94 protein-coding genes, 1 tRNA gene, 4 pseudogenes and 1 riboswitch (2 of these 100 running past the window's edge) are annotated in these 115,343 nt (G+C 63.4%); of the genes and pseudogenes, 45 read left to right on the forward strand and 54 right to left on the reverse strand.

Translation table 11 applies throughout. The features are described 5' to 3' along the window. The 3 genes from AC3ANW_RS05080 to AC3ANW_RS05090 all read right to left on the reverse strand — a co-directional run. Positions 1-238, reverse strand: the 5' end (the start) of a protein-coding gene (locus AC3ANW_RS05080; protein WP_488344118.1) for an SMP-30/gluconolactonase/LRE family protein. The gene continues 908 nt to the left of window position 1, outside the view; only the first 238 of its 1,146 coding nucleotides appear in the window; it begins with the start codon at positions 236-238; the stop codon falls past the left edge of the window. Positions 239-361: 123 nt separating this feature from the next. Further along, positions 362-1,948, reverse strand: a complete 1,587-nt coding sequence (locus tag AC3ANW_RS05085) for a DUF4394 domain-containing protein (protein WP_488344119.1) — start codon at positions 1,946-1,948, stop codon at positions 362-364. A gap of 142 nt (positions 1,949-2,090) precedes the next feature. Further along, positions 2,091-2,885: an IclR family transcriptional regulator gene (locus AC3ANW_RS05090; RefSeq protein WP_488344120.1), complete on the reverse strand. Its 795-nt coding sequence runs from the start codon at positions 2,883-2,885 to the stop codon at positions 2,091-2,093. A gap of 131 nt (positions 2,886-3,016) precedes the next feature. Between AC3ANW_RS05090 and AC3ANW_RS05095 the strand changes: the two genes are divergently transcribed. Genes AC3ANW_RS05095 through AC3ANW_RS05110 form a run of 4 tightly spaced genes read left to right on the forward strand, consistent with a single transcriptional unit; the run spans position 3,017 to position 6,364 of the window. Continuing rightward, entirely contained in the window at positions 3,017-4,036 is a 1,020-nt protein-coding gene (locus AC3ANW_RS05095; RefSeq protein ID WP_488344121.1) for a TRAP transporter substrate-binding protein, read from the forward strand. A gap of 29 nt (positions 4,037-4,065) precedes the next feature. Beyond that, positions 4,066-4,518: a type II 3-dehydroquinate dehydratase gene (locus AC3ANW_RS05100; protein ID WP_488344122.1), complete on the forward strand. Its 453-nt coding sequence runs from the start codon at positions 4,066-4,068 to the stop codon at positions 4,516-4,518. Between the two features lie 5 nt (positions 4,519-4,523). Then, positions 4,524-5,087, forward strand: coding sequence for a TRAP transporter small permease (locus tag AC3ANW_RS05105; RefSeq protein ID WP_488344123.1), 564 nt, complete (start codon positions 4,524-4,526; stop codon positions 5,085-5,087). Next, a complete protein-coding gene (locus tag AC3ANW_RS05110; protein ID WP_488344124.1) occupies positions 5,084-6,364 on the forward strand; it encodes a TRAP transporter large permease in 1,281 nt (426 codons plus the stop codon). Before AC3ANW_RS05105 ends, AC3ANW_RS05110 begins: the two co-directional genes overlap by 4 nt. 19 nt (positions 6,365-6,383) lie before the next feature. Here AC3ANW_RS05110 and AC3ANW_RS05115 read toward each other — a convergent pair whose 3' ends face one another. The 3 genes from AC3ANW_RS05115 to AC3ANW_RS05125 form a co-directional block, all read right to left on the reverse strand. Next, positions 6,384-7,625: an NAD(P)/FAD-dependent oxidoreductase gene (locus tag AC3ANW_RS05115; RefSeq protein ID WP_488344125.1), complete on the reverse strand. Its 1,242-nt coding sequence runs from the start codon at positions 7,623-7,625 to the stop codon at positions 6,384-6,386. Between the two features lie 97 nt (positions 7,626-7,722). Next, positions 7,723-8,691, reverse strand: coding sequence for a LysR family transcriptional regulator (locus AC3ANW_RS05120; protein WP_488344126.1), 969 nt, complete (start codon positions 8,689-8,691; stop codon positions 7,723-7,725). Positions 8,692-8,769: 78 nt separating this feature from the next. Then, positions 8,770-9,486, reverse strand: a complete 717-nt coding sequence (locus AC3ANW_RS05125) for an alpha/beta hydrolase family protein (protein ID WP_488344127.1) — start codon at positions 9,484-9,486, stop codon at positions 8,770-8,772. A gap of 86 nt (positions 9,487-9,572) precedes the next feature. On the opposite strand from AC3ANW_RS05125, the gene AC3ANW_RS05130 reads away from it, so the two are divergent. The 4 genes from AC3ANW_RS05130 (at position 9,573) to AC3ANW_RS05145 (ending at position 12,959) form a co-directional block, all read left to right on the forward strand. After that, positions 9,573-10,124, forward strand: coding sequence for a P-loop NTPase family protein (locus AC3ANW_RS05130; protein WP_488344128.1), 552 nt, complete (start codon positions 9,573-9,575; stop codon positions 10,122-10,124). A 400-nt stretch (positions 10,125-10,524) separates the two neighbouring features. Then, positions 10,525-11,106 (forward strand): hypothetical protein, encoded by a 582-nt coding sequence (locus AC3ANW_RS05135; protein WP_488344129.1) that lies wholly within the window; start codon positions 10,525-10,527, stop codon positions 11,104-11,106. Positions 11,107-11,497: 391 nt separating this feature from the next. Then, positions 11,498-11,773 carry a hypothetical protein gene (locus AC3ANW_RS05140; protein ID WP_488344130.1) on the forward strand — a complete coding sequence of 92 codons (276 nt, stop codon included), beginning with the start codon at positions 11,498-11,500 and terminating at the stop codon, positions 11,771-11,773. A 595-nt stretch (positions 11,774-12,368) separates the two neighbouring features. Beyond that, complete coding sequence (locus tag AC3ANW_RS05145) at positions 12,369-12,959, forward strand: hypothetical protein (protein WP_488344131.1); 591 nt, start codon at positions 12,369-12,371, stop codon at positions 12,957-12,959. A 420-nt stretch (positions 12,960-13,379) separates the two neighbouring features. Here the strand turns inward: AC3ANW_RS05145 and AC3ANW_RS05150 are convergent, their stop codons facing one another. Continuing rightward, the gene (locus AC3ANW_RS05150) at positions 13,380-13,928 is read right to left on the reverse strand and encodes a hypothetical protein (RefSeq protein WP_488344132.1); all 549 of its coding nucleotides are present in this window, start codon (positions 13,926-13,928) and stop codon (positions 13,380-13,382) included. Between AC3ANW_RS05150 and AC3ANW_RS05155 the strand changes: the two genes are divergently transcribed. The 5 genes from AC3ANW_RS05155 (at position 13,902) to AC3ANW_RS05175 (ending at position 25,662) form a co-directional block, all read left to right on the forward strand. Next, positions 13,902-20,069, forward strand: a complete 6,168-nt coding sequence (locus AC3ANW_RS05155; protein ID WP_488344133.1) for a cadherin-like domain-containing protein — start codon at positions 13,902-13,904, stop codon at positions 20,067-20,069. The two genes, AC3ANW_RS05150 and AC3ANW_RS05155, sit on opposite strands and share 27 nt — an antisense overlap. Further along, positions 20,066-22,273, forward strand: coding sequence for a peptidase domain-containing ABC transporter (locus AC3ANW_RS05160; RefSeq protein ID WP_488344134.1), 2,208 nt, complete (start codon positions 20,066-20,068; stop codon positions 22,271-22,273). The genes AC3ANW_RS05155 and AC3ANW_RS05160 overlap by 4 nt, the downstream gene beginning before the upstream one ends. A 62-nt stretch (positions 22,274-22,335) precedes the next feature. After that, positions 22,336-23,640 carry an HlyD family type I secretion periplasmic adaptor subunit gene (locus tag AC3ANW_RS05165; RefSeq protein WP_488344135.1) on the forward strand — a complete coding sequence of 435 codons (1,305 nt, stop codon included), beginning with the start codon at positions 22,336-22,338 and terminating at the stop codon, positions 23,638-23,640. After that, positions 23,630-24,967 (forward strand): TolC family outer membrane protein, encoded by a 1,338-nt coding sequence (locus AC3ANW_RS05170; RefSeq protein ID WP_488344136.1) that lies wholly within the window; start codon positions 23,630-23,632, stop codon positions 24,965-24,967. The genes AC3ANW_RS05165 and AC3ANW_RS05170 overlap by 11 nt, the downstream gene beginning before the upstream one ends. A 257-nt stretch (positions 24,968-25,224) precedes the next feature. Further along, the gene (locus AC3ANW_RS05175; protein ID WP_488344137.1) at positions 25,225-25,662 is read left to right on the forward strand and encodes a hypothetical protein; all 438 of its coding nucleotides are present in this window, start codon (positions 25,225-25,227) and stop codon (positions 25,660-25,662) included. A 34-nt stretch (positions 25,663-25,696) separates the two neighbouring features. Here the strand turns inward: AC3ANW_RS05175 and AC3ANW_RS05180 are convergent, their stop codons facing one another. Then, the gene (locus AC3ANW_RS05180; protein ID WP_488344138.1) at positions 25,697-26,029 is read right to left on the reverse strand and encodes a DMT family transporter; all 333 of its coding nucleotides are present in this window, start codon (positions 26,027-26,029) and stop codon (positions 25,697-25,699) included. Then, on the reverse strand, positions 26,026-26,700 hold the full coding sequence (gene maiA / locus AC3ANW_RS05185) for a maleylacetoacetate isomerase (RefSeq protein ID WP_488344139.1): 675 nt from the start codon (positions 26,698-26,700) through the stop codon (positions 26,026-26,028). Before maiA ends, AC3ANW_RS05180 begins: the two co-directional genes overlap by 4 nt. Before the next feature lie 101 nt (positions 26,701-26,801). Here maiA and AC3ANW_RS05190 point away from each other — a divergent pair, with 101 nt between their 5' ends. From AC3ANW_RS05190 to AC3ANW_RS05205, 4 genes are read left to right on the forward strand one after another with little or no spacing between them, the layout of a single operon-like run. Next, positions 26,802-27,314 (forward strand): sigma-70 family RNA polymerase sigma factor, encoded by a 513-nt coding sequence (locus tag AC3ANW_RS05190; protein WP_488344140.1) that lies wholly within the window; start codon positions 26,802-26,804, stop codon positions 27,312-27,314. Then, positions 27,311-28,333, forward strand: coding sequence for a FecR domain-containing protein (locus AC3ANW_RS05195; RefSeq protein ID WP_488344141.1), 1,023 nt, complete (start codon positions 27,311-27,313; stop codon positions 28,331-28,333). Before AC3ANW_RS05190 ends, AC3ANW_RS05195 begins: the two co-directional genes overlap by 4 nt. Before the next feature lie 4 nt (positions 28,334-28,337). After that, positions 28,338-30,743 (forward strand): TonB-dependent siderophore receptor, encoded by a 2,406-nt coding sequence (locus tag AC3ANW_RS05200; RefSeq protein WP_488344142.1) that lies wholly within the window; start codon positions 28,338-28,340, stop codon positions 30,741-30,743. A gap of 14 nt (positions 30,744-30,757) precedes the next feature. Next, positions 30,758-33,199, forward strand: a complete 2,442-nt coding sequence (locus tag AC3ANW_RS05205) for a PepSY domain-containing protein (RefSeq protein ID WP_488344143.1) — start codon at positions 30,758-30,760, stop codon at positions 33,197-33,199. A 3-nt stretch (positions 33,200-33,202) separates the two neighbouring features. On the opposite strand, the gene AC3ANW_RS05210 is transcribed toward AC3ANW_RS05205, so the two are convergent. From AC3ANW_RS05210 to AC3ANW_RS05240, 7 genes are all read right to left on the reverse strand, one after another. Further along, on the reverse strand, positions 33,203-33,775 hold the full coding sequence (locus AC3ANW_RS05210) for a hypothetical protein (protein ID WP_488344144.1): 573 nt from the start codon (positions 33,773-33,775) through the stop codon (positions 33,203-33,205). A gap of 7 nt (positions 33,776-33,782) precedes the next feature. After that, complete coding sequence (locus AC3ANW_RS05215; RefSeq protein ID WP_488344145.1) at positions 33,783-36,242, reverse strand: fimbria/pilus outer membrane usher protein; 2,460 nt, start codon at positions 36,240-36,242, stop codon at positions 33,783-33,785. 42 nt (positions 36,243-36,284) lie between these two features. Beyond that, a complete protein-coding gene (locus AC3ANW_RS05220; protein ID WP_488344146.1) occupies positions 36,285-37,016 on the reverse strand; it encodes a fimbria/pilus periplasmic chaperone in 732 nt (243 codons plus the stop codon). Next, the gene (locus tag AC3ANW_RS05225; RefSeq protein ID WP_488344147.1) at positions 37,016-37,711 is read right to left on the reverse strand and encodes a DUF1120 domain-containing protein; all 696 of its coding nucleotides are present in this window, start codon (positions 37,709-37,711) and stop codon (positions 37,016-37,018) included. The genes AC3ANW_RS05220 and AC3ANW_RS05225 overlap by 1 nt, the downstream gene beginning before the upstream one ends. A 102-nt stretch (positions 37,712-37,813) precedes the next feature. Then, the gene (locus AC3ANW_RS05230) at positions 37,814-38,524 is read right to left on the reverse strand and encodes a response regulator transcription factor (protein WP_488344148.1); all 711 of its coding nucleotides are present in this window, start codon (positions 38,522-38,524) and stop codon (positions 37,814-37,816) included. A gap of 153 nt (positions 38,525-38,677) precedes the next feature. Continuing rightward, complete coding sequence (locus tag AC3ANW_RS05235; protein WP_488344149.1) at positions 38,678-40,747, reverse strand: molybdopterin-containing oxidoreductase family protein; 2,070 nt, start codon at positions 40,745-40,747, stop codon at positions 38,678-38,680. Between the two features lie 41 nt (positions 40,748-40,788). Continuing rightward, entirely contained in the window at positions 40,789-41,616 is an 828-nt protein-coding gene (locus AC3ANW_RS05240; RefSeq protein ID WP_488344150.1) for an IclR family transcriptional regulator, read from the reverse strand. 106 nt (positions 41,617-41,722) lie between these two features. On the opposite strand from AC3ANW_RS05240, the gene AC3ANW_RS05245 reads away from it, so the two are divergent. From AC3ANW_RS05245 to AC3ANW_RS05260, 4 genes are read left to right on the forward strand one after another with little or no spacing between them, the layout of a single operon-like run. Continuing rightward, positions 41,723-42,724, forward strand: a complete 1,002-nt coding sequence (locus AC3ANW_RS05245) for a Bug family tripartite tricarboxylate transporter substrate binding protein (protein ID WP_488344151.1) — start codon at positions 41,723-41,725, stop codon at positions 42,722-42,724. Between the two features lie 28 nt (positions 42,725-42,752). After that, on the forward strand, positions 42,753-44,270 hold the full coding sequence (locus tag AC3ANW_RS05250; protein ID WP_488344152.1) for a class I adenylate-forming enzyme family protein: 1,518 nt from the start codon (positions 42,753-42,755) through the stop codon (positions 44,268-44,270). A 28-nt stretch (positions 44,271-44,298) separates the two neighbouring features. Then, positions 44,299-45,108 (forward strand): citryl-CoA lyase, encoded by an 810-nt coding sequence (locus AC3ANW_RS05255; RefSeq protein ID WP_488344153.1) that lies wholly within the window; start codon positions 44,299-44,301, stop codon positions 45,106-45,108. Next, on the forward strand, positions 45,108-45,926 hold the full coding sequence (locus AC3ANW_RS05260; RefSeq protein ID WP_488344154.1) for an SDR family NAD(P)-dependent oxidoreductase: 819 nt from the start codon (positions 45,108-45,110) through the stop codon (positions 45,924-45,926). The genes AC3ANW_RS05255 and AC3ANW_RS05260 overlap by 1 nt, the downstream gene beginning before the upstream one ends. Before the next feature lie 22 nt (positions 45,927-45,948). On the opposite strand, the gene AC3ANW_RS05265 is transcribed toward AC3ANW_RS05260, so the two are convergent. Then, positions 45,949-47,121, reverse strand: a complete 1,173-nt coding sequence (locus AC3ANW_RS05265; RefSeq protein WP_488344155.1) for an acyl-CoA dehydrogenase family protein — start codon at positions 47,119-47,121, stop codon at positions 45,949-45,951. 102 nt (positions 47,122-47,223) lie between these two features. Between AC3ANW_RS05265 and AC3ANW_RS05270 the strand changes: the two genes are divergently transcribed. Then, positions 47,224-47,979, forward strand: coding sequence for an IclR family transcriptional regulator (locus AC3ANW_RS05270; protein WP_488344156.1), 756 nt, complete (start codon positions 47,224-47,226; stop codon positions 47,977-47,979). Between the two features lie 7 nt (positions 47,980-47,986). Here AC3ANW_RS05270 and AC3ANW_RS05275 read toward each other — a convergent pair whose 3' ends face one another. Together AC3ANW_RS05275 and AC3ANW_RS05280 are read right to left on the reverse strand one after the other, a co-directional pair. Beyond that, complete coding sequence (locus AC3ANW_RS05275; protein WP_488344157.1) at positions 47,987-48,679, reverse strand: type 1 glutamine amidotransferase domain-containing protein; 693 nt, start codon at positions 48,677-48,679, stop codon at positions 47,987-47,989. A gap of 87 nt (positions 48,680-48,766) precedes the next feature. After that, the gene (locus AC3ANW_RS05280) at positions 48,767-49,375 is read right to left on the reverse strand and encodes a TetR/AcrR family transcriptional regulator (RefSeq protein WP_488344158.1); all 609 of its coding nucleotides are present in this window, start codon (positions 49,373-49,375) and stop codon (positions 48,767-48,769) included. Positions 49,376-49,803: 428 nt separating this feature from the next. Here AC3ANW_RS05280 and AC3ANW_RS05285 point away from each other — a divergent pair, with 428 nt between their 5' ends. Beyond that, positions 49,804-51,192 carry a tyrosine-type recombinase/integrase gene (locus AC3ANW_RS05285; protein ID WP_488344159.1) on the forward strand — a complete coding sequence of 463 codons (1,389 nt, stop codon included), beginning with the start codon at positions 49,804-49,806 and terminating at the stop codon, positions 51,190-51,192. Positions 51,193-51,198: 6 nt separating this feature from the next. Here AC3ANW_RS05285 and AC3ANW_RS05290 read toward each other — a convergent pair whose 3' ends face one another. Both AC3ANW_RS05290 and AC3ANW_RS05295 read right to left on the reverse strand, forming a co-directional pair. After that, on the reverse strand, positions 51,199-51,552 hold the full coding sequence (locus AC3ANW_RS05290; protein ID WP_488344160.1) for a hypothetical protein: 354 nt from the start codon (positions 51,550-51,552) through the stop codon (positions 51,199-51,201). After that, the gene (locus tag AC3ANW_RS05295; protein ID WP_488344161.1) at positions 51,542-51,841 is read right to left on the reverse strand and encodes a hypothetical protein; all 300 of its coding nucleotides are present in this window, start codon (positions 51,839-51,841) and stop codon (positions 51,542-51,544) included. The genes AC3ANW_RS05290 and AC3ANW_RS05295 overlap by 11 nt, the downstream gene beginning before the upstream one ends. A 1,091-nt stretch (positions 51,842-52,932) precedes the next feature. Between AC3ANW_RS05295 and AC3ANW_RS05300 the strand changes: the two genes are divergently transcribed. Together AC3ANW_RS05300 and AC3ANW_RS05305 are read left to right on the forward strand one after the other, a co-directional pair. Then, positions 52,933-53,286: a hypothetical protein gene (locus tag AC3ANW_RS05300; RefSeq protein WP_488344162.1), complete on the forward strand. Its 354-nt coding sequence runs from the start codon at positions 52,933-52,935 to the stop codon at positions 53,284-53,286. A 73-nt stretch (positions 53,287-53,359) separates the two neighbouring features. Continuing rightward, positions 53,360-53,905: a hypothetical protein gene (locus AC3ANW_RS05305; protein ID WP_488344163.1), complete on the forward strand. Its 546-nt coding sequence runs from the start codon at positions 53,360-53,362 to the stop codon at positions 53,903-53,905. A 355-nt stretch (positions 53,906-54,260) separates the two neighbouring features. On the opposite strand, the pseudogene AC3ANW_RS05310 reads toward AC3ANW_RS05305, so the two are convergent. Both AC3ANW_RS05310 and AC3ANW_RS05315 read right to left on the reverse strand, forming a co-directional pair. Then, positions 54,261-54,461: pseudogene (locus AC3ANW_RS05310) on the reverse strand (ATP-binding protein); the annotation flags it as partial. 315 nt (positions 54,462-54,776) lie between these two features. Next, complete coding sequence (locus tag AC3ANW_RS05315; protein WP_488344164.1) at positions 54,777-55,097, reverse strand: putative sulfate exporter family transporter; 321 nt, start codon at positions 55,095-55,097, stop codon at positions 54,777-54,779. A 95-nt stretch (positions 55,098-55,192) separates the two neighbouring features. Between AC3ANW_RS05315 and AC3ANW_RS05320 the strand changes: the two genes are divergently transcribed. Further along, the gene (locus tag AC3ANW_RS05320; RefSeq protein ID WP_488344165.1) at positions 55,193-56,365 is read left to right on the forward strand and encodes a molybdopterin-dependent oxidoreductase; all 1,173 of its coding nucleotides are present in this window, start codon (positions 55,193-55,195) and stop codon (positions 56,363-56,365) included. Between the two features lie 13 nt (positions 56,366-56,378). Then, positions 56,379-56,894 (forward strand): DUF4142 domain-containing protein, encoded by a 516-nt coding sequence (locus tag AC3ANW_RS05325; RefSeq protein ID WP_488344166.1) that lies wholly within the window; start codon positions 56,379-56,381, stop codon positions 56,892-56,894. 220 nt (positions 56,895-57,114) lie between these two features. Here AC3ANW_RS05325 and AC3ANW_RS05330 read toward each other — a convergent pair. The 5 genes and pseudogenes from AC3ANW_RS05330 to AC3ANW_RS05350 form a co-directional block, all read right to left on the reverse strand. Next, a pseudogene (locus AC3ANW_RS05330) lies at positions 57,115-57,504 on the reverse strand (ATP-binding protein); the annotation flags it as partial. Positions 57,505-57,506: 2 nt separating this feature from the next. Further along, positions 57,507-57,854 (reverse strand): annotated as a pseudogene (locus tag AC3ANW_RS05335) (IS21 family transposase); the annotation flags it as partial. Between the two features lie 411 nt (positions 57,855-58,265). Further along, entirely contained in the window at positions 58,266-58,703 is a 438-nt protein-coding gene (arsC, locus tag AC3ANW_RS05340) for an arsenate reductase (glutaredoxin) (protein WP_488344167.1), read from the reverse strand. A gap of 13 nt (positions 58,704-58,716) precedes the next feature. Beyond that, entirely contained in the window at positions 58,717-59,997 is a 1,281-nt protein-coding gene (locus AC3ANW_RS05345) for an arsenic transporter (RefSeq protein ID WP_488344168.1), read from the reverse strand. Continuing rightward, a complete protein-coding gene (locus AC3ANW_RS05350) occupies positions 59,991-60,302 on the reverse strand; it encodes an ArsR/SmtB family transcription factor (protein ID WP_488344169.1) in 312 nt (103 codons plus the stop codon). Before AC3ANW_RS05350 ends, AC3ANW_RS05345 begins: the two co-directional genes overlap by 7 nt. Before the next feature lie 228 nt (positions 60,303-60,530). On the opposite strand from AC3ANW_RS05350, the gene AC3ANW_RS05355 reads away from it, so the two are divergent. The 9 genes from AC3ANW_RS05355 to AC3ANW_RS05395 all read left to right on the forward strand — a co-directional run bounded on the left by AC3ANW_RS05355 (position 60,531) and on the right by AC3ANW_RS05395 (position 67,443). Further along, the gene (locus tag AC3ANW_RS05355; protein ID WP_488345357.1) at positions 60,531-60,779 is read left to right on the forward strand and encodes a DUF6691 family protein; all 249 of its coding nucleotides are present in this window, start codon (positions 60,531-60,533) and stop codon (positions 60,777-60,779) included. 147 nt (positions 60,780-60,926) lie between these two features. Further along, positions 60,927-61,949, forward strand: a complete 1,023-nt coding sequence (locus AC3ANW_RS05360; protein WP_488344170.1) for a YeiH family protein — start codon at positions 60,927-60,929, stop codon at positions 61,947-61,949. 73 nt (positions 61,950-62,022) lie between these two features. Continuing rightward, positions 62,023-63,054 carry a YncE family protein gene (locus AC3ANW_RS05365; protein ID WP_488344171.1) on the forward strand — a complete coding sequence of 344 codons (1,032 nt, stop codon included), beginning with the start codon at positions 62,023-62,025 and terminating at the stop codon, positions 63,052-63,054. 5 nt (positions 63,055-63,059) lie between these two features. After that, a complete protein-coding gene (locus tag AC3ANW_RS05370; RefSeq protein ID WP_488344172.1) occupies positions 63,060-63,839 on the forward strand; it encodes a substrate-binding domain-containing protein in 780 nt (259 codons plus the stop codon). Between the two features lie 38 nt (positions 63,840-63,877). After that, a complete protein-coding gene (gene sorA / locus AC3ANW_RS05375; RefSeq protein WP_488344173.1) occupies positions 63,878-65,122 on the forward strand; it encodes a SorA family sulfite dehydrogenase catalytic subunit in 1,245 nt (414 codons plus the stop codon). Between the two features lie 10 nt (positions 65,123-65,132). Further along, complete coding sequence (locus AC3ANW_RS05380; protein ID WP_488344174.1) at positions 65,133-65,798, forward strand: c-type cytochrome; 666 nt, start codon at positions 65,133-65,135, stop codon at positions 65,796-65,798. A 42-nt stretch (positions 65,799-65,840) separates the two neighbouring features. Then, entirely contained in the window at positions 65,841-66,161 is a 321-nt protein-coding gene (locus tag AC3ANW_RS05385; protein ID WP_488344175.1) for a high-potential iron-sulfur protein, read from the forward strand. Positions 66,162-66,165: 4 nt separating this feature from the next. Continuing rightward, complete coding sequence (locus tag AC3ANW_RS05390) at positions 66,166-66,771, forward strand: Nmad2 family putative nucleotide modification protein (RefSeq protein WP_488344176.1); 606 nt, start codon at positions 66,166-66,168, stop codon at positions 66,769-66,771. Between the two features lie 30 nt (positions 66,772-66,801). Next, a complete protein-coding gene (locus tag AC3ANW_RS05395) occupies positions 66,802-67,443 on the forward strand; it encodes a hypothetical protein (RefSeq protein ID WP_488344177.1) in 642 nt (213 codons plus the stop codon). 18 nt (positions 67,444-67,461) lie between these two features. Here the strand turns inward: AC3ANW_RS05395 and AC3ANW_RS05400 are convergent, their stop codons facing one another. The 9 genes from AC3ANW_RS05400 to AC3ANW_RS05440 all read right to left on the reverse strand — a co-directional run bounded on the left by AC3ANW_RS05400 (position 67,462) and on the right by AC3ANW_RS05440 (position 73,232). Next, on the reverse strand, positions 67,462-68,076 hold the full coding sequence (locus tag AC3ANW_RS05400; protein WP_488344178.1) for a class I SAM-dependent methyltransferase: 615 nt from the start codon (positions 68,074-68,076) through the stop codon (positions 67,462-67,464). Positions 68,077-68,157: 81 nt separating this feature from the next. Then, on the reverse strand, positions 68,158-68,994 hold the full coding sequence (locus AC3ANW_RS05405; protein ID WP_488344179.1) for an anti-sigma factor family protein: 837 nt from the start codon (positions 68,992-68,994) through the stop codon (positions 68,158-68,160). Position 68,995: 1 nt separating this feature from the next. Continuing rightward, complete coding sequence (locus AC3ANW_RS05410) at positions 68,996-69,520, reverse strand: RNA polymerase sigma factor (RefSeq protein ID WP_488344180.1); 525 nt, start codon at positions 69,518-69,520, stop codon at positions 68,996-68,998. 46 nt (positions 69,521-69,566) lie between these two features. Beyond that, the gene (locus AC3ANW_RS05415; RefSeq protein ID WP_488344181.1) at positions 69,567-69,944 is read right to left on the reverse strand and encodes a COG4315 family predicted lipoprotein; all 378 of its coding nucleotides are present in this window, start codon (positions 69,942-69,944) and stop codon (positions 69,567-69,569) included. Between the two features lie 80 nt (positions 69,945-70,024). Next, entirely contained in the window at positions 70,025-70,759 is a 735-nt protein-coding gene (locus AC3ANW_RS05420) for a 2,3-bisphosphoglycerate-dependent phosphoglycerate mutase (RefSeq protein WP_488344182.1), read from the reverse strand. Positions 70,760-70,761: 2 nt separating this feature from the next. Then, positions 70,762-71,115 (reverse strand): DUF190 domain-containing protein, encoded by a 354-nt coding sequence (locus AC3ANW_RS05425; RefSeq protein WP_488344183.1) that lies wholly within the window; start codon positions 71,113-71,115, stop codon positions 70,762-70,764. 13 nt (positions 71,116-71,128) lie between these two features. Further along, entirely contained in the window at positions 71,129-71,512 is a 384-nt protein-coding gene (gene crcB, locus AC3ANW_RS05430) for a fluoride efflux transporter CrcB (protein ID WP_488344184.1), read from the reverse strand. Beyond that, positions 71,506-71,910, reverse strand: coding sequence for a hypothetical protein (locus AC3ANW_RS05435; RefSeq protein ID WP_488344185.1), 405 nt, complete (start codon positions 71,908-71,910; stop codon positions 71,506-71,508). Before AC3ANW_RS05435 ends, crcB begins: the two co-directional genes overlap by 7 nt. Beyond that, positions 71,907-73,232, reverse strand: coding sequence for a voltage-gated chloride channel family protein (locus tag AC3ANW_RS05440; protein ID WP_488344186.1), 1,326 nt, complete (start codon positions 73,230-73,232; stop codon positions 71,907-71,909). Before AC3ANW_RS05440 ends, AC3ANW_RS05435 begins: the two co-directional genes overlap by 4 nt. An 86-nt stretch (positions 73,233-73,318) precedes the next feature. Further along, a riboswitch (Fluoride riboswitch) is annotated at positions 73,319-73,390 on the reverse strand. A gap of 218 nt (positions 73,391-73,608) precedes the next feature. Here AC3ANW_RS05440 and AC3ANW_RS05445 point away from each other — a divergent pair. The 3 genes and pseudogenes from AC3ANW_RS05445 to AC3ANW_RS05455 all read left to right on the forward strand — a co-directional run bounded on the left by AC3ANW_RS05445 (position 73,609) and on the right by AC3ANW_RS05455 (position 76,634). Continuing rightward, positions 73,609-74,237, forward strand: a pseudogene (locus tag AC3ANW_RS05445) (tyrosine-type recombinase/integrase). 484 nt (positions 74,238-74,721) lie between these two features. Continuing rightward, positions 74,722-75,339, forward strand: a complete 618-nt coding sequence (locus AC3ANW_RS05450) for an SLATT domain-containing protein (RefSeq protein WP_488344187.1) — start codon at positions 74,722-74,724, stop codon at positions 75,337-75,339. Beyond that, on the forward strand, positions 75,336-76,634 hold the full coding sequence (locus AC3ANW_RS05455; RefSeq protein ID WP_488344188.1) for an SMODS domain-containing nucleotidyltransferase: 1,299 nt from the start codon (positions 75,336-75,338) through the stop codon (positions 76,632-76,634). The genes AC3ANW_RS05450 and AC3ANW_RS05455 overlap by 4 nt, the downstream gene beginning before the upstream one ends. Positions 76,635-77,163: 529 nt before the next feature. Here AC3ANW_RS05455 and AC3ANW_RS05460 read toward each other — a convergent pair. Beyond that, a complete protein-coding gene (locus AC3ANW_RS05460) occupies positions 77,164-78,231 on the reverse strand; it encodes an AbiJ-NTD4 domain-containing protein (protein ID WP_488344189.1) in 1,068 nt (355 codons plus the stop codon). A 764-nt stretch (positions 78,232-78,995) separates the two neighbouring features. On the opposite strand from AC3ANW_RS05460, the gene AC3ANW_RS05465 reads away from it, so the two are divergent. The 3 genes from AC3ANW_RS05465 to AC3ANW_RS05475 all read left to right on the forward strand — a co-directional run bounded on the left by AC3ANW_RS05465 (position 78,996) and on the right by AC3ANW_RS05475 (position 81,542). Next, entirely contained in the window at positions 78,996-79,253 is a 258-nt protein-coding gene (locus AC3ANW_RS05465) for a hypothetical protein (protein WP_488344190.1), read from the forward strand. Positions 79,254-79,806: 553 nt separating this feature from the next. Beyond that, entirely contained in the window at positions 79,807-80,229 is a 423-nt protein-coding gene (locus AC3ANW_RS05470) for a hypothetical protein (RefSeq protein ID WP_488344191.1), read from the forward strand. Further along, positions 80,223-81,542 carry a relaxase family protein gene (locus AC3ANW_RS05475; protein WP_488344192.1) on the forward strand — a complete coding sequence of 440 codons (1,320 nt, stop codon included), beginning with the start codon at positions 80,223-80,225 and terminating at the stop codon, positions 81,540-81,542. The genes AC3ANW_RS05470 and AC3ANW_RS05475 overlap by 7 nt, the downstream gene beginning before the upstream one ends. A gap of 388 nt (positions 81,543-81,930) precedes the next feature. Here AC3ANW_RS05475 and AC3ANW_RS05480 read toward each other — a convergent pair whose 3' ends face one another. Next, the gene (locus tag AC3ANW_RS05480) at positions 81,931-82,245 is read right to left on the reverse strand and encodes a hypothetical protein (RefSeq protein WP_488344193.1); all 315 of its coding nucleotides are present in this window, start codon (positions 82,243-82,245) and stop codon (positions 81,931-81,933) included. 90 nt (positions 82,246-82,335) lie between these two features. Between AC3ANW_RS05480 and AC3ANW_RS05485 the strand changes: the two genes are divergently transcribed. Beyond that, positions 82,336-82,581, forward strand: a complete 246-nt coding sequence (locus AC3ANW_RS05485) for a helix-turn-helix domain-containing protein (protein WP_488344194.1) — start codon at positions 82,336-82,338, stop codon at positions 82,579-82,581. A gap of 680 nt (positions 82,582-83,261) precedes the next feature. On the opposite strand, the gene AC3ANW_RS05490 is transcribed toward AC3ANW_RS05485, so the two are convergent. The 10 genes from AC3ANW_RS05490 to AC3ANW_RS05535 form a co-directional block, all read right to left on the reverse strand. Further along, on the reverse strand, positions 83,262-83,624 hold the full coding sequence (locus AC3ANW_RS05490; RefSeq protein WP_488344195.1) for a hypothetical protein: 363 nt from the start codon (positions 83,622-83,624) through the stop codon (positions 83,262-83,264). 211 nt (positions 83,625-83,835) lie between these two features. After that, positions 83,836-84,006: a hypothetical protein gene (locus AC3ANW_RS05495; RefSeq protein ID WP_488344196.1), complete on the reverse strand. Its 171-nt coding sequence runs from the start codon at positions 84,004-84,006 to the stop codon at positions 83,836-83,838. After that, positions 84,003-84,347 (reverse strand): hypothetical protein, encoded by a 345-nt coding sequence (locus AC3ANW_RS05500; RefSeq protein ID WP_488344197.1) that lies wholly within the window; start codon positions 84,345-84,347, stop codon positions 84,003-84,005. The genes AC3ANW_RS05495 and AC3ANW_RS05500 overlap by 4 nt, the downstream gene beginning before the upstream one ends. Positions 84,348-84,374: 27 nt before the next feature. Continuing rightward, on the reverse strand, positions 84,375-84,680 hold the full coding sequence (locus tag AC3ANW_RS05505) for a hypothetical protein (RefSeq protein WP_488344198.1): 306 nt from the start codon (positions 84,678-84,680) through the stop codon (positions 84,375-84,377). A gap of 162 nt (positions 84,681-84,842) precedes the next feature. Continuing rightward, positions 84,843-84,918 (reverse strand) — tRNA-Thr (locus AC3ANW_RS05510). 180 nt (positions 84,919-85,098) lie between these two features. Further along, entirely contained in the window at positions 85,099-86,109 is a 1,011-nt protein-coding gene (locus tag AC3ANW_RS05515) for a class 1 fructose-bisphosphatase (protein ID WP_488344199.1), read from the reverse strand. Between the two features lie 29 nt (positions 86,110-86,138). After that, positions 86,139-88,838 (reverse strand): aminopeptidase N, encoded by a 2,700-nt coding sequence (pepN, locus tag AC3ANW_RS05520; protein ID WP_488344200.1) that lies wholly within the window; start codon positions 88,836-88,838, stop codon positions 86,139-86,141. A 119-nt stretch (positions 88,839-88,957) separates the two neighbouring features. Beyond that, positions 88,958-90,062, reverse strand: a protein-coding gene (prfB, locus tag AC3ANW_RS05525) for a peptide chain release factor 2 (RefSeq protein ID WP_488344201.1) whose coding sequence is annotated in 2 segments (ribosomal slippage) — positions 88,958-89,980 and positions 89,982-90,062 — 1,104 coding nt in all. Because the reading frame shifts where the segments join, the coding sequence is not laid out codon by codon here. 72 nt (positions 90,063-90,134) lie between these two features. After that, positions 90,135-91,070, reverse strand: coding sequence for an ornithine carbamoyltransferase (gene argF, locus AC3ANW_RS05530; RefSeq protein ID WP_488344202.1), 936 nt, complete (start codon positions 91,068-91,070; stop codon positions 90,135-90,137). A gap of 94 nt (positions 91,071-91,164) precedes the next feature. After that, a complete protein-coding gene (locus tag AC3ANW_RS05535; protein WP_488344203.1) occupies positions 91,165-92,367 on the reverse strand; it encodes an acetylornithine/succinylornithine family transaminase in 1,203 nt (400 codons plus the stop codon). 217 nt (positions 92,368-92,584) lie between these two features. On the opposite strand from AC3ANW_RS05535, the gene AC3ANW_RS05540 reads away from it, so the two are divergent. Beyond that, on the forward strand, positions 92,585-92,911 hold the full coding sequence (locus tag AC3ANW_RS05540; protein ID WP_488344204.1) for a DUF3579 domain-containing protein: 327 nt from the start codon (positions 92,585-92,587) through the stop codon (positions 92,909-92,911). Further along, positions 92,908-94,896 carry a 3'-5' exonuclease gene (locus AC3ANW_RS05545; protein WP_488344205.1) on the forward strand — a complete coding sequence of 663 codons (1,989 nt, stop codon included), beginning with the start codon at positions 92,908-92,910 and terminating at the stop codon, positions 94,894-94,896. The genes AC3ANW_RS05540 and AC3ANW_RS05545 overlap by 4 nt, the downstream gene beginning before the upstream one ends. Before the next feature lie 6 nt (positions 94,897-94,902). On the opposite strand, the gene AC3ANW_RS05550 is transcribed toward AC3ANW_RS05545, so the two are convergent. The 5 genes from AC3ANW_RS05550 to AC3ANW_RS05570 all read right to left on the reverse strand — a co-directional run. Further along, complete coding sequence (locus AC3ANW_RS05550) at positions 94,903-96,819, reverse strand: O-linked N-acetylglucosamine transferase, SPINDLY family protein (protein ID WP_488344206.1); 1,917 nt, start codon at positions 96,817-96,819, stop codon at positions 94,903-94,905. A 40-nt stretch (positions 96,820-96,859) separates the two neighbouring features. Further along, the gene (locus tag AC3ANW_RS05555; protein WP_488344207.1) at positions 96,860-111,025 is read right to left on the reverse strand and encodes an Ig-like domain-containing protein; all 14,166 of its coding nucleotides are present in this window, start codon (positions 111,023-111,025) and stop codon (positions 96,860-96,862) included. A 63-nt stretch (positions 111,026-111,088) separates the two neighbouring features. Continuing rightward, positions 111,089-112,243 carry an OmpA family protein gene (locus AC3ANW_RS05560; protein ID WP_488345358.1) on the reverse strand — a complete coding sequence of 385 codons (1,155 nt, stop codon included), beginning with the start codon at positions 112,241-112,243 and terminating at the stop codon, positions 111,089-111,091. Positions 112,244-112,577: 334 nt separating this feature from the next. After that, entirely contained in the window at positions 112,578-113,777 is a 1,200-nt protein-coding gene (locus AC3ANW_RS05565; protein WP_488344208.1) for a beta-barrel domain-containing protein, read from the reverse strand. A 1-nt stretch (position 113,778) separates the two neighbouring features. After that, positions 113,779-115,343 carry the 3' portion of an ATP-binding cassette domain-containing protein gene (locus tag AC3ANW_RS05570; RefSeq protein WP_488344209.1) on the reverse strand. Its footprint extends 610 nt past the window's final position, so 1,565 of the gene's 2,175 nt are visible here — the last part of the coding sequence; its start codon lies beyond the right edge, outside the window; its stop codon occupies positions 113,779-113,781.

A 115,343-nucleotide genomic window follows, 5' to 3' on the forward strand; every position in this document is an offset into this window, starting at 1 on the left:
ACACCGGAGCGTCTTCCGACCAGCGCGGGAAGTTCACGAAGATGCGGCCGTTGGGCGACACCGTGACGCCGGTGACCTGGCTGGGGAATGTCGCCACGGTCTGCAGCACCGGCGCGCCGGGGGGCGCAACGGTGGTCGGGCCGGGCTGCGCACAGGCGGCGAGCAGCATGGCGGCGGCGGCCGACACGGCCAGGGGGAGAGTGGAGAAACGGCGCTGGCGCCCGGTCTGCTGGTGCATGGAAAGCCTCTGATGGATGTGAGGCGCCACGCTATGCAACCGGGCGTATTGCCACTGTCGGCCCGTGCCGACAGCGTAGGTCGGCGTGCAGCCGACGCCGCATTCCGACCGGCGGCCCGCGGGTCAGAAACGGATCGCGACGTCCTTCACGGCCGGCCCGCCCGCACCGCCGATGAACGACAGGCTGGCCGCACCGGTGTTGCGGTACAGCGTGGCCGCGCCGGTGGTCAGCGACACGGTGTACAGGCTGAACGGACCGGTGCTGCCGTTGCGCAGCGCTGCCAGCACCAGACCGTTGGCGCCGCCGGCGATGTCCACCGCCGCCCGGCCGCCCAGGGCGAATCCGATGGGGCCGACATCGACCAGGGTGCCGTCGTTCGGCGGGTTCTGCTGGGCCAGCACATTGCTGTTGCCTTCGATGTCGTACAGCACGGTGGCGGTGCTGGCCGCGAAGCTGTTGGTATAGGCACCGGCCAGCACGGTGGGGGCCACGCCGCGGTTGATGACACCGTCGGTGGTGGTGGCGCCGGTGTCGACGTTGATGCGCAGGTTCTGGCCGGTGTTGCCGATCACCCGCAGGCGGTCGGCCACCGGATTGAAGTCGACACTGAAGCTCGCGCCCGTGAGGCCGGCATAAGGCAGGGTGGTGTCGGTGGCGTCCGCTGCCAGCGTGACGGGTGCGGTGGCGGCGCCGGTGTCCGGGTCCACCGTCAGCAACCGGCCGGCCGAGGTCAGCGCATACAGGCGCGCGTTGGCCGGGCGGAAGTCGATGCCCAGCACGGTTTCGCCGGCAGCCAGGCCGGTGATGGCGACGTTGGCGGTGAGGGTGTTGGGCGCCGACGGCGAGAAGGCCGCCAGGCGGCCGTCGTCCGTCAGCGCATAGGCGCGCGGCGTGGCGGGCTGCACCAGGGCCAGGCCGCTGACGGTGTCGGCGATGCCGATGGCGCCGACCAGCGTCGCGCCGCCGGTGCCGGTCAGCGGCACGGTGTACAGGCGGTTGGCGCCGCCGACGGTGACGGCTGCATAACCGCGGTTGTTGCGGGCGTCGATGTCGAAGCCGTTGGCGGCGTCGAAGGTCACGCCCAGCGGCACCGGGCTGGCCTGGGTGCCGTTGTTGGGCGGGTCCTGCAAAAACAGCGTGCCGGCTGCGGCGTCCAGGTTGTAGAGCTGGGTGCTGGTAGTGCCGTCGAAGCTGTTGGTATAGGCCGATGCCGAGATGCTGGCCGGCGCGCCGTTCACCGTGCCGTCGACGGTGGCGACGCCGGTGGTCACGTCCACCCGCAGGTTCTGGCCGGTGTTGCTGACGATGCGCAGGCGGTCTGCCATGGGGTTGAAGTCGACGCCGAAGGATGTGCCCTGCAGGGCGACCGACAGGATGGCGGCAGGCGTCAGCGTGCCGGTGGCAGCGTCCAGTGTGAAGATGCTGCCCAGATTGGTGACGGCGTAGAGCGTGTTGGTGGCAGGCCGGACATCAATGCCGATCAGGCGTTCGCCGCTGGCGAGGCCGCGCACCGGCAGGTTGCTGACCAGCGTGCCCGGCGTGGCGCGGTTGAACGAAATCACGCGGCCGCTGGTGGTGATGGCGACGGCATCACCCACGGCTACCGCGGCCGGAGCGCCGCCGTCACCGCCGCCGCCGCCGCCGCAGGCGATCAGCGATGCGGTCGCGACCGCGGCCAAAAGGGAAAGGGAGAAACGCTTGTTCTGCATGTTCGTGTCCAGTTGGAATTGACGAGGTGCGCAGCGTTTCTTCAAGCGTTGTTTTTGGCCGCGCCCGGACACTACCCGCCAGCTCTCGCGCTGGATGCAGTCGCTTACAAGCGCTTGCAATCCAGGTACGCCGGAGGCCGGTTCAAGCGGCGCGCCGGGCCTTGCCGAACAGCGGCGAACCCGCGCTGGCCAGCGCCAGTTCGTCTGCCACCTTCACCAGTTCCGGACCGAGTTCGGCCATGCGTTGTTCGGTCAGTCGCAGCAGCGGGCCGGCCAGGGTGATGACACCGCAGGCCGGCTCGCCTGGCCGCTGCACCGGCGCGGCCATGGCCGACATGCCGGGCGCGAACACATCGACGATGACACTGAATCCGCGCTGGCGGCCGTCGGCCAGGTATTTCTTCACGGCCCGAAGCGAGGTGGGCGCCCTGGGTCCGAAGTCCTCGGGCCGGCCCAGTCCCTGGCGTTCGACGATGTCCAGCGCCTGAGCTTCGGGCAGCGTCATCAGCCAGGCGTGGCCGGCCGCGCTGCACGACAGTCGCACGTCCAGGCCCATGTCGGGGTCGTAGCGCAGGCCGCCGCGCGCGCCCTGGGCCTTGGCCACGAAAGTGAGGCGTTCGCCGTCGACGATGGCCAGCCGCGCCAGTTCGCCCGACAGCTGCGCGGCACGGTCGATCAGCGGCTGGGCGATGTCCACGATGCCGGCGTTGGACAGGTGCGAAAGCCCGATGGCGGCGAGTTTGGTAGTGAGCGCGTATTCGCCGTAGTCGCGCTGCTGCTTGACGTAACCGCAGCGCACCAGTTCGGTCAGCAGGCGGTGGCTGGCGCTGGCCGGCAATGCCAGTGCGGTGGCGACGGTCGCCAGCGACTGGCCCTCGGGAAACCGCGACAGGTATTCGAGGATGGCGAGCGAACGCTCGAGGGTGGAGGTACTCATGGGGGAAGGGCTCGTTGCCTGCAAGTGTCTCTTCGGATGGATTCCAGTTTAACGCGGGTAAACCACGAAAAATGGAATGTGGAATTACTTTCCAGTTTTGACTACAGTCGCTCATCCCATCTGGAGACAACATGAAAAAAACTTTGCGCATCGCTCTTCGTCCGCTGCTGGCCGCCCTGTGCCTGGGCGCCTGCGCCAGTGCCACGCTGGCCCAGGACATCCATGAACGCACCATCCGTTTCGGGCACCTGAACAACGCCGACCATCCGGTGAGTTTCGGCGTGAAGCGTTTCGGCGAACTGGTCGCGGCCAAGAGCGGCGGCAAGATGAAGGTGCTCGAATTCCCGGCCTCGCAGCTGGGCAACGAGATGCAGCAGCAGTCGGCGCTGCAGGGCGGCGTGCAGGAGATGTCGGCGCCGGCCACCACCTCGCTGGCCGGCATCGTGAAGGAATTCGGCCTGGTCGACTTTCCGTTCGCCGTGAGCAATTTCGCGCAGGCCGACGCCTTGCTGGACGGCCCCTTCGGCCAGGCGCTGCTGGCCAGGTTGCCCGAAAAAGGCCTGGTCGCACTGGGCTACTGGGACCTCGGTTTCCGCAACGTCACCAACAGCAAGCGGCCCATTACCAAACCGGAAGACTTCGACGGCCTGAAGATCCGCGTGATCCCCAATCCGGTGTTCCTGGAGACCTTCAAGGCCTTCAAGTCGAACCCGGTGCCGATGCCCTTCGCCGAGCTGTACGGTGCGCTCGAATCCAGGGCGGTGGACGGCCAGGAGAACCCCTTCGCGGTGATCCTGTCGAACAAGTTCTTCGAGGTGCAGAAATACGTCAGCGCCACCAACCACGTGTATGCCGCCAACATCGTGCTGGTCGGCAAGAAGTTCTGGGACAAGCTGACGCCGACCGAGCAGAAGATCATGAACGACGCCGCCAACGAGGCGCGCGGCTACCAGCGCCAGGTGAGCCGCGCCGCTGCGCAAAAAGCGGTGGGCGACCTGCAGGCCAAGGGCATGCAATACAACGAAGTTTCCCCCGCCGAGCAGGCCCGCATGCGTGACATCTCCAGGCCGGTGACCGACAGGTTCGCCGCCACCTACGACCCCGCCATCGTCAAGCTGTACACCAGCGAACTGGCCCGGATCCGCAAGTGAACGAATCCTTCAAACCCGAGCCTCACGCCATGAAAATCCTCGTCCTGCACGGCCCCAACCTCAACCTGTTCGGCCGCCGCGAACCGCATATCTACGGCACCACCACGCTGCCGCAGATCAACGACATGCTGCTGGCGCTGGCCGCCGAACTGGGGGTCGAGCTCGACATCATCCAGTCCAACCACGAAGGCGCGCTGCTGGACTTCCTGCATGCCAACATCGACATCGCGCAGGGCGCGCTGGTCAACCCTGCGGGCCTGACCCAGCACGGCGTGCCGCTGCACGACGCCATCAAGGCCATGCCTTTCCCGGTGCTGGAAGTGCACATGTCCAACCTGGCCCACCGCGAGACCTGGCGCCACCATTCCATCATCTCGCCGGCGGTCAAGGGCACGGTGATGGGCCTGGGCGTGCAGTCCTACCTGTGTGCGCTGCGGGGCGTGGTGGCGCTGGTCAACGATGCCCGGGCCAAGGCGGCCTGAACGACATGGAACGCTGGCTGGACCGTTTCTGCCGAGTCATCGAGAACACCATCGCGCTGTGCCTGGCGGTGATGGTGGTGCTGGTCTTCGGCAACGTGGTGCTGCGTTACGGCTTCAACTCGGGCATCACCTTGTCCGAAGAAGTGTCGCGCTGGCTCTTCATCTGGATGACCTTCCTGGGTGCCGTCGTCGCCTTGCGTGAACACGGCCACCTGGGGGTCGACATGGTGGTGCAGAAGCTGCCGCCGCTGGGCAAGAAGGCCTGCCTGGTGGCGGGCCACCTGCTGATGCTGTTCATCGTCTGGCTGCTGTTCACCGGCAGCCTGGCGCAGGCTCGCATCAACTGGGACGTGAGCGCGCCGGTGACCGGCGCACCCATGGCCATCGTGTATTTCTCCGGCATCTTCTTTTCGGTGTGTGCCGCCGGCCTGCTGGCGCTCGACCTGTTCAAGGTGCTCACCGGCCGGCTTGCCGATGACCAGTTGGTGCTGGTGCAGGAGTCGGAAGAAGCAGTGCAGCTGCAGCAGATCCTGGGCGAGCCGCAGGCCGCCGGCAAGGGCAAGACATGACCATCCTGATCTTCGTGGGTTCGCTGCTGGCCGCCATGGCCATCGGCATCCCGATCGCCTTCGCGCTGCTGGCCAGCGGCGTGGCGCTGATGTGGCACCTCGACCTGTTCGATTCGCAGATATTGGCGCAGAACCTCATCGGCGGTGCCGACAGCTTTCCGCTGCTGGCCGTGCCGTTTTTCATGCTGGCCGGCGAGATCATGAACGTCGGCGGCCTGTCGCGCCGTATCGTCGACCTGGCGCTGGCGCTGGTCGGCCACGTCAAGGGCGGGCTGGGTTACGTGACCATCATGGCGGGCTGCCTGCTGTCGGCGCTGTCGGGTTCTGCGGTGGCCGATGCCGCGGCGCTGACGGCGCTGCTGCTGCCGATGATGGTCAGCGCCGGCCACGACAAGGCACGGGCCGGCGGGCTGATCGCGGCGGTGGGTGTCATCGGCCCGGTAATCCCGCCCAGCATCGGGCTGGTGATCTTCGGCGTGGCGGCCAACGTGTCGATCAGCAAGCTTTTCCTGGCGGCCATCGTGCCGGGTCTGCTGATCGGCGGTGCGTTGTGGTTCACCTGGGCCTGGCTGGTGCGGCGCGAGAAGATCGCGCCGCCGCCGCGCAAGTCATGGAAGGAAATCGGCACCGCCGCACGCCATGCCTTCTGGGCGCTGCTGCTGCCGCTGATCATCCTGGTGGGCCTGCGCATGGGTGTCTTCACGCCTACCGAGGCGGCAGTGGTGGCGGCGGCCTATGCTTTGTTCGTGGCCACGGTCATCTACCGCGAACTCAAGCTGAGCCAGCTGCGCGACGTGTTCGTCGGCGCCGCCAAGACCAGTGCCATCGTGATGTTCCTCATCGCCGCGGCCATGGTCAGCGCCTGGCTCATCACCGTGGCCGACCTGCCGGGCAAGGTGGTGTCGCTGCTGCAGCCCTTCATGGGCAGCCCGATCCTGCTGATGGTGGCCATCATGGTGCTGGTGATGGTGGTGGGCACGGCGATGGACATGACGCCGACCATCCTCATCCTGACGCCGGTGCTGATGCCGGTGGTCAAGGCGGCGGGCATCGACCCGGTGTATTTCGGCGTGCTGTTCATCATCAACAACTCCATCGGACTGGTGACCCCGCCGGTGGGCACGGTGCTGAACGTGGTGGCCGGCGTCGGCAAGATGAAGATGGACGATGTCACCCGGGGTGTCGTGCCCTTCATGGTGGCCGAGTTCGCAGTGATGTTCCTGATGGTGATCTTTCCGCAGACGGTGACCTGGCCTGCGAAATTCCTGCACGGCTGAGCGCGCAGGGAGGGTGATCCTAGAACCTGGCGGGCGAGAAGGGCGCGGCGTCGATATACGGCGCCTGTCCCTCCATCAGGTCGGCCAGCAGCCGGCCGCCCGCCGGGCCGAGGGTGAAACCCTGGTGGCCGTGGCCGAAGTTGAACCACAGGCCCTTGTGGCGCGGCGCGGCACCGATCACCGGTTTCATGTCGGCGGTGCAGGGCCGGCTGCCCATCCAGGGTGACGGCTCGACCGCCTGTCCCAGGTCGAGTGTGTCACGGGCCGTACGTTCGCAGGCGGCCAGTTGCACCGGGGTGCGGCGGGCGTCGATGCCGGCGATCTCGGCGCCGGTGGTGATGCGCAGGCCTCGCTCCATCGGTGCCAGCACATAACCCCGTTCGGCGTCCAGCAGCGGCAGGTCGACGCGGGCGCCGCCGCGGTAATGCTGGTGGTATCCGCGCTTGACGAACAGCGGCAGGCGGTAGCCCATCGAACGGGTGAAACCGCCGGCCCAGGGGCCGAGCGACACCACCGCCTGCGCGGCGGTGACGGTGCCGGCATCGGTGTTCATCTGCCAGCCCGCACCGGCGGCCTTCAGGCTGCGGGCATCGCCCCGCAACAGGCGTCCGCCACGTTGCTCGAACAGCCGGGCATAACGTTCGACCAAAGCGCCGGGGTCGCGTACCGACCAGGGCTGGAGCCAGTGCAGGGCGCCGGCCATCGGGACACGCAGGGCGGGTTCCGCTGCGGCGATGCCGCGGGTGTCGAGGGCGGTGTAGATAACCCCGTGACGCTGTGCCACGGCTTCGGCGTGGACGCGTGCTGCATGCAGCACGGCCTCGCTGCGGTAGATGAACCGGAAACCTTCGCGCCGCACCAGGTCGTCCGCGCCGGCCAGCGCCATCAGGCGGGCGTGTTCGCTGGTCGAATGGGCGACGAGCCGCGCGTATTCCTGGGCGATGCGGCGATAGTTTCCAGGCTCCGATGCGCGCCAGTAGCGCAGCAATGCAGGGGCGGCCGACAGCAGGCCGGACCATTGGTAGTGCACGTCCGGGCCCCAGCCGAAAGCGGCCGAAGCCAGCGAACGCCAGTCACGCGGGAATGCATAGGGCTCGACCGCCTCGCGCTGGATGATGCCGGCGTTGCCGTAGGACGTCTCGCGGCCGGGCGTGCCCCGGTCGACCAGGGTGACGGCGTGCCCGCGCAAGGTGAGTTCCAGCGCGGCGCAGGTGCCGGCCATCCCGGCACCCAGCACCAGGATGTCTTGTGCAACGGACATTCTGAAATGGAAAAGTGACCATTATCGAAAGCCGTCGCAGCGCGTGGATGACAATAAAACGAAGGATCCGTTGCGCCTGGCGCAAGGCTTGCAAGGGTCAGCCGGGGTCCTTTTCGAGCGCCAGCCGCAGGTGCTCCAGAAAAGCCCGCGAAGCCTGCGACAGGGTGCGGCCGGCCATGGTCTGCACCTCGAAATACCGCTCGTTCATTTCCCGGTCGCGCAGCGGGATCGCCACCAGGTCGCCGGCGCGCAGGCGTGAGCGCAAGGCCGCCTCGCCGCACAGGGTGACACCGCCGCCGGCCGCCACGAAGGCGATCATCGATTCCATGGTGCGCGCCAGGAAGGCCGGTTCGGCCACCAGCGCCTGCCGCGCGCAGCTGATGTCGAACAGCTGGCGCAGGATGGAGTCCGGCCCCGGCAGGGCCAGCGGCCAGTCCAGCAACTGCGCCAGCGACAGCTGCCGATGGCCGGCCAGCGCATGGCCGCGCCCGACGATGGCCAGCACCGGCGCGGGCTGGCGGATCTCCACCTTGATACCGCGCTCGGGGGACGTGGTGAGGGTGACGCCGATGTCCATCTCGCCTTCGCGCACCATGCGCGGAATCTCGGCCTGGGGCCGCACTTCCAGCTCGAAACGGATGTCCTGGTATTGCTGGCGGAAGGCCACCATCTGGGTCGGCAGGAGGTCGGCCGCGAAACCCTCGGTACTGACCACCCGCACCAGGCCGCTGCGCAGGCCGCGCAGGGCCTGGATGTCTTCGGCCACCCTCTCGATGTCCTGCAGCGCACGCTGGGCATGCACCGCGAGCAGTTCGCCGGCCTCGGTGGCGACCATGCCGCGGGCCCGGCGTTCGAACAGCGGTGTGTTGAGGTCTTCTTCCAGACGGGTGATCTGCCGGCTGACCGCCGACGGCGCCACGTTCAGCCGCTCGGCCGCGCTGGTCACCGAGCCGGTGCGCACCACCTCCAGGAAAAAACGCACCGCCTGCTCCTGCAGCACCCGCGCGGCATGCTGTTTGGCGACGGTGGGGTACTGGCTGCGTTTGCTGGTGGTGTCGGGCGGCATGGCGGGCTGGTTGCTGAGGTGTGGATTGCCATTCTGGCAAATGAACATCGCAAGCCTTGCGCCAGGCGTGGGTCTCGGTCAGGGAGACGGATGGAGGGTGGCGATCATCCGGTCGATGGCATGTTGCCGGGCGGCCGCCTGGGCTTCGTCGCCGAGCCAGCCGTGCAGCCGGTGCGGTGCGCCGGGCAGGCGGATGACTTCCACGCTGCGGGCCTTATGGGCGCGTTCGGCATATTGCTGCTGCACCGCTGCCGGGATGACCGCGTCTTCTTCGCCGAACACCACCAGCAGCCGGCCTTCGAAGGTTTCCAGGGTGTCGAAAGCGGGCGAGGCATCGAAGTCCTTCGTGCCGCGCAGCACCTGCTGGAAGGCCGGGCCGAAGGGCACGGTTTCAGCCTCGGCCGAATAGGCGGCGGGGCAGAAAAGCACCAGCGCGGGCGGCTGGAAATGTTCGATCAGCCGGCAGGCGATGTGGCCGCCCATGCTGGTACCGATGAGTGCCAGCGGAGGCTTCAGTGCGAGGTGGTCGGCGACTGCGCGGGCCTGGGCGACGCGGTGGCCCAGCCCCGAGCCTTCCACCGAACCGCTGCTGCCGCCGTGGCCGGAGAAGTCGAAGGTCATGCCCGGGAATCCGGCTTCGGCCAACGGCTGCATCAGGTAATGCACACCGGTGTGGCGGGCCGTGCCGCCGCCGTGCAGGGACATGACGACGGGCGGATGGGCGGCGTCGGCACCTATCGTGGCGCCGTTCAGCAGCAGGTCTTCGAAGGGGAGGGTGAAGGATTGGAGGGTCATGGAGCGGGGATAATTTTCAGCGCATGAACGTTACCAGCACCCCTCGCCTTACGGCTGTCCCCGCGGCTCGGCCCGTGCCTCGCCCCATGCTCCGACGTATCTACGTTTTCGGAGCCTCCGGCAGCGGCACGACCACTCTCGGCGCGGCGCTGGGCCAGGCCCTGCAGCTGACCCACCTGGAGCTGGACGACTTCTACTGGCAGGACACCCCGCTGGCCTACACGGTGAAGAACCCGCCGCGGGTGCGGGTGGAGCTGATCCGCCAGCGGTTGCAGGGCGTGGACGAATGGGTGCTGAGCGGCGGTTCGCTGCATGCCTGGGGCCAGGTCTTCGTGCCGGAACTGACGCTGGCGGTCTTCCTGCAACTGCCGTCCGAAGACCGGATGGCCCGGCTGCACGAACGTGAACGGCAGCGTTACGGCGACACCCTGCGCACCGATGCCGCGCTGCGTGAGCGGCACGATGCTTTTCTGCTGTGGGCGGAGGGTTACGAGACCGTGGGCAAGGGTGATCGTTCGCGGCTGCGGCACGAGGCGTGGATGGCGGAGATGGCTGGGTTGGGCCTGCCGCTGCTGAAGCTGGACAGCCGTGCGCCGGTGGATGAGCTGGTTGCGGCGGTGCGGCAGCAGTTGGCTTAGCTGACGCCGAACTGGTGGCCTGACGTAGGCCATCCACAGGGCGGATCTGTCCGAGCCGAAGCCTTGCTCGATGAGCTTTCTCCACAGTGATCTGTTTGCCAGCGCATTGGCTGGCGTCGTTGAGCATGGCCTTGGCAGCCTCCCGCCATCGGAATTCGAGAGTAAGGCTGGTATTTGCTTCGCCGGAAACGCGCCAATGGGGGAGGTATTTCAGCAGCCTGCCAGGACATCTGTTAATGAGATGTTGACTGCACGTATTGATATGGAAAGTTTGCGGTTCCACCAGTGCTAAAGGCGTAAGATAATTAAGTGATTGTCTGCTAACTTCTAGGCAATTGCAATATGGATTCCGGCTGACGCGTGGCTTCCGGTCTTTATCTCAATCTCATTCAGGCGTTCGATGAACAGAATTTTTTATATGGTTTCTGGCTTCATGGTTTGCCTCATGATGACCGGCTGCTCGAATTACGCCATTCCGCGTTACACGAGTTCTGCAGATAATCTTGCCGTGTTGCGAAAGACCGAGAGTCCGGCGGTTGCGCTAGGTGCCTTCAAAACCTCGGATCCGGATATCAAGGATAACGTCATGTGTCGTGCGGCCGGACCGGTCAAAACGCCCGATGGCGAAACGTTTGCCGATTACATTCGCAAGGCCCTTACTGCCGAGTTGACAGTCGCGGAAAAATACGACGAACGGTCTCAGGTGGTCATCACAGGCACTCTGACGACTATTCATTTCAATTCCCAGATCGGCGAATGGAATCTGGGTCTGGCATTGAAATCATCGAATGGTCAGCAATTGACTGCGGATGAAAAATACAGTTATGGATTCAGTTGGCTGGCAGACACCGCCTGCACCCAAACCGCGCAAGCCGCCATGGGCGCCATACAAGACCTGATTCATAAAGCTGTCAGAGATCCGGCTTTCGCATCCTTGATGAGGCCATTGCCGAATCCAGTGGTATATGACCGTCTTCACTGAAGTGATCAAGTAGGGGTTTATCTCCGGTCATCGACCAAGTGGTTAAAAAATAAAGTTCATGAACATGAGAATTTCGATAAAGCCGTTTATCAGGTGTTTAGGACAGTTGGCAGCGACGGTCGGCATCGCCATCTTATTAGCGGGATGTGAGGGAAGAATGACAAACGAGCACTTGTATGAAGCTCCCGCGCGCCCATTTAAAAATATCGCGTTTTTTATGTTCAGGACATGAATATTTTCGGCAGCTTTTCCGCACGCGTCAGCGGCCTTAGGCGAATCTCGTCGCTGTCTTGGGATATGCAAAGAGATAAAAAGAATGCAGAGGTTCCCGTTTTGTTACGGGCGGCAGCGACGGCTACTGACAATTACCTGTTTTCAGAGTTGCAAAAACGTGAGCATCCAGGTTTCTATGAGTCAAACCCCGGAAAATGAAGCTGTTCTCCAAATAAAGCCGAGCCATTTTCATGTTGGGTATTACGCGCTGAGTGGGTTCTGCACCACACAAATTTACTTTGAAGTACGTTTGACCGATGTTATGGCGTTCAGATCTGTCTGGTACGCAAAGTTCTATGCAGAAAATCTTTTAGGGTCGCCGCCCGATGAGGCTACTGCAAGGAATTTTCTGCAGGAAGTTCTGGCTCGCATGACAGCGATTGGTGCGATATGAAAAACTGGGATTTTAAAGTTCGATGTCGTCGTGCGAGGCGTGAAGCATTCGATGAACCGATTAATTTGCGTGGAATTTATCCTGCGTGCGTTGAGTCACCTTCCGTAAATTCGTGCGCAAAGCCAGAACGCCCTGAGCACTTAGGCAAGGCTTGGTTGCGCGTTAACACGAATTTAAAAGTTCATTGAAATGAGCAAGTCGTTTAGTGGAATGGGTCGACGATTTTTTTGTTTTTTCGTGCCGCCAACGAATACCGCAGCGATTTTTCCGCTGCCGGATATCGCTGCGCGGCATGGTCGAGGGCCTGCCGATACACCTGGCCGGCAGCGGCAGTCCAATGGCGCGCCGGATTTGTCTACCTCGAATGGATTGACGCGCAAATCATCCGCAGACCCGATACTACGACGGACCGGCAAAGCGCGACGATGGCTCGGGCGGGACGCTTGCGGGCGGGCGGTGCGCACTCCGGCAGATTGGCGATGCGGCGCGAAATAGGCCAGTGGCCCACCAAATTTTCGCGAGCGGTAGCTGGGAGGCGACGAACGGTATTTGCGACCTGCTTTTCCCTCGGATGCTCGTGGGTCGGTTGCATGACTTGAGCGCCTTCCGGGCTCTTGAGGCGGATACCGCCGAAAACTGCCTCGACGATGGACCGGGTGTCAAAACGAATTTAATCATGACTAAATACTGCGTTGCGGCTGCCCGCAGATTTCTGATCGTCGGCTTTATCTTTGTGCTAAGTGCGTGTGCCATACCGCCACCAAAGCCATGGCATGCTTTTTCTTTCGATGGCTGGTTTGATAAATGGGCTGACCAAGCGGAGTTGCTTGAATTTAGCTACGGGGATAGTTATCCCATGGTAAGAGGTGTAGTTCGGCCGGGTTTTAGGACTATTGGATATCGTTGGAATGTGAATGGTCCAATGCCTGTTGGGGCGTTTCTATATATCAAATGGCGGGAAAAATCGACTGGTGAGGTGATGGAAGATCGTGTCGATCTTCGTGATCGCTTGCCTTCCAGTATGGCGGGTTACCGTGTGACTTTTGTCATAGATAAACGCCAGCTTTATGTTTATTTGGTTACTCCAACACCTAAACATGAAACGGATTCGCCGCTTTTAAGGACAACAGAGTCACGCTATTACGTGACCTACGAAATCTACCCGAACAATACTTACAAGAAATAAAGAGGAGCTATCATGGGAACTTCGAGAGTTGGAACACTTAATAGTCAGCAGTTGGCGGAACTCAAGGCCGCTAGTACAGAGCTTTCAATGTCAAGTAGTGATGGTATTAAAGCCGGATTTAAGTTTCTGGCTGGATTTGATGGGACTTATAACGATAGTTCAAATCTGCCTGCCGGGGAGTATCAAACTAATATTGCGAATTTAATACTCCAAGCTCAATCTGAAAATAATCCAAGTCTTGGATATGGTTATTATCCGGGAGTCGGTACCGGTGGGAAAAATGGAGGGGTTTATGCTGCGGCGGTCTCGCCGACAGTGGCCATTCACTATGCTGCTGAAACTGCATTGGTTGATTTTTCTAGGCAGGCGCGTAATTATTTGATTGCCAACCCCGGTGCGACCTATAAAGACCTATCGGCATCAGTCATCGGTTTTAGCCGCGGCTGCGCAACCGGTGTCGTATTCGCTCAGCTTCTGAATGAACGCGGCCTCGTGACATCGGACGGTACCGTAATCGCCCCGCCGGGCGCAGTGAAGATACACGGAATGGCCTTGCTCGAGCCGGTACACACCTTTGTTACCGGTGAAATGAGTATCTCCAGTAACGTAGTTGGTAATATTTTGGTTGTTCGTGCAGCCAACGAATACCGCACCGATTTCCACGCTGCCGGATACGACGAAGATCCTCGTGTCACGACTATCACCGCGCCCGGCAATCACGCGGGTATTGGCGGCGGTTACGATTTGCACGGCACCAGTGCGGCTGTGCTGGAGGGGGTGACCGCTTATCTTCAGAACAGCGGTACGCCGATTGCTCCAGTCCCGGACGAACTCAAATTCCACCCAGCCGAGCCGGTGGCGCTTTATACCGAGGCTTTTCAAACCGCCCGCAATGGCGATGTAGTGGTCGGTGAGAATGGCTTGCCACTGATGTCCTGGCGGATGGATGACACCAACGGCCCGCGTCATATCGTGCCGGTTCATTCTCCAGGTGCCGTTGATCCGGCCAATACTCCGTCTGCCGGTTATTGCTACGTCACCCCCCAAGGTGAAATCTACGAACTCACCGCTGACGGCAAGTTGCGCCGAGAAATCCCGGGCACTGAGAAACTCATCGAACTGCGCGACGAAACCGGCGCGGCTTTGATCTACGACAGTCAAGGCAAGCTACTCACCAAACTCGACGCCGATGAACGATTGACCACCGATGTCGAAGGCATGCCTCGGATCGTGCAAATGGATGGCAGTTCGCAGTCCTTAAGCGACTTCCAGGAAACCCCGCTGGACGCCTTCGGCAATCCACCCGCCTTGCCGCATTTGCCGGGAACCCAATTGGCCGATAACGGCGGCGCGATGACGGACGGTGGCAAGCAGCAAGCAGGCTTGCAGGAAGAACCCAACCAACAGCCGCTTCCAAATTTCAACGATTACCTCGCAGGCAACTCCCTCACTCCGGCACAAGAGGCCGGCCTGGCCGCAGCACTCGACCGCCAGCACCTCGGCGGCACGTCCGACATCGCTTTCATCCGCCTGCCCGACGGCAGCACCATGCTTCAAAACGCAGACGGCGACATCGTCGGCCAGCTCAACCTGCAGCCTGACGGCGTCCTGCGCTGGTCTGGCGTCGGCAGCGAGCGCACCTACATCCTGCCGAGCGGCGATGTGCAGGACCCGAAAACCTTCGACCAGGCCGCCGCCGCCGCATCGGACGCCCACAACGCCTCGCAAACCGCCGCCGCCGTCGGCCTGCTCAATGCTGTCGTAGGCCTGCAGCACTGGGACTCGATGACCGATGTGCAGCGGGCTGCGTCCGTCGTGGCCATCTACAACATCGTCGACAGGCTCAACGGAGGTGAGTTGCCGGGAGAACTCGGTAGCGCCGCTGCGGCATGGGGCCTGTTCAACGCGCTGGAGCGTGGCGATATCGGCGGCGCGGCGTACAGCGGGCTGAGCCTGGTAGAAACCGCCACCTCCACCGCCCAGACCGCAGGCCTGGTCAGCCAGACATTCGGCGGCAGCTTTCTGCCGGCCCTGGGCATGGTGCTGGCGATCCAGTCCGGTGACCCGGTCGCCATGGCCTCGAGCGGCCTGGCGCTGATGAGCAGCATGAGCATGATCGGCCCCTGGGGGGCAGTGGCCGGCGCGGCGCTGACCTTGGCGAACATGCTGTTCAGCAACACCGACATCCCCAACCGCGAAGGCCTGGCCCACGCGCAGTGGGATGCCGACGGGCATCTGCAGATCGTCACCGATCTGAACACCGAAGGCGGCGGTGCATCTGCCGCGAGCTGGATGCGCGGCATGGCCGAAGGCCTGCAGACACGCCTGGCCGGCAGCGGCAGCAGCCTGGTGCCGGGTCTGTTGCCCGCCATCGGCTACAGCCTGGACCCGGACGGCCCGGCGGCAGCCCATGGCGCGCCCGGGTTCGTCTACCTCAAATGGGTCGATGCGCAAGGCCAGACCCAGACCCGGTACTACGACGGCCAGGGCAATCGCAACGACGGCTCGGGCGAGACATTGGCGGGTGACTTCATGCGCCATGCCGCAGATGCCATCGCGCCCGATTGGGCCGTGGCCACCGCGCTGGCCCACTGGCAGCAGGACCCGTCGCAGGCTACGCAGCGGCCCCAACTGCCGCACGCCGCCATGCCCGACATCGACACCGACGGCCTGCACCAGACCCTGCACGCACTGGTCCTCGGGGGTCTGGCGGAGGCCCGTGCGGCTCAGCTCGACACCGACGGCGACGGTTTCCTCGAACGCAGCCAGTGGCTGGGCAAACAGCAGTGCGCCTTGGCGCTGGATGCCAACGGAGACGGCGTGATCGACGCCGGTGAACTGGTCGATACCCGTGGCGGCAGCCGCACCGACCTGGACTGGCTGGACGCCAACCGCGACGGCATCCTGGACAGCCGCGACCCGGCCTTCGCCGCCTTGCGGCTGTGGGTGGATGCGGATGCCGACGGCCGCAGCAAGGCGGATGGCGCGAACGGCACCGAGACCCGCACCCTGGCGCAGGCCGGCATCGTGGCCATCGACTTCCGCACCGATCCTCCGACCGCCCTGCATGCCGACGGCAGCCGCGAGGTCTTCGGTGTCCAGAGCTATGTGGGCGATGTGCTGGGCAACCGTTACGACCCCGTGGAAGGCGGTGTGCTGCAGCGCATGGAACAGACCGACGGCAGCGTGTTGTCGCAGCTGCTGGCGGTCAATACCCATGCCTTCGACGGTCAGGCCGAACACATGCACCAGGGCCAGAACGTGGAGGGAGGGGAGTCCGTCGTCGGGGCGGGGGACTCGCGTCTTGTGAGTACCGGCGCCAACACCACGGCCAGCACCAACCGCCGGACCACGGCCACGCTGGTGTCGGGTGATGTCCGTATCGAGGCTGGTCTGGCCGGCACGGCGCGCACCGGGCAGGTGGTCGGTTCACAGCCTTCGAATGGTCCGACGCCGGTGGTTCGCAACAGCGGCGAACGCGGCATCGCGGTGATGTTCGCGGATGCCGCCACGGGCACGGCTGCGACGATGCGCCAAGCCACCGCAGCCATGGTGCGCAGCGCAGAAAGCGGCACGCTGGCGGGTAGTTCGGGTGCGGGTCTGCTGGGGGTAGTGGCGGCCGGCATGGCGGCCTGGCCGGCGTTGGCGGATGCCGAGCCGACCGGGCCGCTAGCCGGCGTCGATGCCGCCGTCATTGCCATGTCCGCCGAGGCAGCACCGCACGGCCTGCCGATGCGTGGCACGCCGCCGTCATTCGATGGACAAGCGACAGGCCTGTCGTTTGCATCGATACCGGAAGCCGGAGATCGCTCACCGTTTCGAATCGGCACGGGTTTTGGTAGCGATGTATTTGCATCGTCATCGAGTGGTTCCGTCATGGAAACCGGCGCAAATGCAGGCGAACGGCCCGTTCGGCCAAACCCGGGTTCCCAGCCCTTTACCACCCAGCGGCCTGCATCGCAAACCTCCGGCGACGTTTCCCCGGACCATCACGCCGAAATTGCATCGCCCACCACGGCAGCTTCCGCAGCGACTGTTCAATTCGTCCGTCCGACGGTCGTCGGCGAAGAGTCCACCAGCACGGAGGACACGGCTCTGCGATGGTCCGCCGCCTCGTTGCTGGCCAACGACCAGAGCCGCAACACGGTTGCGACCGACGCCAGCGGCCTGCACATCAGCGCCGTCTTCGCGCCCCGGCACGGCAGCGTGTCCCTGCAGGCCGACGCATCCGGCGCAATGCAGGTCCTGTTCGTGCCCGATGCCGACTACCACGGCGAAGCCGGTTTTTCGTACAGCGTGGCCGACGCCTTCGGCCTGCAATCGCGGGGCGAGATGGTCCTGCACATCACACCGGTCAACGACGCCCCCGTCACCCGCGACGAGACGGCATCCGCCGATGAAGACCAGGCGCTGTTCTTCCGCGCCGCCGACCTGCTGTCCAACGACCGCGATGTGGACGCTGGAGTGGACGGCGACACCCTGCGCATCAGCCGGGTCGGCGAGGCCACCCACGGCCAGGTGTTTTTGCAGCCCGACGGCGTGATCCGTTTTGTGCCGGATGTCGATTACCACGGCCCGGCATCCTTCACCTACTGGGTTGCCGACCGCGACGCTGCGGCGATGGCGCAAGGGCTGGGCCTGGAAACACCCGCCACCGCATACCTCACCATCCTGCCAGTCAACGACCTGCCGGTGGCGACCGGCGAGACCCTGGACTCCGACGAGGACGTGGTGCTGCGCATCGCCCCGGGCCTGCTGCTGGCCAACGACCGCGATGTGGATACCGCCACCGACGGCCAGCGCCTGTCCATCGTGGCGGTCGGCGATGCCCGCCACGGCGCCGTGTCGCTCGCAGCCGATGGTTCGATCGTCTTCGTGCCCGAGGCCGATTACTTCGGGCCGGCCAGCTTTCGATACACGGTCGATGACGGCGCGGGCGGCCGTGCCGAGGCGACGGCGGTGGTCAACCTGGCCCCGGTCAACGACGCACCCACCGTGCTGGGCGAAACCGTCGCCTTCGACGAAGACCAGGTGTTGACGATCACCCCGGCATCGCTGCTGGCCAACGACTCGGATGTGGACAACCTGGCGTCCGACCTGCGCATCGTCGCGGTGGAGCATGCCGAACACGGATCGGTGCGGCTGGAGGCCTCGGGCAATATCGTGTTCGTCCCCGATGCGGACTACTTTGGGCCCACCGCTTTCAGCTACACCGTTGCCGACGGCGTGGGCGGCCTCACCATCGGCCGTGTGGCGCTGGACATCGCCCCGGTCAACGATGCGCCCCGGCTTCTCGGCGAGCAGGTGGACCTCGACGAGGACGAAGTGGCGCGGTTCAGCCCGGCCGCGTTGCTGGCCAACGATGTGGATGTGGACAACCCGCATGGCGCGTTGACCGTCGTGTCGGTGGGCCGGGCCGAACACGGCTCGGTACTGCTGACGGGCGGCGAGGTGGTCTTCACGCCTGACAGGGACTACCACGGTGCGGCGCGTTTCAGCTACACCGTGTCCGACGGCGCGGGCGGCTCCAGCGATGCCTGGGTCGAGCTGGACCTGCGCTCGGTCAACGACGCACCGACGGTAAACGGCGAACAGCTCACCGCCAAGGCCGGCGTGGCCTACACCCTCAGCCAGGCCGCATTGCTGGCCAACGACAGCGACGCCGACGGCGATGCGCTGCGGATCGTGGCGGTGCGGGGTGCGCAACACGGCACGGTGGTGATGCTGGCCGACGGCAGCATCCGTTTTGCACCCGAGCCAGGGTCGGGTTCCGGCAGCAGTGGCTCGTTCGAATACGTGGTCGAGGATTCGGCCGGCGCACAAAGCATTGCCACCGCGCGCATCGATTTCTCGCGGGCCAACGTCGCGCCAGTGGCCACCGACGACAGCTTCGTCGGTTATGAAGACATTCCGCTGGTCATCAGTGCAGCGCAACTGCTGTCCAACGACAGCGATACCGACAACACCGCGGCACAACTGCGGCTGGGGGGGGTCGACAACGCCAGCCACGGCAGCGTCAGGCTGGACGCCGAGGGCAATGTGCGTTTCGTGGCCGATGCCGATTACAGCGGGGCCGCGTCTTTCCGCTACCGGGTCGTCGACGGTGACGGGGGTGAAAGCTACGCCACCGCCTACCTGCAACTGGCCGCCGTCAACGATGCCCCGGTGATCGAGGACATCTGGTTCGGTCGGCCCATCTACGGCTATGCCTATCAAAACGTGCAGCGCTACAACGAACTCGGCCAGATGGTGAGCGACGACACCGGCAGGCTGGTCACCGACTACCTGCCGGTGAAAGTGGAAGACGAATCCCAGGCGCGCAGCCTGCTGGCCCAGGGCGCGCTCTACGCCTCGGATGGCCCCTTGTATGGGCAAACCGCGCTCGACCACATCGACAGTTACCGCAACGGCCATCTGCGGCCGCTTGGGTTCGACAACGACGATGCGCTGGACGGCAGTCCAGTGCCACAGGCCTTCAACGACGCCTTCCGGCAAAACGGCGCCATCGTGGCCTACGACCCGGACGGCGATTCGGACCGGCTGAGTTTTGCCATCGCCACCACGCCCCAGCACGGTCATGCCTGGACCAATTGGTATGTGCCGACCGGCCCGGGCGAGGCGCTGGACTTCACCAGCCTGCCCGAGCGGGGCGTGGCGGAGAAAGGCGCCTGGCAGTACTCGACCGTGATCGGCGACCTCTACACCGGTGCCGACCCCTTCAGCGTGCGTGTCACCGATGCGGGCGGTGCCAGCACGCTGGTCGTGGTGGACACCTCGCACCTGGGGGCCATCCGCACGAACGAGTTCAGCCGGAATTCGCACTACGTGCCGCCGGGCCTGGAGATGGTGAAGGCCAAGGCAGAGACCGAGACCGAGGTCAGCGCCGAATTACCCGGGATCGTCGACGACCCGGCCTTGCTCCTGCAGGCCGATGCCATGCGCACGGCGCTGCTCTTCAACCAGTACCTGAACACCGCGGCGCCGGCTGAAATGCTCGGCTCATTCACTGCGTCCGACATCCATTTTGGGGATGCATCGGCGCTGGTGGTACAGGGCTTGATCGAGTCTGCCAAGCACGGTTCGGCAATTTATACCCACGAGACCGCATGACGAACTCCCACAAAAACACGGCGCCCGGCATGCAGGCCGTGGACAGCTTCGAGTCCGCCAACCCGTCGGGTGCGCCATGCAGCGACGACACCTGGAACCTTCTGGCCACGTTCGCGCAACTGCACGGGCGGCCGCTGGATATTTCGGTGCTGTCGCAAACCTTCGCGGTGGACGGAGAGCTTCCGGGTCTGGACCGGATGGCGGCAATTCTGGGCGACCTGGGTCTGGAGGTTCGCGCCCGTCGGGGGCGCTTGCGCAGCCTGCTTGCGACCCCTGGCGCGGTCATGACCGCAGACCGCAACGGACGCCTGCTTGTCGTCGCCGCCTTGCCGGACGGGCGGGTGCAGGTACAGCCCGTCGGGCAGGCCGCGCCTGACACTCTTTCGGCCGGCGCCTTCGCAAAGCTGTGGTCCGGCAGATGGCTGGCGGTGGAGCCCGCAGCGGCACGGTCGGCCGTCGGCGATGCCGGCCTGCCGTTCGGTTTCAGCTGGTTCTGGTTGTCCCTCCGCAAGCATCGCAGCCTGCTCGGCGAGGTGCTGCTGGCATCACTCTTCGTGCAGGTGTTCGCGCTGGTCACACCGCTGATTTTTCAGGTGGTGATCGACAAGGTGCTGACGCATCGCTCGATGACGACGCTGGATGTGATGGTCGTCGCCCTGCTGGGTATCGCTGTTTTCGAGGTGGTGCTGGGTGCGATGCGCCACTATCTTTTCAGCTACACCACCAACCGCATCGACCTTGAACTGGGGCAGCGGCTGTTCCGTCATCTGATGCGGCTGCCGCTGGCCTACTTCGAATCGCGCCGAGGCGGCGATACGGTTGCCAGGGTGCGCGAGCTGGAAAACGCCCGTGCCTTCATGACCGGCCAGGCGCTGACCAGCTGGCTCGACCTGTTGTTCGCCACCGTTTTCCTGGTGGTCATGTTCCAGTACAGCGCCTTGCTGACCGGGGTGGTGATCGCTGCGCTACCCATCTTCTTTGCTGCTTCGTGGCTTCTGACCCCCATGCTGCGCAGCAAACTCGAGGACCGTTTTGCCCTCGGTGCCGAGAACCAGACTTTCCTGGTGGAGACCGTGACCGCCATGGAAACCCTCAAGAGCCATGCGGTGGAGACCCGCTGGCAGCGTGAATGGGAAAAACGCTTGTCTGGCTATGTGCGGGCGGCATTCGAGGCCGGCCACCTGGGCCAGGCCACCAGCCAGTTCACGCTGCTGGCCAGCAAGGTGCTGACCGGGCTGCTGTTGTACGTCGGTGCCCGCCAGGTGATCGACGGAGAACTGTCGGTCGGCGGGCTCATTGCCTTCAACATGCTGGCGGGACGGGTCAACGCACCCATCCTCAAGCTGGCGTCGCTCTGGCAGGAGTTCACTGCGATGAAGGTCAGCGTGAAGCGGCTGGCGGACATCATGGATTCGGTCGCCGAACCGGCATTCCGTCCCGGCCGCAGCGTGCCGACGGCGATCGAGGGGCGCATCACCTTCGATCATGTGGTTTTCAGGTATGCGCCGGGCGCACGTGAGGTGCTGGCCGACCTTTGCGTGGACATCAAACCCGGTGAAGTCGTCGGCATTACCGGACTTTCCGGCGCCGGCAAGACCACCCTGATGCGCCTGGTGCAGCGGCTCTACACGCCGGAGCGCGGACGGGTGCTGATCGACGGCATGGACCTGAACCTGCTGGACACCGGCTGGCTGCGCCGGCAACTCGGTGTGGTGGGCCAGGACACGGTCCTGTTCAATCGCTCGGTGCGCGAAAACATCGCCTTGGGCCGACCCGATTTGTCGATGGCGGCAGTGATAAACGCCGCCCGGCTTGCGGGCGCTCACGAATTCATTGTCGAAATGCCGGATGGCTACGACTCGCTGGCGGGCGAGCGTGGCAGCAAGCTTTCTGGCGGGCAGCGTGCCCGTATCGCCATCGCCCGTGCCCTGGCGGGCGACCCCCGAATCCTGCTGCTGGATGAGGCCACCGCCTCGCTCGACTACGAAAGCGAGCGCCTGGTGCATGACAACCTGGCGTCGATCCGCCAGGGCCGGACGGTGTTGATCGTGGCGCACCGGTTGTCCACGTTGCGCATGGCCGACCGGGTGCTGGTGATGGGCGCCGGCCGCCTGATAGAGGCGGGCAGTCACGACGACCTGATGCGTCTGCAGGGTACCTACCGGTCCTTGTACGACGCACACCGTGTGCTGGAGGCCGCATGAGCGCGGATACCTTGCGACGAGAAGACGTCCACACGGCGTCCGATGGATTTTCCAGCGAATCCATGCATCTGCAAACCGGCCCGCCGGCCTTGCTGGCCCGGATGGTTTCCATCGGCCTGTGCCTGATGGCGACGGCAGCCATCGTCTTCGCCTGTTTCGCGCCGGTCGATATCGTGGTCAGCGCACAGGGCCGTGTCATCTCTTCCGGCAAAAGCAAGGTGATCCAGCCGCTGGAGGCCAGCGTGGTGAAAACCATCGCGGTCCACGACGGCCAGGCGGTGCATGCCGGCGACCTGCTGGTGGAACTCGACAGCACCGCGACCCATGCCGACCTGGAGCGTTTGCAGCGCGAATGGTGGGAGGCCCAGGCCGATGTGGGAAGGGCGCAGGCCCTGTTGGCCGGTACGCCGCTCTTGCCTGTCATGTCCACAGGCGATCTGCCACCCGGCGCGGGCGACATGCCGGCCGAAATACGCCGCAGCGAGCAGGCCTTGCTGGACAGCCGGTCCGCTGAACAACGCTCCAGGCTGGGTTCGGCGAATGCCGACATTGCCCGAAGGCAGGCCGACCAGGATGCAATCGGCGCGAGCATCGCCCAGGCCGAAATCAGCCTGCCAATGGTGCGCAAGAAGAACGACATGCGGGAAACCCTGGCACGCACCGGCCATATCGCCGAGACCGGTGTCATCGACAGCCGGCTGGAGTTGATCAGCGCCGAGAAAGAAATCGCGGTGCAACGCAAGCGCCTGGAAGAATCCCGTGCGGGGCACGACGCGGCCTTGCAGCAGCGTGGGCAGGCGCAGGCGGAATTCCGGGCGCGCGTGGGGGCCGAAATGGCCGAAGCCACACGTCGCAGGGAAACGGCCCGGCAGGAACTGGTCAAGGCCACCCGGCGCGACGGACTTCAGCGCCTGACCAGTCCCATCGACGGCACCGTGCAGCAACTGGCGGTGACCACCGTCGGCGGCATCGTCACGCCGGCGCAGGCCTTGCTGACCGTGGTGCCAGCCCATGTTCCGATGGAGGTCGAGGCGCAGGTCCTCAACCGCGACATCGGCCACGTGCATGTCGGGCAGCGTGCGGTGACCAAGGTCGAGACCTTCGATTTCACGCGCTACGGCTATATCGAGGGAACCGTCGCCTGGGTCGGCTCCGATGCGGTCGCCGACCAGAAGCTGGGTCCGGTGTATCCGGTGCGGATCCGGCTGGAGCGGCTGCAGACATCGTCGATGGTCGACGGTGTGCCCGGGGCTGTCAGCGCCGGCATGACCGTGACGGTAGACGTGCGGATCGGCGAGCGGCGAATGATCGAATATTTTCTCGCGCCCATGCTGCGTTATCAGCGGGAGGCACTGCGTGAACGTTGATCTTTTCAGGGGGTGTGCTGTTGCCGCATGCCTCTGCCTTGCCACGGCAGTCCAGGCCGAAGACCTGCTCGGCGCCTATCGGCTCGCCTTGCTGCAGGACCCGGTCCTGTTGTCGGCCCAACATGCCTACGATGCCGCGCAGGAACGCCTGCCGCAGGCGCGTGCGGGGCTCCTGCCTACCGTGGGCCTGACCGGGAACTCGGGAGGGCAGTCGGGCCGCAGTTCTTTCGAGCAGTCACCCTTCTTGGACCGCACCGTGCGTTCGCGCGCCTGGAGCCTGCAGCTGAGCCAGCCCCTCTGGCGGCCGGCCAATCGCATCGCCTACGAACAGGCGGAATTCCAGGAACAACTGGCCGGTGAACAGCTTCGCCAGGTGCGGCAGGAAACCATCCTTCGCCTGGCGCAAGCGTATTTCGATGCGTTGCTGGCGCAGGAGTCGCTGCGTGTTTCCGAGGGCCAGTTCCTGGCGGTGCAGACCCAGCTGGACCTTGCCAGCCGCAACCATGCGGTGGGGACGTCGACAGTGACCGATGTCCATGAAGCCCAGGCTCGGCGAGACCTGGCGCAGGCGCAGGTGGAGGCCGCGAAGAACGATGTCCAGACGCGCTTTGCCGAAGTCGAACGCAGCATCGGAAAGCTGCCCGCCGCCTTGGCGACGCTGGCATACGGAAGCGACCTGCCTCCGCCTGACGAGGACGCAGGCACCTGGGCTGAAAGAGCGCGGCTGCAGCATCCGGCGGTGCGGATCCAGGAGGCCGCACTGGCCGTCGCGGATGCAGAGGTCTCGCGCAGCCAGGCGGCACACGGACCTACGCTGGATCTGGTCGCGAGTTACGGGCGCAATTTCGCATCCGGCAGCATGGGCTCGCCAGCCGATGTTTCCAGCCGGGTCAATGCAGCGCAGGTGGGCGTGAATCTCAACATTCCCCTGTTTGCGGGCGGAGCGGTGTCGGCCCGGGTTCGTGAGGCGGTCGCCCTGCGCTTCAAGGCCGAAGACGACGTCGAGACCGCGCGCCGCCAGGCGGCTTCGCAGGCGCGCCAGGCCTGGAGCGGCGTCCGCCAGGGGCGCCTGCAGCTGTCCGCGCTGGCGTCGGCCGTGGTTTCCAGCCAGAGCGCGGTCGAGGACAACAAGATCGGCTATCGCATCGGCACCCGTATCAACATCGACGTGTTGAACGCCGAACAGCAGTTGTACGCGGCCCAGCGGGACCTGTTCAAGGCGCGGGTGGAAACCTTGATGCAGGCGCTGCGGCTCAAGGCTTCGGGCGGGCTGCTGGATGAAAACGATCTGGCGGCGGTCAATCGTTTGCTGGTCGTGCCGGGTTGATCATTCGCAGGCGATCGGGTTACCAGGCGCCCGTCTCCACCCGGATCGCCACTTCCCAATGCGCGGCGCATACGTCCGTTCGGTGACGCCTGATACTTGCTAATCCACCGCCGCCAGCAACTCCAGCTCGACCCACGCACCATCCGGCAGGCTGGGCACACTGATGGCGGCGGCTGTAGCCGTCGGGCTTCCGTTTCAGCTCGGCGGCGAGGCCCTTGACGCCCCGTGGCCGACAGCGGCGGTGTGGTGGCCAGCACATGGGGCAACGTTCCGATGAAACCGGCGTATTCGAAGTCCTTCAGCGGGTCGAAGGTCAGCTTCGGATACACGCTCACGCTGACCGCATGGGTGCCGGTGGTGGCGATGCCGGCGTGGCGATACTGGATGGCCAGGGCGTCGATCAGCGCGGCCAGGGCGCGCGGGTCTACTGCGGGGGCCAGCAGGGCGTCGAGCAGGGACACGGCGGCACTGTCGAGCCGGATCGCGCCGCCGGGGCTGTCGAGGAAACGGCGGCCCACCAGTTCCCGCGCCAGGTACGGCTCGCCGTGTTCCCGGCGCCGGGTGTCCGAAAGGGTGCGATGGGCTGTGCCAGCGAATTCGTAATGCGCCTGCCGGCTGTGGCGCAGCTAATAGCCGTTGGTGGCGACCAGCGCGAGTTTGGGCGAAAGCAAGGCGGTGGCGTTCATGTCGGTTGAGGCAAGCACGGAGGGTGCCAGGCTGCGGTGGCGCTCAGTGCGAAACGCTCTTCGAAAACAGGTTGATGACCACCACGCCCGCCACGATCAGCGCCATGCCGGCCAGCGCCGGCGCGTCCAGTTTCTGACGGTACACCGCCCACGACACCAGCGAGATCAGCACCACACCCACACCGGACCAGATGGCGTAGGCCACGCCGGTCGGCATGCTGCGCAGGGTGACCGACAGGCAATAGAACGAGCCGATGTAGCCGATGGCGGTGACAGCCGTCGGCAGCGGCCTGCTGAAGCCGTCGGATGCCTTCAGGAAGCTCGTGGCGATCACCTCCAGCACGATGGCCGCCGCCAGATAGAGGTAGGCCTTCAAGCAGGGGCTCCGGCCTGGCGGCGCGGGTCGGCCCGGGTGAAGGCCTCCAGTTTTTCGCAGTTGGCCATGATGCGGCGCACCGTGGGAATACCGTCGACCTCGATCTTGAACACCCGGGTGACCACCACGATGCTGGCCAGGCAGATGTCGGCCATGCCGGGGGTGTCGCCGTGGCAGAAGTCGCCGGTCTGGGGTTCGTCGGTCAGGCGTTTTTCGAGCGCCAGCAGGCCGGTCGTGAACCAGTGGATCTGCCAGGTGCGCCAGGCCGCATCGTCGAACTGGCCGGTGGCGACGAGGTATTTTTTGACACGCGGCGTGATCAGCGGATGGGTGTCCGCGCACAGCAGCTGGGCCAGCGAGCGCACGCGGGCGCGGGCATGGGCACCGGCCGGCAACAGCGGCGGGCTGGGGTAGGACTCGTCCAGGAACTCGAGGATGGCCAGCGACTGGGTGAGGGCCGCAGACGGAGCGCCTTCGGCATGGTCCATCAGCGCGGGAATGGCGCCCATCGGGTTGATGCGCAGGAAATCGGCGCCGCGCTGTTCGCCGGCCTCCAGGTCGATGTCGTGTTCCTGGGCGCTCACCCCCTTGAGGTTCAGCGCCACCCGCACACGGTAGGTGGCCGATGTACGCCAGAAGGAATAAAGCTCGAAACGGGGATGTTGATCCATGTGCGGTTTCCTTGAAAACGGGTGGGCAGGGCTTTCACGCCGGGAAAACCCTTCGATACAATGCAAACAATTCCGATTAACATTTGAAGGATACGGCCGCTGTGCTCGACGTTCCTGCCCCATCGCTGTCGAGCGACGTCCATCGTCTCTATCGTGACCATCATGGCTGGTTGCTGGGATGGTTGCGGGGCCGGCTCGGTTGTTCGCACCACGCGGCGGACCTGGCGCAGGACACCTTCGTGCGTATTCTCGGCCGGGGCGAACCGGCCGTCCAGCCGCGGGAACCCCGGGCCTACCTGTCGACCATCGCCCGCGGCCTGGTGATCGATTTCCACCGCCGGCATGCGCTTGAACAAGCCTGGCTCGCCGTGTTGGCGACCATGCCCGAGGCTCAGCATCCATCGCCCGAGCAACGCGCCCTGTTGCTCGAAGCCCTGACCGCCATCGACCGGATGCTCGACGGACTGCGTCCGGTGGTGCGGGAAGCCTTCCTGCTGTCGCAACTCGAGGGCCTCACCTACAAGGTGATCGCCGAACGCCTGGGCATCACGGTGCGTTCGGTCAACAACCACATGTCCACCGCCCTGGAACACTGCTGGCGCCTGGCGCCGTGAAACCCAGTCAACCCAATCCCGTGCCGGTCGACGCGCCCCTCGCGTCGGCCCTCATTTCAGCGGTGAGCAGCCACGACATCCGCAAGGCGGCCATCGCCTGGTACGTGCTGCTGTGTTCGGGCGAAGCCACGCCCGCCGACCGTGCCCACTGGCAGGCCTGGATGGACCGCCATCCGGACCACCCGGTCGCCTGGGCGCGAATCGAATCCATGCGTTCGGCCTTTCAGACGGTGCCGGGCGCGGTGGCCGCTCCGGTGTTGCGGCATGCGGGCCAGCGCCGGCGCGGGGTGCTGCGGGCTGCGGTGGGCGGCCTGGTCGGCGCCAGTGCGCTCGGCCTTTCGTGGCGTCATGTGGACGAGCGCGCGGACGAGAACACCGCGGTCGGCGAACGCCGGGTGCTGCAGCTGGCCGATGGTTCGCGGCTGGTGATGAACACCGCCACCTCGCTCGACCTGCGTTTCGATGCGGTGCAGCGGCTGGTCGTCCTGCGGGCCGGCGAGGTTTGGATCGAGACTGCCGGCCCGCTGCCAGGCCACTCAGCCGACACGCGCCCGTTCCGCGTGGTCACACCCGAGGGTTCGGTGCGCGCCCTGGGCACCCGGTTCACCGTGCGCAGCGAGAACGGCCGGTCTTCGGTGACGGTGCTGCGCGATGCGGTGGAAGTCCGCGCCGGTCCTGACGCGCAGCGCCGGCTGGCTTCGGGCTCCCGTGTGGTTTTCGAGGAAAGCCATATCGGCCGCACGACGGACGCCGACGAACATGCCGGCGCCTGGGAGCAGGGCAGCCTGGTGGTGGTCGATGCACGCCTGGGCGACCTCGTCGCCGAACTGGCGCGTTACCGGCCCGGCCACCTGGCATGCGATGCGTCGGTGGCCGGCCTGCGGGTGTCGGGTGCTTTCCCGGTGGCTGACACCGACAGGGCGCTGGCCGTGCTGGCGCGTTCCCTGCCGGTGCGTGTCGAGCGGCTGACCGGCTACTGGGTGACGGTCGTTGCCGCTGCTTCGCCGCCCCGCGCCTGACGCCGTGGCCGCGCCGCGTCTTGTCCCATGGCTGATCGCGGCCCTGGCCGCCTTCGCCGCGACGCCGTCGATGGCGGCCGGGCCGGCGCGCAGTTATGCGGTCGAGCCCGGTTCGCTGGCCTCGGTGCTGGGACGGTTCGCCGCCGCCGCCGGTGTGGCTCTGTCGTTCGATGCCGCTGCCACCCTGGGCCTGAAGTCCGGCGGCCTGGCGGGCAGCTACACGGTCGAGGCCGGTTTCGCGCGGCTGCTGGACGGCTCGGGCCTGCAAGCGGTGGACAGCGGCAATGGCGAATTCATCCTGCGTGCGGCCGTCCGTCCGATGGCGGCGGCCACCCTGCAGACCGTGCAGGTGACCGGTGAGGCCGCCGGCCTGCCTGCACCGGTCGAGGCCGGCGACAGCTACCGGCCCATGCCCGGTGCCAGCACCCTGCGTTCGACCCTGCCCATGCTCGAAGTGCCGCAGGTCGTCAACGTGGTACCCGCCCAGGTGATCCGGGACCAGCGGCCGCGCTACATCGACGAAGCGCTGGTCAACGTCAGCGGCATCACCCAGGGCAACACCCTGGCCGGAACGCAGGACACGCTGATGAAACGCGGGTTCGGCGGCAACCGCGACGGGTCGATCATGCACAACGGCATGCCGCTGGTGCAGGGCCGCGGCCTCAATGCGGCAGCCGAAAGCCTGGAGGTGGTCAAGGGGCCGGCGTCGGTGCTGTACGGGATCATGGATCCGGGCGGTGTCGTCAACGTCATCAGCAAACGGCCGCAAATGGTCCGGCGGACCCAGGTGTCGCTGCTGGGATCCGGTTACGCGCATGGCCGCAATGGCGGCGGGCTGACGCTGGACACCACCGGCCCCATCGCTGAAGGCGGCATGGCCTGGCGCCTGGTGCTGGACCATGTGGACGAGGATTCCTGGCGCAACTTCGGCAAGCGCCGCGAGACCCTTTTCGCACCCTCGCTGGCCTGGTATGGCGACGACACCCAGGCGGTGCTGTCGTATGAATTCCGGCGCTTCGTGAGCCCCTTCGACCGCGGCACCGCCATCGACCCGCGAACCGGCAGGCCGCTGGCCATCTCGCCCCGCACCCGGCTCGACGACCCCTTCAACGAGATGCGCGGCGAGAGCCACTTGGCACAGCTGGCCATCGACCACCGCCTGGCCGACGGCTGGAAGGCGCATGTCGGCATGAGCCACAACCGCGAGACCTACGACGCCGAGCAACTGCGCATCACCGCCATCGACAGCGGCACCGGCGTGGTGAGCCGCAGCAACGACGCCACCCACGGCTCGCTCAGCACCGACAGCTACGGCATCGCCTGGCTGGCGGGCAGGCTGCAACTCGCCGGCCTGCGCCACGACCTGCAGCTGGGGGCCGATGCCGAATACCGCGAGTTCTACCGGGCCGACCTGCTGCGCCAGGCCACCACCGCCGGCTTCAATTACCTGGACCCGAGCTACGGCCGAGAGCGGTTGTCGACCACCGTGTCGGCTGCCGACAGCGACCAGAACGACCAGTTGCACGACCGGTCGCTGTTCGCCCAGGACGCCGTACACCTCGGCGACCGATGGACCGCGGTGTGGGGACTGCGTTACCAGCGCTGGCGCCAGGTGGCGGGCCGGGGCCGTCCTTTCGTCACCAACACCGACACCGAAGGCTCGAAGCTGCTGCCGCGCCTCGGCCTGGTCTGGCAGTGGACGCCCGTCGCCTCGCTTTACGCCAGCTACAGCCGGTCGGTGAAACCCACATCCACCATCGCGCCGCTTTCCAGCGGCGTGGTCATCGATTCGGGCATCGCGCCGGAGCAGGCGAGGGGGTGGGAGTTCGGGGCCAGATACGACCGGCCGGACCAGCTCAGCGCCACGCTGGCGCTGTTCGACATCGACAAGAAGAACGTGCTTGTGTCGCAGTTCAACGATGTGACCAAACTCACCGACTACCGAACCGCCGGCGCCGCCCGGTCGCGCGGAATGGAGCTGGACGTCACGGGCCGGATCGATGCCCGCTGGAGCGCCATCGGCAGCCTGGCCTGGATCGACGCCAGGACCACCGTCGACCCGATGTACGCCGGCAACCGCCTGGCCAACGTGGCCCGCCGGACCGCATCCGCATACCTCGTCTACGCCGTGCCGGAAGGCTTGGCGGGCGGAAGGCTGCGACTGGGCGGCGGCGCGCATCACGTGGGTCGGCGCGCCGGTGATTCGGCCAACAGTTTCGGGCTGCCCGGCTATACCGTGGCCGATGTTTTCGCCGCGTACGACACCCGCATCGGCGGGCGGGGGGTGAAGTTCCAGCTCAACCTCAGGAACCTGTTCGACAAGGTGTACTACCCGTCGGCAGTCAACACCTACGGCATTGCGCTGGGCGACGCGCGGCAGCTTTCCTTATTGACCACACTCGAGTTCTGAATGTCGGCTTCCGAATGAAAAATCTTCCCTCTTTCCGCCAGGTGTGGTTTCAGTTGCACTGGTTCTTCGGCATCACCGCCGGCACCGTGCTGATCCTCATCGGCCTGAGCGGCGCGGTACTGACGTTTCGTGAAGAGATCGCCGACGCCGTCACGCCCGGGGGCCGACACGTGCCGGTGGCGGGCGCGCCGCTGAGCGCGCCGGCATTGGCCGAAGCGGTCGGAGAGCGGTTCGGGCATCGACCGGTCGGCACCATCACCCTGTTCGCCGAGCCCGGCCACGGCGCGCGGGTGATCTTCGCGCCGCCGCCCGGCCAACGTCGCGGCGAAACCGTCTGGGTGAATCCCTACACCGCCGAAGCATTGCCGCATCTGCGCGCCGAGCCCTTCATGGAATGGGTCGAGAGCCTGCACCGCTGGCTGCTGCTGCCGCGTGAGGACGGCCGGGTGGTGAGCGGCATGCTGGCGGCATCGTTGCTGCTGTTGTCGCTCTCGGGCCTGTACCTGCGCTGGCCGCGCCGGCCGCTCAGCTGGCGCGCCTGGTTCACCTTCGACACCGGTTCGAAGGGCCGTTCATTCCTGTGGGGCTTGCATTCGGTGGCGGGCACCCTTGCACTGGTGGTGTATGTGATGTTCACGACCACCGGCCTTTACTGGGCCTACGACTGGATCCGCGACCCCGTCGACCGCGCCGCCGGCGACCCGCGGCCGCCGCGCCAGCCGGCCAGGCCGAAGTCGGCCGAAGACAAACCGAAACCCGCCAGCCCGGCTCCGGCCATCGCGCCGGCCTGGTCGGCTTTCGACCGCATCGCCCAGGCGGATGGCGGCTGGCAGGACGTCGTCGTGCGCATGCCCACACCGGGCGCGAAAAGCGTCCTGTTCACCTGGCGCGGCCACGATCCGGCGCACGAACGTGCCCGCAACCGCCTGACGGTGTCACTCGACGGCGCCACGGTTTCGGAAGACGACCGCTACGAGGCGCGGCCGGCCGGCAAACGGGCGCTGACGGTGATCTACCCGCTGCACCTGGGCACCTATTTCGGGCTGCCCGGCCGCATCGTGAACCTGCTGGCGGCGCTGATGCTGCCGCTGTTCGCCGTCACCGGCTGGATGCTGTACCTGGACCGACGCCGCAAGAAACGCGAGATCGCGCGCCAGCAGGCCGCGCTGGCGGACGCTGCCCCGGGCAAACGGCCTGCCTCGGGCGACAGCGTGCTGGTGTCTTTCGCCAGCCAGTCGGGCACCGCCCAGGGGATCGCCTTGCGCACCGCCGCGTTGCTGCAATCGGCCGGCGTGCCGGTTACCTTGCTGCCCTTCGCCGAACTCGACGCCGACCGGCTGCGCCATTTCCATCGCCTGCTGCTGGTGGCCGCCACCTTCGGCGAAGGCGAGGCGCCCGACAACGCCCGCAGCGCGGCGCGGCGCCTGATCTGCCAGCCCGCGCCGTTGCTCAACCACCTGCAGTACGGACTGCTGGCGCTGGGAGACCGCCATTACGAGAAGTTCTGCGGTTTCGGCCATGCGCTGGACCACGCCCTGGAATCGGCCGGCGCCCAGCGCCTGTTCCCGATGATCGAGGTGGACGACAACGACGCCGCCGCCATCGAACACTGGCGGCTGGCGGTGGGTTCGCTGGCCGGCGGTGCCGCGCTGGCCGATGCAGCGGCCTTCCTGGGTGGCGCGGCCGAACCGCTGGTGGCGTGGCGTCTCCATGAGCGTGAACTGCTCAACCCGGGCAGCCAGGGCGACCCGCTCTACCGCATCGACCTGCTGCCGCCGGCAGGCCTCGAACCGCACTGGCTGGCCGGCGCGCTGGTCGAGATACTGCCCGGCCAGGCGAACCAGGCGGCCGACTTGCCCGCCACCCGCCGTTATTCCGTCGCATCGTTGCCGGCGGACGGGCTGTTGCGCCTGTTTGTCCGGCAGGTCCGCCACGACGGCGGGCTGGGCCTGGCGTCGGGCTGGCTGACCGCCCATGCGCCGCCGGGCGCCGACATCGATCTGCGGCTGCTGGATAACCCGGCCTTCGAGCCCTGCCATGACGACTGCCCGGCCATCTTCATCGGCAATGGCTCGGGCTGGGCCGGCCTGCGCAGCCATCTGCTGGCGCGCATCGCCGCAGGCCGGCACCGCAACTGGCTGCTGTTCGGCGAACGGCAGCGCGCGTACGACGCCTTCTGTGCCGATGAACTGGCCGGCTGGCAATCGGCCGGAAAACTGGAAGCGGTGGATCTGGTGTTTTCTCGTGACCAGGCCGAGCGCCGTTATGTGCAGGACCGTCTGCGCGAGTGCGCCGCACGACTGCACGAATGGCTCGAGGCCGGCGCCTGCCTGTATGTGTGCGGCAGCCTGCAGGGGATGGCGGCCGGTGTGGATTCGGCGCTGGCCGACATCCTCGGCCAACAGGCGCTGGACGACCTGATCGCCGCCGGGCGTTATCGCCGCGACGTGTATTGAGCATCAGGGCGGCAGCCACGAAAAGCGCGGCGAGAACATGAAACGTGTGGCAGTGGATGCGGCGAACCCCTGCCGCACCACGCCGCTGACTTGCAGGGTGACCGAAAAATGCCGGCGGTCGAACTGAGGCGGCAGGTTTTTCAGGTCGAGTTCGACCACGCTGTCCTGTACCAGCGGCAGGGGGCCTGGAACCGGTGCTTCCGGTCTTCCGGCCAGGCTGACGGCGACTGGCTGGCCACCGACCGATGCCGCCAGCACCACCAGGCGCACCCGCCCCGAGCCGGTGGGCGTCGCGTCCCACGACAGCATGCCCGTACCGTCGGGCCGCAGGCCATCGACAGCCAGCCGCAGGCGGCCGGGCGCGCGGTCGCACAGGCCCGACACCTGGGTCGTCGCCTGGCCCAGCAGGCGCCAGCCGTCGAGCCCATCGGCCGGCAGCGCAGCGGTATGACGGTCGCCCAGGGAGAGACTGGCGGGCGCCAGCACCAGGTCGCAAGCCGCATGGCCGGACAGGGGCCAGGCCAGATACAGCGCCAGCAGGGTGGCGCGCACGGCCGTGTCGCCGGTCTTCGGCATCCGCCTCTCAGGGCAGGTCATCGGTCTCCCCGGTCAGGTTCCGGCACACCGCCGTGGCTTCCTCGAAGAAGTCGCCTGCGCGTCGCGGCTGCAGGCTGATTTCCTGCCAGCTGCAATCGGTTCGCGGCGCGCGGGCCAGCCGGAAACGCTGCGGCGGCTCCTGCACCACCAGCAGGGCCCGGCCCTGCTGGTCGAGCGTGGTGACGAATCGCTCGCCGTCATACACCGCCGGCCGTCCGGTGGGCGCGCGGCCCTGTTCGTCGGTCACCGTCAGCAGCAGCCGGCGCACGCGGCGCACCTCCATGTCGAAGTCGAGCACTGCGCCACGCGCCACGCGAGCCACGATCAGGCCGCGGCCGATGTCCACGCCGGGCGGTACAGAACGGGCCGCGATTTCCAGCCGCGAATCGGAAAAGGCCATCAGCGCCGGCGCGGCGGCCAGCCCGCCGGGGCCGGACCACACCGGCCCGGACGGTGTATCGATCCGCAGGCCGGCGACATCGCCCAGGCGGATCAGGCCGTAGCTGTCCTGGGTGTCGAAGGGCGACGCGGCCACTCCGGCTGCAGTGGCGACCAGGCTTCCGCGCATCTCGCCGTAACGCGATTCGTCGTGTTCGCCCTGGGTGACGGCCAGCGTCAGGGCGGTGTAGCGCGGCAACACGCTGGCGGTCAGAGACCGGCTGGTTTCCACCGGCCCGGCGCGGTTGGAAATGCGGTCCACCGAAGCCCGGTAGCCGATGTTTTCGTTGATCGCCTGCGCGAATGCGGTGCCTTGCTGGAGGCTCCCGGCGGTGCTGCGCCGATAGGCTTCGGCCACCATGCCCGGACCCAGCGCCACCGACAGGGTGACATAGGCCGAAGTGCCCGTCTGGCGAGCCGGCCCCTGCGCCAGGGCCGCGGCGGAATCCACGACCCGTGTGGCGTTGCGGCTCAGTCCCGCCTGCAGCGAAACAGGCCCCCAGCGCCCGCCCCAGCCGATCGAATGGAAACGCTGGGGTGCGGCCGTGAAGTAGTCCTCGTGCGTGAAGGAGAGCGCCAGGCCCCGGACCCAGCCATCGGAAAAAGTGAACTGCAGGCTGGCCTGGGACCGCACTCCGTCACTGGAAACCGGGGCGGCGACCGGTGTGGCGGTTTGCTGCACCACCCGGAATGCGGCGTTGCGGCGCTGGGTCGAAATGCCGGCGTCCAGCCAGTGGGTCAGCACGATAGAGGCGCCTATCGCCATTTGTTCGCCCTGCTGCGCGGCCCGGCCGTCATGCGACAGGGTCAGCTGACCGAACAGACGGGCGGTGTCGTTCGCACGCCAGCGCAGGGCAAGCGCCGACGACCGGTATCCGCCGGCCCACAGCGCACCGGATTCCAGGTCCAGGTCGGGCCGCAATTGCAGGCCGAACGAAACCATGGCCACCGCAGTTTGCTCGACCGGCCGGATTTCGGGCGGCGCCCACAGGCGGCCCAGGGCGAGGCTGTAGCCTTCGGTGACCGCCGGGTCGCCGTTCAGCATCAGCGAAGACGCGGGCACCACCGTCAGGCGTTCGATGCCGGAAGCGTCGACCACCTTCATCTCCAGGTCGGAACGGATGTCGGGCTGGGGATAGTCGTCCAGCACGAAAGGCCCGCCCGGCACATAGGTGGTGTGGATCAGCAGGCCCCGCTGGCGCAGTTCGACCCGTGAACGGCCGATGGCCACACCGTCGATCGCCGGGCGTTTGCGTGACAGCAGGCCGCGCTCCGGAAACCACTGCAGGCCGGTCAGCGGAATGCCGGCATACAGCGGCACCGCACTGCCGATACGGCCGATCTGCAAGGTGCCGGCCACCGCCGGAAAGGTTTTCTGCAGATAGGCGCCCTGCCACTGGCTGCGGTCCTGTCCGTCGACGACGCTGTGGGCCAGGCGGCTGCGCAACAGCCATTCGTCCAGGTTCAGGCCGAACTGGGTGTCGAGGTAACGGCTGCTGCTGCGCGGCTGGCCGTCGCCGGAGCGTTCGAGCGCATAGGCGCGGTAGTTGACGAAACCGCCGGCGCCGCCGCGAACCAGCGGAGGCGCGGGCCGACCGCTGCGAACCCACTGTGCCGGGCCGGAGATTTCGATCGTCGCCAGCGAAGGGCGAAGGTCTGTCTGGAATCCTTGTTGGAGCAGCCGGCGGTCCTGGCAGGGCTCGGGCGCAGCTTCGACGTCGAGCGGCAGGTCGATGCCGGCCCATTGCAGGAAATCGGTGGATATACAGCTTTCGCCATTGCCGTCGAACAGCAGCAATCTTTTACCTCGATCCATTCCATTCACCCGGACTTCGACCAGTTGTTCGCCCGGCTGGAAATGCGGCGCGCGTGCAAAATAAATGGCGATATCTGCTGCCAGTCCGCGTTGCCGGAGAATATCGGGGTCGAACCAGGTGCCCGTGGGCGGTGCTTCCGCGGCCAGCGCCGTCAAACCTGAAAGACAGCCCCAACCCAGGGTCGTCACCATTCGGCCTGCCGGCCACCGCAATATCATTGAAGGCCATCCGGATCAGGGTCGGCGGGCCGAAACGGGAATATCGTAGGGCGTTGCCATATAACCCCAGGGCGAAGCCGGATGGATGGTGAGGCTTGTCAAGGCTCGCTGCGGGTCATGGTTCTGGTAGCTCACTTCGATCTTTTGCAGGGGCATGATGTAATTCTGCTGCAAGTCGTTTATCTGGATATGGTTGCCCGGTCCGCCACTCAGGCCGGATTGCAGCCGGACCACGAATGCGCTGGGGTTCCACAATTCGAGCAGATGCGGGCCGGTGATGGTGGCCTTCAATTTCTTCCAGGGTTCGATATCCTGTTCCAGACCGGCCGGTGAAATAATGACCGGAATGATCTGTCGAACGTTGATACGCACCTGCGAACTGTCGAACGATCCATGCCCCGTATCGCGTCCCGGAATACCTTCGAAGGAAATGCGTTTCATATGCTGGACCGAAAGCGGCGTCGCCGGCTTCTGCATCAAAAATCGCACCACCTGGTTTCCACCGGCCTCGATCCGCGCGACACTGGGCATCGCAAAAATGCCGATGTTCGAATCTCCGCTCAATTCGATGATCTCGACATTCAGCAGCATCGGAATATCTTCGGTGTTACGCACCGCCATTTGTGCGATGCCGTCGGATTCCGATATGAACAAGACCGTCGATTCCGGCTGTACACCGGTGCCGGCGGCCGGGCCGGCACACACCGCAAGCAGCAGAAACGCAGCGGTACCAACCTGCAGCGGCATCAGAGATAAAGAATGTTCAGGGTGGCTGCGCCGTCGAGTTTGATTTCGGTGGTGGCGGCATCGATGACCGCCTTGAGCAGGTAGGGCTGAATGACCAGATTACCCAGCACGGCGGTGATGGGCGGTGGGGTGGTTTCGCCGCCGCCCACCTTGAAAGCCAATGTGTAAGACGGATTGAACAGTACCGTATCGGGTGAACCCGAGACCGATGTCCAGCTGCCGGTGGAACCGACCGTGCGTTTCAGGAAACCGAGCGGCACGCCGGGCACCGCACCACCCGGGCTGGTGGAAATCTTCAGCTGCGAGAAGTCGATGGAGTAGGCGCCGATTTTCGCGTTGCTGGTCGCCGCCAGGCCGAGGCCGAAATAGAAGGAGTCGTTGGAGCCGATGAGACCCCTGGTGGCCGCCTTGGCATCGGTCCACTGCAGGGCGATGGGCAGGGCCGCATCGCACAGGATGTTCAGTGGAACCGATTTGGTGGGCGGCAAGTACGAATTGACCTCCGTGGGATACGCCATCACCGTGCTTTTGGCCAGCGTGCCGAAATCGGCCACGGCGGTGGCTGCACCGCCCAGCGTGAGTGCGCAGGCCGAAGGCAACACGCTGCCGATGACGGTCAGGCCCGCACTGGAAGCCGCATGGGCTGCAAAACCGGAACAGGCGGCAAGCAGCGCGAGGGTATTGCGGAAGTACATGTATTTCTCCAGTTGGTCCCGCGGGGTGCACCGCAGGAATCTATATTCTGCTTTTCAAAAGACCATCCGGTACTGGAGTGCGAGATTTGTTCAGGCCTGGGTTTACTGGACGGCTTCCAGCCGGTAGCCATATCCATAGATGGTAATCAGGCGCATGCTGTGGCTGCCTTCCAGCATGAGTTTTCCGCGCAGGCGGTAGATATGGCTGTCGAGCGCACGGGAATTCGATTCCTGTGAGCTGACACCGCTGTATTCGAGAAGATGTGCCCGTGACAGTGCCGAACCCAGGTGTTCGAACAATGCCATGGCGAGCCGGAATTCGCGGCCGGTGAGTATGACCAGATGCTCCGCCGTATCGGTCTTGATGCTCACGCTGGTCTTGGCGCGGTCGAATGTCCAATTGCCGAAGACGACCCGGGTGCGATAGGTGTTGCGGCCCGCCCGGCGCAGCAGGCGCGATACCCGGGCGCAGAATTCGGAAGGGCGCACCGGAGTGATGGCATAGTCGTCGGCACCGCTGCCCAGGGCGACGACCACGTCGCCCTCGCTCAGCAAGGACGACAGCATCATCACCGGCGTTTCACTTTTCTGGAAGTTGCGCAGCCACAGCAATAAATCGATGCCGGGCAGGTCCGGCATATTCCAGGAGAGTATCAAAAGGTCATAGGTGTCGCGCCGCAACGCGGTGCGCAGCCTTTCGCCGGAGGTGAATGATTCGAATACCAGGGTATGTTCGTACAGCTGGATGGACTTCAGCATTCGCACCATGTCGGCCGATTGTTGGACATCGTCGTCGAGTAACGCAACTTTCACGGATGTCCTTGGCCGATGGCCGAATAATGAAGTCTGCCGAGAATCCCCTGAAAATGAATTGTCGTTTGAAAAACGGTCGAATCGAGGCTATTTCACCTGTCGAATAAACCATCACCTCTGATTACGGCTGCCTGGAATCCAGGTGGCATTTCACTAAATTGCCGCGACCTGTACCGCGCAATCGTAGAAGGTGGGGCCGCGGCCCATGTCGGTGAGGCGCTGGCTGGTGAGCTGGTTGACGTTGGTGCCGTCCGGACTGAACTTGCGCCACCAGATGCCCAGGCCGTGGACCACGCCGGGCCGGGCGCGGCGCGAGACTTCCGCGCGGCAGCGGTGTTCGCCGCGTTCGTTGAACACCCGCACCATGCATCCGTGGGTGATGCCGCGGCTCGCGGCGTCGTCGGCATGGATCTCCAGCAGGGGTTCGCCTTCCATCGCCCGAAGCGTCTTCACGTTGACAAAGGTCGAGTTCAGGAAATTGCGTGCCGGCGGAGAGATCATGGCGAGCGGGTAGTCGGCCGATGCACCGGCCGGCTCGTGGTTGGGCAGGTAGTCGGGCAGGCCGTCCATGCCTTGCCGCGCCAGCCTTTCACTGTAGAACTCGCACTTGCCGGACGGCGTCGGGAAACCGCCTTCGGCAAACGGCGCATCGGCGAAACGCATCGAGGCGAATCCGCGCGACTGCAGCTGCCGATGGTCGATGGCGTCGGGCTTGAAGGCTGCCTGCGTGAGGGCCTCGTCCGAGTCGCTGAAACAGGGTTCGGTGAAACCCATGCGCCGCGCCAGTTCACGGAATACCCAGGTGTTGCTGCGGGCCTGGCCGCGCGGCGCCACCGCCGGCCGGTTGAGCATCACGTCGGTATGGCCGTAGCTGGTGTGGATGTCCCAGTGTTCGATCTGCGTGGTGGCGGGCAGCAGGTAGTCGGCGTAGTCGGCGGTATCGGTCTGGAACTGTTCCAGCACCACGGTGAACAGGTCTTCGCGGGCAAAACCGGCGGCCACGCTGGCCGAATCGGGTGCCACCGCCACCGGGTTGCTGTTGTAGACCACGATGGCCCGGATCGGCGGGCCGCCGGCCAGCGCGGTGGCGTCGCCGGCCAGGGCGTCGCCGATGACACTCATGTTGACGACGCGCGGCCGGCGGCCGGCCAGCAGGTCGGCGCGCTGCAAGGCTGCGCGGTCGGCGGTGAAGTGGTTCGACGCGCTCATCAGCAGGCCACCGGCGCGATGCCGCCAGGCGCCGGTCAGGGCCGGCAGGCAGCAGATGGCGCGCACCGCATTGCCGCCGCCGCGGGCACGCTGCACGCCGTAGTTGAGGCGGATGGCGGATACCGCGGTGGTGCCGTAGTCGCGCGCCAGCGCCACGACCTGTGCTTCCGGCAGGCCGCACACTGCTGCCGCGCGGGCCGGCGGCCATTGCAGCGCACGTTCGCGCAGGGCGTCCCAGCCGAGCGTGTGGCGTTCGATGTAGTCGTGGTCGAGCCAGTCGTTGACGATCAGCTGGTGCATCAGCGCCAGGGCCAGGGCGGCGTCGGTGCCGGGCAGCAGGGCCAGGTGTTCGTCGCATTTGTCGGCGGTCTCGGTGCGGCGCGGGTCGATGCAGACGACCCGCGCGCCGGCCCGCTTGGCGGTCTGCACATGGCGCCAGAAATGCAGGTTGCTGCCGATCGAATTGCTGCCCCAGATGACGATCAGTTTCGACTCCGCGAAGTTTTCGACGCGGGTGCCCAGCTTGCCGCCGAGCGTGTAGGCCAGGCCTTCACCGCCCGCCGACGAACAGATGGTGCGGTCCAGCAGCGATGCGCCCAGCTTGTGGAAGAAACGCCGGTCCATCGACTCGCCCTGCACCAGGCCCATGGTGCCGGCGTAGCTGTACGGCTGGATGGATTCCGTGTCTTCGATGGCTTGGAGCCGGGCGGCGATGTCGTCCAGCGCCTCGTCCCAGCTCACTTCCTCGAACCGGCCTTCACCCTTGGCTCCGACCCGGCGCAGCGGCACGGTGAGGCGTTCGGGGTGGTTGCAGCGTTCGAGGTAACGCGACACCTTGGTGCACAGCACGCCGCCGGTGTGGGGATGGTCGGGGTTGCCCTGCAGCCTGACGGCCACGCCGTCCTGCACGGTGGTGACGAATCCGCAGGTGTCGGGGCAGTCGTGCGGGCAGGCGCCGAGGACTTGGTGGGCGGGGGACGAAGTCGCGGGCGCTTGCACGGTGCTGGTCGACATGGCTTGGTTTCTGGCGGGGCGGTGGGGATGGGTATTTTCCCTCAGGGCTTGGAGCGTCCGGTGCGGAATTCGGCTTCGAGCGCCGAACGCATCTGCCGCACGATGAGCTGTTGCCGCTGGCGCGGCATGCGGTCTTCGGGTGCTGCCACGCTGATGCCGGCGACCGGGGTGCCGTCGGCCGCACGCACTGCCAGGCCCACGCCCAGCGTGCCGGCGATGACATGGTTGCCGACCACCGACCAGCCACGTTCACGGGTCGCGGCCACCAGGATGTCCATCCGCCCGGGTGTCATGCCGCCATAACGGGGCAGGGCCCGGGCGTTGCCGGCCACCACCGCCGCCGATTCGTCTGCGGGCAGGGCGGCCAGCAGCGCCAGGCCAGCGGCACCGACACCCAGCGGCTGGCGCCGGCCGACCTCGACCACCAGCATCTGCATCGGATGGGTGCCGATCTGCCGGGCGATGCAATGCGACTGGCCGGCCTCGCGCACCACCGCGAAGGCAGGTTCGCCGCAGGCCGCGGCCACCCGCGCCAGCACCGCCTGCAGGCGGGCCGCCATGTCGTCGGCCACCGGCTGCTGCAACCAGGCGCTGCCGACCCGCGGGCCGGGACCGTAGAACCAGCGGCCGCGCTGCGCGACATAACCGCTGTCGACCAGCGTGGCCAGCAGCCGGTAGACGGTCGCCCGTTGCAGCCCGCATGCGCGACAGATTTCAGCCACCCGAACGCCGTCCAGGCGGTGCTGGATCACGGTGTCCAGCACCGCCAGGCCGCGCTGCAGGCTGCGGTTGCCGGCATCGGCGCTGCCGGCACATTCGGTTAGATCGTCCGGCAGGCGGACGTTCGGGCTGGCGGGCGACGAGGGCATGGCGAAGAATCGTTTTCGGGTCGACGGATGGTCGCGATTTTTCGCCGTCGGCGCTTTTTGCGCCACCCGGTCGGGCCCTGATAACAAAACGACGGAGACAGACGACATGAAGACATCCCGCTTCTCGCTGCGCCGGGGCCTGCTCGCCCTGGTCGCCTGCACCGCAGTGGCACCCCTGGCCGGCCACGCCCAGCCCGGCGGAGGCTGGCCGACCAAGCCGGTAAAACTGGTCGTCGGTTATGCGGCCGGCGGCGCCACCGACGTGATCGCCCGGCTGCTGGCCATCAAGCTCGGCGAGCAGATGGGCCAGCCTTTCCTGGTCGACAACCGGGCCGGCGCCAACAGCAACGTCGGCGCCGACATCGTGGCCCACTCGCCGCCGGACGGCACCACGTTCTACCTGTTCACCATCGCCAACACCATCAACGCGACGCTGTACGACAAGCTCAACTTCGATGCGCAGAAGGACTTCGAGCCGGTCGGCCTGATCGCCCGGGTGCCGAACATCCTGGTGGTCAACCCCAGGCTGCCCATCCGCACGTTGGCGGAATACCTGAAGTTCGCCGCCGACTCGCCCAACGGCATCACCTTCGCATCGTCGGGCAGCGGGTCTTCCATCCACCTTTCGGGCGAGATGTTCAAGATGGTCAGCAAGGCCAACATGCTGCACGTGCCCTACCGCGGCAGTGCGCCGGCGGTGACCGACCTGCTGGGCGGCCAGGTGCAGTCGATGTTCGACAACACACCATCGTCGCTGCCCCATGTGCAGGGCGGCCGGCTGCGCGCCATCGCCATCACCAGTGCACAACGTTCGCCGCTGTTGCCGGATGTGCCGACCATCGCCGAATCGGGCATTCCGGGCATGGCCGGATTCGACGTGCAGTCGTGGTTCGGCGTCGCGGCGCCCGCGGGCACACCCCGGCCGGTCATTGAAAGATTCAACGCCGAGATCAACCGGGCGCTGGCGCTGCCGGACGTGCGCAAGCGCCTGGAAGAACTCGCCGCCACGCCCGGCCCCGGCACACCGGAGCAGTTCAAGACCCTCATCGCGTCCGAGACGAAACGCTGGCACGACGTGGTGAAGGCGTCCGGCGCAAAGGCCGAGTGAATTCCCTTTCGAACGGAGCACCGAACCCATGTTTCCCATCGACTTCTTCTGGCGCGCCGCCGAGCGCTGGCCCGACCGCCCGGCCATCGACGCACCCGAGGGCACGCTGACCTTCGCCGTCCTGGCCGAGCGGGTGCAGGCCCTGGCCGCAGGCCTGCTGGCCCTGGACCCGACACCGCAGAGCCGCGTCGGCATCTGCGCGCCCAACAGCGGCGAACACATCACCGCGCTGCTGGCGGTGCTGGCCTGCGGCAAGGTCTGGGTGCCGCTGAATCCGCGCAGCACCCGTCCGGAAATCCGCCGCATCGTGGATGCCACCGAGCCGTCGATCCTGGTGGTCGATGCGGCCTGCGCCGAGCTGCTGGAAGGCGCACCCGGCCAACATGTGCCGATCCAACCCGAAGCCTCCGGCAACGTTGCGACGGTGCCCGGCCTGATCGCCCGGCATCAGGGTGCGGCCCGACCGCCGATCGACCTGCCGGCCGATGCCACGCAGGCCATCAAGTTCACCGGCGGCACCACCGGCGCGCCCAAGGGCGTGATGCAGCCGTACCGCGCCTGGGTGGCCAACATCTGCAACCAGATCCAGGCCTGGGGTTTCGACGAACACGACCGCTACGTGATGGCCGCGCCCATTACCCACGGCACGTCGACCTACGTGCTGCCCATCCTTGCGCAGGGCGGCTGCCATGTGCTGATGGCCGACTCCGGTGCACAGGCGGTGCGGACCACCTTCCGCGAGCGCGGCGGCACCGTGTGCTTCATGCCGCCGACGCTGGTCTACATGCTGATGGCGCTGCCCGGCGTTTCGCCTGCGGACTTTCCGGCGCTGCGCCGGCTGATCTACGGCGGCGCTCCGATGCCGCCCGACAAGATCCGCCAGGTGCGCGAATTCTTCGGGCCGGTGCTCTGCACCACCTACGGCCAGACCGAGGCGCCGCAGATCCTCACCGCCATGCGGCCGGAAGACTTCGAGGACCCGGCCCGCTGGGCTTCGGTCGGCCGCATCACCTGGCTGACCGACGTCGCCATCATGGCGCCCGACGGCCGGCTGCTGCCGCGTGGCGAGGTCGGTGAAGTGGTGGCGCGCGGCGACCTGGTGATGACCGGTTACTGGCGCCTGCCCGACAAGAGCGCCGAGACCCTCGTCGACGGTTGGCTGCACACCGGCGACCGCGGCCTGCTGGACGACCGCGGTTATCTCTATCTCAAGGACCGGCTCAAGGAACTGGTCATCACCGGCGGTTTCAACGTCTATCCGATCGATGTCGAAAACGCTCTGGGCCAGCACCCCGACGTGCACGAATGCGCGGTGTTCGGCCTGCCGGACGACAAGTGGGGCGAGTCGGTCCAGGCGGCGGTGCAATTGCGGCCGGGCAGGGCGGAAGACGCTGCCGCGCTGACAGCCTTCGTCCGGGAACGGCTGGGGCCGGTGCACACACCCAAACACATCCATTTCTATGAAAGCCTGCCGCGTTCGAACGTCGGCAAGGTGCTGAAGACGGCCTTGCGCGACGACGCCCTGAAGGCCTTCGCCGCCGCCTGACACATCCAGAAAATACCAGGAGACACACATGACCCGAGACATCACCCAGGGCCCCGTCACCCGCCTGTGCACCCACACCCTCACCAGCCTGCATTACGGCGACGCCGACCTGTGCGAAGACCTGCTCGGCAAGAAGACTTTCACCGAAGTCATGCTGATGCAGATCCTCGGCCGCACGCCGCGCCCGGTGGACCTGCGCATCACCGACGCGGTGCTGATCGTGCTGATGGAACACGGCCTGACGCCCAGCGCCATCGCCACCCGGCTGATCTACATGAGCGCGCCCGAAAACCTGCAGGGCGCCGTTTCCGCGGGCCTGCTGGCGGTGGGCAGCAGCTTCGTGGGCACCATGGAGAACTGCGCCGGCCTGCTCGACCGGATCCGGGCTGCGGCGGACCCGCAGGCCGAGGCGCTGGCGATCGCCCGCCACTACAAGTCGCAGCGCAGCGCGGTGCCGGGTTTTGGCCATCACTTGCACAAACCGCTGGATCCGCGTGCCTACAAACTGCTCGAACTGGCCCGCGCCGAACCCGACCTGAAAGGCGACCAGCTGCGCGCGCTGGCGCAACTCGAGGCGGCGGTGGACGAAGTGGCCGGTCGCAAGATCACCCTCAACGCCACTGGCGCGGTCGCCGCGCTGCTAGGCGAAATCGGGGTGCCGACCAAGGTGATGCGCGGTTTCGCGGTCATCTCGCGCGCGGCGGGCCTGGTGGCGCACATCGTGGAGGAACAGCAGAGTCCTTCCGGCCGGTTCATCTGGGACACGGTGGATCAGGCCATCCCCTATGTCGGGAATGCAAGTCGCGCGGGTCACGGCGCCAAGGGAGATCACGCCTGATGAACCGCCCACCAGCATTGCCGACCGACCTGACCGGCCGCACCGTCTTCGTCGCCGGCGGCGGTTCCGCCGGACCGGGCTGGAGCATCGGCCGGGCTTCGTGTGTCACCTACGCGCGGCAGGGAGCTCGGGTCTGTGTGGCCGACCGCGATGCGGCGTCGGCCGAAGAGACCACGGCGCTCATCCGCGCCGAGGGCGGCGAAGCGGTGACGCTGGTCGGCGACGTGGCGCTGGCCGTCGACGTGCAGCGCCTGTTCGTAGAAGCGCGCGCGGCCTTCGGCCCGATCGACGTGCTGCACCACAACGTCGGCATCGGCAAGACCGGCGGCCCGATGGAAACCGGCCTGGACGACCTGGAACGCATCCACGCGGTCAATGTCGGCAGCCTGCTGCTGACCACGCAGCAGGTGCTGCCCGAAATGGCAGAACGCGGGCGCGGCGTCATCGTTGCCATATCGTCCATCGCCGGCATGCGTTACCTGGGTTATCCGCACCTGGCCTACGGGGTGACCAAGGCGGCGGTGGAGCAGTTCATCCGTCTGCTGGCGCAGCAATACGCGGGTTCGGGCATCCGGGCCAACACGGTGATCCCGGGGCTCATCGACACACCGCGCATCGCCCACACGGTGGCAAAGATGTTCGATGCCGAAGACCTCGACGCCGCGCGCGCCGCGCGCGCGAAACAGGTGCCGGTGGGTCGCATGGGCAGCGCCTGGGACGTGGCGTCCGCCTGTGCCTTCCTGGTCTCGGACGCCGCGGCCTACATCACCGGGACCGAACTGCTGGTGGACGGCGGAATCACCGGCAAGTTCGTCTGACGCTCGGCGGCGCGGCCTGGCCTCAATAGGACTTGGGCTGCCCCAGCACCCGCTCGGCGATGTGGCTCAGGATCAGTTCGGCGCTCACCGGCGCGATGCGGGTGATCATGATTTCGCGCAGGTAGCGCTCGACATGGAATTCCTTGGAATACCCCATGCCGCCATGTGTCAGCACCGCCCTTTCGCAGGCGGTGAAACCGGCCTCGGCCGCGAAGTACTTGGCAGCGTTGGCCTGGGCGCCGCATTCCCGGCCTTCGTCGTACAGCCAGGCTGCGTTGCGCACCAGCAGTTGGGCGGCTTCGAGTTCGACCCAGTTCTTCGCCAGCGGATGCTGGATCGACTGGTTCTGCCCGATGGGGCGGTCGAACACCACCCGTTCGCGGGCATAGGCAGCTGCTTTTTCCAGCGCGATGCGGCCGGTGCCGACCGCCTCGGCCGCCAGCAAAATGCGTTCGGGGTTCATGCCGTGCAGGATGTACTGGAAACCCTTGCCTTCCTCGCCGATGCGGTCCTCGACCGGAATCTCCAGGCCGTCGATGAACAGTTCGTTGGAGTCGACGCTTTTGCGGCCCATCTTCTCGATCACCCGCACGTCGACCTTGCTGCGGTCGAGGTCGGTATAGAAGAGTGAAAGCCCGTGCGACGGGCGGCCGGGCGGGAGGTCTTCCAGTGGCGTGGTGCGGGCCAGCAGCAGCATCTTGTCGGCCACCTGGGCGGTCGAGATCCATACCTTCTGGCCGTGCACCACGTACCTGTCGCCATGCCGCACCGCGCGGGTCTTCAGGCGGGTGGTGTTGAGGCCGGCATCGGGTTCGGTCACCGCGAAACACGACTTCACCTCGCCGCGTGCCATCGGCGGCAGCATGCGTTTTTTCTGTTCCTCACTACCGAAAACCACGACCGGCATCAGGCCGAAGATGTTGATGTGAACCGCGGAGCAGCCGCTCATGCAGGCGCCGGATTCGGCCACCGTCTGCATCATCAGCGCGGCTTCCTGAACGCCCAGCCCGGCGCCCCCGTAGGCCTCGGGGATGGCGATGCCCAGCCAGCCGGCTTCACCCATGGCCCGGTAGAAGGCGTGGGGAAACTCGCCATCGGTGTCGCGCTCGCGCCAGTACGACTCGGGGAAGTGGGAACACAGGTCCCTGACCGCGTTGCGGATGGACTCCTGTTCGGGGCTGAGCTCGAAATTCATGTCTTTTGTCTCGTCATTTTGTTTCTGTATGGGAATAAAGTTTGCCCACGCAGAAACCACGAGTCAAGTAAAGTGCGCCGAACCCTTGGAGCGAACCGCACCGTGACCGTCAAACAAGCCGCCAATGTCCTGGACTTGATCGAGTTCTTCGCAGCCCATCGCCGGCCGGCGACGCTGGCTGAAATCGCCCGGCATTTCGACTGGCCGCGGTCGAGTGCCTTCAAGCTGCTGGGCACGCTGGTCGAGCGTGGTTTTCTGTACGAGCCGAGAACCAAGGGCGCTTATTACCCTGCGCCGGTGCTGGCCGAATTGGCCGGCCGCATCGAAGCGGCGCAGCCCGTGCCGGCCGACCTGCATGCCTTGCTCGAAGCCTTGGTTCAGAAGACCGGCGAAACGGCGGTGCTGGCGGCGGCCAGCGGATCGCAGGCCTTGTTCCTGGATGCGGTCGAATCACCGAATGCCATCCGCTACACCGCGCAGCGCGGCAAGACGGTGCCGCTGCATGTCACGGCGACCGGCCGGGCACTGTTGTCGCAGATGAGCCCGGAAGACCGCGCGTCGGTGCTGCGCAAGGCGCGGTTCGACCGCCATACCGAGGGCACGCTGATGGATGCCTCTGCGGTCGAAGCGGAAATCGAGCGGTCGACGCTGCGGGGCTGGTTCCTGGGAAATGCCGAATTCACTCCCGGGCTGGGCGGCGTGGCAGTGGCGCTGAAGCTGCCCAGCCGGAACCTGGCGGTGCTGGTCGCGGGACCGATGTTCAGGCTGCACGAGCGGACCGATGCGCTGGCCGAATGGCTGGTCGGTGCCTGCCGCGGATACGAAGCCCGCCTCGCCGGCAAGGGAGAAGCGGGTTGATGTCCGATCAGGCCGCAGAGGCAGCCAGCTGTTCCAGCAGCACCCTGGCGGCGGCGGCCGATGAGCCCGGGTTCTGGCCGGTGATCAGCAGGCCGTCGGTCACGACGTAGGAGCCCCAGTCCGGGCCCTTCGAATAGAGGCCGCCCAGGCTGATCAGTTCGTCTTCCACCAGGAAGGGCACGATCTTCGTCAGGCCGACCGCTTCTTCCTCGGTGTTGGTGAAGCCGGTAACCTTCCTGCCGGCGACCAGCGCTTTGCCGTCGGCGGTCTTCACATGACGCAACACACCAGGTGCATGGCAGACGAGAGCCACCGGTTTGCCGGCTCCGATGAAGGACTCGATCAGGTCGATGGAATCGCGGTCCTCCGCGAGATCCCAGAGCGGACCGTGGCCACCGGGGTAGAACACGGTGTCGAAATCGGCCTGCGAGACGCTGTCCAGGCGGACCGTCGAAGCCAGCTGTGCCTGTGCCTGGGCATCGGCTTCGAAGCGGTGGGTGAATTCGGTCTGGAAGGACGGTTCGTTGCTCTTCGGGTCGAGCGGTGGCTGGCCACCCATGGGCGAGGCCAGCACGACGTCAGCACCGGCATCCTTGAAAGCGTAATAGGGCGCGGCGAGTTCCTCGAGCCAGAAACCGGTCTTGCGACCGGTGGTGCCGAGTTCGTCGTGAGAGGTGAGGACCATCAGGATTTTCTTCATTTCAATGCCTTTTGAGTTAAGTAATAGACCAGTCGTCTATAAGCTGCTTGGTAAAAACGCACCGGCTGGTGCGTGGGTGGAGGCCCGTTAGGCGGGCAGATGGAGAATCTGTCGGGTCGTGGTCAAGGCGGCCTCGAACGGTTTGCGGTTGCGCACGATCTTGACCATCACACTGGCTCCCAGCCAGAGCTGGTAGAGGCTTTCGGCGACTTGCGCCGGCTCGCCGTCGATCGACAGGGAGCCTTCGGCGACCCCGGTCTCGATGGCGCGGGCCAGGCGGGACGTGATGCCCGAGGTACCCTGCTTGAGCGCCAGGCGCATCGGTTCCGACAAATCGGCGACCTCGGCGCCCAGCTTCACGGCGAGGCATTTCCCCTGGCAGTCCAGGAAGGACTGTGTGTCCTGCCAGCCCTGCCAGTAGGTCATCAGGCGTTGCGCCATGGTCTGGCCGGGCTTGCGCAGGGTTGCGTCGATTTCGGCCAGGTAGTCGTCGAAGTAGCTGTCGAGCATCGCTTCGCCGAAGGCTTCTTTCGACGCGAAGTAGTGATAGAACGACCCCTTGGGCACACCGATGCCGGTCAGGACTTCGTTGAGGCCGACCGCCGAAAACCCCTTGCCGGCCATCAGTCGCTGGCCGGCAGCCAGGATGGCGGCGCGGGTTTCAGAGGATTCCTTGGAGATGGAAGAAGAAGGCATGGTGCGATGGTACATTAGATTAGACCAGTCGGCTAGAGCTCCTGCATTTGAGGTCGACTCGGTTGTCCAGCCAGGATGGCGGAGGTCCGGTGCTTACCTTTGAACAAACACCCGCTGGGTGCGGTTTTCTCGTCCGGATCATTTGGTCCAACGGAAAAAGCCCCTGACTCTTGCGAATCAGGGGCTTTCTGTTTGGTGCCGGAGAGATGAATCGAACACCCGACCTTCTCATTACGAATGATCCGTTCAATCATTTTTTAAAGTATCCATTGGATACTTAAGGATTTGTTTAAGATTCGTTTTCCTCCTGTGAAGCCAGTTCCACGCGCCGAAGCAAGTTTTCGACATGCATCGACATGCATCGAAATGCATGAGCGTAACTTACCTCTGCACTTACCCCGAGGGTAAGTGGAACACGATTGTTTCTGATGACTAAAGACACAGACCCTGCAGTGCTTGCAGTGCAGTTGGCGAACGCGAAGTTAAAGTTTTCACCGGACGGCTTCACCAAGCTCCGCGTGCCCCCAGGAAAGTCACAATCTTTTCTTTGGGATCCGCGTACAAAAGGACTTGGCGTGAAGCTCAAGCCGAACGGTCAACCGGCCTACGTCTTCCAAGGCCGTTTCGCTGGGAGCGACTTGCGCATGGTCATCGGCAAAGTCGCGACTTGGGATCTCCCTGATGCACAGAAAGAGGCCCGGCGCCTGCAGCAACTTATCGACGGTGGTCGTGACCCGCGCGAAGTGAAGTCGGAGTTGATTGCTAAGGACGTCGCCGTCCGCGAGGAAAGCAGGCAGGTTCAGATCACAGTAGGCGAGGCATGGACTGTGTACCTAGCTGAAGGCCGGCCCAAAAAGAAAGAATCGTGGTCGGAGGTTTACCGTGGCACGCTCGTCGACATGTCAAAGCCGGGTGGCGAGCCCTACAAACGTGGGAGTGGCACCACGCTGCCCGGTCCGCTGCACTCGCTCATGTCGCTCAATTTAGTCTATCTGAGCAGCGAGAAAATTCAAGAATGGTCAGAGGTTCAGCAGAAACGCGGTCGTGCACAAGCTAAAAAAGCGGTGGAAATTCTGTCGGGTTTCCTGCGCTGGTGCTCTTCGCGTAAGGACTACAAGCGGCTCGTGGACGCGCGCGCTGCGCGAGCATCAGACATCCAGGACAACCTGCCAACCCGTAAAAATGCGCGTCGGACAGACTTTATCGACGAAGACCAGATGTCGCTGTTTTTTGAAGGGATTGAGCTTTCGCGAAACAAAGTCATGTCGGCATACGTTCAAGGCTTAATCTTGACCGGGGCTCGCAAGATGGAGCTCGCAAAGTTGCGCTGGGAAGACATAGACTTTCGGCATAAGCGGATGTCAATCCACGACAAGAGCGACCAGACCTCTGAGCGAATTCGCGTGATTCCGCTCACGCCGTACTTTGAGCACCTCGTGCTGAGTTGCCCTCGGCGACCGGAAAATCCATACGTTTTCGGCTCGAATCGCACAGCGGGTTCGGTGGTCGATCCTCGCGCTGCGATCCGCGTGGCTCTGCAGCATGCGGGTATTGCGCACCTGACGCCGCACGGCATGCGTCGGACCTTCGAGTTAATGGCCGAGGCTGCAGGTTGCCCAAGCGGCGCGATGGACCAGATCGCTGGGCACTCAGTGTTGAGCGGAAGCATGTCGGAGCACTACAAACCGCGAACCTTGAAGCAGCTCATGCCGTTTGCAATCATGTACGAGAAGTACATTCTTGAATGCGCCGGCATTTCGTTCGACTACACCAGCGCCGAACGTAAAAAAACCACTCCAATCCGGAGGGTGGTTTGACGAAGCTCAAGCTGCAATTTTCTGCAGTTCAGCGATGGGCCACAGGTTCTTGCGACCTGATTTAACCGGCCGTATCGGCCCGTTTTGCTTTGATGCCCACACTAAAAGGGTGCCCTTTTGGCGTCCCAATACGAGAGCAGCCTCTGCAGTCGTCAAGCTGGTGCGTCCGGGGTATTTCTGAGCCAGTGTCTTCCCGACGACGGCCGCTGAAGCAGCCAGTTTGTCAAACTCTACAGCTGAAACGGGTGCCAGTGGGCAGCGCACAGCTCCGTCTGCGGCTTTGAAGCGGTCATCCTCTTCAAGTCCGCTGACCCATGTCATGAACTCGATGCCCGGTATGGTGGTCGGATCAAATTGCATGACGGTCCAACCTGAATGCAGAAGACAGCATGAAGCCGCAATGAAAAGCCAAGGGGATGCTGATGAGTTTCGAAAAACGCGACTCCGCCCATGCAACCGCGGGCTCTTCGCGAGCATGCGTGTCCAGGCAGTTGGCGAAGTCAGTGGCCAGGGTTTTTAGCCGAACGAACCTTGCGCAAAAATCATCGTCGATCTTCTTCTCGGACAAGTGCGACAGCTCGCTCAACGGGCGGATCGCAGTCGTCCCACACTCGGCGAGTGCGAACTCAAATTCGTAAGCGTGAGTCACCGTTTCATCCTTTTCTTCGCGTCATTTTTCGATGTCGGAATTTTCATGAGAACGGTCGAAATCACCAAAGAAAAGGGATTTTTGTCTTGAGAGGGTCTGCCGACACCAACGTTGGCATCAAAACGTGCCTGCGGTCAGCTTGGCAGCCGTTCCATCGTCAAAAAGAGTGCTCCTGCAGACAGTTAGGTGAGAAAAAGTGCATGAACATCCGTTCGGCGACGTTTTTGTGGTGTTTCTGCCACGCAATTGCGATATAGTCTGCTCAAGAGTTCGACGATCAGTGTAGACAGACGTCGTTCGCTAAATTTGGTGCCTTCGGTCGAACGATTGTGTTCACTCAAGGCCAGGTGTTGGTGGAGCTTCAGACAGCGGCCAACATGCCAATTTTGGCTTGCTTGGATTTATGCGTCGGTTCCGTGAGGGGCTCTCGATTGGCCCAAGCAATTGACCGCGCAAACAATGGGATCCTCGACGGCGCGGGATTAAGTCTGAGAAGCGACGATCGGGGCGGGTGAGATTATGCCTGGGCACGCTTTAGCATTATTGTATAATCTTGCAATAATGCCTTCGAGATAATCGAAGTGAGACAACTCTTGCTTTATCGCAAGGGAAGTCTCGCTATGAAGATTCCAGGACCTCCCAAGAAAAGTAACGAGGGAAGAATGAATAAAGAATACCGATAGTTTTACCGATAATACTATCGGTAATACTACATATATAATTCTAGGATTATATATCTAGGATTATATATTTTTCTTGGTTATTTTGCTATTGATTAGGTCTTGCGTGGATTGAGTCGCGCGACTTGGCGAAAATTTCGAATCGCGGAACTGTGAAATGGGCTCGTGAAATTTTGATACTCGCCGGCCCTAGGCGTTATGCGGCAAAACGATTTCGGAAATGCAAAGGCGCTTCCATCTGGGAACTCGCCAGCCTGGACAGCTTTGTCTGGCTGGGTGGTCCCACAGACAACGTGTGACGCGTTCTGTGTCTGCTTTGAGCCCTCATGACTTTCAGATCTGATGCAGACGAATCCTTGCAAATTGAAGGGGAGCCGCCGTCAGCAGAATTTCCGAGGCTAAACTTCGCGCATGTTCCGTCGGTTCGCCATTCTCATCGTCTTCGCACTTGCCTTCTGGCAGGTGGGTGTGATTGCGGGTCAGCCGATTTCCTTCACCCAGTCCGAAGAGTCGGCACATGCGCTGATGCACTGGGCGGACGAGCCACACCATCACCACGATGGTGATGTCTCAGAGGATGACTCTGACGAGTCGATTCAGCATGTCGCCTCTGACGGTTGCTCTGGTGGTTCTGCCATTTGGCCAGCTGGGCTGGAAATGTCTTCTTCGCCATCCATCCCGTTCTGCATTGCTTCGACCGGCCAGACGGCCCGACCTGGGCCCGCTTTAGACGGGCCGATGCGCCCACCTCGACTGACGACCTGAAAGCGCCTCGCTGGCTGCATCGCTGCAGCCAGCCCGTTTTCACGCGCCGCATCCTAAGTCCACCTCACGTCCGATGACGCACGCGGTGCACTGCGGCATTTTCTTCGTCAGGATTTCTGTGAAGTTTTCTTCATGCCTCTGCACCTGCGTTCTTGCAGGTTGCGTGCTGGCCGGCCCATGGTCGGCGCTTGCACAAACCGGTGGCCCATTCACTCACCCCGCGTCGCGTTCTTCAATTGGCATTGGCTTGCACGCCGCCACCGAAGCGGCATGGCAGCGGGCCGTACAGGCGCGCGAAGCCGGTGCCCAGGCCCTGCGGGCACGTGCTGAACAAATCAGTGCTGGGGGGGTCGCCATGTCGCTGGTCGATGAGACCGGTCTGGGTGCTTTCGACGCAGGTTGTCTTGCGGATTCCTGGCGGCAGCAACCGGGGGCTCCGGCCTACTGCACCGATCTCTCCTATTCGGAGATGGGCGACGCATTGGGTGCCGCGGAAAAAAACAGGTTACCCAAGCGCCGAGACCTCGCGGTTGCCGTGATGCAGGAGCGCCTCGACGACGGCACAACCAATCCGGACGAGGATTGGGGTGTCCGATTGGCTCGTGTCATCAACATCTGATTGCTCAAGCCGTAGTGGGCAGGCGCGCCCATCCACTGCTCCACGAAGGCCATAGCTTTGATGTCCTCTTAAGGCCGAGAGCAACAGTGAAGTAGGAGTCTGCTTTCGGCCCAAAGCTGTCTCTCATGAACTGTGATGAGTGCGCGCTGTTCAAATCAACGCAGCCAGCTAGTCCAAGCCAGCACCTGCATCCTGGCCAAAGTGAGTTGATTTGGGTTTTTAAGAAAATGAGGCTTTTTGTGCGCGCCGAAGTAGAACTGAGCCACCGTGCCGATTGAATAATGAGCCAGGGGTGGAAGCCGACGTTTTGATAGTCGGCTGTGGATAAGTGTATGGCTTGCCACGCCAAGCGTCTTCAGTCCGCTGGGGTTGCAGGGCTTGAGCTAGCCCCGGTCTGTCGGGCATGCTCACGGGCCCTGATGCGTTTCTTCGTCGTGGCACTGCTGTGCAGGAAGCGGTTGCTCTCGTTGCCGGTCTCCACGATGTGGCAAGGGTGGGTCAACCGGTCGAGCAAGGCCGTGGTCATCTTGGCGTCTCCGAGGACGGTCGACCACTCGTGCGTCAATCGTTAGGGCGCAGGCTTCTGGAGTTCCTCGACGACTAGAACGACAGCTCCCTCTGAATCCGGCGTCCACTACAAGTCCACTACGAACTTCGTCGATGGTGTCGCCGTCAATGTCAAGAGGATCGTCCTTCACGGCCGGCGGGACGTGACTGATGCTGCCCGGTTGCACAGAAAACTCGCCTTGTCCGTCCTCCGTTGAAGTCGTACTGACTCGTTAGCCGCCTTCAGAGTATGGTTTGACTTCGACTTCGCCGCCCTCATAGGTGCCCTTAAGCCAGCGAGTTCATCTCCGCCACCGAGACGAAGCTAAGGGCGAACCAAGGGATGGCGATGCGGTTGTGCTCCTGCAGGCTGGTTTCTGACGGCGCCGCGCAACGCCGCATCGCTAACGTCCCGGGAGCGGGCCAGCCAAGCCGACAGCGCGATCAGCAAAGCCGCCAGCCTCATCACCCGCACTATCTTCGCGATGACCGCGGCGTCGGCTGCCTCGTCACCGATGGCGTGGCCTGCGGCGACGACCTGTACGACTTCGTGGACGGGCATGAGGCTGGCGCAGCAAAAGCGCGCTTCGTCATCGCGCGGCGGCGTTAACAAACCATCCGGGTTGCCGACCAAGTCGGCGATCACGAGAACGCCGTGTGCCCTTCCGCGCTCGTCTGTATCGGCCCGCGCTCGCGCTGGCTTGCCGTTTGCTATATTGCGACATCTTAGGAGACATCGATATGAATGACCGACGACATTTTCTTGCGCAAGTGGCGTCGCTGTCGGCCGTCTCCGCTGGAGCGCTGGGCGTGCCTGGCGCCTGGGCCCAGCGAAGCGACTACGGAAGCGGCCGGATTGTGCACCGTCCGTTTCCGCTCAATTCCGAACCTCGCCCCTATCAGCTCGCCGCCGGCTTCATCACGCCGCAGAGCGACTTCTACATCCGCAACCACGGTACGGTGCCGGAACTCTCGGCCGAGGGCTACGGGATTCTCATCGAGACGCCCGGGGCTGCACCGACGACGATGCCGTTGGCCGAGCTCAGGAGCCGCTTCCAGCGGCGCACGGTGACGGCGGTCATGCAATGCGCGGGCAACCGGCGTGCGGACATGGGCAAATATAAGTCCGTGTCCGGGGACGCCTGGCAAGCCGGCTCCATCAGCAACGCCGTATGGGGTGGCGTGGGCCTAGGCGACGTTCTGCGGGCAGCAGGCGTGCGCGAGGCCGGCGATCTGCACGTCGCCTTCGCGGGACATGACGACATCGAGGAAGAAGGCGAAAAGTTCAAGTACGGTGTTTCCATCCCATTGGCCAAGGCCATGGCCTCGGAGACGCTGGTCGCGTTCGACATGAACGGTGAAACGCTGACACCGGTGCATGGCTTTCCGGTGCGGATGGTCGTGCCAGGCTACGCAGGCGTTCGCAGCCCGAAATGGCTGGCTTCTATTAAGGTGCAGGACAAGCCGTCCGACAACCACATCCAGCAGAAGGAATACAGACTCTTCTCGCCCGACGTCACGAGCCAGACCGCAGACCCGAGCAAGGCCCCGTTTATCAACGACATGCCCCTCAACTCAGCATTGCTGATGCCCTCTGAGGGTGCCTCGATTGCCAGCGGGTTGACCAGGTTGCGCGGCTTTGCGATTGCAACCAGCGAGCGCATCGCTCGCGTCGAAGTGTCGGCTGACGGCGGCAAGACATGGACGCAGGCGGCCCTTGATGTGCATCCCGACGCACCTTGGAGCTGGACTCCGTGGACCGCCGACGTTCGCCTGAGCAAGGGTCGCAAGGAGCTGGTGGTCCGCGCCTTCGGCTCGAATGGCGGCAACCAGCCCGCGACGCCAGCGCCGATCTGGAATTACCCCGGCTATCTGTCTCGTTCGTGGCATCGCGTCCACGTCGACGTCATCTGAATCGAGGCCAGCGATGAACAAAACCCACTCGGTCATCTGTCTCATGTCGATCTTGGGCTGTACCGCGCAAGCTGTCGCTGCGGAACCTTCTGCAGCTCCAATGAGCCCAGCGCATTTCGTTCAGCAGGCCGCCCTTTCAGACATGTTCGAGACAAAAAGCAGCGAGCTGGCGGCCATCAAGGCCGATGCGCCGACGCGGACCTTCGCCGGGCAGATGAACGCTGACCATCAGAAGACGACATCGCAGCTCCAGGTCATCGTCAAGGGACGTCAGGCCGATCTCCCATTGCCTGCAAGGCTCGATGCCCGCCGGCAGACACGAGTCGACCGGTTGAGCGCGTTGGACGGGGCTGCGTTAACCAAGCAGTACCAAATCGATCAGGTCGACGCGCATCGGCAAGCCATCGCCTTGTTCGAGTCGTTTTCAATTAACGGTAGCGATGACCGCTTGCGTCAATGGGCGACAGAAACGCTTCCGAAGCTTAAGGAACATCTCGGGCACGCGGAGGCGCTCCCGAGACCCCAGTAACGTCCCAAGATTCGCATGCTGCTTCCAGCGCTGTGCGCGCCGAAGTAGAACTGAACCACCGTGCCGATTGAATAATGAACCAGGGGTGGAAGCCGACGTTTTGATGGTCGGCTGTGGATAAGTGTATGGCTTGCCCTGTTTTTCTCCTTGACTTGGTTTGAGGTTCGCGTGGCAAGCCGTGGAGGGCGTAGCTCGGAACGGCTTGCCACGCGAAGCGCCTTCAGTCCGCGGGAGTAGCAGGGCTTGAGCCGGCTCCGGTCTGTCGGGCATGCTTTCGGGCCCTGATGCGTTTCTTCGCCGTGGCACTGCTGTGCAGGAAGCGGTGGCTCTCGTTGCCGGTCTCCACGATGTGGCAATGGTGGGTCAGCCGGTCGAGCAAGGCCGTGGTCATCTTGGCGTCCCCGAAGACGGTCGACCATTCGGCGAAGTCCAGGTTGGTGGTGATCACCACGCTGGTGTGTTCGTAGAGTTTCGACAGCAGGTGGAACAGCAAGGCCCCGCCTGCCTAGCTGAAGGGCAGGTAGCCCAGATCGTCGAGAATCACCAGGTCCATGCGCAGCAGCCCGCTGGCGATCCGGCCGGCCTTGCCTTGCGCCTTCTCTTGCTCGCCGGTGCGTTGAGCCGACCGATCACGTTGACCACGTGCTCGACGCTGACGCGCCCTGAAGGCAGCCGACTCTCCATCACCAGTTCCGCGGCGACCACGACCGCATCCAGCCCAGCCCGCGGCACGATGGCCAATACCTGGTCCATGACCCGGTCACCACCGTCCTGCCGCAGCAATGCTCGTCTTAGCTGCTGCAACGCGGGCGGCATGTCTGCGAAGGGTGCACCGTTTCTCAGGGCGCCAGGCTTGCGCTGAACCAGCGGGATGTAGTGCTGCCAGTCATAGCATGTTCCGCCGGCGTCGCTCAGTCGCTCGTGGCGGGCGACCACCACGTCATCGGCAACAACGACCACGCTGCACCTACTTCGATACCGTGTTGCGCGAGAGCCCCGTCATCCGCGCGATCTCGCGCTCGGAAAGGTTGTCGCGCAGGTGCAGCCGCCGGATCCTGCCAATCATGTCCATGGTGATCACTCCTCGAACCCCGCTGCTTAAATAAACAGCAGGGTAGGTTGAACACCTGGCTTGCTTTTACTTCGGCACTACCTCTGAAAGTGGCTCAGTTTCCGGTCGGCGTCAACAGCTCAGGCCGCGGTGGCAGACGCTTACGCTCAGTGCTCCAACGAACGTCATCGCTTAAATGTCCGCCTATGGCCGATAGCTAACAGCAAAGCAAGAGTCCGCTTTCGGCCCATTGCTGCCTCTGCGAACTCAGTCCGCGACGGTTGCGCTGCTGAAAAGCTTTTCGCTTTCATTGCGCCGCTCTAACGGTCGACCGCAAAAACATCGTCGGCTTTCGCATCCACAACCGCTTCACCATCTTCCTTGAGGAACACGCTATTTTGCGGACCTGGCAGGATGTCCAGCACCGCCTCCGATGGCCGGCAAAGCCGTGTGCCCAGCGGCGTCACGACGATGGGCCGGTTCATCAGGATGGGGTGCTGTTGGATGCAATCCAGCAACTGCTCATCTGTCCACCGCGGATTGCCGAGATCCAGTTCGTCGTAAGGCGTGCCCTTTTGGCGCAGCACTTCCCGGACCTGCACGCCCATGTCCAGGACAAGCTTGCGGAGGGCCTCGCGGCTGGGCGGCGTCTTAAGGTATTCGATGACGATCGGCTCCACGCCGCTATTGCGGATGAGCGCGAGCACGTTGCGGGAGGTGCCGCAATTCGGGTTATGAAAGATGGTGATGTCGGACATGGCGTCTCCAGGGTCAATCAAGTCGCAGGGCCAGCGCGGCGAGGGTCACAAACAGCACAGGCATCGTCAGCACCAGGCCCACACGGAAGTAGTAGCCCCATGCGATGGTGGTGCCCTTGCGGGCCAGTACATGCAGCCAGAGCAGGGTGGCCAAGCTGCCGATGGGCGTGATCTTGGGACCGAGGTCGCAGCCGATGACGTTGGCGTAGACCATCGCTTCCTTCACGGCGCCTGTCGCCTGTGACGCGTCGATGGCCAGCGCACCCACCAGCACGGTCGGCATGTTGTTCATGACCGAGGACAGCAGCGCGGCCAGCAGACCCGTCCCCATCGCCGCGCCCCACACGCCGCCTGAGGCGAAGACATCGAGCAGGCGGGCCAGGTGGGCTGTCAGGCCGGCATTGCGCAGGCTGTAGACCACCAGATACATGCCCAGCGAGAACACCACGATCTGCCAGGGCGCGCCGCGCAGGACCTTCTTCGTGCTGATGACAGGGCCGCGTGCCGCGACTGCCAGCAGGACTGCAGCCGCCACTGCGGCGACGGCGCTCACCGGCACACCCAGCGGTTCCAGGGCGAAGAAGCCGACCAGCAACACCACCAGCACGGCCCAGCCGGCACGGAAGGTGGGCAGATCGCGGATTGCATCGGCAGGCCGGCGCAGTCGGCCCATGTCGTAAGTCGACGGAATGTCGCGACCGAAAAACAGCATCAGCGCTGACAAGCTCGCCAGCACCGACACGACCGTCACCGGCACCATCACCACCGCGTATCGGTTGAAGCCGATGTCGAAGAAGTCGGCCGACACGATGTTGACCAGGTTCGACACCACCAGCGGAAGGCTCGCGGTGTCGGCGATGAAACCCGCAGCCATCACGAAGGCAAGCGTGGCCGCCGGCGAGAAGCCCAGCGCGATCAGCATGGCCATCACGATGGGTGTCAGGATGAGAGCCGCGCCGTCGTTGGCGAAGAGGGCCGACACGGCAGCGCCCATCAGCACGATCAGTGCGAACAGCATGCGACCGCGGCCGCCACCCCAGCGCGCGATATGCAGGGCAGCCCACTCGAAGAAGCCCGCCTCGTCCAGCAAAAGGCTGACGATGATGACGGCGACAAAGGTGGCGGTGGCGTTCCAGACGATGCCCCAGACGACCGGGATGTCCGAAACGCCGACGGCTCCCAGGGCCAGGGCGGCGATGGCACCAGCGGATGCGCTCCATCCGATACCGAGCCCGCGCGGTTGCCAGATCACCAGCACCAGTGTCAGGACGAAGATCGCGCCAGCGGTCAGCATGTACGGCCTGGCATGCAGGTGGCGCCCTGGCAGCAGTTCTCGGTCAGGTAGCCCAGAAGTGTGTTCATCCGTTCGAAGGCGGCCCGGTTACGGATATTGCGACCTTGCCGTTCCTGCGTCACAAGACCCGACGCGGCCAGTTCCTTGAGATGAAAAGAGAGCAGCGTGCCGGAACAGCCTAGCTGGGCGCTCAGTTCCCCGGGTGTAAGGCCCTCGGCGCCCGCCACGACGAGAGCTCGGAAAACCCGCAAGCGGCTTTCCTGGGCGAGGGCGGCCAACGATTTGACGACTTCGATTTCTTCCATATTTCAATTATTGTTGAAATATTGGATGGAGGCAAACCGGGCTGGCGGCTGGAAGTCTGGTCATCGTTTTCGAGCAGCTCTGCTGCCCGCTTCATCAACCCGAGAAAACGTTGAGGGGAATCTTCAGATAACTCACGCCATCGTCTTCGACCGGTGGCATCTGCCCTGTCGGCACCATCACCTGCATCGCAGGGAGGATGAGCATGGGGACTGCCTTCCAACCGACACATCGATAGGAGACTCGTTGTCGGCAGCGCGCTTTTTGGCGCGGGATGGGCGCTTGCCGGGTTTTGCCCCGGCCCGGCCCTGGACGCGCTCGGCATGGGTGAGTTGAAAGCAGTGGGTTTCGTGGGCGCCATGCTGGTAGGCATGGCTGCCTTCGCCTTTTTCGAATGGCGCTCGAACCGGCGATGCATCACCAGACTAATGACCGGAAAAACCGATAGATATAAGAAAAACAACCTGTTTGATTTATAAGTTCGATCGTTTCATAGTGGAGGCATGAACTATCCACGTGACTTGAAGCAGCAGGCTCATGCCACATCGCATGGAGCTCCCGCGGTACATCGCACCCATGGCGCAGGCCTTGCAGGCCGCGCACAGGCGGTTCTCCCAGGTCTCGTATTGACCGCACTCATCGCCTTCGCCTCCATCCAACTGGGCAAGCTCGGCTGGCTGCAGAGCAACGGCATCAGCGCGCTGACCCTCGCCATCGTGCTGGGCATGGTGGTCGGCAACACCGTTTATTCCCGCATCGGCGCGGCGGCGGGTGATGGCGTTACTTTTTCCAAGGCAAGCCTGCTGCGCCTGGGCATCATCCTGTACGGCTTGCGGCTGACTTTTCAGGACATCGGGAACGTCGGCTGGACCGGTGTCGCCATCGACGCCACGGTGCTCTGCAGCACCTTCGGCCTGGCTTGTTTCCTGGGCACCCGGGTCTTCGGCCTGGACCGCAAGACGGCCATGCTGATCGGCGCGGGCAGCTCGATCTGCGGGGCCGCAGCGGTGATGGCGGCCGAGCCGGTGGTGCGCGGCCGGGCCGAGCAGGTGATGGTGGCGGTCGCCACGGTGGTGGTCTTCGGCACCCTGGCGATCTTTCTGTACCCGGTGCTCTACCACCTCAACGCGCAGTACGGTTTCATCAGCCTGTCTCCGACCACCTACGGTGTGTACGCGGGCTCGACCATCCACGAGGTGGCCCAGGTGGTGGCCGCCGGCCGCGCCATCGGTCAGGAAGCGGCCAACACCGCCGTCATCGCCAAGATGGTCCGCGTGATGATGCTGGCACCGTTCCTCATCATCCTGTCGGCCTGGCTGGCCCGTTCGCCGGAACATCAGAAAAGCCTGGCCGCCGAGGGTCACACCGGCAAGAAGGGCGGCATCGTGATCCCGTGGTTCGCCCTGGGTTTCGTGGCGGTCGCCGGCCTCAACTCGCTCGCCCTCCTGCCGGCATCGGTGGTGAGCCGCGTCACCGACATCGACACCGTCCTGCTCGCCATGGCCATGGCCGGGCTGGGCCTGACCACCCATGTGTCGGCCATTCGCAAGGCTGGCGTCAAGCCGCTCGCACTGGCCGCGGTGCTGTTCGTGTGGCTGGTGTGCGGCGGGTTCGCCATCAACGCCGGTATCACCTCTTTACTTAAATAAAGGCCGGCCTGGAATAAGCGTCACTCCAGCGACGTCCACACCTTTGACCGAACCATCCAAATCGAAAGACCCCATGAAAAAAACCATCCTCGCCCTGTCCATCTGCCTCGCCGCAGCCGGCATCACCTCCGCTCCGGCAGCCTTTGCCGCCGCGCCGGCCGAAGCTGCGGCCTCGGCCCGCTGGACCTTCGACGGCAGCATCCACAACAACTCGCTGGCGCTGAGTCCTGACGAAAACACCGCCGTGGTGTCGTACAGCGAGCGCCCCGACGTGGTCGTCTACAACCTCAAGACCGGCAAGGTGCGTGCGGTGCTGCACGGCTTCGTCACGCCGCGCAACATCGTCTTCGAGCCGACCGGCAAGGCGTTCTACATCTCCGACAGCAGCCTGGGCACCGTCGCCCGCATCGACACGGCCAGCCTGAAGACGGTCTCGACCTTGCCCGCCGGCCCGGGTGCCTTCGGCACGGTGCTCAGCAAGGACGGCTCGACGATCTACGTCAACAACCAGGCCGCCAGCACCGTGACCCGCTTCGACCTCGCCAGCGGCCAGCCGCGTGCGGTGGTGACCGGCTTCGCCCAGCCGCGCCAGGGCGTGCGCCTCAGCCCGGACGGCGCGTCGCTCTACGTGACCAACTTCCTCGGCGACAAGATCACCATCGTCAACGCGACGACGAACAAGATCGATGGCGAGATCACAGGCTTTAACAAGCTGCGCGCCATCTCGGTCACCGCCGACGGCAAGACCATCTTCGCGGCCAACAGCGGCAGCAACACCATCGCGGTGGTGGATGTCGAAAAGCGCGCCATCGAATCCACCATTGCGGTCGGCAAGGACCCTTACGGTGCGGCGCTCACGCCGGACGGCAAGCATGTCTATGCCGGCAACCTGGGCGACAACTCGCTGTCGGTGATCGACGTCGCAAGCAAGGCCGTCACCGCCACCATCACCGGCTTCAAGGAGCCGCGCCAGGCCATCGTTTTCACCCGTGACGGCAAGCTGGCCTACGTGCTGAACGAAGACCTGAGCCTGGCCAAGGTGGACTTGGCAGCAAACAGCGTCGAATCGACGATTGCGGCACCGGCCGCGCCGATGAAGAAGTGAGCACCATGAAGGTCCATCCGAGATCTTTAGTGCGAGGACTGCTGACGACGGTCGCCCTGGCCGTTGCGGCTGCTGCTCCTGCGTGGGCTGCAACCCTCAAGGTCTATGGCCCCGGTGGACCGGCTCCGGCCATGAAGGAGGCCGCGCAGACCTTCGGTGCTAAACGTGGCATCGAGGTCAACGTCACCGCCGGCCCCACGCCTCAATGGGCGGACAAGGCGAAGCAGGACGCCGACGTGGTTTTCAGCGGCGCCGAAAACATGATGAGCGACTTCGCCAAAGCACTGCCCGGCGCATTCGATCTGCACGCTGCGGAGCCCTTGTACCTGCGCCCTGCAGCCATTCTGGTGCGCCCCGGCAACCCGAAGCACATCCAGGGATTTCGCGACCTGCTCAAGCCCGGAATCAAGGTAATGGCGGTCGCCGGCGCGGGCCAGACCGGCTTGTGGGAAGACGTGGCAGGACGTACTGGCGACATCGGCCTGGTGCGCGCCTTTCGCAAGAACCTGACGTTACCGGAAGCGCCGAACAGCGCCGAAGCGCGCAAGCAATGGACGCAGCAGCCCGACATCGATGCGTGGCTGATCTGGAACATCTGGCAGGTGTCCAACCCTGAGCTGGCGCAACTGGTGGAGATGGACGAGCCGTTCCGTATCTACCGCGATGTCGGTGTGGTGCTGACCCACCGCGCCGCCAACGATGCCCATGCCCAGGCTTTCGTGGACTACCTGAAGTCGCCAGCCGGCCAGGCAATCTTTGTGAAGTGGGGCTGGAAGGCACCCTGAAATTTCCTGCCTTCCATAAAAACAGGAGACAAGACCCGATGAAAAACGACATTTCCGCAAATCCTGCCGCAGGTCGCAGGCGATTCGTACGGCAAACAGGGCTGCTGGCCCTGGCGGCATCGCCACTGGCTGCGCTCGCCGCTCGGGACACTGGCGAAGGCGTCAGTTTTGCGGCGGGCCCGCGTCCGCTGGTGAAATATCCACAGAAGCGGCCTCTGATCCGGGTGACCACCAGGCCGCCGCACCTAGAGACGCCGTTCGAGGCTTTCAACGAAGGCCCGATCACCGCCAACGATGCCTTCTTCGTGCGGTACCACTTGGCCAACATCCCGCTTTCGGTCGATCCGGCGACCTACCGGCTGGCGGTCAAGGGTTTCGTGGACAAACCCCTGAGCCTGTCGCTGGCAGAACTGAAGGCTCTGGCGCAGCCGGTGGAAGTAGTCGCGGTCAACCAGTGTTCCGGCAACAGCCGGGGTTTTTCGTCGCCGCGAGTGTTCGGCGCCCAACTCGCCAACGGCGCCATGGGCAATGCGCGCTGGGTCGGCGTGCCGCTGCGCAAGGTGCTCGAAAAAGCCGGCGTCAAGGCCGGTGCGAAGCAGGTCACCTTCAACGGCCTGGACACGCCGGTGCTGCCCGCCACTTCCGATTTCCGCAAGGCGCTGGACATCGACCACGCCCTGCAGGACGAGCCGCTGCTGGCCTGGGCCATGAACGGCCAGGACCTGCCGTTTCTCAACGGCTACCCGGTCAAGCTCATCGTGCCGGGCTACTTCGGCACCTACTGGGTCAAGCACCTATCCGAGATTGAGGTGATCGACCATGTCTTCGACGGCCACGACGCGTTGTTCATGACCACCGCCTACCGGGTGCCGGACAACGACTGCCAATGCGTCGCGCCGGGTTCGGCCGCGGCGAAGACCCGGCCGATTTCCACGCTGCCGGTGCGCAGTTTCATCACCAGCGTCTCGGCCGGCGGCGTGCTGCCGGTGGCCCGCCCGGTCGAGCTGAAAGGCATCGCCTTCGACAGCGGCGCGGGCATCGACAAGGTCGAGGTTTCGGTGAATGGCGGCCAGAGCTGGCAGGTCGCGAACCTGGGCCAGGACCTGGGCCGGTTCTCGTTTCGGGAATGGCGGCTGCCGGTGCGTTTCGCCTCCAGAGGCAAGGCCGTGCTGATGGTCAGGGCGACCAACCGCAAGGGCGAAGGCCAGCCGGCCACAGCCGACTGGAACCCCGCCGGATACCGCCGCCATGTGGTCGAGTCCACCCCCATCGTCATCGCCTGAGGTGCCCACCATGAAACGTCTGGCCCGTCTCGCCCCGACCGCCTTCGCGGCTTTCGTATTCACCAGTTTCGGCGCCGCCGCCGCGCCGCCGGACATCCAGCTGCAGCCCAACACCTCGAAGCTGCGTACCTCGAAGCTGCCCGGCTTCGCCATCGCGATGCAGAAATGCGCCATCTGCCACTCAGCCGACTACGTTAGTTACCAGCCGCCCGGTATGAACCAGATGCAGTGGACCGCCGAAATGGCCAAGATGCAGCACACCTACGGCGCGCCCATCAGCGACACCGAGGTCAAGCAGATCGGCGCGTACCTGGCGGTGGCGTACGGCTCGGCGAAGGCCGACGACCCGGCCATCGTCGCCGCGTCGGCTGCGGAGCCGGTTGCACCTGCTGCGTCCAGCGCGCCTGCCCCATCGCCTGGGGCAAAGGTGGATGTGCAGGCCCTGCTGGCCAATAACGCCTGCCTCAGCTGCCACGGCCTGACGCAGAAGATCGTCGGCCCCGGTTATCACGAGGTCGCCGAGAAATACAAGTCCGATCCCCAGGCGCAAAACCGGCTCGAAGCCAGCATCCGCTTGGGCGGCAGCGGCAAATGGGGCAGCGTGCCGATGCCGCCTTTCGCCTCTCTGAAGCCGGACGAGGTGAAGGCGCTAGCTGCCTTCGTGCTCAAGCAATAGGCCGAACCGTTTCACACGTTTCCCATCCCACGAAGCAAAAAAATGAACAACACCCCACGTCGAATCTTCCTGCTCCAGGCCATCGCCGGCGCCTCCGCGTTGGCGGCCGCTACTGTCCATGCGCAGGCCGCCAAACCCATGCTCGCGGAGACCGATCCGCAGGCCGTGGCACTGGGCTACAAAGCCGACACCACAAAGGTTGACGGAAAAAAATACCCCAACCATGCGGCCAGCCAGAACTGCGGCAATTGCCAGCTTTTCCAGGGTTCGGCCAAGGACAGCGCCGGGGCTTGCCCGCTCTTTGCAAGCAAACAGGTCGCGGCAGCCGGCTGGTGCAGTGCCTGGAACAAGAAGGCCGGCTGACGGCATGGCGGCCGGGCCGCGCATCTTCCGGTACGTCGTCCGGCAGGATCGCGGCGGCTCGCCCAATCCTTTCCACGGCTGGTGTTCGCTCGCGGTCTGCAAACCGCAGATCCGCCGCAGCGCCAGGCCCGGCGACTGGGTCGTCGGCCTGCGCAGTCGCCACAACGACCAGGTCATCCACGTCATGCGCATCGACGAGGTGATGCCGCTCGGCGATTACTGGGCAGACCCGCGTTTTGTCGCCAAGCGCCCCGGCGGCGACGGACCGCCCGACAACTTCTACCGCGCGATGACCGACGGCTCGATCCAGCGGGTAGCCAATCCCCTGCACGACGACAAGGAAGCCTCACGTGACATCGCGGGTCTCAACGCCCTGGTGTCATGGCATTTCTGGTACTTCGGCGACCAGAGTCCGCCCTTGCCGAATGAGTTGGTGCACCTGGTGCATTCAGGCCAGGGCCACGCGTTGCACCTGCGTCGGCGGGCGGACGATGTCGCCGTGCTGGAGCACTGGCTGGGCCACTGGCCGATGGGGCGCAACGGCGAGCCCGTCGATGTCTGGCGGCCGCGCGTGGCCGCCGGGAAACGGGCGCCAAGCCGCAGCGCCTGATATGTGTTTTCCTTCGAATTTTTTCTCCTGATGTCCATCATGACCATCCACCCCTTCGCCGCGGCGGCACTCGCCATTGCCATGACATCCTGCCTGTCGACCGCATTTGCGCATGGTGCCGACGGTGCTGCCGCGGCCTCGTCCGGCGGTAGCAACCTGCTCGTGCAGGGCGGGCAATTGGGCAAAGCCGTTTTCCCCGACGGCAATACCGCCAGGGGTGGCCAGGGCCAGCCGGTGGATGGCATCGAGGGTTCGAGCCAGGAGATGCTCAAGACCCACTTCCACGCTCACCTGGCCATCTTCTACAAGGGCGAACAGATCGCGGTGCCGCGCGGTATCGGCATCATCGCGCCGCTGCGCATCGAGCATGGTTTTGTCGGTGGTGGCCAGGGCTTCTACTGGCTGCATACACACGATGCCAGCGGCATCCTGCATGTCGAATCACCGAACGACCGGGTGTACACGCTGGGCAATTTCTTCGATGTCTGGGGGCAGCCGCTGTCGGCGGAAAACGTGGCCGGGCTCAAGGGCGCATTGCGGGTGTATGTCAACGGCAAGGTGCAGTTCGCGCCGGTGCGTGACATCTCCCTGAAGCCGCACGATCAGATCGCGCTGGTGATCGGGCAACCCTCGGTGGTTCCGGTGACGTATACGTTCCCCGACGGACTGTGAAGTGCCGGGCGACGTCGCTCAGTGCATCACGCAATGGCAGTAGACGAACTGCTGCACCACGCCCGCAGGTGTGCGATGGTCTTCGCACGCATGTTCGACCAGTTCGAATGCGTCGCCGAACTGGGCATGCAACGCGTCTGGCGCGTACCGCACCACGGGCAGGCCGCTGCATTGCAGCGGGCCGTCCGGCCCGAACACCGCGACGATCACATGCCCGCCAGGCCGCACGGCCCGTCGCACCTGTGCCACGTAAGCCTCGCGCTGTTCCGGCGTGGTCATGAAATGAAAGACGGCCCGGTCATGCCAGATGTCGTATGCATGCGTGGGCAAGACAAGTCGAGTGATGTCACCCGCCAGCCAACGCACCCGATCTGCATTCGATGCGAGCCTTTGACGAGCGACGTCGAGGGCGCTCTCCGAAATGTCGAGAACAGTGACGTCGAAGCCGGGCAGTCCGAGCAGATCGTCTGCCAGGGTGGACGTTCCGCCGCCGACATCGATGACGCGGTTGCGTTCGCTGGCGGCAATGCGCTGGATGAGGCCGAGGGATCGGTCGGCATGCGCCTGGAACCAGCTCAGGGTATCGGCCGACTTCGTGCTGTAGACACGGTCCCAATGCGACTTTTCCTGCATGGCCCGGACTCCTGAGGTTTTGCGGCAGACTGCGATCTTGCCAGTCGAGCCGACAGTCGGACCGACAGGCCAATTTTCAGCCTAATTGCGCGCCTCGAGCTGGCTGTAGACCGCTTCGGCGACCCGCAGCATTTCCGGTTTGCCGGCGCCCGAGGAGATCGCGTAGCCGAAATCCTTGTCGACCCAGTAGAAGACGTTCACAGGACCGTCATGGCCGAACTTGAAGGCGGTCTCGCGCCCTGCGTCTTCGCGGGTGACGTACAGCGTCAGGCGCTCGCCCTTGGGACCGCCGAACATGAACTGCGCCACCGGGCCCTTGTCGCCCGGCAGCAGCCGGCCGCCGATAAGGCCGTAACCCAGCGCCCGCAGATCGGGCGGTTTCACTTCGGTGCCCATGCGTTTGGTCAACCAGGTGATGAGCGCCTGCTCCTGGTCGGCTCCCACCTCCACCGGCCGGCGCACGTCCGGGCTGTAGACCACGTGAGCCACGGCCGCGCGGTGGGCGAAGCCATTGAGCGAGCCGGCCTGCGCTGCCGCCAGCGTTTCGCTGCGCCGCAGGTGCCCGTCGTAGGCACCGCGACCCCACCATGCCGAACCGGTGCTGACCACCGCAATCGCCACGCCGGCGGCCAGTGACCGCCACGGCCATTCCTGCCAGCCTGCCCTTGGCGCAGACATCAAGGGCAGGCGCAAAGGCAGGGGTTCGGACATGACCGGGTCGAGCATCTGCTTGAGCGCCAGGTTCTGGGCGCGCCAGTCGTCCACGCGCTGGCGTTCGGCCGGATGTGCATCCAGGAAGGCGTCGATTTCGACATGCCGCGCAGGGTCCAGGAAATGGTCCGCGTAGGCGTGCAGGTCGGCCTCGGTCACCGGCTTGCTGCCATCGGTGGAAACGGGTTTGAGTGGGGAGGAGTCCATGTCACTTGATCCTGCGCAGAGGCGCGGCGGCCTGGGCCGAAGGTTCGCGGCCTTGCAGTTCCTGTCGCAGCTTTTCGCGGCCACGTGCCAGACGGGACATCACCGTGCCGATGGGCACGCCGAGCGCGATGGCCGCTTCTGCGTAGCTCATTTCCTCGACGGCGATGAGCAGCATCACTTCGCGTTGTTCGGCAGGCAGCCGTTGCATGACACGGTCCAGGTCACGCACCTCGATGCCATCGGACTGGTCGGCGCGCTGCGGCATTTCGGGCAGGTCGTCGCCGACGCTGTCTTCCGGTCGCCGGCCCTTGGCGCGTACGCCGTCGACGAAATGGTTGTGCATGATGCCGAACATCCAGGCCCGGATGTCTCCGCGTTTCTGCCAAAGCGAGAAGCGGCTCCACGCCCGCTCCAGCGTGTCTTGCACCAAGTCGTCGGCCAGCGTCGGGTCGGCCAGGAGCCCGCGCGCATAACGGCGCAGGTTGGGTATGCAGGCGACGATGGCGGCGGTGTCCTGGTCACGCATGGGCGGGTCCGGAGTGGGGAGCTAGGCCCTCTATTCTCCTGGCTGATCAGGGCTTGATCACGTGCCAGACGTTCTTGAAGTTGTCGCCGGTGGCGTCGCCCGCCTTCATGTCGGACTTGTACAGATAGACCGGCTTACCCTTGTGGGCCCACTGCTTGGAGCCGTCGTCGCGCGCGATGACAGTCATGTCGCCTTCGGGCTTGGCATCGGCTTCGGCCATGACGGGCGGCCACAGGCCGGCGCAGGGGCCGTTGCAGGCGCTCTTGCCGCTGCCGGCGGTGTCGTTGTCGAATGTGTAGAGCGTCATGCCGGCAGTGTTGACCAGCATGCCGCCGGAGGTCTTGACCGGAGCGGCGGCCATGGCGGCGCCGGAAGCCAGTGCGGCGAGCGAAAGAACCAGGGTGGGCAGCAGGGAAGATTTCATGGGAAGTCCTTTGGAAGATGGGAGTTCGTCAGTGGTGACATGGGGGTAGACGCCTGGCCTTCCGCGTTTATTCCATTCATTCAAAGAATTTTCGAGTTCGGTGCAATGGCCGGGGGATGCCAAATGCATTGCAGATGCAGGGCGCGACCGGCGCCCAGCTCGTAAAAACGCATTTCACCGTTGGCGATCTCCAGGCGCGATACAGCTTCTTCGTCCAGGCTCTCCAGTTGCATCACCAGCGCCCGCAGGCTGTTTCCATGACCTACGACGACGACCGTTCCATTCAAGTCCAGCGATGGTTCGATGAGGTCCTGCCAAAGCGCACTTGCCCGCAGAACGGTTAACTCGAGTGACTCCGCCGAGGGCAGGGATTCCAGCCCTGCGTACCGTGCGTCCATTGCCAGGCGGAGAGTTTCGTCATGGCTCCACGGGGGCGGTATCGCGCGGTACGACCTGCGCCACGCTTGCACGCGATCAGCGCCGTATCGGGCGACGGCTTCAGCCTTGGACGAACCCGTCAATGCGCCGTAATGCCGCTCGTTCAGCCGCCAGTCGGATGTGCGTTGTACCGCCGGGCAACCCGCTGCGAGCAGCAAGGCGTCGGCAGACCGAACACAACGAACCAGTACGGACGTAAATACCTCGTCGACAGCAAGCCCGGCCTGCCGTATCGCCTGGCCGGCTTGCTGCATCTGCAGCTCGCCCCGTGGCGTCAGGCCCACGTCGGCCCAGCCGGTAAAACGCTGTTCCAGATTCCATTCCGACTCCCCGTGTCGGATGAGCAGCAACCGCGCTTTCGATGGAGGGACCGACATGTTCAGTCGTCCAGCTCGTCGCCCGGTGGCTTTGGCGGCGTGGCGGTGCCGAGGCGGCCGTAGGTCATCGGCACCTGGATGTAGAACACCGTGATGGGCTCGAGCGCCAACGCTGCGAGCAGTCGCGCAGCGACTTCGTCGGTGGCAGAAACCGTGACCGCAACGGGCTGCTGCGCCAGTTCGAAGAAATGCGTCGAATGCATCTTTCCGGCCGCACCGAAACCGGTGGACGCGCCGACCATGCTTCCGCCCATGGCTCCCTGGTCCTGAGCGAATTGAAGCAGCCAGTCGCCCATCGGCGTCTGCCTGTGGTGTTGCTCCTGCTCGCAGAAGAAAGTGATCTGGTAACCCTTCATGGTGTCTCCCGATTCATTGAGGACGCAGAGCCGACGCGCTCGCCATGCCAAGTGCGGTCATGCACAGCGAACCGCACACGTGCAGGAACAGGGTGGCCACGGACCAGCCCACGCGGCCGTCTTTCAACAGGAAGAGCAATTCCGCGGAGAAGGTTGAAAAAGTCGACAGTCCCCCAGCGAAGCCAGTGATGATGAACAGCCGCCAAGTTGTCGAAATCGATGCATTGCTACCGATGTACGCGATGGCGAAACCGACCACATACGCGGCGACCAGATTGGAGACGAGCGTGCCCAGCGGCAATGCTTCGATGTGTGCGTTCAAGAGCAGGCTCAATGCATAACGCAGAAGCGCACCCACTGCCGCGCCGACGGAGATGGCAGCGATGGTATTCAGCATGGTGACTCACTGTGGCCAACCCCAGGGATGGGTCGCGGGGCCAGCGGCAGCTCGCAAAGAAAGAGAACTGCACGCACCTCCCCTAGCTCGTCCGCATGGTCATGCAGGAAAGCGCGCAGGCGTGTTTCGGTGTCGAGAAGCTCCAGGCACTGCGGATGCCGCATGGCCGTCACATCCGGGTGGTGATGGCTCAAGGTCTTGCCAGGCAGGTAGCCGGCAGTGACCGGGTAGAGCAGCGCCTGCGCGATGTCGGCGCGGCCGGCGATGGCCAGCAGATGTTGCGCCAGAGCCGGCGCGCCCAGACGATGCCAGAAGCGTGTCGCCCGCTGGCGGCTTCCTGCCGGAAAGTACAAGCGAAGCACCGTCATGCCGGCAGGCGGATGCGCTCCATCAATCATGGCTTGCCCTCCTGAATGTGACCTTGGGCTTTCTGCTGCCTGCGGTACTCGGGGATGTCGGCCAGGCGAAGATCCTCGGGCAGCGTGCTGCGGTGCTTTCCGTGGCCCACGCGTTGGGCGTGATAGATGCCGGCATGGCCGGAAGCCAGGTAGCTCGCGACGCAGGCAATGGCTGCCAGTGGCCCGATGGCGGGCCCGAACAACTCGACTGCCATCACGATGGTCGCGAGCGGCGTGTTGGCTGCTCCGGCGAAGACCGCCACGAAACCGAGAGCCGCCATCATCGAGAACGGCATGTGCAGCAGTGGTGCCATCGCGTTACCCAGCGTGGCGCCGATGTAGAAAAGGGGTGTTACTTCGCCGCCCTTGAAACCGGTGCCTAGCGAAACGACGGTGAAAGCCATCTTGCCCAAAAAGTCCCAGGGTGCTACCGGCACATGAAAGGCTTCGACGATGGTCGGAATGCCGAGCCCGATGTATCGATCACCATCCAGCACCCAGACGGCGACGGCGACCACGATGCCACCCAGCAGCGGACGCAGGGGTGGGTAGGCGATCCCACGTTTGACCATGCCGCCGAGCCGGTGCGTGGCGGTAGCGAAGAATCGGCCGGTCAGCCCGAAGATAAGGCCGGCCAGCGCTACCGCGCAAACGCTCCACCCGCTCACTGCGGCGACCTGCCCCACGGCGTACTGCGTGTGGTGCACGCCCCAGGCCAGCCCGACCTGGTCGGCCACGACGGCGGCCAGTACGCAGGGGAAGAGGGCGTCGTAGCGCATGCGGCCTATGGCCAATACTTCCAGCCCAAAGATCGCGCCAGCCAGGGGTGTCCCGAACACGGAGGCGAAGCCCGCGCTGATGCCGGCCATCAACAGGATGCGGCGGTCGGCATTGTCCAGGCGTAGCAGCCGCGTGAGCTGGTCGGCCAGCGCGCCTCCCATCTGGACAGCTGTTCCCTCGCGTCCGACCGAAGCGCCGAACAGGTGGGACACCACCGTTGCGCCCAGCACGAGCGGCGCCATGCGCAGGGGAATCACGCTCTGCGGATCGTGGATCTGCTCGATCAGCAGGTTGTTGCCGGCATCGACAGACTTGCCCCAACGGAAGTACACCCAGCCGGTGAGGAAACCGGCAAGAGGCAGCAGCCAAAAGACCCAGCGGTGCGATTCGCGCCATTGGGTTGCACGGTCAAGCGCGAAGAGAAAGAAGGCCGAGGCGGTGCCGGCCAGCAAGGCCACAGCACACGCAAGCAGAAACCATTTGCCGATGTAGATCGGGAGGTTCCACGGGACAGGAAGGGTCGGGCGAGGAAACTTGGGCATGGATCAGCTACTCACGTCGAAAGGTCGAGGGCCTGATCCAGCGGGGATAAGCGAGCACGAACGCCTACAGCCCTGCATGTCATCAGGTGTCTGTAGGCATCATCAGCTGCGGGTGATACCGCGGCGGTTCACGGAGGAATGCCATCTCCGAAGCTGCAGATTGTAGCCACCATAGGCCCTGTTAGCGTCACTCGAGTTCTTAATGCTTCCGTGATGAAACGTGGCCTCTTACGCGCGACGGCAAACCAAAACTTTGACGGGCCGACGCGAAAAAAGAAAGGGCGAGATATGACTTTCAGCCAGCCATAACTAAACACAAGGTCCTGCTGCGTTGTCGCTCCGCACACATTCAAACTCCCATCACTTTGGAGTTTTTATGGATGTCGTCGTCACGGAAAAATCTGCTCGCCGCAGAGCGTGGAACAAGGACAAGATCGTCGGTCAGAAGACACCACTACGGCTCCAAGACATTTGGCCATCCGAGTTCGGTTGCAGTTGTCCAAGCGCACGCGTGATCTCGCGCTTTTCAATTTGGCCATCGACAGCAAGCTCCGCGGCTGCGACCTAGTGAAGCTGCGTGTCAAGGATGTCGCAGCGGCAGGAAGGATCGCACCACGCGCTTCGGTGATGCAGCAGAAGACGGAACTTCCCGTCCGGTTCGAAGTGACAGAGCAAACGCGCGTGGCGATTGCCGAATGGATGGCAGCGGCGAGGCTCACGCACGACGACTTTCTATTCCCATCTCGCAATCGGTTGTCACCACACATTGGCACCAGGCAGTACGCAAGGATTGTCGACAAATGGGTGACGGACATTGGTCTCGACAATTCGGCCTACGGCACTCACACACTGCGCAGAACCAAGGCCTCTCTCATCTATCGCAGAACCAAGAATCTCAGAGCTGTCCAGCTCCTATTGGGTCACACGAAGCTTGAGAGCACGGTGCGTTACCTAGGCATTGAGGTGGAGGACGCCTTGGAACTCGCCGAGCAAACCGAGGCGTGATGCCGATTAGAAGCCAGCGCGAATAAGGTTCGCGACGCTTGCTGCGTCGATGGTCGCACCAACCATTGCAGCGTACTCGGTGTCGAACTCTTCCTCAATCGTTTGACACCGAACGGTGCCAGTGCCTTCGAGGACTCGAATGACACCTACCCATCTTGCGCCCACGCACTGAGCAGTTGGGAAAAGCGTGTAGTGGTAGACGTGGTGGAAGGGAAGCATGGGGCCGGTCTCCATTGAACGCGTCGCCTTTTCAAGCTTCGCCACAGTCAGACCGGTGAGATACCGGTTTCGGCCCGAAGTAGACATATTCAGCGCGTCGGCCCGACGTCCATTTCAGATTGGCGGCCGACATTCCATTCTGGTGGACCAATGACCGCTGCCACCTGTACCGGTAACTGGGTTTGGCGCTTCTCGTGTAACTTTCGCTCGGTCAAGTCCTGCCACTCAGCAGAACGCTCGTAACATCCGGCCAAGAGGAGATGCCATGAAAAAAGAAGCTTTGCTTCGGCTGATCGCTGAGTCTGGATACAACATTGGCTACGCGGCCAAGAAACACCTGGCGACTTACGACATCGTCGAGAAGATGCCGGGGTGGGTGTCGCTCTTCTCGGCGGCAGCGGGAATCTGCGCACTCTTCATCCCTTGGTTTGAACAGAAGTGGCTGGCCGCCGCGTTCATCATCATTGCGATCGGCGCGTCAAGCATCGCTATGTATGACAAGGAGAAGGCTAAATACGCCGAGGCTGGCGGCTTGCTCACTGGAAATCTCCATGAATTGCGCATGCTCTACCAAAAGGTCAAGGAGCAGCCGGATGGCTTGGACCTGCCGGACTTGGAAAAGCGCCACGAGGAGATTCAGCGTGAAGCTTTGTGCATCGGGGTTCCGAAGCAGATCTTCTTGAGCGACTGGTATGCCCACTACAAGTTCTTCTGGCAGGGACAGACGCAGTGGATGGACGAGCAACTGCATTTCAAGTTGCTTCGGGACAAGATGCCGCTGGGGATGATCGTGACCTTCGCCGCCGCCATCCTCGTTGGTCTGTGGCTGCTAGCCACGACGCTCCCCGCCGTGCGCGCGGCCGTCTGCAAGACTCTGGCATGAGCTCGGCACTGTTCACGACGTTTCGCGCGAACATCGCCGTCTCAAACGCGGGTGACATCGCCACCTCGTATGCCAACATTTCCGCGCGGCTGAACAAGGATTTCTGGAATTTGGAGTCCGACACCGCCCACCGCCGCCAAGTCGGTTCCTACGGGCGTGGAACGGCGATCCATGGCATCAGCGACTTGGACATGGTGTTCGAGCTGCCGTCAGCCATGTATGAGCAGTATCGAAAGCGCGAGGGCAACGGTCCCTCGCAGTTGCTCCAAGCGGTGAGGCAGTCCCTGCTGACGCGCTACCCTCGAACCGAGGTCAAGGGCGACGGGCAAGTCGTGGTGGTGAGATTTGGCGGCTACGTGGTAGAGGTCTTGCCGGCGTTTTGGGAGGAGGCATCCGACGGCTACCGCTTCCCCGACGCCAACGACGGCGGCAGTTGGCGCTTATGCAAACCGATCAAAGAGATGGAGGCAGTGGACGCTAGAAACGCGCGGACCAATCGCAACTATAAGCACGTGTGCAAGATGCTCCGGGCGTGGAAGAACGCTAATGGCGTGAATATGGGCGGCTTGCTCATCGACACGATTGTCTACAACTTCTTCTCGCAAGACTCCACGTACGACACGGCAACCTACGCCTCGTATGACGCCTTGTTGGTGTCTGTATTCAGCTTCATGGGCGGGCTTGAACACCAAGACTATTGGGCGGCCCCAGGCAGCGGCCAGCGTGTGCACGCGACTGGCAAGTTCCAGTCCAAGGCGAAGAAGGCGGCTGCGAAATGCGCTGAGGCGAAGGACGCCGACAAGGAACCGCGCAAGACGCGCCTCTACCGCGAGGTGTTCGGCCGTTCGTTCCCTTCCACGAGCCAGGTCGCGACCCGGGCCAACGAGAGCGTGGACGCTTCTCGATACACGACAGAGGAATTCATCGAGAGCAAATTCCCCGTCGACGTCCGATATGACTTCCGTATCGACAGCGAGGTCACTGCGGCGGGTGGCAGGGGCGAGCGCCTGCGCGCCTTGGCCAAGACGTTCACTTGGCTTCCCGTGGGGCGCGCGCTCGACTTCTTCGTTGAGCGGTGCGACGTCCCCAAGCCCTATACGCTTTATTGGAAGGTGCGCAATGTCGGCCCAGCGGCGGAAAAGCGGGGCATTCGCGGGCAACTGCTGCTCGACGGCGGCAATGAGCGCCGCAGCGAGAAAACTAGCTTCCATGGCGATCACTACGTTGAGGCGTACGTGGTGAAGGATGAGGTATGCGTGGCCCGCAGCAAAATCGATGTGCGGATCAACGAATAGCTTGGAGGCGGCCTCCGCGCCTTCAAGGAGAGCGCAGGTCTCGCAGCGAAGGTGAATGGATTCGCAATTTAGGTCGACGCAGCCTGCGATTGGGCAATAAAGATGGACGGGCGGCTGATACGCAATCCGTTCAAGGGCGCGCTGGGCGATGCGCTGCACGGGGTGCCGTGCGGCGCCGGGCCTGCTCCGGACTGTCGGTGCAGGCGTTCATCGCAGTACAGATCGTCGCACCCATCAACTGCAAGCCCGCCTGCGGTTGAGTACGGAATTGTTTAAGGTGGGCGTATGAGCAGCAAGTAGACGGTCGACCGGCCGCATTGAACGACTGCATCGGGCCCTAAGCAGCCACTTGGTCGAGCGTCCAAAGGTCTGCTTTTTAGCGATTGCAGTCCTCGGCTCGTGCAGGCCTAGGGGCAACTGTATCGCGGATTGCCATCATGCGACTAGTTTCAAGGTTCCATCGTCGCGGTTGCAGCAATCGCTGCTTCTGCTCCGACGGGAAGGCGTGCGAGGGCTGCCCGGAAAGTGGCTAAAGCCGAGCGATCAGGCTTTTTACCCAGGACATGCAGAACTCGATGGTGTGATCAATCTGCTGCGCCGTTAGCTTGGGCATCTCCTTCGAGCCCGGGCCGTGGGCAAAAGCGTTCCGCACATCCGCGAAGAAGCGCTGCATTGACTCGTGCTCCCATGGAGCGATGAATGAGCCGTTTACCTTGCTGGTCAGGTTGTTTAGGTACCCGCCGACGCCCTTCTCATTGCCGGTACTCCACTTCTTCTCGTCGCTAATGATCTTGATCGTGCTTTCGAGTGCCCGTCCTGCGTAGAACGATGGGTCCGGACCACCACTGTCGCGAAGGTCGAAGGCTGTTGCCATGTCGGTGCTGACGTTCTTCCATCGTGGTTCCTTCACAAGGTCCCAGAACGGCTGCTCAATCTGAGCCTGCACCAGAGCGTCCTGCGTAATCTGGATGAAGCCGTTGTGATAGTTCAGCGGCATGCCGGCTTGCTTGAAGCGCTCGTTCAACTCGTGCACCTGCGCAGTGAACATGCTGTTCAGAGACTCGTTATGTGCTTTTACACCATCAAAACGGAAGCCAGGAACACGCATGCCAGTGTGCTTCGATCTTGCAATCGCGTCTTGCAGGGCAGCATGCTTGAGTGCTGCTGGCAGCTCCTCGTTCAGCTCATCAAGCTGGCGCTCACGCTCGCGGAATGCCAACTCGATGAAGCTCAGACGACGCTTGACGAATGCATCAGGGTCCATGGTCTCCGTGCACTTGGCATTTATCCATGCTTGCACGACCAAGTTAATGTTGTACGAGCCAGTGTTTGTAAAGGGCTTGCCCATCCACTCTGAATGATATGAGTAGTGGCGCGCCGACAGCTCAGTGATGCCAATCTCGCGGGTCAGGCGGTCATGAAGGGAAGCCCAGATCGCCTTGACGCGCTCGTCGACCTTCTTGTCAGGGCCGTAATACTTCCAGATGTCCTCGTTGACGATGCGGTACGTCTGGACGAACACGGCGGACTCTTTCGGACCGACGCCGGTGAACATCGGTTTGTTTTCGTAGCGGCGGAAAAAGACGTCAGTCAGCATCTCTCACTCCCATGTTGTTGGAAGTGTAGCGATCGTCTCGATCAGCTCGTTCGACTGGCAGACGATGGGATGCGCAGAGCACCAAACGACTGCTGCCGGTTGAAGTTGCATTTCGACGGCCTTGAGTCGAACGACTGGAACCAGTCTGAAGTGGACTTTAAACGCGACAGCAGCACTGTCCGCTTCTGGCCGGAAACGGACAATATGCATTCTGTTTCGATTAGGCAATTGCGAGAGACATGCTGTGCCAGCAGAAGGTGTAATCGGGTGGCCACCTGCGCCAAGTCATCTGGATAGCTGGCCGAAAGAGCAACTGCTTGCCCTGCCGCCAGACACCCAAGTCGAGCTGTGCGTCTCGCTCTCATATCTCATCAAGCCAAACCCGTCGGCACGCGGCACGTCGTCAAAGTTCCACTACCCGTCACGTCGACTGCGCTTCGATGTTCCACGACCGATACAGAGTTGTGTAGTTGCCTTCATGTGGCGCTTGTTCGGCGCGTTAAAGTTTTTCTCCGATCGCTGCACGAAAAACCTCCTAGCCGCATATCTTTAAAATTTTCCACATGTCTTGGCTGCTTGACAACAGGCTCTTCCAAATTTTGCCTAGTCGAAATTAGTTAATTCACCTAACTTTCGGCACGATTTGATGTGGTGTTTTTCCAACCGCGCAAAGCATTTTTTAGCAAAAATTTGGACTTATGAACAATGCTCTTCAGACTATCTTTCACGTGAGCGTTTTCACGAAACAAATTGGAGGTTAAGTTTTGTCCGAAGAATTACGTTTTAAATGGATTGATCGCTATCGAATTGCAGCGACTAAGGGCGGTGACGCAAGCGATTTTTTGGCGGCTGCTTTAAAAAGCTATGTTGGACGAAATAATGTGGTTTCTCTGCGTGAGTTCAGCGTATTAGATTTAAAAAATAGACAGCTATTCTTTGAAATGCTTGACGCCCGAATGTCCGGCAATTGGTCGGATAAGCTCGTCGACGATTTGATCGAGGCAATCAATTCAAATTTGTAAAAGTAATAACTTCCTTCCAGTGGTGCTCTTTCGAGGAGGAAGTGCTGGCAACCAATATGCCGGGACGCGTAAGGAAGATGTTCTGTATGTAGACTTAGGACGGTTTCTGCCATGCTAGCTCGGTGCCACAAATGGCACCGAGCTATCTTTTGTCATCGGCACTGAGTCAATCTGACCTGACCGCAGTTGTCCGAAAAACATCCATTCATTTTGCTTGTTCCAGCTCCTTTCAGCCGAAAAAGACTTGTCGAACAGGTATTCTCGTGAAAAGCCCAAAGCCCAAAGCCCAAAGCCCAAAGCCCAAAGCCCAAAGCCCAAAGCCCAAAGCCCAAAGCCCAAAGCCCAAAGCCCAAAGCCCAAAGCCCAAAGCCCAAAGTCGGAGGCTCCGCGAAATGACCACAGGCCGAGCAACACGAGAACAGCCGAACATGCAAGCCAGACTACGCCGTCTGACGACGGCGGCTGGTGAGGGGGGCGTTCCGTCCCCCTTCAAACCCCCTCAAAATCGGATTCCGGAAACCAGTCAACGGGCGCCATCCAACAGGGTTTTTTCATGAATAAACTGAAGGCGCCTATGGATCGGAAGACATTTCGATTCCAAGAAGACGACTTGAACAACCTGGCACACCTGGCAAAAGTCTCAGGCGTCACGGAAAGCGAAAAGCTACGCGATCTCATTAGAATAGCGGCTGGAATTCAACATGCCTTCCCCGTGAGTCCAATGAGAAAGAGGAAACGCCCACAGATTTCAAAAGCAATGGAATCTCTGGATCCGGACACTAGGCTGATTCTAGTGCGAGCTTGTAATCTCTTAAATCAAGCAGTAAAAGCCTTGCACGTTTCTAGGCACCTCGGGCGGCCAGCTGATTTATTAATCGTCGGTTTGCAGCTGGCCACCATTGAACAACTTTTAGTTAAAGTAGGGCGCAAACAAGTTGAAATTTCCTCTAAAAGCAAGGAAGCATCACCATGCTGATTACTTGGCTCGCCGCAGGGCGGAATGATCCCAGGAAAGCAACGGCGTATTGCGGCGGGAGCATTGACGGAAAAGGGCTGGCTAGAGACGAGGTGATAGTTCTTCGGGGGACACCTCAAATATTTGAGTTGGCGGCATCAGGGTTGCCATTCCAGGAGACTTATAAGTCCGGCGTCATCGCGTGGGCCCCGAGCGACAACCCCTCGCCGGCAGAAATTGATTCTGTTGTTGATGATTTTCTGTCGCTCTGCTTCGGAGGCTTGGATCCCTGCGATTTTTCATCCGTTGTGTACCTTCATCGAAGCAAAGATAAAGTGGACGTTCACGTGCTCGTCGCCAACGTACATATTCCGACAGGAAAACATTTTAATTGCGCGTCACCTGGCTGGCAAAAAGACTTCGACCCACTTCGCGACATGTGGAACTACCGGAAAGGATGGGCGCGCCCGGATGATCCGCGGCGCGCCCGTGAATATCAGCCAGGCAAGGCTGTCGCCATATCCTCGGCTCGGATCAAAACAGGCGTTCACGTGGAGCCAGATGTAAAAGCATTACTTGCAGGATACATCGACTCAGGCATCCGGCGAGGTGAAATTACGTGTCAGGAAGATGTAGTTTCGGCATTGTCTAAAGTAGGAGTCATCAATCGTGTTGGCGAAAATTACGTCTCGGTCATTCCCGATGGTCAAACAAAACCCGTGCGGCTGAAAGGTACTCATTTCAGTGCGGCTTTTAATGCGGTAATGCCCACCCCATCTTTAAAATCACGTGAAGCGCATTCTATTGATCCAGATACCGATCGAACTAAGGAATTAAAAGCAAAGGCGATGTACGAGGAAGGTATTGCGCGACGAACTCAATACAACCTACGTCGTTTTCGGCAATCGAAATCGCGAAAGCTAAGCGCTACGGCACCAAATTATCTCGCTGAGCTTGATTTGAGCACGGTTAAGGTCAAAGACCTTGCTATTGCAGGACGCTTAAAAACCATTTCTGATGTTTCGCCCAAGCACCCTGATCATATTAACCTTCCTGACCCCAAGCATGGAACGCAAAGCTTGGAAGCCATGACAAAAATACATACTAGCCCTTCACGCATACCAGAGGAAAATTATGAGTCAGATAAATCAACTCTTGAAAACCTGTTTGGCAGACTTATCCTTCGAGTTCGAGAAGGGTTTGAGCAATTGCGAAGAACAAGTTGTGCAGTTAGGGAAGCAATGCGAACGTTGGAAGCGCGAGCATCAGGCGATGAGTCTTCGCATAGAAACATTAGAACGCCAACAAAGAAATTGCCGCGACCAGGGAGATGAAGAGCTATGAGTAAAAATCGACTGCTTAACGTCGCAGTTAATTCCCGGAATAAAGGGCAGTTCCAGCTCGGTCAATCGCTTACGCGTTTAACCTTCTAAGCCGCCTACATGGCGGTACACAAAAAGGCTTCACTCCGACGGGTTGACCTATCTCTTCTAAGCCACCTATACGGCGCACACTAAAGACTCACACCAATGAGGTAATCCTATGCTTCTAAGCCGCCATCACGGCGGCACCACTGGAACTGCCTAACTGAACTTTAATGCGATTTCTGATCAACGGCAATTTGGCGAATTTGGTGTCCATGTTAGGCCCTGCACGACTTTGCGGAAGCATGGTCGTACACCAGTTCGTTCCGCCTCATTCCATGCCGATTTGTGGCACTGATCAATCCGAGTTTGTCAACTTTCGAAGCTGGTCACGCAGCTCAAAAATCGTGTCCCGCTGCGAAGCGAAGCGAACTTTAAATTGCGCGTTCTCGTTGTGCAAAAAATTTACGTAGGCTTTAAGTTCAGAGATGGTTTCTGACCGCCATTTGATGCCGGCAACGAGAGTATCGATTCCATGATTGATCTTTTGTTCCATCGTTTTTACCTCTGCTTTCCGCTGAGCGCGCTCATGCGCACGTCGTTCGATCACACGCAGTGCGGCATCTATGCCTTCAAGATGCGCGGCGAAAATTTCGTCATCAAAGTCGCTCATATCGGTTCGGATCAAGGAGTTGTACAGTGCTTCTAGTGTATGTGGAAGATCGTCCGTGGCAAAATATTCCACGCATGCGGACGATCAGCCATGCCCGTTCGTTCACCAAAGTTCGCTGACGATCCAGCTTTGATCGCTTTAGGCGCCGCAATACGGCGCATGCGGGAAGCTCAAAAGCTTTCTCAGGAGAGTCTTGCCCTTCGTTCAAACATCGATCGCTCGTACATGTCTAGCATCGAGCGGGGCCAGCAGAATCCCGGAGTCATGCTTGTACGCGACATCGCAATCGCGCTAGATGTCTCAATTGCTCAGCTTTTCGATGCTGCTCAACTTTAAAAACTGACGGCGTAATGAGGCAACTTTGTTCCTGCGCTCAATTACTTTCTACCTCCGTCACTTTCCATCTTGGATGATTGTGGACGACTGTTGCACGTCCGAATGCTTTTAACTTACGAAAATTGCTTAACAACATGCAAGCATATGTCTATGACAGAAAGATTTTCGAAAGCGTCAGTGGCGCCGTTGACCTACCGGTCATCGCATTCATCATCAAATTGCTCGCCGACGATTTGAGTTAATCGCACGTCAGATTTGCCATGATTCGCTGTGACTGCCCCGCAGTCACAGCGAGTTCTTTTCCTGACTTTGAGACAGTCACAGAAAGAACATTCGAGCGCGCTGTCGCTACGATCGCGTCAGTCGCAACCTGCTGCAGTTTTTGGCAGGCAGTTAAGCTCGCTGTCGGAGTAATAGTGATGCTAGGGCCCCAGGCTGCACCAGCTGCAAACGTGACGATAATGAGCGTGCTTGCCATCAAATCTCCAGTTAGAGGAAAAAGAAACTTTGAGGAAGGGCAAGTTATGCTCTCGCTTTTAGAGCGATTATCGCGGTCACGGCATTTGCCAAACCCCCCGAATGGTCTTTTTCAGCTGGGGGAGGTGGGTCGTCATCGATCGGCGGAAAAAGCAGATCATGCTGGTCCCCGCCCCCTGCGGGTTGGGCGGGGGCTGCCATCTTTATCCTGCATTCTTGCAGTTCTTAAGCTTAAGCACGTTAATTTGTTCTCGCCCAGAATCTACGTCGAGTTCAAAACTCTCAATGACAGCGGAAATATTTCCGCTGGCAATTTCACTGCTGGCTTGGCAGATCACCGTGATTCCGGGATCGCCCAGGGCGGAGCGAAAGTGAGGATCGTTGTCGCGAGGACCGATTTCGAGACTGATGGGCTTGCCGGCGAGTGATTTCAGCGCTTTCGGGGATTTTTCAGCTTGGCGTCCGGCTGCGGTGACTTCGTTGATCGTCAGCGTAGTGGCTGCGACTGCGGCTTGGAAAACGATGCCGGAAAGGGCGATTGTGGCAATGGCAGATACGGATTTCATGCGTGCGCGTTCCTGACCCTATAGCGGTCAAAACGCACGCTGCCCGCTCCAAGCGTGCTGATCAATTAAATTGTCAGGTTTGGGGCTCCGAATCCTGCGTCGGTCCGCAGCCGTTCAATCGTTTGTGACTCGATCGAACGGCCAAAGTCAGTATCTGACGTTTGAGATGCTAGCGATGAATCAGGATTCGACCAAGCTTTGATCGAAATTTTTAAGCTAAGCCTTTGAGGCCGAGGCGACGCATCAGTTCAAGGCCGCGGGCGAGACTGAGCTTGCGCAGGGCTTCGAGTTCGGCAGGACTCAGTCGATCGTTGCGTTTGAGATGCTGGCGCTGCGAAAGACGCAGCCGATCAGGGGTACTCGGATGCTCCCTATCGCTCATTTCTTGCCCTTGGCAATCTGAACGATCAGCGTGTCGGCCTGAGCTCGCGCAGAACGCTGGGCATCGGCGTGAAGCCGCTTTTCGCAGTAGAGCTGCTTGTTGCTCACGTCACCTGCGTCGACTTGCTTGTTGACCGATTTCAGGATGGCTAGGCGCCATGCGCATTCCAGGACTGGATTGTTTGGCGGTGCGCCAGCGTTGCCGCCGGTCAGCCAGTAAGCGACATTGCGTTGGGCTTGATAGGCTCCTGCCAGGGCTTTCCTCTCAAGCGCATCGAAGTCGTCAGCGCGTGCACTCGCAGCGAGCGACCACGCAAGGAGAAGAAGGGGCAGTCGGCTCATGAGGCAGGATGGTGCTTCATGTGGTACTCAAAAAATTTTGACGTCCATGGTGTTCCGCGGCTGGTCCTTGAGCCGGCCGCAGGACGCGTAAGCGGAGTTGCGCTGGCCAACGTAATGCACGAAAACGACGAACTTCGACTCACCCTTGTCCAGGCTGCGGCACATTCCTTCAATCTCGACCTTGGTCGGAGCCCTAGCCTTTGAGCCGAACTCGACCCGGTAATACATCTGGTCCTTGAACTGTTTGTAGTCCTTTTCGAAGATCTCAGGGGATGCGGCGAGAGCGGCGGTAGCGAAGATCGAAGCGGTGGCGACGGCGAGCAGCTTGTTCACGAGGGTCGTCGGAAGTTTTGGGATTTGAGCCGTGATGGTAGCGATGTGACTGATTGAGATGCTGTCCGCATCCCTCGTCACGACTTACCCTGGCACTTACCTCGAAAAAAAAGGACATGAAAAAAGCCCCTGAGATCATGCGACTTCAGGGGCTTCTAAGAGTGGTGCCGGAGAGATGAATCGAACACCCGACCTTCTCATTACGAATGAGCTGCTCTACCGACTGAGCTACACCGGCGTAAGCCCGCGATTATAGCCCATTCTTTTAGTGGGATGACCTCTGCGGCGGGCGACTGCTCATGCCATCGGGCAAGTCAGCCACGACCTTCCGTCTTGCCGCCGCCAATGCAAACGGCCCGTTCGCACGGGCCGTTTCTTCAGTCCTTCAAGCTGCCATGTCAGCCTTGACAGCCGTCCATCAGGCCTTGGCTTCGCGGTGGTACTTCGTCACCAGGTCGACTTCGTTCTTCGACCCCAGCACCACCGCCACCCGCTGATGCAGTTGCGTCGGCACGATGTCCAGGATGCGCTGGCGGCCATCGGTGGATGCGCCGCCGGCCTGTTCGACCAGCCAGCTCATCGGATTGGCTTCGTACATCAGGCGCAGCTTGCCCGCCTTGCCGGGTTCACGTTTGTCCCAGGGGTACATGAAGATGCCGCCGCGGCAGAGGATGCGGTGCACGTCGGCGACCATGCTGGCGATCCAGCGCATGTTGAAGTCCTTGCCGCGCACGCCTTCCTTGCCGGCCAGGCATTCGTCGACGTAACGCTTCACCGGCGTGTCCCAGTGGCGCATGTTGCTCATGTTGATGGCGAATTCCCTGGTGTCTGCGGGGATCTGCACGTTCTCCTGCGTGAGGATGAAGGTGCCGAGTTCGCGGTCCAGGGTGAACATCACCACGCCCTGGCCGACCGTAAAGACCAGGGTGGCCTGGGGGCCGTACACACAGTAGCCGGCGGCGACCTGCTGCACGCCGGGCTGCAGGAAGTCGGCCTCGGCCACCGGCGCGGGGCCGGACTTCTTCAGCACGCTGAAGATGGTGCCGATGCTGACGTTGACGTCGATGTTGCTGGAGCCGTCGAGCGGGTCGAACATCAGCAGGTAGTCGCCCTGCGGGTACTGGCCGGGGATGGGCAGGATTTCGTCCATCTCCTCGCTGGCCATGCCGGCCAGGTTGCCGCCCCAGTTGTTGGCCTCGATCAGCATGTCGTTGCTGATGATGTCGAGTTTCTTCTGGACTTCGCCCTGCACGTTTTCGCTGCCGGCAGAGCCGAGCACGCCGCCCAGCGCGCCCTTGTTGACCGCGTTGCCGATGCTCTTGCAGCAGTCGGCCACCACTTCGAGCAGCGACTTCAGCTGTTCGGGAATGGCGGTGGCGCCGCGTTGTTTGTCGGCCAGATAACGGGCCAGGCTGATCTTCTGGGACATGTGTCGGGTCCTGTGGTGGATGTTGGGTTTCAGTCGGCGAGTGCGCGGGAAATGACTTCACGCACGTCGTTGCTAAGCGATGACGCGGCGGCAACCTGGGCGATGGCCTGGTGGGCGGCGTCACGGTAGGCGGGGCTCAGTTTTTTCCAGCGGTCGAGCGCACGCGCCAGGCGGGCGGCGACCTGCGGGTTGATGGCATCCATGGCCAGCACCTGCTCGACCCAGAACGCATAACCGGCGCCGTCGGCGCGGTGGAAGGCGGCAGGGTTGCCGCTGCAGTAGGCGAACACCAGGCTGCGGGCGCGGTTGGGGTTCTTGATGCTGAAGTCGGGGTGCTTCATCAGTTGCAGGACCTGCGGCAGGATGTCGCCGCCGCGGTCGGGTGCACCGGCCTGCATGGCGAACCACTTGTCGATCACCAGGGCTTCGCCGGCGAACAGTGCGTGGAAGGTCTCCAGCGCGGGCTTGGCAAGTTCGTTGCCCGCGCCGACCAGTGCGACCAGGGCGTTGGCCCGGTCAGTCATGTTGTCGGCGTCCTTGAAACGCTGGTAAGTGCGGCCGGGCCAGACGGTTTCGCCCGAGGCCCGCGCCGCCAGGTTCAGGTTGACCAGCGCCAGGCCGGCCAGCGCACGGCGGCCGGACGACAGCGGGTCGGGTGTGTAGGCGCCGTTGTGTTCGTTGGTTTCCCAGGCCCAGGCCCAGTCGGACTGCAGGGCGGTGGCCAACTGCTGGCGCATCGCTTCACGCACCGCATGTACACGCTGCGGGTCGACGATGTCGAGCTGGTCGGAGATATAGCCCTCGGACGGCAGCGTGAGCACCAGTTCCTTGAAGGCCGAGTCGAGCTTGTCGTCGCGCAGGACGGCGCGCAGGGCGAAGATGAAGGCGTTGTCCAGCACGGTTGCAGGAACTTCGCCTTCCGCGCCGATGGCGGCCAGTGCCTGGCGCAGGGCCAGGCGCTGGGCGGATTCCCAGCGGTTGAAGGGGTCGGTGTCGTGTTCGAGCAGGGTCAGCAAATGGGCATCGGTGAAGTCGATGTCGAGGATGACCGGTGCCGAGAAACCGCGCAGCAGCGACGGCACCGGTGCGGCGTCCAGGTTGCCGAACACCAGCGTGTGGTGGGGCGCGGTCATGGTGAACAGGCCGGCGTCGGATGTCTGCGAGCCATCGACCGAGTAACTGAGGGGCAGGGCGGTGCCGTCGTCGGCGACCAGGCCCAGCGCCACCGGAATGACCATGGCTTCCTTGAAAGGCTGGCCGGGCGTGGCCGGGCAGGTCTGCGACAAGGACAGGGTGTAGCTGCGGGTTTCGGCGTCGTAGCTGCCGATGGCCTTGACACGCGGCGTACCGGCCTGGGCGTACCAGCGCTTGAACTGGGGCAGCAGGGTGGCGAGGGCGCTTTGCGGGTTTGCGTCGGCGATGGCCTGGGCGAAGTCGTCGCAGGTGACGGCCTGGCCGTCGTGGCGCTCGAAATACAGCGTCATGCCAGCTTCGAAACCCTTGCGGCCGACGAGCGTCTGCATCATGCGGACGACTTCAGCGCCCTTTTCGTAGATGGTGACGGTGTAGAAGTTGCTGATCTCGATATAGGCGTCGGGCCGCACCGGGTGGGCCATGGGGCCGGCGTCTTCGGGGAACTGCACGGTGCGCAGCACCCGGACATCCTCGATTCGCTTGACTGCGCGGGCCGAGGCTTCGGCGCACAGGTCCATGCTGAATTCCTGGTCGCGGAAAACGGTGAGGCCTTCTTTCAGGCTCAGTTGGAACCAGTCGCGGCAGGTGACGCGGTCGCCGGTCCAGTTGTGGAAATATTCATGGCCGACCACCGACTCGATGCCCGAGAAATCGGCGTCGGTGGCGGTGGCCTGGCTCGCCAACACGTATTTGGTGTTGAAGATGTTCAGGCCCTTGTTTTCCATCGCGCCCATGTTGAAGTCGCTGGTGGCGACGATCATGAAACGCTCCAGGTCGAGCGTCAGGCCGAAGCGGGCTTCGTCCCAGGCGATGGAATGCATCAGCGAGACCATGGCGTGTTCGGTCTTGTCGAGATCGCCGCGGCGCACGAAGATCTGCAGCAGGTGGTCGTTGCCGGCGCGCGAACGGATGCGCTGTTCGCGGGCGACCAGCTTGCCGGCCACCAGGGCGAACAGGTAGGCGGGTTTCTTGAAGGGGTCGACCCATTTGGCGAAGTGGCGGCCGTCCTCCAGCGTGCCTTCGTCGACCAGGTTGCCGTTGGACAGCAGCACCGGGTACTTTTCCTTGTCCGCACGCAAGAGCACCGTGTACATCGCCATGACGTCCGGGCGATCCAGGAAGTAGGTGATGCGTCGGAAACCTTCTGCCTCGCATTGGGTGAAGAAGGTGTCTTCGCTGACGAAGAGACCCATCAGCTTGGTGTTCTTGGCCGGGCAGCAGGTGGTGAAGATTTCGAGCGTGAAGGGCTCGTGGCCTTCGGGCAGGTTTTCGAGCACCAGTTGCTGGCCGCGCTCGGTGGTGTCCATCTTGAAGGACGTGCCCTGGCCGTTGACCAGCACACGCGCCAGGTTCAGTTCCTCGCCATCCAGGCGCAGGGCCTGGGCCGGAACGTCGGGGTTGCGGCGCACCTGCATGCGGTTGAGCACACGGGTCTTGGCCGGGTCGAGGTCGAAACACAGTTCTACCGTGTCGATCCAGTAGGCGGGCGCGACGTAGTCGACGCGGTGGATCGCGGTGGCGGGGCCTTCACGCATGGTGGGGGTCCTTCGGAATCGGTTGTCGCGGTTGGTTGGCCGCCGGGCTGCAGTCGGCAGACTGCGGGCCCGGCGTGTTCGGGAGCATTGTGAAGCCGGCGCACGGGCGCCGGGCTACTTCAGACGCCTTGTTTCAGCGAGGCTTCGATGAAGGCATCCAGGTCGCCGTCCAGCACCTTCTGGGTGGCCGAGATTTCGACGTTGGTGCGCAAGTCCTTGATACGGCTGTTGTCCAGCACATAACTGCGGATCTGGTGGCCCCAGCCCACATCGGTCTTGCTGTCCTCGAGCTTCTGCTGCTCTTCCTGGCGTTTGCGCATCTCGTGGTCGTACAGGCGCGAACGCAGTCGTTTCCAGGCGACGTCGCGGTTGCTGTGCTGGCTGCGGCCGTCCTGGCACTGCACCACGATGCCGGTCGGAATGTGCGTCAGCCGCACCGCCGAGTCGGTCTTGTTGATGTGCTGGCCGCCGGCGCCTGAAGCGCGGAAGGTGTCGGTGCGCACGTCCGAAGGGTTGATGTCGATCTCGATCGAGTCATCGATTTCGGGGTAAACGAAGATGCTGGCAAACGACGTGTGCCGGCCGCCGGACGAGTCGAACGGGCTCTTGCGGACCAGGCGGTGCACGCCGGTTTCGGTGCGCAGCAGGCCGAAAGCGTATTCACCCTCGATCTTGATGGTGGCGCCCTTGATGCCGGCGGTGTCGCCCGCGGTCTCGTCTTCGATCTGGGTGGTGAAACCCTTGCGTTCCGCGTACTTCAGGTATTGGCGCAGCAGCATGCTTGCCCAGTCGCAGGCTTCGGTGCCACCGGCGCCGGCCTGGATGTCCATGAAGCAGTTCAACGGATCGGCCGGGTTGTTGAACATGCGGCGGAACTCGAGCTGCTCGATGTCCTTGGCCAGGTTCGCCGCTTCGGCTTCGATGGCCAGCATGCCGTCCTCATCGCCTTCTTCCTTCGACATCTCGAACAACTCGGTGTTGTCGGCGAGTTCGGTCGTCAGCCGCTCGATGGTCAGCACGACATCGTCGAGCGCCTTCTTTTCCTTGCCCAGTTCCTGGGCCTTTTTAGGATCGTTCCAGACGTTGGGGTCTTCCAGCGAGGCGGTAACGGTCCTCAGTCGATCAGCTTTGGTATCGAAGTCAAAGATACCCCCGGAGATCGAGGGTCCGAGCGGACAGGTCGATCAGGTTGTTGCCGATGCTGTTGATGCGTTCTGCTTCCATGGGGTCCTGCATGTGCGTGTGAGAGGGCTGCGGTGCAGCGAGCCCATGATTTTCTCACGGCCCCGCGCTGTTTCAGCCGGCTACGGCCCCGACCTTGCCCAGCATCAGATATTCCATCAGCGCCTTCTGGGCGTGCATGCGGTTTTCGGCTTCGTCCCAGACCACCGATTGCGGTCCATCGATGACGTCGGCCTCGACCTCCTCTCCGCGATGCGCGGGCAGGCAGTGCATGAAAAGGGCGTCGGGTTTGGCGACGGCCATCATTTCGGTGTCGACGCACCAGTCGGCAAAAGCCAGTCTGCGGGCTTCGTTCTCGGCTTCGTAGCCCATGCTGGTCCAGACATCGGTAGTCACCAGGTCTGCATCGCGGCAGGCGTCCATAGGGTCCTTGAAGACCTTGTAGCAGCTGGTCGATGTGACGCCGGCCACGGCCGGGTCGACCTCGTAGCCGCCCGGCGTGCTGATGTGCACCGTGAAGCCGAGCAGCTCGGCGGCCTGCAGCCAGGTGTTGGCCATGTTGTTGCCGTCGCCCACCCAGGCGACCACCTTGCCCTGGATGGACCCGCGGTGTTCGATATAGGTGAACACGTCGGCCAGGATCTGGCAGGGGTGGAATTCGTTGGTCAGGCCGTTGATGACGGGCACGCGCGAGTTGGCGGCGAAGGCGGCGATCTTTTCCTGTTCGAAGGTGCGGATCATCACCATGTCGACCATGCGGCTGATGACCTTGGCGCTGTCGTCGATGGGTTCGGCGCGGCCCAGCTGGCTGTCGCCGGTGGTCAGGTGCACCACGCTGCCGCCCAGCTGGTACATGCCGGCCTCGAAGCTGACGCGGGTGCGGGTGGAGGCCTTCTCGAAGATCATCGCCAGCGTGCGGTCGGTCAGCGGGTGGTACTTCTCGTAGGCCTTGAACATGCGTTTGATCCTGGCCGCGCGCTCGAAGATCCAGGCGTACTCGTCGGCTTGCAAGTCTTTGAACTGCAGGTAATGGCGGATCGGTTCGGTCATGGCTTCGAAGGCAACAAGTGCATGTCAGAAAAAAGGAACGCCGTGGAGGTCCACGGCGCGGGCCGGCACGCGCCGGCAGAAGTCAGGTGAAAGCTTAACCCGGCTGGGCCAGGAATTCCTTCAGGACCGGCAGCAGCAGGGCGACCAGCTGGTCGCATTCGGCCGCGGTGATGATCAGCGGCGGCACCAGCCGGACCACGCTGTCGGCCTGGATGCTGACCAGCAGGCCGGCGTCGGCGAACTTCTGCAGCAACGCGCCGGCAGGACGGTCGAGCGCGATGCCCAGCATCAGGCCCTGTCCGCGCACTTCGATCACACCGGCCACGCCTGACAGGGCCGATTGCAGTGCCTGCTTGAGGTGGTCGCCCACCCTGGCGGCATTTTCGACGATGCCTTCTTCTTCCATGATACGAATGGTCTCGACACCCGCGCGGGTGGCCAGCGGGTTGCCGCCAAAGGTCGAGCCGTGGTTGCCCGGCTGGAAGATGTGGGCGGCCCTGGGGCCCGCCACCACCGCGCCGATCGGCACGCCGGAGCCCAGGCCCTTGGCCAGTGGCATGACGTCGGGCTTGATGCCGGCCCACTGGTGGGCGAACCATTTGCCGGTACGGCCCATGCCGCACTGCACTTCGTCGATCATCATCAGCCAGTCGCGTTCGTCGCACAGCGCGCGCACCTGCCGCAGGTATTCCCAGCGCATCGGCACGATGCCGGCTTCGCCCTGGATGGTTTCCAGGAACACCGCAACCACGTTCGGATTGCCTTCGGTCGCCTTCTTCAGCGATTCGATGTCGTTCACCGGCACCCGCACGAACCCTTCGGTCAGCGGGCCGAAACCCTTCTGCACCTTCACGTTGCCGGTGGCCGACAGCGTGGCGATGGAGCGTCCGTGGAAGGCGTGTTCGTAGACCACGATTTCCGGACGCTCGATGCCCTTGTCATGGCCGAACTTGCGGGCCAGCTTCAGTGCGCATTCGTTGGCTTCGAGGCCGGTCGAGCAGAAGAAGGCATTGGTCAGGCCCGAAAGTTCGGCAAGCTTTGCGCCGAGCGCTTCCTGGTTGGGCACATGGTAGAAATTGGAGCAATGGATCAGCTTGGCGATCTGGTCCTGCAGCGCCGGCACCAGCTTGGGATGCGCATGGCCCAGGGTGTTGACGGCCACACCGCCCAGTGCGTCGAAGTACTTGCGGCCTTCGGTGTCCCAGACCCAGATGCCTTCGCCGTGCGACATGGCGATCGGCAGGCGGCCGTAGGTGTTCATCACATGCGGATCGTCGTAGGCAGTGGAAGCGGTCATGCGGTTCTTTTCTTTCAGGTGCTGGCGTTGGATGGCCGGATTTTAGGCGGGCTGCAAGTCGGCTTCGTTGCTGTTCGTGCATGACTCCGATGCGGGCCGCGGCACCGCGGAATGCCGGGGTAAACCCCTCCGGCTTGTTTGGCCGAGGCTAGAATGCGGGCGGTCCTGGGCCAGTGGATGATCTCCGCGGCCTGCCGGATTGTTTGCCTCATACCCGATGGTCGCCTACACCAAAGAAGTCTTCATCCAGGGCGTCACCGCCGATGGCCGCACCTTTCGACCCAGCGACTGGGCGGAGCGCCTTGCGGGTGTCATGAGCTCGTTTCGCCCGGGCGGACCTCGTCCCGGCAGCCATCTGGGCTATTCGCCCTGGTGCATCCCGACCACCATCAACGGTATCAAGTGCGTGGTGGTGCATCCCGACCTCCGCGACTACGACGCCATGGCCTGGGATTTCGTCATGAATTTCGCCCGCGACAACGGGCTGCAGGTGGCACAGGCGGGCACGGTGCCGGGCGCGTCTCCTGCCGGCGGCAAGCAGTGAGCCCCGCGGAGCGCGTTCCGCACTTCGTTCCATCGGCCGAACTGCTGCTGCCCACGGACGAGCAGCGCGCCATCCAGACTTCCACCGCGCCGACGCTGCTGGTCGAGGCGCGAGCCGGCGCTGCCAAGACCACCACACTGGCGCTGCGGCTGGCCGAGGCCTGGTCACGCGGCGCACTGGCTGCCGATTGTCTGGTGCTCACCTACACCGAAGCGGCCTGCGAAGCCTTTCGCAACGCACTGGCCGCCGTCGGCGTTCCGCCCGCAGTGGTGCAGGACTTCCGCATCACCACCTTCGACGCCTTCGCCGCTTCGGTGCTGCTGCGCCTGGAAGGCGGCGAGCGTGTGCCCGACCGGCCGGGTGCCGAAGAACTGCGGACGGTGGTCTGGCAGGCGGTGCAGCAGATATCCGACCAGCAGGACGAACGCTGGCCGGACGACCTGGAATATCCATCGCAGGGCGACGCCGGTTTCGTCTCCGAGTTCCTGGACAACATGGCTTGGCTCAAGGGCACGCTCAAGTTGCAGCGCGAGGCGCCCGAAGGCCGCCTGACACCCGACGATGCGGCCGAAATGGGCCAGCGCTACATGACGCTGCGCCTGCTGCAGGCCTACGAAAGGCTGCGGGCCGGCGGACATCCGGATCACCCGGCATTCCGTGGCCCGGCCGACGCGACCTACGATCTCGCGCGTCTACTTCTGCGGCAGCACGAAGACGGGATCGATGTCTCGCCCGATGGCTGGCCGGCACGCCTGAGGGTGCTGCTGGTCGACGAGATGCACGACATGAACGAGGCAATGTTCACCATCCTGCTGCATCTGCTGGGCGGTCGCAGCACCTTCTTCACCGGCGTGGGCGACGTCGATCAGGTCATCCATGCGGCCGCCGGCGCCGATGCGGCCTTCATGAAAGGGCGCATCGAACAGGACACGCGGCGCAGTTCGGCAGTCCTGCCGCTGAAGGCCAGCTTTCGTTTCGGTGCCGCCTTGGCACGGCCCGCCAGCCAGTTCATCGGCAAGCCGCTGGAGGCCGGCGGCGGACTGGTCACCCAGGTATCGGTCACGCCTTACGCCGACGAAGACGCCTGCTGCGACCTGGTGTTGGCGGCCGTGCGCGCAGGCCGCAAGAAGGGGGGTAAGTCGCCGTCATTGGCAGTCTTGCTGCGTCACGAACACCAGTCGATCACCATCGAGAACGCGCTGATCCAGGCTGGCATTCCTTACCGCGCGCTAGGATTGGAAAGTTATCTGCTGCGACCGGAAGTGCTGATGGTGCGAGGTCTGCTGGCCATCGTCGGACGCGACTTCGCCAGCCTGACCGGCCGCGACACCCAGTTGCGGCTGGTGCAGGCCTTCAGGCTGTTCTGCAGCACCCGATTCGACGAAGATCCGGAAAGGCCGGGCGCCACGCAGGATCAGCTCATGGCCGAAGCCCTGCGCGACTTCGCAGGCAATGCTGAAAACCTGCCGATGTTTCTGGAGAACCATGTGCTGCGCAAGGCCGAGCCGGCAGCCGCACAGCGTTTGCGCGCTGCCATGTCGGTAGGCACTGAAACAGATGGTCCTCGCCGGTTCACGCGCTTTCTTGAAGCGCTCGACATGCCCTGGTTCATCGCCCAGGCGCTGGTGCGGCCGGATCGGCGCGCGGGCGCGGTGCGCAACCTGACCGGTTTGCGTTCCCTGGCATCGCATTACCCCGATACCCGGACATTCTTCGGCCATCTCAATGAGACGGCGATCAGACAGAAGGGCATGAAACGCAGCGGCGCCATCACGCTGGCGACAGCGGCTGCGGTCAAGGGCCTTGAATATCAAGAAGTGCTTCTGCCTTTCCTGGAGCAGGGCGAATTCCCTTACCAGGGCGGCAGCCCGACCGATGAGGCCAACCTGTTTTATGTGGCGGTTACCCGGGCACGGCAGGCATTGCGCCTGTACGTCCATGCAAGCCGGCCCAGCGAATTCGTCGGGCGCGCCGGTCTGCTCTGACCGGATTCAGGCGTCGGCTGCGGCTGTGGCCTGCCGCCACGCTTCTTGCAGGGCGTCCACCCAGTCACGTGCGAAACGGGGGGCGTCGTAGAGCGGGCTGGCCGCCACAACGGCCGGCGCACGTGAACGCAGGTCGGCCGCCTCCGCGAGCCAGGACACTTCGCCCTGACCGATCGCCGACGCCTTGCTGACATATTCGGCTTCATCCAGGCACACCCAGCGGTCGAGCCCGACGTTCTTCAGCATGGCTTCGCCCTGGCGGCCCAGCATGCCGGGCAATGCCAGCGTCAGGGTCGGCACGCCCAGGTAAAGGGCTTCGGCCGTGGTCGTGCCGCCGGGGTAGGGAAAGGTGTCCAGCAGCACATCGATTTCGGCATGGCTTTGCAGGTAGTTGTCATAGGGCAGCGGCGGCAGGGTCTCGACCCGGCCGAGCGGCAGGCCGGCTGATTCGAGGCGCTGTCGGAAAGCGGCGACCACGACCGAGGAGTCCAGCCGCGCGCTGAGGATGCGTAGCCGAGCTGCGGGTGCCGCCGCCAGAATCTGGGCCCATGCCGCCAGTACCCGCCCGTTGATCTTGGCCAGCGCCTGGTAACAACCGAATGTCACGCCCTGTCGGCGCTCGGCTGGCAGACGTCGCTCGGTCAACGCCGTCTTCAGGGGACTGAAGCAGTAACGGGTGTGTGGGAGGCGGATCACTTTTTCGGTGAAGAAGCGGTCTTCCTGCAGCGGCACCGATACCGGATCGGCCAGCACGAAATCCATGCCGGCCAGGCCGGTGGTGGAAAAGTATCCGAGCCAACTCATCTGCACGGGCGCCAGCCGGCGCGCAAAACAGGCCAGCGAATTGCCTCTGGTGTGGCCCGCGAGGTCGATCAGGACGTCGATGCCGTCGTCCACGATGGCCTGCATCAGTCGGGCCGTCGACCAGTCCACTACCTGGTGCCAGGTGGCGAAGGCCGGTCGCAATCTCTCGGAAAGATCGTCGTGGACGTGGCTGTTGGCATAGGCATGCAGCGTTATTTCGCCCACCGGCAGCGCCGCCAGCATGGCTTCCAGAAAATAGCCTACCGGATGGGTGCTGAGGTCAGGCGATACGAACCCTACCCGTAGCGGCCTCTTATCGCGATCGAGCCCGCCGGCATGGATCGCCGGGAGCCGTACGGTGGGTGCATGGCGGGTGAGCGATGCACCCATACGTTCGGCGTGTTGCCGGTTCGTGGCGGGATCGAAGTCGTCCAGGTAATGCTGGGTGAACACCAGGTTGGAACGAGCACCGAAATGCCCGCGGTCCAGGGCCAGCGCACGTTCGTAGGCGATGTGGGCCTCGGTCAGCCGGTATTGGGCCTGCAGGCAGCATCCGATGCTGAAATGAATTTCGGCGTTCGCGGGCGCCTGCTGAAGCGCCAGTGCAAAACATGCCATGGCCTGCTCGTGCCGATGCTCTGCGGCATGCAAGACGCCCAGGTTGAGCTGACTGTCGGCATTGCGCGAGTCCAGTGCCACGGCCCGCGATAGCAGGGCGAGTGCCTGATCGTGGCGCTTCTGGCGCAGGGCATACAGGCCCAGGTTGCAGAGCAACTGTGCATCGTCGGGCCAGCGTTCCAGCAGGCCCTTCCAGATGGCATCGGCATCGTCCAGCCGATGCAGAGATGTGCAGATCGCTGCCTTCAACTGCAACAGATGCCGGTTGAAGGGCGCGGGCGCAAGCGCCCTGTCGACCAGGGCGACGGCTTCGTTCAGCGCATTGCGCTTGAATTGTTCCAGCGCCCGGGCATAGAGCGCATTCGCCTCGGGCGACAAGGCATCCGGGTCGACCATCGGCCCAGCCGACCCGGCCCGTTGCAACATCTTCGAAAGAGGATGGCCCGCCGGCAGGGCCTTGCGCGGCCGCCGGGCAGGCGGGTAGGAAAACGGCCGTGCCATGCGTAGACCCTGAAGTCGTGACGGTGCGCTGCGCAGCCTGTCAGATCACTACATGCTGGTTTTGATCGAGGTAGGACAGCGGTGGTGGCGGGGCCGGTGTGTCGATGGACACATGGCTGACCGTCGCATCCGCCACCACCATCGTCCCGCCGTTGGTCAACGAAGCCGTGGTTCTGCCCGCCTCGGTCACACCGTCGGCAGGTTTGCCGGTGGCGCCGTCCGACACCAGGCTGATCGACTGGATGCCCATCTGGGTCAAGGTTTTCATGGAGCCGACGCCGTCGGCATTGATCTGCCACACACCCAGTTCGTTCCACAATACGTCGTGATTGTCGAGTTTGCCGTCGCCGCTGGTGTCGAAAATCTTCAGGCCCTGCAGGGCCGCGTCGGTTCCGGTGAGTGAGCCGAACGAATACTGGCTGCTGTTATGCAACTGGCCATCGTGGAATTTGTCCCATACCAAAACCCCGTCATCCTTGCCGGCCCAGGCCGTCAGCTCTTTCGTGCCTGTTCCATTGACGTCGATCAGATCCTTGCCGTAGCTGATCTTGCCGTCGTGGTTCAGATCCAAAATGAATGGGTGGGCGACCGCATTACCGTGATCAATGGTCCGGGTGTCGAACGAAACGTCGGTCAGCACCATCTGGCTGCCGTCCTTGAGGGTGGCAAACCCTTTGCCGGCTTCATATACGCCACTGGTCGGAACGTTTGCAACGCCGTCTGACTTCAGGTCGATCGAGGTAATGCCCCATTCTTCGAGGGTGTTGATCTCGCCGGCGTCACTGACACCGTTGCCGTTCAGGTCCTGCCAGACCCGCATTTCTTTCCAGATGGTATCGCCGCTATCGAGTTTCCCGTTGCCGTTGGTATCGAAAGCTTTTAATCCTTCCAAGTCGGTCTTGGCACCGGCCAGATATTGTGCGAATGCATATTGGCTGCTGTCATGTACCTTGCCATCGTGGTATTTGTCCCAGATCAATACACCGTCTTCCTTGCCGACCCATGCAGACGTATGGGTCTGACCATCACCGTTCACATCGACTTGGGCGTCGTTGTAGGTAATGCTGCCGTCGTGGTTCAAGTCCAATACGACCGGCGGCGTGTAGGAAGAATTGTAATGTGGGTCGTAATCAGGGTAGCCTGAAGGGGTGCCGAGGGCGTTATATATCTGAATGCTGACGGTAATCGTGGTGCTTTCACCGTTGGACGAGGTGGCGGTTATCTGAAAACTGTGCGCCAAATAATTGCTTGCCGACCCAAATGTATTACGCCACTCGCTGGGGGATACGTCGCCACCACCCGCGCTGCTGGTATAGATCGTGCCGTCAGTTGCAACCTTGATGAATGAAATATTGGTGGTGTATGTCACCGCCATATCGGAACTCAATTTTCCGACGATAAAGTGGTTTTTGGTCGAGCCCAGTCCACCTGCGCCCGACATCGCCCATAGGCCACTGCCGCCCTGGGTGATGGTGATGCTAGGTTGCTCCGGCACGTCCAACACTGTCAGTGAGGCATCTTGTGTCGTCTGGTTGCCGGCAGAGTCGGTAGCCGTGATGGTGTAGTTGTAGACGTTGTTCCGGCTCGAATCGATTGGCCTTTCATAATCGGGCCGGAATTCAAGCTTCACCTGGCCCGTGGCCGGATTGATCGAGAAGAACCCTACATCGGGACCGCCGGTCAGGGCATAGGTCACACTTGAAGCGTCGGATGTGGCCGCGGTGTAGATCACCGACCCTATTCCCGTGTTTTCGTTGACCGAGGTATTCGGGTTGCTGCCGAACGCCGGTGCGGTCGTATCGAGTTGGACGGTCCAGACGTCGGACAAGAATGAAACATTACCTGCCGAATCCGTGGCCGTGATGGTCATGGTGTGTGCGCCGTCTCCGACAAGCGTCGGAGTGATGATCCAGTGGCCGGACTCATCCGCCCTGGCCGACCCCGCAAACACTCCGCCGTCGTAAAGGCTTACCAGGCTTTTCGCTTCCGCCGTACCTGACATGGTGGGCGTTGCGTCGTTGGTCGGCGTGCCGCTGGCCACGTCGCCCTGATAGATGCCCACGTTGTCGTTGGATGCCAGGATGTCGGGTTTGAGCGGCGGCGTGGTGTCGATGGCCACCGTCCATATCTCCGACGAAAACGACGTGTTGCCGGCAGCATCCGTGGCCGTCACCGTGATGGCGTGGTTACCGTCACCCGCCAGTGTGGGTGTGAAACGCCACGTGCCCAGGGCGGTAGCCGTGACGGTGCCGATCGAGACGCCCGCATCGAACATGCTGACGAGGCTGTTTGGCTCTGCGAAACCCGACATCAGCGGCGTGGTGTCGTTGGTCAGCGTGCCGCTGGCGATGTCGCCCTGGTACAGCCCGACGTTGTCGTTCGACGCCGTAATGGTCGGTTTGAGCGGCGCAATGGTGTCGATCAACACCGTCCAGATAGCCGAATGCTGGGATATGTTGCCCGCTCTGTCGGTAGCGGTCATGGTGATGGAGTGCGCACCCTCGCCGACCAACGTGGGTGTGGTCAATGCCCAGGTTCCGTCCGCATTGGCCTGGGTGGTGCCGATGACCTGTGTGCCGTCGAACAGGGTGACCAGGCTGTTCGGCTCGGCCGTGCCCGACATGGTGGGTGTCGTGTCGTTGGTCGCCGCGCCGCTGGCGATGTCGCCTTGGTAGATGCCCACGTTGTCGTTGCTGGCCGAAATCACCGGCGTCAGTGGCGCCACGGTGTCGATCACGATGGTGAACGGAGTCGGCGTGCTTTCATTGCCCGCCGTATCGGTGGATGTGACCGTGAGCAGGTGAGTGCTGTTGCCGGGCTGGAAAGTGGGCGTGAAGACCCACACGCCCGCGGTAGCGGTGACGGTGCCGATCACCGTACCGCCATCCTTGATGGTGACGGTGCTGTTCGTTTCTGCCGTCCCGGACAAGGTCGGGGTGGTGTCATCGATCGGCGTGCCACTGGGCATGTTGCCGGTGTAGATACCCACGTCGTCATCGTTGCGCAGGATGGCCGGCGCCGACGGTTTGGTCGTGTCGATCAGTACGACCCACAGGCCCGAAGGTGGCGAGACATTGCCGGACCCATCGGTGGCGGTTGCGGTGATGGTGTGCGCGCCATCGGTGTTGAGAGGCGTCGGTGGCGTGAAACTCCATTTTCCGTCGGTGCCGGTCAGTGTCGTGCCGATGGCCTGGCCCCCGTCCATCACGGTGATCTTGCTTCCTGGCTCGGCCGTTCCTGAAAACCGTGGCGTCGTGTCGTCGGTCGGGGCGCCGTCGGCCACCTCGCCCTTGTGCAGGCCGACGTCGTCGAACGCCGACACGATGGACGGTGGCAGCGGTGCCAGGGAATCGATGATCAGGGTGAAAGGTGCGGCGGGCAAGCTCTCGCCGTTCGTGGTCGTCGTGACGGTGGCGGTCAGCAGGTGCCTGCCGTCAGGCATGTCGGTGGAGGGTGTGATGCTCCAGTGGCCGGTGCTGTCGGCGACCGTAGTGGCGCCTGAGACAGCGACACCGTCCACGTAGAGCTTGACGACACCGCCTGGCATGGCGCTGCCGTTGACCGTGGGGCGCTTGTCGTCGGTGCTGGCGCCTGGGGCCAGTGTTCCCAGGATGGGTCCTACGTCATCGGTCACCGTGTCGATGGCGATCAGTACGCCACGGGTATCGACGGTGAAGTTGATCGGTGTGGTGGCGGGCGAGACGTTGCTGGCCGTGTCGGTGGCGGTGGCGGTGAAGGAGTGCGCACCGTCGGCCAGAGGGGTAGGGGGCGTGAACGTCCAGTCGCCCAAGGCGTCCACCAGGACGGTGCCGAGGGTGTTGATGCCGTCCTTGACGGTGACGGTGGCGCCGGGCTCGGCCTTGCCGGTGAAGGCGGGTGTGGCGTCGTCGGTGGTCGTGCCGTTGGTGATGGCGCCGAGCACGGGCCCTACGTTGTCCGTCAGGGCGTTGCCGGTGGATTGCCCGGGTGCGGTGGTATCGACCGTGATCGGGTAGACACCGGTCGGGTCACTCACATTGCCATTCACGCCGGTTGCCGAAGCTGTGAAGCTGTGCGGGCCGTCCGTCAATGCGGGTGAGGTGATTTGCCATTGACCGTTGGCATCCGTCAGGGCGGTGCCCAGCACGGCACCGGTTTCGCCGTACAGGGTCACGACGGTGCCGGGCTGAGACGTGCCGCGCACGGTCGGAGTCGGGTCATTGGTCACGCCGTTCGGTGCAATGTTGGCGATGGTGCCGACATCGTCGACGACGTTGGTGATGGCGGGTGCGGTGGGTATGCCACCGGTGATCAGGGTGAAGTCGAACGGAGGCGAAGTCGGGCCGACGTTGCCGGTGCCGTCCAGGCCGGTGGCGGTGATGTGGTGGGCACCGTTGAGCAGGGGCGTGGTCGGCGTGAAGGCCCAGACGCCGGCTGCATTGACCAGCGCGGTGCCGATCTGCACGTTGCCGTCCCTGAGGATGACGCTACCGTTGGGCTCGGAGGTGCCGCTGATAAGAGGTCGGGAGTCGTCGGTGATGGTCGTGATGCCGCTGGTCAGAGGGCCGGTGACGGCACCCTGGTCGTCCACGACGGAGGTGATGACAGGAACGATGGTCGGCGCGGTGGTATCGACCACCAGGCTGAAGGGCAGTGAAGGCAGGGATGTGTTGCCGGCCCCGTCGGTGGCGGTCAGAGTGATGGCATGGGCGCCGTCGTTGAGTGGGGATGCGGGAGTGAAGGTCCAGTTGCCGAGGGCGTCCGCGATGGTGGTGCCGATGGGCTGACCACCGTCCAGCAGGGTGACCTTGCTGCCGGGTTCGGCCGTGCCCTTGAGGGTGGGCGTGCTGTCGTCGCTGGGCGTGCCGGAAATCACCGGGCCACGGATGGGGCCGACATCGTCGGTCACCGACACGATGGTGGGTGCCAGCGGAGCGACCGTGTCGATCGTGAAGGAGAAAACTTCGGTAGGTGCACTTTCGCCAGTGGAGGTGGTGACCGTTGCGGTCAATTTATGCAGTCCGTCCGGCAGGTCGAACTGCGGGGTGATGGCCCAGTCGCCGTTCCCATCGGCCACGGTGGATCCCCAGGATGCGCCTGTTTCGTCGTAAAGCTTGACTATGCCGCCTGGGGTGGCCTTGCCGCTGGCGGTCGGCCGTCGGTCATTTGTCGCGCCTTCCTGAAGCACCGGGCCGACGATGGGCCCAACGTCATCGATGACAGCGTTGATGGACACCAGTTGTCCACGGGTATCGACGGTGAAGTTGATCGGTGTGGTGGCGGGCGAGACGTTGCTGGCCGTGTCGGTGACGGTGGCGGTGAAGGAGTGCGCACCGTCGGCCAGAGGGGTGGGGGGCGTGAACGTCCAGTCGCCCAAGGCGTCCACCAGGACGGTGCCGAGTATGTTGATGCCGTCCTTGACGGTGACGGTGGCGCCGGGCTCGGCCTTGCCGGTGAAGGTGGGTGTGGCGTCGTCGGTGGTCGTGCCGTTGGTGATAGCGCCGAGCACGGGCCCTACGTTGTCCGTCAGGGCGTTGCCGGTGGATTGCCCGGGTGCGGTGGTATCGACCGTGATCGGGTAGGTCGCCGTCGGGTCACTCACGTTGCCATTGGTATCGGTGGTGGTGGCAGTGAAGCCATGCGCACCGTCCGGCAGGCTCGGTGTGGTGATGGACCATTGGCCGTTGGCATCTGCCGTGGTGGTTCCGAGAACCGTACCGGTCTCGCTGTATAGCGTGACCTTGTAGCCAGACTTGGCCGTGCCCTGAACGGTGGGCGTCGGATCGTTGGTGAGGCCGTAAGGCGAGATGTTGGCGATGGTGCCCACATCGTCGACGACGTTGGTGATGGCGGGTGCAGTGGGTATGCCACCGGTGATCAGGGTGAAGTCGAACGGAGGCGAAGTCGGGCCGACGTTGCCGGTGCCGTCCAGGCCGGTGGCGGTGATGTGGTGGGCACCGTTGAGCAGGGGCGTGGTCGGCGTGAAGGCCCAGACGCCGGCTGCGTTGACCAGCGCGGTGCCGATCTGCACGTTGCCGTCCCTGAGGATGACGCTACCGTTGGGCTCGGAGGTGCCGCTGATAAGAGGTCGGGAGTCGTCGGTGATGGTCGTGATGCCGCTGGTCAGAGGGCCGGTGACGGCACCCTGGTCGTCCACGACGGAGGTGATGACAGGAACGATGGTCGGCGCGGTGGTATCGATCACCAGGCTGAAGGGCAGTGAAGGCAAGGATGTGTTGCCGGCCCCGTCGGTGGCGGTCAGAGTGATGGCATGGGCGCCGTCGTTGAGTGGGGATGCGGGAGTGAAGGTCCAGTTGCCGAGGGCGTCCGCGATGGTGGTGCCGATGGGCTGACCACCGTCCAGCAGGGTGACCTTGCTGCCGGGTTCGGCCGTGCCCTTGAGGGTGGGCGTGCTGTCGTCGCTGGGCGTGCCGGAAATCACCGGGCCACGGATGGGGCCGACATCGTCGGTCACCGACACGATGGACGGTGGCAGCGGTGCCAGGGAATCGATGATCAGGGTGAAAGGTGCGGCGGGCAAGCTCTCGCCGTTCGTGGTCGTCGTGACGGTGGCGGTCAGCAGGTGCCTGCCGTCAGGCATGTCGGTGGAGGGTGTGATGCTCCAGTGGCCGGTGCTGTCGGCGACCGTAGTGGCGCCTGAGACAGCGACACCGTCCACGTAGAGCTTGACGACACCGCCTGGCGTGGCGCTGCCGTTGACCGTGGGGCGCTTGTCGTCGGTGCTGGCGCCTGGGGCCAGTGTTCCCAGGATGGGTCCTACGTCATCGGTCACCGTGTCGATGGCGATCAGTACGCCACGGGTATCGACGGTGAAGTTGATCGGTGTGGTGGCGGGCGAGACGTTGCTGGCCGTGTCGGTGACGGTGGCGGTGAAGGAGTGCGCACCGTCGGCCAGAGGGGTGGGGGGCGTGAACGTCCAGTCGCCCAAGGCGTCCACCAGGACGGTGCCGAGTATGTTGATGCCGTCCTTGACGGTGACGGTGGCGCCGGGCTCGGCCTTGCCGGTGAAGGTGGGTGTGGCGTCGTCGGTGGTCGTGCCGTTGGTGATGGCGCCGAGCACGGGCCCTACGTTGTCCGTCAGGGCGTTGCCGGTGGATTGCCCGGGTGCGGTGGTATCGACCGTGATCGGGTAGGTCGCCGTCGGGTCACTCACGTTGCCATTGGTATCGGTGGTGGTGGCAGTGAAGCCATGCGCACCGTCCGGCAGGCTCGGTGTGGTGATGGACCATTGGCCGTTGGCATCTGCCGTGGTGGTTCCGAGAACCGTACCGGTCTCGCTGTATAGCGTGACCTTGTAGCCAGACTTGGCCGTGCCCTGAACGGTGGGCGTCGGATCGTTGGTGAGGCCGTAAGGCGAGATGTTGGCGATGGTGCCCACATCGTCGACGACGTTGGTGATGGCGGGTGCGGTGGGTATGCCACCGGTGATCAGGGTGAAGTCGAACGGAGGCGAAGTCGGGCCGACGTTGCCGGTGCCGTCCAGGCCGGTGGCGGTGATGTGGTGGGCACCGTTGAGCAGGGGCGTGGTCGGCGTGAAGGCCCAGACGCCGGCTGCATTGACCAGCGCGGTGCCGATCTGCACGTTGCCGTCCCTGAGGATGACGCTACCGTTGGGCTCGGAGGTGCCGCTGATGAGGGGCTGTGCGTCGTCGGTGATGGTCGTGATGCCGCTGGTCAGAGGGCCGGTGACGGCACCCTGGTCGTCCACGACGGAGGTGATGACAGGAACGATGGTCGGCGCGGTGGTATCGACCACCAGGCTGAAGGGCAGTGAAGGCAGGGATGTGTTGCCGGCCCCGTCGGTGGCGGTCAGAGTGATGGCATGGGCGCCGTCGTTGAGTGGGGATGCGGGCGTGAAGGTCCAGTTGCCGAGGGCGTCCGCGATGGTGGTGCCGATGGGCTGGCCACCGTCCAGCAGGGTGATCTTGCTGCCGGGTTCGGCCGTGCCCTTGAGGGTGGGCGTGCTGTCGTCGCTGGGCGTGCCGGAAATCACCGGGCCACGGATGGGGCCGACATCGTCGGTCACCGACACGAGGACGGGGGCGTCCGGAGCGAACGAATCGAGCGTGAGGGTGAACGGTGGGGTCGGCAGACTCTCGGCTGAGCCTGGGGTCGTTACCGTGACGGTCAGCAGATGAAGTCCCTGAGCAAGGTCTGTCGCGGGGGTAATGACCCAACGCCCGGTGTTATCGGCGGTGGCTGTTGCGCCTGGAATGGCGACGCCATCGACGTAAAGTTTGACTACACCGCCAGGCGTTGCCTGGCCACTGACGGTCGGGCGTCGATCATCGGTGGTCGCACCGTTTGTCAACGAGCCGGTGATGGATCCGAAATCGTCGAGCACCTGGTCGATGGCGACCAGTACTCCGGACGTATCGACGGTGAAGTTGATCGGTGTGGTGGCGGGCGAGACGTTGCTGGCCGTGTCGGTGACGGTGGCGGTGAAGGAGTGCGCACCGTCGGCCAGAGGGGTAGGGGGCGTGAACGTCCAGTCACCCAAGGCATCCACCAGGACGGTGCCGAGGGTGTTGATGCCGTCCTTGACGGTGACGGTGGCGCCGGGCTCGGCCTTGCCGGTGAAGGTGGGTGTGGCGTCGTCGGTGGTCGTGCCGTTGGTGATGGCGCCGAGCACGGGCCCTACGTTGTCCGTCAGGGCGTTGCCGGTGGATTGCCCGGGTGCGGTGGTATCGACCGTGATCGGGTAGGTCGCCGTCGGGTCACTCACGTTGCCATTGGTATCGGTGGTGGTGGCAGTGAAGCCATGCGCACCGTCCGGCAGGCTCGGTGTGGTGATGGACCATTGGCCGTTGGCATCTGCCGTGGTGGTTCCGAGAACCGTACCGGTCTCGCTGTATAGCGTGACCTTGTAGCCAGACTTGGCCGTGCCCTGAACGGTGGGCGTCGGATCGTTGGTGAGGCCGTAAGGCGAGATGTTGGCGATGGTGCCGACATCGTCGACGACGTTGGTGATGGCGGGTGCGGTGGGTATGCCACCGGTGATCAGGGTGAAGTCGAACGGAGGCGAAGTCGGGCCGACGTTGCCGGTGCCGTCCAGGCCGGTGGCGGTGATGTGGTGGGCACCGTTGAGCAGGGGCGTGGTCGGCGTGAAGGCCCAGACGCCGGCTGCATTGACCAGCGCGGTGCCGATCTGCACGTTGCCGTCCCTGAGGATGACGCTACCGTTGGGCTCGGAGGTGCCGCTGATAAGAGGTCGGGAGTCGTCGGTGATGGTCGTGATGCCGCTGGTCAGAGGGCCGGTGACGGCACCCTGGTCGTCCACGACGGAGGTGATGACAGGAACGATGGTCGGCGCGGTGGTATCGACCACCAGGCTGAAGGGCAGTGAAGGCAGGGATGTGTTGCCGGCCCCGTCGGTGGCGGTCAGAGTGATGGCATGGGCGCCGTCGTTGAGTGGGGATGCGGGAGTGAAGGTCCAGTTGCCGAGGGCGTCCGCGATGGTGGTGCCGATGGGCTGACCACCGTCCAGCAGGGTGACCTTGCTGCCGGGTTCGGCCGTGCCCTTGAGGGTGGGCGTGCTGTCGTCGCTGGGCGTGCCGGAAATCACCGGGCCACGGATGGGGCCGACATCGTCGGTCACCGACACGATGGTGGGTGCCAGCGGAGCGACCGTGTCGATCGTGAAGGAGAAAACTTCGGTAGGTGCACTTTCGCCAGTGGAGGTGGTGACCGTTGCGGTCAATTTATGCAGTCCGTCCGGCAGGTCGAACTGCGGGGTGATGGCCCAGTCGCCGTTCCCATCGGCCACGGTGGATCCCCAGGATGCGCCTGTTTCGTCGTAAAGCTTGACTATGCCGCCTGGGGTGGCCTTGCCGCTGGCGGTCGGCCGTCGGTCATTTGTCGCGCCTTCCTGAAGCACCGGGCCGACGATGGGCCCAACGTCATCGATGACAGCGTTGATGGACACCAGTTGTCCACGGGTATCGACGGTGAAGTTGATCGGTGTGGTGGCGGGCGAGACGTTGCTGGCCGTGTCGGTGACGGTGGCGGTGAAGGAGTGCGCACCGTCGGCCAGAGGGGTGGGGGGCGTGAACGTCCAGTCGCCCAAGGCGTCCACCAGGACGGTGCCGAGGGTGTTGATGCCGTCCTTGACGGTGACGGTGGCGCCGGGCTCGGCCTTGCCGGTGAAGGTGGGTGTGGCGTCGTCGGTGGTCGTGCCGTTGGTGATAGCGCCGAGCACGGGCCCTACGTTGTCCGTCAGGGCGTTGCCGGTGGATTGCCCGGGTGCGGTGGTATCGACCGTGATCGGGTAGACACCGGTCGGGTCACTCACATTGCCATTCACGCCGGTTGCCGAAGCTGTGAAGCTGTGCGGGCCGTCCGTCAATGCGGGTGAGGTGATTTGCCATTGACCGTTGGCATCCGTCAGGGCGGTGCCCAGCACGGCACCGGTTTCGCCGTACAGGGTCACGACGGTGCCGGGCTGAGACGTGCCGCGCACGGTCGGAGTCGGGTCATTGGTCACGCCGTTCGGTGCAATGTTGGCGATGGTGCCGACATCGTCGACGACGTTGGTGATGGCGGGTGCGGTGGGTATGCCACCGGTGATCAGGGTGAAGTCGAACGGAGGCGAAGTCGGGCCGACGTTGCCGGTGCCGTCCAGGCCGGTGGCGGTGATGTGGTGGGCACCGTTGAGCAGGGGCGTGGTCGGCGTGAAGGCCCAGACGCCGGCTGCATTGACCAGCGCGGTGCCGATCTGCACGTTGCCGTCCCTGAGGATGACGCTACCGTTGGGCTCGGAGGTGCCGCTGATGAGGGGCTGTGCGTCGTCGGTGATGGTCGTGATGCCGCTGGTCAGAGGGCCGGTGACGGCACCCTGGTCGTCCACGACGGAGGTGATGACAGGAACGATGGTCGGCGCGGTGGTATCGATCGTCAGGTTCCAGGGAGCCGAGGTTCTCGAGATATTGGCGGCCGTGTCGGTGGACGTTACGGTGAGCTGGTGAGTTCCGTCGTTGAGAGGTGAGGCGGGAGTGAAGGTCCAGTTGCCGAGGGCGTCCGCGATGGTGGTGCCGATGGGCTGACCACCGTCCAGCAGGGTGACCTTGCTGCCGGGTTCGGCCGTGCCTTGGAGGCTGGGCGTGCTGTCGTCTGTGGGCGTGGAACTACCTGCTGGGATGAAGCCTTGAATCGGGCCTACGTCGTCGTTGGCCGAAAGAATGGCAGGCCGCAACGGTGCCAGCGTATCGACTGTGAGGGTGAAAGGTCCGGTTGGCGAGCTTTCGCCTCCGGTCGTGGTCGTGACCGTGACCGTCAGCAGATGCTGGCCCTGAGTCAGGTCGATACCCGGCGTGATATGCCATTGGCCAGCGCCGTCGGCGGTGGCCGTGGCGCCCGGGACCGCAACTCCATCGACATAGAGTTTGACCACGCCGCCCGGCGTGGCGCTACCGTTGAGCGTGGGCCGCGGATCGTCGGTGAACGCACCTGTGGCCATGGGGCCGACGATGCTACCCACGTCGTCGACCACTGAATGGATGGCGACCGCCAGACCTGTCGTATCGACGGTGAAGGTGATGGGCGCCGTCGGCGGTGACACGTTGCCGGCCGGATCGGTGACCACGACCGTGAGCGAATGCGGGCCGTCGTTCAAAGGCGTGAGCGGCGTGAAACTCCAGTGCCCGGTCTGGTCCACGAGTGCAGTACCCAGCGTGGTGGTGCCGTCCTTGACGGTGACGGTGGCACCCGGCTCGGCCTTGCCGGTGTAGGTGGGGGTGGCGTCGTCGGTCTTCGAGCCGTTGGTGATGGTACCGGTCAGCGGGCCGACATTGTCGGTCAGAAGTGGATCGGTTGCCGCGGTCGGGGCCTGGGTATCGATGGTGATGGGGTAGGCACCGGTCGGTGGGCTGACCTCGCCGGCCCTGTCGGTCGCGGTAGCGGTCAGGTTGTGCGGACCGTCGGTCAGCGCCGAGCCGGTGATGCTCCATTGGCCGTTGGCATCGGCTGTAGTGGTGCCCAGGACAGCGCCGGTCTCGCTGTATAGCGTGACCTTGTAGCCAGACTTGGCCGTGCCCTGAACGGTGGGCGTCGGATCGTTGGTGAGGCCATAAGGCGAGATGTTGGCGATGGTGCCGACATCGTCGATGACGTTGGTGATGGCAGGTGCGGTGGGTACGCCGCCGGCGATCAGCAGGAAATCGAACACGGCTGACGCGGGGCCGACGTTGGCCGCCGTATCCATGGCCGCCGCCGTGATGTGATGCAAACCGTTGAGCAAAGGTGTCGTCGGGGTGAATTTCCACTGGCCGTTGTCATCGGCGGTGGTCATGCCGATCTGCAGCGCGCCGTCCTTGATGATGATGGTGGTGTTGGCTTCGCCGGTGCCGCTGATGAGTGGCCTCGCATCGTCGGTCACGTTGGTGATGCCGCTGACCAGTGCACCCGTGACGGGGCCCTGGTCGTCGAACACCGAGGTGATCACGGTGGGCGTGCTGGGTGGAATGGTGTCCACCACGAAGTTGATCGGCGTGGTTGCCGTGCTGGTGTTGCCGACCCTGTCGCTTACCGTCACGCTCCAGGAATGATTGCCTTCGGCCAGGGCGGTTTCAGGCGTGAACGACCAGTTGCCCGAACCGTCCGCCGCGGTGGTGCCCAGCACGGCAGTGCCATCCTTGATGGTCACGGTGCTGCCGGGTTCCGCCGTTCCTTTCATGGTGGGCTTGTTGTCGTCGGTGATGGTGCCATTGACGATCTGGCCCTGTATGAGTCCGACGTCATCGATCAGGCTGCTGATGGTGGCCGGAGCGGGGGCAACGGTGTCGACGGTAAATACGAAAGGTGCACTGGAAGGACTCGTGTTGCCGACCAGGTCGGTCGCTTTTGCGGTGACGGTATAGGTGCCGTCCGGTAGGGGCGTCGTGATCGGCAGCGACCATTGGCCGGTAGTGCTGGCAGTGGTAGTGCCGATGATCTGGTTTTTGTCGTTGAACAGCGTGACCTTGCTGTTGGCTTCAGCCGTGCCTGTGTAGGTCGGTGTGTTGTCGTCGGTCGCACCGTTGTTGGGCACCAGGCCAAGAATGGTGCCGACGTTGTCCATGACGCCGTCCACGATGGGCGCGCCGGGTGCCGTCAGGTCGGTCACGACGGTGCGCCCCGGTGGGCTGATGTTGCCTGCCGGGTCTGTCACCGTGGCGCGCCATTCACCGGTCGGTGTCGTGGGCCGGTCGATTTCCAGCGAAAAGTTGCCGGCGGGATCGACGGTCGTCGTGTGTGTAGCGCCCGTCGGATCGGTGATGGTGACCTTGCCCCCCGGCTCGCCAGTGCCCGTGATGTCGGGTTTGCCGTTGCCGTCCGAGTCGATCACATGCAGGACTGGCGCGGTGGGGGGCTGTGTGTCGATCGTCACTTCGAGCGTGGGGCTCGAAGGTGTGGTGCCAGCCGGGTTGGTCAGGCCGTAGCCCAGCGTATGTTTACCGTCTGCCAGCGGGGTTTGAGGTGTCAGGTTGCCGGTGGCGGGGTCGTAGATGGAGGGCCTTACCACGCCATCCACATAAAGAACGGCGCCGGTCACGCCGGGCGGCAGGGCACCAATATGCAGGCCGGGTGTGTTGTCGTCGGTGACCGGCGCGTTGCTGTTGGCAGCCTGTATGGGGCCCACGTTGTCCATGTAGCCGCTGGGGCGTTGGGTGGGAGTGGCGGGAACAAGCACTCCGCCGCCGCCATTGTTCCCGCCATTGTTTCCGCCTCCTGCGATCGCAGCGGCAGCGCCGAGTGCACCCAGGCCGATGGCACCCAGCAGCCATGGGGAGAATCCGGCTACGGCGACCGGTGCGAACGCAGTGAGCAAACCGTCACCTGCCAGCGTATTTCCGCCCAGGGCCTGCATGCCGCCGTCGCCGTCCAGCAAGAGGGGCACATAGCTATTGTTGTCGCCCGAAGTGGGCACGTATTCGAAGAGTTCGCCGTCTTCGGCCAAGCCGACGAGATGCTTGTCGCCGGCGTCGTAGAAACCTTGCAACACCAAGTCCGGTTCTTCCTGGTTTCCTGCCTCGAAAACGACGTGTAGGTCCTTGCCCAATCGGCGTACCGACACTTTTTGTGGCGCGCGGCCGGTGACGGCGTCCGTCAGTTCCACGTTGACCTGTCCCTTCAATTCGAGAAGGGTTGCCTGTGACTGGCCAGGCTTGAGTTCGATGGTTTGAACCGTGCCGGTGGCGGAGTTCAGCTTGATGGTGTAGGTCTTGTTCATTTGGGAATCTCTGGATGGGGCGTAGCACAGGTCGATCGCGACGGCCTGTATCCGGGGAATGGTTTAGTTCTTCGGGATGCCGTGGACTACGAGTTCGACACGGCGGTTGGGTTCGTTGCACGCGTGGATCTGCTGTGGCGTCTTGAGCCATGTGGCGCAGTCGGGCACCGCCAGGTTCGTGGCGCCCATGCCTTTGGTGGTGAGGATCGACGGGGCGAACCCGACCTGGGCGAGATAGTTGGCAACCGTTACTGCGCGCTTGCGCGACAGGTTCAGGTTGTAGGCGGCGGTACCGGTCGGGTCCGCATAACCGATGACGTCGATGTGTTGCACCACTGCGTAGCTCTCATGCAAGTTCTTGACGATGTCGTCGAGTTCGGTGAGGCCCCGGCCATGGTTGAGGCCCATCCGCGCATCGTCGAAGTCGAAGTAGGTGGAAGACCGCAGCGTGTAGTTGGTGACCTTGTGGGCTGGGGTCACAGCGGCCACCGGCGTGGTCTGGACCGGCAGCGGAACGGCGTTCGGCTGGGAACAGTCTTTTGCTTGCAGGCGTGAGATGGTGTGGACTGCTTTCGGCAACTGTTCCACCGCTGCGCGGGCCGCGCCTGCCTCCACGGCCTGCAGTTGGGGGATGCCCTGGCCGTCCTGGCGCAACTGGAAATACGAAACGGTCGCAGCGGCGAATTCGTAGCGCTGCCCGCCGGGCTGGTCTTCGTTGATGGCCAGAATGGTTTTGTCTTGCCCTGAACTGAGAACGTGGGCGCCTGGGCAGATTTCGGCATAGGCCCACGAAGCCGCCGGCAGGCTGGCGTGATAGGTGCCATCTACGAAGACACTGACTGTGCTGCCCTTGCTTGGAGATGCGTCGTCCTGCGGATCGGCATTCGCCAGCTTCATGAAGACGATGCCGCTGTGGCCTTCACCGAGCGCCGGCATGGTGGCTTCGGAATCGACAAGTTTCCATGGCGCGGTGGACGCCTGGGCCTGTGCCGGCGAAGCCATGCCGAGAACGCTTCCCAGTATGAACGCCGCGGCCCAGGCCGCCGTGCGGGTCCGTCGTGAATGGAATATGTGGGCGGAATCGATGTTGCGCATGGATTTACTTTGCAATGGGGTTGGGATGCTTTTTTTGGCGCGTTGATTCCGAACGACGGCGGGATAAGCCGTACTTACATCGGTAGACGGGTATTCGCAGAATGTGCGGTACATGGGTTTCATGCGCGCCAAGGAAAAATCAAATGGTTTAAGGCAGGCGTCCAGGGAATAAATAATCAGGTCGATGTATTGCCCCGTGGCGCTTGTCGTGGTTGCAGACGACTACCGATTCGACAATGTCGAGCGGGCTTGGCGAAAATTGGGATCGAGTTGTCTGCGGCAATGCATGAACTGCATGCCTGGAGCTTGAATGAGACCCGTGCAGGGATTACGTCGAATAGATAAAACTACAGCTGACGTAAAAAATTACAAATCGTTTATTCGATTACTGGTCTGGAAGCGCATTTGCCTGCTTGACGAATCCAGAAAAACGGCAACGCAGACACGGTGCGCCGTTTTATCTCTCGCCCAGCGAATTACCCAGGGTCTTGGTGATGGGTTTAGTCAGGTAGCTGAGAACCGTGCGTTCCCTCGCCTTTATCTCGACGGTCGCCGTAAGACCGGGCCGCATGCGGATTTCATGGCTCTTGCTTTCCTTGAAATCGGCCTCCTTGACCAGAACGTGCACGCGGTAATAGCTGCTCGGCCCCTGGCGGGTTTCCTCGGTCAGCGAATCCGGACTGACATAGACGACCTTGCCGGTCAGCGAACCGAAGATCGCCGAGTCGTAGGCGTCGAGTTTCACGAAGGCGGTCTGGCCGACCTCGATGAAGGCGATATCGGCCGGGCTTACCTTGGCCTCGGCAATCAGGTCGCCACCTGTAGGTGAGATTTCGAGGACGGTGTCACCCGCCTTCAGGACGGCGCCCAAAGTGGTCGCGCGGATGCTGTTGACGATACCGTTGGTGGGCGCGAGGAGTTCGGTGTGTTCGAGCACCTGGCTTCGATCGCGCAGCAACTCCTGCTGTGTGTTGAGATCCTCCTGAGCCTTGGTCATCTCGGTCTGAGTGTCCTGGAAATACTTGTTGCGCCGATTGGTGATCTGAGCGTTTATGTCGGCAGCGCCTCGTTGCAGGCGCAGCACTTCGGCGACGCTGACGTCGCCGGTCGTGACCAGTTGCGAATTGATCTGCAATTCACGGTCGGCGATCTGCAGCATGCGTTGCAATGAACCGAGGTCCTCGTTGAACGCCTTTTGACGGCGGTTGTACAGGTCGGTCTGGTTGCGGATGTAGTCGCCATACGGCTGCAGGTCGGATGAAAACTTCAGCGGCTTTCCGTACATCTCGGCCTGCAGCCGGATGACGGTGATACGCAGGGCAGCCACCTTGGCCTTGCTGTCATCCGCGGCAGCCTGCGCGCGTTCCTTTTCAAGCGTGACGAGTGATTGGCCGGTCTTGACCGCGTCACCCTCCCTCACATGCAGCTTGGTGATCAGTCCGGCATCGGGCGCCTGAATGATCTGGGTACGTTCGGCGGCTATGACACGCGCCGGAGCCCGGGTGACCTGGTCGATCTTCGAGAACGCCGCCCAGATCAGGACGACGACCAGCCCGCCGGCCATGGTGGCGATGCCGATCCGCGATTTGTGCGGGCGCGGCAAATCGTCCCGAAGTGCCAGCATCGCCGCAGGCTGAACGGTTTTTTTTGTTTTCATATCAGATCGCTCCCGCCGACACGCCGGGCGTGCCGATGCCCTGCGCTTCGCTTGCGACCGCAGGCCGGGCGGACATTCTTCGGATCACCTCGTCACGCGGACCGTCCAGCACGACACGATTACCGTTGATCACGATGAGCCGATCAACCAGCGGCAGCAGCGTGGGTTTGTGCGTGACGATGACGATGGTCTTGCTGGCCGCGGCTTCATGGGCGATCACGTCGAGGCAGCGTCTTTCCTGTTCGTGATCCATGTTCGCGGTCGGTTCGTCCAGCAGAAGCGTGGGCGTGCTGGCCAGCACCAGGCGGGTGAAGGCAAGTAATTGGCGCTGACCGCCACTGAGTCCTTTTCCGCCTTCTGCAATCAGTCGGTCCAGGCCTTTCGGGTGGCTTTGGACGAAACGGTCCATGCCGGTTCGCTGCATGGCGAGCCTGAAGGCTTCATCGCCGGGGTCGGGCATGCCGATGAGCAGGTTCTCACGCAAGGTTCCCTGGAAAAGACGATGTTCCTGCTGCAGATATCCGATCTGCCGGTTGATCACTTCGCGGCTGACATGCGAGATGTCGAGTCCGTCGATCAACACCCGCCCGTGATTGGGTGCGTAGAGTCCGCTCAGCAGCCGCAGCAGGGTGGACTTGCCTGAACCGATCGGGCCGACGATGCCGATTCGTTCGCCGGCCCGGATCTCCAGGCTTGAAACGTTCAGCACAGCAGGGTTTTCGCCATAACTGAACTTGATCGCGTCCAGGCGGAAATTGCCTTTGAGGATTTCTGGAATGAGCACCCGTTCGACACCGTGGTTGTCGGTCTTCAGGGCATACAGCTTGTTGAGCCCGTCGAGGGCGGCCCGGGCGTGCGCATGCTGCACGATGATTCCGGGCAACGCGAGAATGGGCGCAATGATCCGTCCGCTGAGAATCGAGCAGGCAATCAGCGAGCCGGTGGTCATGTCGCCGCGCATGACGAGCAGCGAGCCCACCACGATGATTCCCATGTAGCCGAGCTGCTGGATCGCGCTGGCGATGAAATGGGTGCTTTCGTTGGCGCTCTTGAGTTTCAGGTCGTTGTGGATGGTCGTGCCGTTGATGCGTGTCCAGCGCGACAGAAATTTCCAGCCGCCCGAGCCGGCCTTGATGGTTTCGACGCCCTCAACGGCTTCGACCAGGAGTCCGGTTTTCATGTTGCTCAGTTGCGCACCTTGCGCCGCCAAGGCCATGATTCGTCGCCGGGTCACGAGGCCGACGGTCAGCGCCACGACGCCCATCACCAATGCGACCAGCGCGACGACGGGGCTGGCAATGACGGAAATGACGAACAGGAAGATGAAGCCCATCGGCACATCGACAAACGCGAACAAGGTGCTGGCGGTATAGAAACCGCGCACCTGCTCGTAACCCCGAAGCTGGGAGACCAGGCTGCCGACGGACGCCGGCAACTGGTCGACTCGGAGGTTCAGCAGCCGTTGAAAAATGGCGGGCGACAGGCGGTTGTCGATTCCGACCGTCACATGGTCCATGACGTGCGACCGGGCGAATTTCATGACCAGCTCGAGGACGATGCCGATGG

This window comes from Xylophilus sp. PBN-3R (assembly GCF_057747805.1).

Bases quoted from the DNA above. Each gene is read 5' to 3' on its own strand.
- AC3ANW_RS05085 (WP_488344119.1), bottom strand. From the start codon at position 1,948: ATGCAGAACAAGCGTTTCTCCCTTTCCCTTTTGGCCGCGGTCGCGACC.
- AC3ANW_RS05090 (WP_488344120.1), bottom strand. From the start codon at position 2,885: ATGAGTACCTCCACCCTCGAGCGTTCGCTCGCCATCCTCGAATACCTG.
- AC3ANW_RS05095 (WP_488344121.1), top strand. From the start codon at position 3,017: ATGAAAAAAACTTTGCGCATCGCTCTTCGTCCGCTGCTGGCCGCCCTG.
- AC3ANW_RS05100 (WP_488344122.1), top strand. From the start codon at position 4,066: ATGAAAATCCTCGTCCTGCACGGCCCCAACCTCAACCTGTTCGGCCGC.
- AC3ANW_RS05105 (WP_488344123.1), top strand. From the start codon at position 4,524: ATGGAACGCTGGCTGGACCGTTTCTGCCGAGTCATCGAGAACACCATC.
- AC3ANW_RS05110 (WP_488344124.1), top strand. From the start codon at position 5,084: ATGACCATCCTGATCTTCGTGGGTTCGCTGCTGGCCGCCATGGCCATC.
- AC3ANW_RS05115 (WP_488344125.1), bottom strand. From the start codon at position 7,625: ATGTCCGTTGCACAAGACATCCTGGTGCTGGGTGCCGGGATGGCCGGC.
- AC3ANW_RS05120 (WP_488344126.1), bottom strand. From the start codon at position 8,691: ATGCCGCCCGACACCACCAGCAAACGCAGCCAGTACCCCACCGTCGCC.
- AC3ANW_RS05125 (WP_488344127.1), bottom strand. From the start codon at position 9,486: ATGACCCTCCAATCCTTCACCCTCCCCTTCGAAGACCTGCTGCTGAAC.
- AC3ANW_RS05130 (WP_488344128.1), top strand. From the start codon at position 9,573: ATGCTCCGACGTATCTACGTTTTCGGAGCCTCCGGCAGCGGCACGACC.
- AC3ANW_RS05135 (WP_488344129.1), top strand. From the start codon at position 10,525: ATGAACAGAATTTTTTATATGGTTTCTGGCTTCATGGTTTGCCTCATG.
- AC3ANW_RS05155 (WP_488344133.1), top strand. From the start codon at position 13,902: ATGGATGACACCAACGGCCCGCGTCATATCGTGCCGGTTCATTCTCCA.
- AC3ANW_RS05150 (WP_488344132.1), bottom strand. From the start codon at position 13,928: ATGACGCGGGCCGTTGGTGTCATCCATCCGCCAGGACATCAGTGGCAA.
- AC3ANW_RS05160 (WP_488344134.1), top strand. From the start codon at position 20,066: ATGACGAACTCCCACAAAAACACGGCGCCCGGCATGCAGGCCGTGGAC.
- AC3ANW_RS05165 (WP_488344135.1), top strand. From the start codon at position 22,336: ATGCATCTGCAAACCGGCCCGCCGGCCTTGCTGGCCCGGATGGTTTCC.
- AC3ANW_RS05175 (WP_488344137.1), top strand. From the start codon at position 25,225: ATGGGGCAACGTTCCGATGAAACCGGCGTATTCGAAGTCCTTCAGCGG.
- maiA (WP_488344139.1), bottom strand. From the start codon at position 26,700: ATGGATCAACATCCCCGTTTCGAGCTTTATTCCTTCTGGCGTACATCG.
- AC3ANW_RS05205 (WP_488344143.1), top strand. From the start codon at position 30,758: ATGAAAAATCTTCCCTCTTTCCGCCAGGTGTGGTTTCAGTTGCACTGG.
- AC3ANW_RS05210 (WP_488344144.1), bottom strand. From the start codon at position 33,775: ATGCCGAAGACCGGCGACACGGCCGTGCGCGCCACCCTGCTGGCGCTG.
- AC3ANW_RS05215 (WP_488344145.1), bottom strand. From the start codon at position 36,242: ATGGTGACGACCCTGGGTTGGGGCTGTCTTTCAGGTTTGACGGCGCTG.
- AC3ANW_RS05220 (WP_488344146.1), bottom strand. From the start codon at position 37,016: ATGCCGCTGCAGGTTGGTACCGCTGCGTTTCTGCTGCTTGCGGTGTGT.
- AC3ANW_RS05225 (WP_488344147.1), bottom strand. From the start codon at position 37,711: ATGTACTTCCGCAATACCCTCGCGCTGCTTGCCGCCTGTTCCGGTTTT.
- AC3ANW_RS05235 (WP_488344149.1), bottom strand. From the start codon at position 40,747: ATGTCGACCAGCACCGTGCAAGCGCCCGCGACTTCGTCCCCCGCCCAC.
- AC3ANW_RS05240 (WP_488344150.1), bottom strand. From the start codon at position 41,616: ATGCCCTCGTCGCCCGCCAGCCCGAACGTCCGCCTGCCGGACGATCTA.
- AC3ANW_RS05245 (WP_488344151.1), top strand. From the start codon at position 41,723: ATGAAGACATCCCGCTTCTCGCTGCGCCGGGGCCTGCTCGCCCTGGTC.
- AC3ANW_RS05250 (WP_488344152.1), top strand. From the start codon at position 42,753: ATGTTTCCCATCGACTTCTTCTGGCGCGCCGCCGAGCGCTGGCCCGAC.
- AC3ANW_RS05255 (WP_488344153.1), top strand. From the start codon at position 44,299: ATGACCCGAGACATCACCCAGGGCCCCGTCACCCGCCTGTGCACCCAC.
- AC3ANW_RS05260 (WP_488344154.1), top strand. From the start codon at position 45,108: ATGAACCGCCCACCAGCATTGCCGACCGACCTGACCGGCCGCACCGTC.
- AC3ANW_RS05265 (WP_488344155.1), bottom strand. From the start codon at position 47,121: ATGAATTTCGAGCTCAGCCCCGAACAGGAGTCCATCCGCAACGCGGTC.
- AC3ANW_RS05275 (WP_488344157.1), bottom strand. From the start codon at position 48,679: ATGAAGAAAATCCTGATGGTCCTCACCTCTCACGACGAACTCGGCACC.
- AC3ANW_RS05280 (WP_488344158.1), bottom strand. From the start codon at position 49,375: ATGCCTTCTTCTTCCATCTCCAAGGAATCCTCTGAAACCCGCGCCGCC.
- AC3ANW_RS05285 (WP_488344159.1), top strand. From the start codon at position 49,804: ATGACTAAAGACACAGACCCTGCAGTGCTTGCAGTGCAGTTGGCGAAC.
- AC3ANW_RS05290 (WP_488344160.1), bottom strand. From the start codon at position 51,552: ATGCAATTTGATCCGACCACCATACCGGGCATCGAGTTCATGACATGG.
- AC3ANW_RS05300 (WP_488344162.1), top strand. From the start codon at position 52,933: ATGTTCCGTCGGTTCGCCATTCTCATCGTCTTCGCACTTGCCTTCTGG.
- AC3ANW_RS05305 (WP_488344163.1), top strand. From the start codon at position 53,360: ATGACGCACGCGGTGCACTGCGGCATTTTCTTCGTCAGGATTTCTGTG.
- AC3ANW_RS05320 (WP_488344165.1), top strand. From the start codon at position 55,193: ATGAATGACCGACGACATTTTCTTGCGCAAGTGGCGTCGCTGTCGGCC.
- AC3ANW_RS05325 (WP_488344166.1), top strand. From the start codon at position 56,379: ATGAACAAAACCCACTCGGTCATCTGTCTCATGTCGATCTTGGGCTGT.
- arsC (WP_488344167.1), bottom strand. From the start codon at position 58,703: ATGTCCGACATCACCATCTTTCATAACCCGAATTGCGGCACCTCCCGC.
- AC3ANW_RS05345 (WP_488344168.1), bottom strand. From the start codon at position 59,997: ATGCTGACCGCTGGCGCGATCTTCGTCCTGACACTGGTGCTGGTGATC.
- AC3ANW_RS05350 (WP_488344169.1), bottom strand. From the start codon at position 60,302: ATGGAAGAAATCGAAGTCGTCAAATCGTTGGCCGCCCTCGCCCAGGAA.
- AC3ANW_RS05365 (WP_488344171.1), top strand. From the start codon at position 62,023: ATGAAAAAAACCATCCTCGCCCTGTCCATCTGCCTCGCCGCAGCCGGC.
- AC3ANW_RS05370 (WP_488344172.1), top strand. From the start codon at position 63,060: ATGAAGGTCCATCCGAGATCTTTAGTGCGAGGACTGCTGACGACGGTC.
- sorA (WP_488344173.1), top strand. From the start codon at position 63,878: ATGAAAAACGACATTTCCGCAAATCCTGCCGCAGGTCGCAGGCGATTC.
- AC3ANW_RS05380 (WP_488344174.1), top strand. From the start codon at position 65,133: ATGAAACGTCTGGCCCGTCTCGCCCCGACCGCCTTCGCGGCTTTCGTA.
- AC3ANW_RS05385 (WP_488344175.1), top strand. From the start codon at position 65,841: ATGAACAACACCCCACGTCGAATCTTCCTGCTCCAGGCCATCGCCGGC.
- AC3ANW_RS05390 (WP_488344176.1), top strand. From the start codon at position 66,166: ATGGCGGCCGGGCCGCGCATCTTCCGGTACGTCGTCCGGCAGGATCGC.
- AC3ANW_RS05395 (WP_488344177.1), top strand. From the start codon at position 66,802: ATGTCCATCATGACCATCCACCCCTTCGCCGCGGCGGCACTCGCCATT.
- AC3ANW_RS05400 (WP_488344178.1), bottom strand. From the start codon at position 68,076: ATGCAGGAAAAGTCGCATTGGGACCGTGTCTACAGCACGAAGTCGGCC.
- AC3ANW_RS05405 (WP_488344179.1), bottom strand. From the start codon at position 68,994: ATGGACTCCTCCCCACTCAAACCCGTTTCCACCGATGGCAGCAAGCCG.
- AC3ANW_RS05410 (WP_488344180.1), bottom strand. From the start codon at position 69,520: ATGCGTGACCAGGACACCGCCGCCATCGTCGCCTGCATACCCAACCTG.
- AC3ANW_RS05415 (WP_488344181.1), bottom strand. From the start codon at position 69,944: ATGAAATCTTCCCTGCTGCCCACCCTGGTTCTTTCGCTCGCCGCACTG.
- AC3ANW_RS05420 (WP_488344182.1), bottom strand. From the start codon at position 70,759: ATGTCGGTCCCTCCATCGAAAGCGCGGTTGCTGCTCATCCGACACGGG.
- AC3ANW_RS05425 (WP_488344183.1), bottom strand. From the start codon at position 71,115: ATGAAGGGTTACCAGATCACTTTCTTCTGCGAGCAGGAGCAACACCAC.
- crcB (WP_488344184.1), bottom strand. From the start codon at position 71,512: ATGCTGAATACCATCGCTGCCATCTCCGTCGGCGCGGCAGTGGGTGCG.
- AC3ANW_RS05435 (WP_488344185.1), bottom strand. From the start codon at position 71,910: ATGATTGATGGAGCGCATCCGCCTGCCGGCATGACGGTGCTTCGCTTG.
- AC3ANW_RS05440 (WP_488344186.1), bottom strand. From the start codon at position 73,232: ATGCCCAAGTTTCCTCGCCCGACCCTTCCTGTCCCGTGGAACCTCCCG.
- AC3ANW_RS05450 (WP_488344187.1), top strand. From the start codon at position 74,722: ATGAAAAAAGAAGCTTTGCTTCGGCTGATCGCTGAGTCTGGATACAAC.
- AC3ANW_RS05455 (WP_488344188.1), top strand. From the start codon at position 75,336: ATGAGCTCGGCACTGTTCACGACGTTTCGCGCGAACATCGCCGTCTCA.
- AC3ANW_RS05460 (WP_488344189.1), bottom strand. From the start codon at position 78,231: ATGCTGACTGACGTCTTTTTCCGCCGCTACGAAAACAAACCGATGTTC.
- AC3ANW_RS05470 (WP_488344191.1), top strand. From the start codon at position 79,807: ATGAATAAACTGAAGGCGCCTATGGATCGGAAGACATTTCGATTCCAA.
- AC3ANW_RS05475 (WP_488344192.1), top strand. From the start codon at position 80,223: ATGCTGATTACTTGGCTCGCCGCAGGGCGGAATGATCCCAGGAAAGCA.
- AC3ANW_RS05480 (WP_488344193.1), bottom strand. From the start codon at position 82,245: ATGAGCGACTTTGATGACGAAATTTTCGCCGCGCATCTTGAAGGCATA.
- AC3ANW_RS05485 (WP_488344194.1), top strand. From the start codon at position 82,336: ATGCCCGTTCGTTCACCAAAGTTCGCTGACGATCCAGCTTTGATCGCT.
- AC3ANW_RS05490 (WP_488344195.1), bottom strand. From the start codon at position 83,624: ATGAAATCCGTATCTGCCATTGCCACAATCGCCCTTTCCGGCATCGTT.
- AC3ANW_RS05495 (WP_488344196.1), bottom strand. From the start codon at position 84,006: ATGAGCGATAGGGAGCATCCGAGTACCCCTGATCGGCTGCGTCTTTCG.
- AC3ANW_RS05500 (WP_488344197.1), bottom strand. From the start codon at position 84,347: ATGAGCCGACTGCCCCTTCTTCTCCTTGCGTGGTCGCTCGCTGCGAGT.
- AC3ANW_RS05515 (WP_488344199.1), bottom strand. From the start codon at position 86,109: ATGTCCCAGAAGATCAGCCTGGCCCGTTATCTGGCCGACAAACAACGC.
- pepN (WP_488344200.1), bottom strand. From the start codon at position 88,838: ATGCGTGAAGGCCCCGCCACCGCGATCCACCGCGTCGACTACGTCGCG.
- argF (WP_488344202.1), bottom strand. From the start codon at position 91,070: ATGACCGAACCGATCCGCCATTACCTGCAGTTCAAAGACTTGCAAGCC.
- AC3ANW_RS05535 (WP_488344203.1), bottom strand. From the start codon at position 92,367: ATGACCGCTTCCACTGCCTACGACGATCCGCATGTGATGAACACCTAC.
- AC3ANW_RS05540 (WP_488344204.1), top strand. From the start codon at position 92,585: ATGGTCGCCTACACCAAAGAAGTCTTCATCCAGGGCGTCACCGCCGAT.
- AC3ANW_RS05550 (WP_488344206.1), bottom strand. From the start codon at position 96,819: ATGGCACGGCCGTTTTCCTACCCGCCTGCCCGGCGGCCGCGCAAGGCC.
- AC3ANW_RS05555 (WP_488344207.1), bottom strand. From the start codon at position 111,025: ATGAACAAGACCTACACCATCAAGCTGAACTCCGCCACCGGCACGGTT.
- AC3ANW_RS05560 (WP_488345358.1), bottom strand. From the start codon at position 112,243: ATGAAACCCATGTACCGCACATTCTGCGAATACCCGTCTACCGATGTA.
- AC3ANW_RS05565 (WP_488344208.1), bottom strand. From the start codon at position 113,777: ATGAAAACAAAAAAAACCGTTCAGCCTGCGGCGATGCTGGCACTTCGG.